Source organism: Marinoscillum sp. HNIBRBA16962, from assembly GCF_057801515.1.
The window spans coordinates 288,358-403,700 of the sequence record NZ_CM173603.1 but is presented as its reverse complement, the minus strand read 5'-3'; the positions used below and the strand labels follow the sequence as shown (position 1 = coordinate 403,700).

Sequence of the window (115,343 nt, the reverse complement as noted above, 5' to 3'; positions counted from 1 at the left end):
TCCAGATAGTCACCGGTAGCCATGTAGATCTTTCTTCCTTTTCTGGCCTCTTTTTTAAGCGCTTCCAGGTTAAATGAACCCGGAGCAGCATGCCTTGTAAGGATTGTGGCCAGTTGACTCTTATTCTCTGGTTTGAGAAGATCCTCTACAGTACCTTCAGGCAGGGCATCAAAGGCCGCATTATTTGGTGCAAAAACGGTGAGCGGTCCTGCATTAACCAGGACATGCTCGATCTGTGCAGCTTGTACCGCTGCCACTAATGTGGTATGGTCCTGCGAACCAGCTGCCACCTGCAAAATGTTCTTTTCAGATACATCATCTTCTACCGAAGCCTGCCCTTTTGGGTGACTTGCCGGCACTGTTTCTGTAGCTTGCTGTGAGGTTTCCCCAGGCTTATTGCCACAGCCTGTAAGCAGTAGCAAGCTGAAAAAGATAACAGGTAATCCATTGATACACTTTCTCATGATAGTTATGGTTTAGGTTTCTAGAGTGTTCTGAAATATTCCAGCACTGCCCTTGCTTCCTCTTTAGTCAAATTCTGATTGGCCATAGGTGACCCGTTATACTCCATAAGGAGCTTTTTCGCAATCGGATCTTGCTGGATCATTACATCCGGATTCAGGATCATATTCATCGTCCATGCAGGGGTCCTCCTGGATAAAATTCCAGCTGGTGACGGGCCTATAAATCGTTTGTCAGTCTTATGGCAAGCTGTACACTTCGCCTCAAAAATTTCCTGGCCATTAGTCGCCAGGGTCTGATCCACATCAGCTTCCAGAGTGAAGGCCTCAATTGGTCCTATTCCTTGATTGTTCTGCCAGTTTTCATATGGGTCGGCAGGTTCTACTTTAGATTGTTCTTTGATCTGATCAATTCTGCTCTTTCCGCCACCACCGCATGAGGATAGCATTAGAGCTAACAAAAAGAGACTTAGAATTAAATTTTTCATAATAATGATTTTTACAATTGACAAAAATTCAAAAACGCGCCTGTCTGATTCATGATCTTTGCGTCCATAAAAAATGACCTTAATCATATGTTCAGGTTTTTTAGCTTTGGGTGTTCAGGTATTAATCAGGTCAGCCCAACGGCATCATTAGATGTATTAACTTCTGATAGCATCTCCGACGAGGTTAAAATCCAAATTCCGAGAAAAGCTGTTTTGCTCTTGGAAAAAGAATATTGTTTTCCAGATGAATGTGCTTATGCAAATCCTCTTCAAACTCTTTGAGCAAGGCAAAAGCTACCCAGTAGGTCTGGCAACCGTCCGGAGGACACTGGTAATTCTTACTCAGTTCGGCAATTTTCCGAAACCTTTCTCCTTCTACACTATGCTCTTCCTCCATCATGGCAATGGGATTATTAATATCTCCAAAGTGGGGTTTAGAAAGTGGGAAATTGCTCGCCCTGGACTCCACCATAGCTTGTATATAGGGGAAGAGAACAAGCTCTTCTTTCTTCATGTGAACTGTAAGGGCATCTGACGCATTGAAAAAAAGATCACGTATTTCAAATAACTCAGCGTGCCGCTCGCCATGAACCTCAGTAAGCTTATCCAGATAGGTCCGTAAGGCAGGTATGGTAGCCTCTACATATTTATGATGCACATTGACAATTGTATGGATCAACTCGTTGAGATCCATCTGCTCATAGTTGTAGTCATCAGCTACTTTGAATGACTCCTCTAACTCGCTAATTACCTTCTCAACTGCAACATTCCTGCTTCTGCAGGCCTCTTCAAGCGTGATGCCTCCCTTACAGCAAAAGTCTATCCCAAAGGAGGTGAGTACTTTTGACGTCTTGAAATTGGAGGCCACTATTTTGCCAACTTTTGTGTTTGCTATGTCTTTCATGATTTAATTAGGATTTTAGGATCTTTTTATCCGTTATTAATTGAAATTTTTTTACATTTTTAAAAAACGATTGCCCTGGATGATACCTCCCTTGAGGTTTTCCAGTGTAGTACTCTCAAGGATGCCGGTGAGATGGTCTCTTACAGCCAGAAACTTATCATGAGCTGGACATGGATGCACGTCCGAACACTTTTCCAATCCCAGCACACAGTTTTTCACGATCCCTTCACCGTCAATGGCCACCACTACTTCAAGTAGCGTAATTGGTCGCTCCTTACGTAGTTGAAACCCTCCGCTAGGGCCTCTTAATGACAGCAACAGATCATTTCTAACCAGCTGCTGTAAAATTTTTGCTGTAAAAGCCTCCGGAGAGCTGATCGCTCCGGCTATGTCCTTAAGCCCGGCACGCCTGCCTTCCTCTTCTACAGTAGCCAGGTAGATCATGATCTTTAATGCGTACTCGCAGGCTTTTGAAAACATTGCTTTTTAATTATGAGGTAAAATTAAGGCCAATTTTTATTTCGGACAAACTTATCCGAAATAATTGATGTGATTTATATCAGGGAGGTTAGTGACTTTTATCCACAAAAAAAGCGAGACAGGATGCCTCGCTTTTTTTCAACTATCTATTTTTTTTCAATCTTAAAGTTTTCGTTTTACTTCCCGCTCCTCAAAGCCTTCAATGATGTCTCCTACTTTGATATCGTTGAAGTTTTTAATAGAGACTCCGCATTCATATCCGCTTTTCACCTCATTTACGTCATCTTTGAAACGCTTGAGTTGATTGATCTCTCCTTCATATACTACGATACCATTACGGATCAGTCGTACTTTATTAGATCGCTTCACTGTACCATCTGTTACATAACATCCGGCGACAGTACCCACTTTAGAGATCTTGAATACTTCGCGTACTTCGATGTTTCCAGTGATGATCTCTTCGGAAGTTGGCTCAAGCATACCCTCCATCGCATCTTTCACATCGTTGATAGCATCATAAATAATGGAGTACAGCCTGATCTCGATCTCTTCCTGCTCGGCAAGTCTCCTTGCACTAGCTGACGGACGTACCTGGAAACCTACGATTACCGCGTCTGAAGCTGACGCTAACAGTACATCAGACTCAGAGATCTGACCTACAGCCTTATGGATGATATTTACCTGAACCTCCTCTGTAGAAAGTTTCAATAAAGAATCAGCCAGGGCTTCTATAGATCCATCCACATCACCTTTCACGATCACGTTAAGCTCTTTAAAGCTTCCGATCGCTAATCGACGACCAATTTCATCCAGTGTAATGTGTTTCTTGGTCCTGATGGATTGTTCTCGCTGGATCTGCTCTCGCTTGGTAGCAATTTCACGTGCTTCGCGATCACTGTCCATCACATTAAATTTATCTCCTGCCTGGGGAGCGCCGTCTAACCCAAGCATAGCAACCGGCGTGGAGGGTCCTGCTTCTTTTATCTTCTTTCCACGGTGGTCAAACATAGCCTTGACCTTACCAAAATTGGATCCGGCCAGAACCACATCACCCACGCGCATTGTACCGGCCTGTACCATGAGAGTGGTCACATAGCCCCTACCTTTGTCCAGCGTAGCTTCTATCACAGATCCAACAGCTGGCTTATTAGCATTTGCCTTAAGTTCCAAAAGCTCTGCTTCCAGCAATACTTTTTCCAGCAGATCATCAATACCTTCACCAGACTTTGCAGAAACGTGCTGACATTGATACTTTCCTCCCCAGTCCTCTACCAGGATGTTGATGTTGGATAGTTCCTCTTTGATCTTATCCGGATTGGCATTTGGCTTATCCACCTTATTGATAGCTATGATGATCGGCACCCCTGCCACCTGAGCGTGGTTTATAGCTTCTTTGGTTTGTGGCATGACCGCATCATCAGCAGCCACTACAATGATGGCCACATCCGTGATCTTGGCACCCCTGGCCCGCATAGCGGTAAAGGCCTCGTGTCCGGGAGTATCCAGAAAAGCAATTCGCTTTCCGTTTTCCGTCTCCACATCATAAGCGCCAATGTGCTGGGTAATACCTCCGGCTTCACCTTCCGTCACTTTCGAGTCCCGGATAAAGTCGAGTAGAGATGTCTTACCATGGTCTACGTGCCCCATAATGGTAACAATCGGAGCCCTATCTTCCAAATCCTCTGCCTTATCATCTACCTCTTCTATCTCGATTTCATCATCTTCTGAAGTAAACTCTACGTCATAGCCAAATTCATCTGCAATCACGGTAATGGACTCAGCATCGAGTCGCTGGTTGATAGAAACAAACATCCCCAGAGACATACAGGTAGAGATCACATCATTAACCGAAACATTCATCAATGAAGCCAAGTCGCTCGCAGAGATAAATTCAGTTACTTTCAGCTTTTTAGCATCATCCTGCTCCTGCTGCAGCCTTTCTTCTTCGGCTTCAGCTTTGGCTGATCGTTTATCCTTTCTATACTTGGATCGGCCTGAACCTCCACCCTGTTTTCCTCCTGAGAGTTTGGCAAGTGTGGCCTTAATTTTATCCTGAATTTCTTTATCGGAGAGCTCCTCGGTCTTTCGGTTATCTCTTCTACCGCCACCGCCTCTTCTGTCACCTCTAGGTCCGCGATTGTCGCCGGGGCTGCTGATCCGTTTCCTCGGTCGTTTCTTCTTACGTTCCTTTTGCTCGTCTGAAGAGGCTACCGGTTTGACCTTTTTCTTTTCATCTTTCGGTAAATCAATTTTACCTACTACAGTAAGCCCTTTGAGGGAGTCGGCCTTAGCTTTGATCTTTTCATCCTGACTTTTTTCCTCAGCAATGGGTTTTGCTTCTTCCTTTTGCTTAGGCTCCTCTTTCTTTTCCTCTGGTTTTGCCGGTTCTTCTTTGGCTTTAGGCTCCTCTACCTTCTCTTCTTTTTTCTCTGCCTCTTTTTGCTCAGCCTCTTCTGCCTTGGCAGGTTTCTCTTCTTCTACTTTTTCAGGCTCTTCTTTTTTCTCTGGTTTCGGTTCGTCCTCTTTTGGTTTTTCCTGCTTCGGTTCTTCCTCCTTTGGTTCCTCTGCAGGCTTCGGTTTTTCCTTTCCTTTTTCAAGGTCTATTTTACCTACCACCTTCGGACCATCCAGCTTCTTTCTGCCAATGATCTTTCCTGCATCTTCCTTCTCTTCCTCTTTCTTCTTCAGTGCTTCTTTCGCACTATTATCCTTAATGAGGATCTCTTCCTCTTCGTCGGTAGGTTTCTTCTCTTCACCTGTCTCTTTGATGACAAGATTATCCGAATGCTTACTACCTATCGTCAAGCCGGAAGCCTCCTCTTTCTCCATCGCCGAGGAAGCAAACTCCTTGGATAGCAGTGCAAACTGCTCCTGGGTTATTTTAGAGTTAGGGCTACTGTCCACCTCAAATCCTTTACTGGAAAGGAAATCAAGGACTGTACCCCTACCTACATTTAATTTTCTAGCAACTTGACTTAAACGATATTCTGCCATATAAAAATTCTCCTCTTATTGAATTGGCTGCTTATTCAAATTCTTGTTTTAATATATTCAATACATTCTGAATGGTTTCCTCTTCCAAATCGGTCCTTCTTGTCAGCTCTTCCATAGAAAGTGTCAGGACGCTTTTTGCCGTATCCAGACCAATGCGCTTGAGCTCATCAATCACCCAGCTTTCTATTTCATCGGAAAATTCATCCAAGTCCACATCCTCTTCCTCAGCACCATCCAGTTCTCTGAACACATCAATCTCCAGTCCGGCGAGTTTAGAAGCCAGCTTGATATTTTGTCCGCCTTTACCTATCGCAAGCGACACCTGGTCAGGTTTAAGGTAAACCGAAACCCGATCCTTCTCCTCGCTGATCTTCATGCTCTGGATCTTCGCCGGACTCAGAGCCCTGGCAATGAACAGCTCCATATTATCCGTGAAGTTAATAACATCAATGTTCTCATTTTGTAATTCACGAACTATAGAATGGATACGAGACCCTTTCATACCAACACAAGCTCCTACAGGATCGATCCGATCATCGTAAGATTCTACAGCTACCTTTGCTCTTTCGCCTGGTTCCCTTACGACTTTTTTGATTGTAATCAACCCATCATATACTTCTGGCACTTCACTTTCAAACAACCGCTCCAGAAAAGTAGGTGAAGTCCTTGAGAGGATAATTTTAGGATTTCCATTCACCATTTCTACCCGATGAACGATTGCCCGTACAGAATCACCTTTACGGTACCTGTCTTTTGAGATCTGTTCATTCTTGGGAAGATTAAGTTCATTACCTTCACCATCAATCAGCAAGATCTCCCGGCTTAAAGTCTGATAAACCTCTCCGGTAATGATCTCACCTACAAGATCCTTATATTTCTGAAAAAGAATATCTTTTTCCAGGTCTTTTATTTTCTGGATCAATGTCTGACGAGCAGTCATTACCGCGCGGCGACCAAAGTCCTCGAGCTTAATCTCTTCGGATACTTCCTCGCCGATCTCAAAATCAGGCTCTATCTTCCTTGCCTCTGAAAGGCTGATCTTATCATGATCCCAAATATCCTCTGAATTGTCATCAACAATTTCCCGGAATCTCCAGATTTCAAGGTCTCCTTTATCCGTGTTGATGATGATATCAAAATTATCATCCACCTTGAACTTCTTACGGATCATGGTACGGAATACGTCTTCCAGTATCCTGATCATCGTAGGACGGTCAATGTTTTTGCCCCTGGCAAAATCCGCAAATGAATCAATTAAAATTCCAGTATCCATCGATTATTTAAATGAAACTAATACTATTGATTTATCTATATCTTCAAATTTTATTTCGTGCTGATCTACTTGTCCCTTTTTTTTCTCTTCAAGTATAATCAACTCCTTTTCTACTGCTTTAAGTTCACCCTGCACCTTTGTGCCATCTTTCTTCGAAACTTTAAGCCCACGACCCACATTTTTTTTATACTGCCTGAAAGACTGCAGCGGGTGATCTACTCCAGCTGAAGAAACTTCCAGAAAATACTTGCCTTCAATGAGGTCTTTTTCCTCTATTCTTTCACCCAGCTGACGGCTGGTATTACTGCACCGGTCGATGGTCACCCCCTGATCCCCATCCAGCAGGACAATCAACCGCTGATTGCCCGGATTTCCTTTGAGCTTTACATCCACTAAAAACAGTGAAGAGTCTGATGAAATGATGTCTTCCACCATTTCCTTCACTTCGTCTACCAACTGCTGCAACCCGGTCATTTTTATTATGAATAAAAAGAGGGGACTTGCGTCCCCTCGAACCTTAATTCTATATTTGCACTGCAAAGCTAACAGAAAAAATACTCATTTCAAATTAGCTTAAAAACAAACTTTTTACCTGCTAGTTCGTGATAACTAGGTATTTACAACAAAAGAAACATGATCGGTAAGCTCCGGATAGTCAATTCAATCACCAAAGAAAAAGAAGTTTTTGAGCCGCTGAATCCACCATATGTAGGTATATATGTATGTGGCCCCACGGTCTACAGTGATGTGCACCTGGGTAATGTGCGCACTTTTTTGTCTTTTGATGTTATCTATCGGTATCTGCAGTTTCTCGGATACAAAGTGAGATACGTCCGCAATATCACTGATGTGGGCCATCTGCTGGACAGTGGTGAGGACAAGATCTCCAAAAAAGCCAAGCTGGAAAATCTGGAGCCTATGGAGATCGTGCAGAAATATGCCAACGATTTTCACAAGGTTATGGAGACCTTTAATGCGCTTCCGCCGGACATTGAGCCATCAGCCACGGGTCACCTTATGGAGCTCCTGGCTATGATCGAGGAGTTACTGAAAAACGGATATGCCTATGAGTCAAATGGCTCTGTTTATTTTGATATCACTAAATACAATGAAAAATTCCACTATGGAAAGTTAAGCGGGCGCAAAACCGAAGACCTCCTGAATCAAACCAGGGAGTTGGACGGGCAGTCAGATAAACGCAATCCCCTGGACTTTGCACTGTGGAAAAAAGCCGCCCCTGAGCACATCATGCGTTGGAAAACAAGGTGGAGTGACGGGTTTCCCGGCTGGCACCTGGAATGCTCTGTGATGAGCACTAAGTATCTGGGAGAAGAATTTGATATACACGGTGGTGGGATGGACCTTAAATTTCCCCATCATGAATGTGAAATAGCCCAAAATGCCGGCTCAACAGGTAAAGAGGGAGCAAAATACTGGATGCACACCAATATGCTCACAGTAAATGGTCAAAAGATGAGCAAATCTCTTGGCAACTCCTTTTTACCTGAGCAACTGATCAGCGGCAATCATGAATTGCTGGAGCGGGGATACAGCCCTATGACTATCCGCTTTTTCATGCTTCAGTCGCATTACGCCAGCACACTCGACTTCTCAAATGAGGCCCTCAATGCCGCTCAAAAAGGATATATAAAGCTTGCCAATGGATTGAGGCTCATTAAATGCCTTGAATACCCCGAAGGAGCCGCTGAGGAAATCAATGAGAAGCAGGCTGATCAGATCAACAAGATCTGCGACAATTGCTATCATGCCATGAATGATGATTTCAATACCGCACTGACAATTGGTCATCTTTTTAATCTGGTAAAAAAGGTCAACTCCATACAAACAGGCCAGTTGAAGCCAGAAGAAATTGGCAGGCAAACTTTTAACCGGATGAAGGAAACCTTTATCTCTTTTACCGAGAATGTGCTTGGTCTCAGGCTGGAGTCATCTGTTTCGAGTGAACATCTCCTGGATGTTATTCTGGATGAATACCGAGCGGCAAAAGAGGCTAAGGACTATGATAAAGTAGATGACCTACGGGCAAAACTGAAAGCCGAAGGAATAGTCGTAAAAGACCTGAAGACCGGAATAGACTGGGCTTTTGAGGAATAAAAAAAGACCGGTGTTCGCCGGTCTTTTTTCAGGAAATTATAACTTTTACTTAACGGCATACAGCTTTTCTTTATGCTTCTTCAGTTGTCTTCTCAGTGCTTCCACCGCTTCATCAGCAGCGGCCTCAAAAGACCTGGATTTCTCTTTAGCAAAAAGCTGATTGCCCGGGATGTTCATTTTAATTTCAATCACTTTGTTTTCGTTCGCATCATCCTTATCAAGACGCATAAACACCTCTCCATCTATTATTCGATCATAAAATGTGTCCAGTTTATCCGCTTTTTTCTGAATGAAATCAACCAGCTTCTGGTCAGCGTCAAAATGGATAGAATGCATTTGTAGTTTCATGACTGTCATTTTTATAATTAAACCATTCAAGCCTTGGGGTGTGCTTGATCAAACACAGCCTTCAGCTTTTCCATTGAATTGTGGGTATAGACCTGCGTTGCTGCAAGACTAGTGTGCCCCAAAAGATCTTTTACGGCATTTAAATCCGCACCCTTGTTAAGTAAATGCGTTGCAAATGTATGTCGGAGTACATGAGGGCTTCTTTTCGTAATTGTTGTCACCTGATCCAGGTATTTTTTCACCGTTCGGTATACCATCATAGGATATAACTTTTCTCCGCTTTCTGTCACCAGCAAATGGCCGTTTGAGAGTCCGGCTGTATTTCTTTTCTGCTGATATTCTTTAATTACTTTAACGAGCGATTTGGAAATTGGTATAACTCTTTCCTTATTTCTTTTTCCTAAAACTTTTATGGACTGCTGGTAATGATTGATATCCAAATCTTTAAGTCCGATAAGTTCTGCAAGCCTTATGCCCGTTCCGTACAATAATTCAAGCACGAGCTTGTCTCTCCGGCCTGAGAGGTCCTGTGGAAACTCCAGCTTATCGAGCAAAATGGTTATCTCATTTTCTCTGACAAAGCTGGGGAGTTTTTTCTCCACCTTCATAGGTTTGAGCCTGCTGGCAGGATTTTGGTCTACGTACTCTCTGGCCAGCAAAAACTTAAAAAAGGACTTAAGTGTGGCAATCTTACGGTTTACGGTTTTCGGGGAAACCTCCGTCTCCACTAATGAAACAATCCAGGAGCGTAAATGAGGATGCTTCACCTCTTCAAAAGAGGTGATCTCAAAAGTGTCTGAAAGGAAATGTCGTAGCTGATCTAAATCTCGACGGTACGCTGAAATGGTGTGCGGACTAAAACGTTTTTCGTACTCGAGATATTTAAGGAAGGACTCAATCATATAGTTAGCATTCCTCACTTCAGGAGGAATACTAACTTAACGATTTATGTCGATTTATCCCTAAAAAGAGATTACTTATTTTCTTGCTCTTGCATGTACTGACGATACTGAGCTTTGATGACCTCAGTTCGTCTTCTCACTGAAGGCTTAGTGAAGTAAGTCCGATCTCTCAGCTCCCTGAGTGTACCGGTTTTTTCAAACTTCTTTTTAAACCTTTTTAAAGCCTTGTCAATTGATTCGTTTTCTTTGACGTTTACTATAATCATGGTAAAACTTATTTTGAGCCTGCAAAAATAGAAGAAAAATGTTAAGCTTCAAAAATTTACTTCAATAGTTCTCTGGAAATTACCAGTTTCTGAATCTCCGAGGTTCCTTCACCGATAGTGCAAAGCTTGGCATCCCTGTAGTACTTCTCTGCAGGATAGTCTTTAGTGTACCCATAGCCGCCAAAGATCTGCACAGCCTCGTTCCCACACTCTACTGAGATCTCAGATGCATAAAGCTTAGCCATGGATGAGGCTTTGGTCACGGGCTTACCCAGGTTTTTCAGCTCAGCTGCCTGGAAAGTCAGGAGCTTAGCAGCTTCAACTTTGGTAGCCATCTCTGCCAGCTTGAAGGATATGCCCTGATAGCTGGAAATGGGTTTACCAAATTGCTCCCGCTCTTTGGAATACCTGACCGCTACTTCCAGGGCTCCTTCGGCCATTCCACAACTAAGCGCTGCAATGGAGATCCGACCTCCATCAAGTACCTTCAGCGACTGAATAAAACCTTCACCTACTTCTCCAATGAGGTTCTCTTCCGGGATACGACAATCCTCAAAGATCATTTCTGCTGTCTCAGAACAGCGCATCCCAAGTTTATTTTCTTTCCTGCCTCCTGAAAAGCCCCTCGTGCCTCGCTCTACAATAAAGGCGGATGCATTCCGGTTTTCTCCGGATTCTCCTGTACGGGCAATCACCACTGCCACATCTCCGGATATACCGTGAGTGATGAAGTTTTTTGCGCCATTCAGGACCCACTCATTACCATCCTTTACTGCAGTGGTCTTCATATTAGCCGCATCCGACCCGGTATTGGGTTCGGTAAGCCCCCAGGCTCCCAGCCACTCTCCGGTAGCCAGTTTCGGTAGGTATTTTGCTTTTTGAGTCTCAGAGCCATGCTGTAAAATGTGACCGGAACATAAACTGTTGTGAGCAGCCATCGACAATCCAATGGACCCATCAAGTTTGCCAAGCTCAATAATGGCTGTGACATACTCATGGTAGCCGAAGCCTGCACCTCCGTATTCCTGAGGGATAAATACCCCCATCAATCCTAGTTCACCTAATTTTTTAAATAGCGGCTTTGGAAACTCCTGGGACTCATCCCACTTCATTTTATGGGGCTCTATTTCTTTCTCTCCAAAATCCCGCACCATATCTGCGATCATTCGGATGTTTTCTTCCCGCTGGGTGATCAGCGGGTCCTGGGTAACTGTTTGCATGTTGTTTTTGGGTAATAATGTTTACTTACAAAAATAACAATCTAACGTAAGTGTTTTGTAAAGGGTTGGACATTTACATCTAACCATTATTTTAGCGTTTTTATCAGGCAAAAAAACTACTTTTGCCCCCTTATCAAACCAAGCATTTTATAGTATTATGAAAATAGCAGTAGTCGGAACAGGATATGTAGGGTTGGTTACAGGTACTTGTTTTTCAGAAACAGGAAATCACGTGACCTGTGTAGACATAGATGAAAAAAAGGTCGCAAAACTCAAAAACAAACAGATCACCATTTATGAGCCAGGCCTTGAGGTGCTGTTTGAGCGGAACATACGGCAGGGAAGGCTGGATTTCACCACAAACCTTAAAGAAGGAATTAAGGGTGCAAAGATTATTTTCCTGGCCTTGCCAACACCTCCGGGTGAGGACGGATCTGCAGACCTGAAGTATGTGCTGAAGGTAGCAGAAGATCTGGGACCCATCCTGGAAGATTACACAGTAATAGTAGATAAAAGCACAGTGCCGGTAGGTACAGCTGATAAGGTAACTGCTGCTATTGCAAAAAATGCCAGGGTGGATTTTGATGTCGTATCCAACCCCGAGTTTCTCAGGGAAGGAGTTGCCGTTGACGACTTCATGAAGCCAGATCGGGTAGTGATCGGCGCTGCTTCAGATAAAGCCAAAAAAGTAATGGAGAAGCTTTACGCTCCATTTGTACGCCAGGGCAACCCTATCATCTTTATGGATGTGAAGTCTGCCGAGCTGACAAAATATGCAGCAAACTCATTCCTTGCTACCAAAATCACCTTTATGAATGAGATTGCAAATATGTGCGAGTTGCTTGACGCAGATGTGGATATGGTAAGAAAAGGCGTGGGAACAGATACGCGAATTGGTAAGCGGTTCCTGTTTGCAGGTATCGGCTATGGGGGGAGCTGCTTCCCTAAGGATGTACAGGCATTAGCTAAATCTGCCAACGAAGTGAACTATGACTTCAAGATACTGAACTCGGTAATGGATGTGAACGATAAGCAGAAAGAGAAACTTATCGATCCGGTCAAAAAATATTTTAATGGCGACCTGAAAGGAAAAACGATTGCCATATGGGGGCTTGCCTTCAAACCATACACAGACGATATCAGGGAAGCTCCGGCGTTAGAAAACATCACCAAACTATTGAGCCTGGGTGCAAAGGTGAAAGCTTATGATCCTGAGGCGATGGAAAATGTCAAAGAGATCTTTGGCGATAATATCTACTTTGCAGAAGATGAGTACGATGCCCTGAAGGATGCTGACGCTCTGATGATCATGACCGAGTGGCCTGTATTCCGAACACCGGAATTTGATAAGATGACCAGTTCTCTTAAAAACAAGGTCATCTTTGATGGTAGAAATCTATATGAACTCTCCCAGATGGAAGAACTGGGCTTTGCCTATTACAGCATCGGTAGAAAGGTGATAAATGCCTAAGAAACAGGTTTTAGTTACCGGGGGGCTTGGTTATATTGGCTCACATGCTGTAGTGGAGTTATTCAATGCAGGGTATGAGCCGATCATTATTGATAATCTCTCCAACTCTACTCCGGAGGTTTTAGACTCCGTTTCAGAGATTATTGGGTCAAAACCGGTTTTCAGGAAGATAGAGATGTGCAATCTCAATGAGATGGAAGCCGTATTCGAAGAGTTCCCTGAAATAGAAGGTGTTATTCACTTTGCAGCTGTTTTGCTGGTGGGAGAATCCGTGGAGGATCCGCTGAAATACTACCAGAATAACCTTGCATCTACTAATAATCTGCTTTCTGTCCTGAAAGGTGCAAGCCATAAAAACCTGGTTTTTTCTTCTTCCTGTACAGTTTATGGAAATCCGGAAACCCTTCCGGTGAAGGAAAACGAATCTGTAAAGCCTGCTCAATCTCCTTACGGCAACACCAAAAAAATTGGTGAGGAGATCATCAGAGACAGTTGTAATGCCTATGGACTAAATGCCATTTCCCTTAGGTATTTTAATCCTATAGGAGCGCATAAAAGTGTTAAAATTGGTGAGGTTCAGCATGGAGAACCGCATCATTTGGTCCCTTACATTACTGAAACAGCCATTGGAAAGCGGAAACAACTGCGGATTTTTGGTGGAGATTACAATACCCGGGACGGCTCGTGCATCCGGGACTATATCCATGTGGTAGATATTGCCCGGGCTCATGTCAATGCAGTGGACCGGCTGGTACATGGTAAGGTGGAGAGCAACTTCGAGGTGTTTAATCTCGGCTCGGGCAACGGATCTTCCGTTCTGGAAATGATCCATGCTTTTAAAGAAGCCACAGGCATTGAGATACCCTATGAGGTAACAGAAAAAAGACAGGGGGATGTAGAGGCCGTATACGCAGATATCACCCTGGCTAAAGAAAAATTAGGATGGTCTCCCGAGTACGATCTGAAAGAAATGCTCCGAAGTGCCTGGGAGTGGGAAAACGTCCAACGAAGTAAAAATTAATCCTGCTCATTTAAAGCCCAGTTGTACTTCTTATAAGAGACTTTTGTCTTTTCAGTCATCAGCTCATCAGCGTACTGATTGATGTAATCTTTCAACGACATTACCTTCTTAAAATCCCCACCGTACCAATCGAAGATTTTTGATAGTGACGATTTCTCAGCACTGATGTCATTGAGTGCATCATTATTGATAAACGCAATCGCCTGTGCATTTAATTGCTCGTCGAGCTTATCACCCTCATAAGCTTCATTACGCAATCTCGGGCAGGAAAAAGAAGCACAGTTTACCGCAAAATGAATCCGTGGTTCCTCCCATTTCTTTCTTAAAATGCCGTGTTCAATGTTATTCAGGTCGTATTCTTCATTCCCGATCTTTATAAATTTTATATCCCAGGGCGTGTTGACAAAGGGTATTTGAATGAAACTGCCAATATCTTTAATGCTTTCCAAAGGATAATGCTGCAAAATCAGATCTATGGTAAAGGCATTGTAGGCATTGATCCAATAGGCAATCTGATCATTCCTGGACCAGTTTTTATCATTTGGAGGGTTGTCGCGCAACAGGTTCAGGTAATCAGCCAGCGCCGCCCGATCCTTCTTGAAGCCGACATAATCCACCATCCCATTTTCGTCCACATGCTTTTTTAGTAATTCCGTAAATCCCTGATGACTTACGGGTTGGGTATCCAAACCCTGAGAGCTGGTCGGTGTGCAGCTAATAAGCAATGCAATGGATAGCCATAAAATTAAATTCAGGTTTTTACTCATACCATCTAATAATTTACAAATTATTTACGAGTAATGAGAAGGATCAGATCTGGTAAATAGACGCTTAGTAATAAAAATGACAAATTGTTCCATTCTGCAAATGGATATTTTTTCTGCTTTAAGATGTTCAAAATTTTATATTTGCGGCTATGGCAAATTCAGACGACTCGGTAACCTTAAAAAATATAGCCTCGCACTGCAAGGAATACGGTTTTATTTATCCATCCAGTGAGATTTATGACGGACTGGGAGCCACTTATGATTACGGCCCATACGGTGTGGAGCTTAAAAATAACATCAAGGAATACTGGTGGAAGGCTATGGTTCGCCTCAATGAAAATATAGTTGGTATCGATGCGGCGATATTTATGCATCCCACCACCTGGAAAGCTTCCGGTCACGTGGATGCTTTCAATGACCCACTGATAGATAATAAAGACTCCAAAAAGAGATACAGGGCAGACGTGCTGATCGAAGATCAGATAGCCAAGGTTCAGGGGAAGATAGATAAGGAGGTAACGAAAGCTGCAAAGCGGTTTGGGGATTCCTTTGATGAAGAGCAATTTGTCACCACAAATGATCGGGTGCTGAAGTACAAAGGTCAGATCGAAGAGATAGAGGATCGTATGAAAAACGCGATCGAAAAAGGTGACCTGCCAGCGCTAAAACAGCTTATTGTTGATCTGGAAATAGCGGACCCGGTGTCTGGCTCCAGAGACTGGACTGATGTGCGTCAGTTTAACTTGATGTTTTCCACAGAGCTGGGATCAGTGGCCGGTGAGTCCGGGAAAATCTACCTGAGACCTGAGACAGCCCAGGGTATTTTTGTCAACTATCTGAATGTGCAGAAGACTAGCCGGATGAAACCTCCTTTTGGTATCGCACAGATTGGTAAAGCGTTCAGAAACGAGATCATAGCCCGTCAGTTTATCTTCCGTATGCGTGAGTTTGAGCAAATGGAAATGCAATTTTTTGTGAAGCCGGGAGAAGAGATGGAATGGTATGAGCACTGGAAACTAAAGCGCATCGCCTGGCATAAGGCATTGGGTCTGGGAGAAGAGAATTATCGTTTCCACGACCACCTCAACCTCGCTCACTATGCCAATGCTGCCTGCGATATTGAGTTTAACTTCCCTATGGGCTTCAAAGAGCTGGAAGGCATTCACTCGCGAACTGACTTTGACCTGGGAGCTCATGAAAAATACTCCGGAAAGAAACTGAAGTATTTTGATACGCAGGATAACGAAAGTTACACCCCCTATGTAGTAGAAACTTCCATAGGACTGGACCGGATGTTCCTTGCCGTGATGTCTGCAGCCTACACCGAAGAAAAATTGGCAGACGGCAGTGAGCGAACCGTATTGAAAATACCTCCTGTACTTGCTCCGGTAAAAGTAGCAGTATTGCCCCTGCTTAATAAAGACGGTCTACCGGAAAAAGCTAAAGAGATCATGCGAGAAGTAAAGCTTGATTTCAATGCTCAATATGATGTAAAAGATGCCATCGGTAAGCGATATAGAAGACAGGATGCCATTGGCACTCCTTATTGCATTACGATTGACCATCAGACGCTGGAAGACAACACCGTCACGATCAGGGAGCGTGATAGCATGGAACAGCAACGTGTATCTGTGCCTGAACTATTACAAACACTGGAAGAAAAAGTCAGCTTAAAAAAACTCCTTAAGAAAATCTAAGCCAGGTGGTTTGGGCGATACTTTTGGTCGTTATCCCGGTTGTCTGGTACTTTCAGAAGTACGTAGACCAGGAGAAGTTTGCTCATTGGAGTATTACTGCCGGACTCAATACCCGGCAAGTTAAAATCCTGGAGAAGTACTTTAAGTATTACCAGTTTCTGCCTCCCAAATCCAAAAAGATCTTTGAATATCGGGTTGCAAAGTTTATCCGTATCAAGGACTTTGTGCCTCGCCAGATGGAAGTGGTCTCCAATGAGATGAAAGTGCTTATAGCTGCATCGGCTATCCAGTTGACCTTCGGGTTTCCAAAGGTGTTTCTTAGCTATTTCAGGTATATCATTGTCTATCCGGACCAGTTTTTTAGTAACTCCGGCCAGCGATACCACAAAGGTGAGGTAAACCCTAAAGCCAAAGCCATAGTACTTTCATGGAAACACTTTGTGGAAGGGTACGCAACCTCAGAAGGAGTAAACCTTGGGCTGCATGAAATGGCACATGCCCTGCAGCTGGAAAATGTGGTGATGAATCGGGAGTATGATTTTTTGGACCCTGACGCCATAGTACACTGGCAAAAGCTTTCTGAAAAAGAAATCCAAAATATAAAGGGCAACGAGGCAAGTATCTTCCGTGCCTATGGAGCCACCAACTCTTATGAGTTTTTTGCTGTGGCTGTGGAGCTGTTTTTTGAGTGTCCGGAAGATTTCCGTCAATACAACTCCGTGCTTTATGAAGCCCTGAAAAAACTACTGAAACAGGATCCGCTGCTGCTGTATAACAGGCTTTGAAATTCAGCTGTCTATTGCCGTGAAAATTCGGGTTAAATCCAGGAAGCGTATAAGAAAGATTTCTTTGATTTGGTGAAAACTGCATTCCAAAAATGCAGATATATCTCCGAAGGGGTAGAGTCTGTAAAATAAAATTAATCCGTCACTTAACTTCTATTAAGTCTAAACCAGAGAAGAAATACCTTTTAACATTTTATCATCACTGGATGCCAGCCACAAATCATAATTTGTCTGAAGGTTTAGCCAATACTGAGGAGATGTATCAAATGCCTTTGATAATTTCAACGCCATCAATGGGCTAACTCCGGCCCTTCCATTAATAATAGCAGATAAGTTAGGCCTGGAAATAAGCAACTTTTTCGCAGCCTCAGTGACTGAAAGGCCAAGAGGCTCCAAATAAAACTCAAATAAAATCTCCCCTGGATGAGGAGGATCATGTTGCATTAAATCTTGCATTTCTTTGTTCATTTTAATGTGTATCCAAATAGTCCAGGTCAAATATATGACCTCCTTCAAACCGAAATATCAAACGATAATTCCCAGTAACATCAATAGACCAAAACCCCTTGTAGGGAGGTGCTTTCAATTTATGCAAACGAAATGCGGGAATATTTAAGTCTCTCAATTCATGCGCCGCATGCAAAACGCCCAGTATTTTCCGGACTTTTTTGATCCTTTCCTGTGGCAACTTAGAGGTGTTGCCTTTCACAAATAGCTCCTTGAGCCCCTTGTTTCTAAAGCTTTTAATCATTTAATACCCATAATAAAATTATATTTTGTGCCCAGCAGCACCTGTATTGCGTAATGTTACATATTACATTTTAGATATCAAAGGCTCTGATCAAAATATCCTTTAATATTGCAGCAGTATGATGAACTGGCGCGACCTTCTATCCCCCAAACGATTTGGCGACAAAGCGGATGCTGAGCTCTCAAACGAAAGCAGAAGCCGGTTTGAGCAGGACTATGACCGGCTGGTTTTCTCGCATCCTTTCAGAAAACTTCAGGATAAAACCCAGGTTTTTCCGCTCCCTGAAGATGATTTTGTACATACACGTCTTACCCACAGCCTGGAGGTGTCCAGCGTAGGTCGCTCCCTGGGCAAAGCCGTGGGAGAAAGACTTCTGGAAAAATATCCTGAGCTGGTTAACCTTGGCTACACCTTACACGACTTTGGAGGAATAGTGGCCGCAGCCTCCCTGGCCCATGACCTGGGCAATCCGCCATTTGGGCATTCAGGCGAATCAGCCATTTCATCCTTTTTCACGGACTCTGAAACAGGCCGGGCATTTAAATCCCGGGTTGCTGAAAACGAATGGTCAGACCTGATCAGCTTCGAAGGAAACGCACAGGGATTTCGAATTCTGAATGACGAGGATAACGGGGGACTAAAACTGACCTTTGCGTGTTTGGGTGCGTTTACCAAATACCCCAAGTCTTCCTTTAGCCCTAAGGACAAAACCAGAAAAAGCCAAAAGAAATATGGCTATTATCGTGCCGAGGCAGGTCTCTTCAGATCCATTGCTGAAGAAATGAACCTGATCCACCTGGATGAAGAATCCTGGTGCAGACATCCCCTAACCTTCCTGGTGGAAGCAGCGGACGACATCTGCTATAACATCATCGACCTGGAGGACGGTTGCCGGCTGGGTCTGGTGCCGTTTGAGCAAACCCGGGACCTTCTGGCGGCTATTATCGGCGATCGCTACCAGCCTGAAAAGCTTGACAAGATCAAAGACACCAACCAGAAACTGGGATTGCTCAGAGCCATGGCCATCTATCAGCTTATTCAGGAGTGTGTCAGTGAATTCCTTGCTAATGAGCCAGCCATCCTCACAGGTGCTTATGATGTGGCGTTGACCGATGAAATACCTTCCGCTGAAAACCTTAGAAAAATTTCGGAACTTTCAATACATAAGATTTACAGGTCCAAGCAGGTACTTGAACGAGAAGCTGGCGGATTTGAGGTTATTGGTCAGCTGATGAATGCCTATTGCCAGGCGGTATATGCCAGGCATTTTGATGAAAAAAACTATACCCCACGTAAGAAATCCGTTTACCGACTCTTGCCAGAACTACATCAGCAAAAGTTGAAACAGGAAGAGTTGACCATTTATGGGTCACTGCTCATTGTTATGGACTTTATTTCCAGTCTCACTGATTCTCATGGTATTAAGTTATATAAAACCATTCACGGGTTTTCACTCCCGACCTCCAAGGCCTGAATACCGCTGTTAAAAAGCCTCTTTATCAACCAGTTAATTAGGTATTAAGAACCTATAATCATTACATTTGCACCTTCTTTTCAAATGTGGACCAAATTAGCGAATATCATTTTGAAATACCGGATCACCCTTATGATCATTTTGGGGGTGATCACTGTGTATATGGGTTATCAGGCCCAGTTTATCGAATGGTCCTATGACATGGCCAATGTAGTCCCTGAAAAGGACCCGGACCAGCAATATTTCAAACAGTTCAAACAGACATTCGGCGAAGATGGCAACATCATGGCCATCGGCTTTAAGGATAGCGCCCTTTACAAGACCAAAAACTTCCAGCGGATGAAATACCTGACCGAGGAGTTAGGTAACATTAAGGGGGTAAAGGATGTACTCGGTCTGGCCAACCTTAAAATGCTCAGTAAGGACAACCAGAAACGGCGTTTTGACCTGGTGGAAGTCTTCTCTGAAATACCCGAAGATCAGCAAAAGCTGGACAGCATGCTCAACTTCGCTTCGGACTTAAAATTTTACTCCGGTCAGCTCATTAACGAAGAAAACGGGGCCACTCTGATTCTCGTCACCGTAGATAAAGAAGCACTAAATTCTGAATATCGCCATACCATGATCGCTGATATTGTCATGGCCGCAGATCAGTTTGAAGAAGTGACTGGTATAGATGTGCATTATGCAGGGCTCCCTTATGTTCGTTCAGTCAACACGCTAAAGATCAAGGAAGAGCTTAATAAATTCCTTATCTATTCTGTAGTTATTACCGGGCTCATCCTCTTTGGATTTTTCCGCTCGTTGAAGGCCGTCCTGTTCCCCTTAGTTATCATTGGTGTTATAGTGGTATGGGTGCTTGGAACCATCTCCCTTTTCCAGTTTAAGATCACTCTGCTTACCGGCCTTATCCCTTCTATCATAGTAGTAATTGGCATCCCCAACAGTGTCTATATGCTCAACAAATATCACCATGAATATTCTGCACATGGTGATCAGATGCGGGCGCTTGGCAAGATCATCAAAAACATAGGGATTGTTACCTTCATCACCAATTTCACCACTGCAGTGGGGTTCTTTGTGCTGGTGTTTACAGGCATCCCTATCCTAAAAGAATTCGGTATTGTGGCAGGGCTGAATATCATGTGCACATTTGTGGTAAGCACGATTCTGATCCCTTCCGTCTTCTCCATGTTCAAACCGCCCTCAAGAAGGCATTTGAAACACCTGAATTTCAAAATGCTCAACGGGGCATTGATGGTTCTGGATATTCTGGTGCATAAACACCGAAAGCTGATTTTTGCTTTCACTGCCCTGACCGTTGCGCTTTCGGTTGTGGGAATTATGAAGGTGGAGTCCCTTTCTTTTATGGTGGATGACCTGCCTGAAGACAGCCCGCTAAAAAAAGAACTTGCATTTTTTGAAGAGAATTTCAGCGGAGTGATGCCCCTGGAGATCATTGTGGATACAGGCACCAAAAAAGGGGTACAAAACCTGTCCAACCTGAGAAAGATCAATGAGTTTGAGATGTTTCTGGACTCAATGGATTTGATCTCTCAGCCGGTCTCGGTAGTCAGTTTTATAAAAGCGGCAAGACAAGCCTTTTATAATCAAAACCCGGCATTTTACTCCATTCCCAATAACCGGGAAAGCGCCTTTATTTTACGGTATCTGAAAGAAGAAACAGATGAAGAAGGTATCGCCAGGTCTTTTGTAGACTCGACGGGTCAGTTTATCCGAATCTCTTTGAAAATGCCTGATATCGGATCACAGAAAATGGATTCACTGGTCAACAAGGTAATCAGTCCCAAAGTCGATGAAGTTTTCGGAGACACTAAGATGAAAGTAAAGATCACTGGTACTGTACCACTCTTTATCAAGGGAAACAAATTTCTCATCGATAATCTGATCACTTCAATGGTCCTTGCCTTCATAATCATTGCGATCATCATGGCACTACTCTTCAGGAACTTCAGGATGATCGTGATATCCCTGATACCAAACATGATCCCTTTGCTGATCACAGGGGGCATTATGGGTTTTCTGGGAATACCTTTAAAGCCCAGCACCGCTCTGATATTCAGCATAGCTTTTGGCATCTCCGTGGATGACTCCATACACTTTCTGGCTAAATACCGGCAGGAACTTATTGCGCACAATTTCTTTGTGCCAATTGCTGTAAGCAGGAGTTTAAGGGAAACAGGGGCAAGCATGATTTATACTTCCATCATCCTGTTTTTTGGTTTTGTGATTTTCACATTATCTGAATTTGGAGGTACCATCGCATTGGGGAAACTTACCTCTATCACTTTGCTGTTTGCAATGTTGACTAATCTGGTTGTACTTCCAGCGCTACTTCTGCAGTTTGATACTGGTAAGATTGGTAAAAATCATCCGTACATTGAGGATTTTGCTAAAGCCGATTACGATACCGATGATGAAGAGGAAGCCGATGAGGACGAAAATACAAGTGAAAAAACTTAAATAATAAAAGAGAATAGTGGCTAAATATCCAGAGTATAAGCAAGTAAGCTATCCCAAAATCGCAGAGGATATCCTAAAGTTTTGGAAGGATGAGCACATTTTTGAGAAGTCCGTAAGCAGCAGGGAAGGAGCCCGGACCTTTACTTTTTACGAGGGACCTCCATCTGCCAATGGTACGCCTGGTATCCACCATGTGATGGCTCGTACTGTGAAAGATATTTTTTGTCGCTACAAAACACAAAAAGGCTTTCAGGTCAAAAGAAAGGGTGGCTGGGATACTCATGGACTCCCTGTAGAACTACAGGTAGAAAAAGAGCTCGGCATCAAAAAAGATGACATTGGCAAACAGATCTCTGTAGCTGATTACAATCAGAAATGTAAAGAAGCAGTGATGAAGTATAAGGATGAGTGGGACCTGCTTACCCAGAAGATGGGTTATTGGGTAGACCTGGATGATCCTTATATCACCTTTGATAAAAACTACATGGAGACCCTTTGGCACTTGCTAAAGAAGCTCTATGACAAAGGGTTACTGTACAAGGGGTACACCGTACAACCATACTCTCCAGCCGCAGGAACAGGGCTTAGCTCACATGAGCTAAATCAGCCCGGCACCTATAAAGATGTTAAAGACACCTCCGTCGTTGCGCAGTTTAAAGTCAAAAAAGACCAGCGTTCAGCCTTTCTTTTTGAGTCTGATGATGAGGATGTAAGGATACTCGCCTGGACCACTACTCCGTGGACGCTACCTTCCAACTGTGCGCTGGCAGTAGGTGAAAAAATTACTTACGTTAAAGTCAAAACCTTTAACCAGTATACCGGAAAGCCTATAAGCGCGATCCTTGCCAAAGACCTGGTTGGATCATACTTTTCTGAAAAAGCGAAGGATTTATCGCTTGATGACTACAAGCCAGGAGATAAGAAGATCCCTTTTGAGATCGTGCAGGAATTCTCTGGCAAAGACATTGTGGAGGTTCGCTATGATCAGCTCCTGCCCTATGTGACGAATGAAAACCTGGAGAAAAATGCGTTTCGCGTAATTCCCGGAGATTTCGTGTCTACTGAAGACGGTACCGGAGTGGTTCACACTGCATCTGTTTTTGGGGCGGATGACTTTCGTGTCGCTCAGCAAAACGGTGTGCCGGCAGTGCTCATCACCGATGAGACCGGCGCTGAAGTTCCTCTCGTGAACAAAAAAGGACAGTTTGTAGATGAGGTTACGGACTTTGCCGGACGCTATGTCAAGGAGGAGTACTACGAAGATGAGACACGCAACGACCCGGACTTCAAACCTACCGATGTACTGATAGCTATTAAGCTGAAGGAAGATAACAAGGCCTTTAAAGTAGAGAAATATGAGCACAGCTATCCACACTGCTGGAGAACGGATAAGCCGGTGCTGTACTACCCACTCGACTCCTGGTTTATAAAGACCACCGCTTTGAAAGACCGGCTGGTCGCATTAAATGACACCATCAACTGGAAGCCGGCATCCACCGGTACGGGACGTTTTGGAAACTGGCTGGAAAACCTGGTGGACTGGAACCTGAGCAGATCGCGCTTTTGGGGGACTCCTTTGCCTATCTGGGTAACCAAAGATAAGCAGGAGCAAAAGTGTATCGGCAGCATCGCTGAGCTGAAGGAGGAAGTAAAGAAGTCGATCACTGCCGGTCATATGACTGAAGAGATAACTGATGATTTTGACCTGCACAGGCCTTATGTGGATGATGTGATCCTGGTGAGTGATTCAGGACAGCCGATGTATCGCGAGCCTGACCTCATCGACGTATGGTTTGATTCCGGAGCTATGCCTTATGCACAGTGGCATTATCCTTTTGAAAATGAGGAGACTTTTAACGCCAACTATCCGGCTGACTTTATCGCGGAAGGAGTCGATCAGACCCGTGGCTGGTTCTTTACGCTCCATGCTATCGCTACCTTGCTTTATGATTCCGTAGCGTTCAAAAATGTAATTGCAAACGGACTGGTGCTGGACAAAAATGGTAACAAAATGTCCAAGCGGCTCGGCAATGCCATTAACCCGTTTGAAACTTTGGATAAATACGGTCCGGATGCTACCCGGTGGTACATGATCGCCAATGCCAACCCATGGGACAACCTGAAGTTTGACCTGGAAGGGGTGGCGGAGATCCAGCGTAAGTTCTTTGGTACTTTAGCCAATACCTATTCATTCTTTGCCCTCTATGCAAACCTGGATGGATTTGATTTTTCAAAACCTGAGGTACCGCTGGAAAAACTTACCGAAAGTGACCGCTGGGTGATCAGCAAGCTCAACACGCTGATCAAAGAAGTAAATGCCGGATACGATGATTACGAGCCAACAAAGGCTGCCAGAGCTATCCAGAACTTCGTCATGGATGACCTGAGCAACTGGTATGTCCGACTGAATCGTAAACGTTTTTGGGTAGGACAATACGATGAGGATAAAGAAGCAGCTTATCAGACGCTCTACACAGCGCTGATGACTGTTGCCAAACTGTCTGCTCCTATTGCTCCTTTTTATGGAGAGCAGTTATTCCGGGACCTGAACAGTGTCGCTGGTAAGGATGCGGAGGAATCCGTACACCTGGCTGATTTCCCGACAGCAGATGAAAGTAAAATAGATAGCGAGCTGGAAAAAAGGATGCATCTGGCTCAAAGCGCATCCTCACTGGTTCACAGCCTTCGCAAAAAAGAAAAAATCAAGGTCCGACAGCCACTGCAAAAAGTGCTGATCCCCATCTTGAGCGCCAAGGATAAGGAAAGGTTGGTGCGTGTAGAGGAGCTGATTATCTCTGAAACCAATGTAAAAGAAGTAGAGTACATTGATGATGCCTCCGGAATTTTGGTGAAGAAGATCAAGCCAAACTTCAGAAAGCTGGGTCAGCACTTTGGTCCAAAGATGAAGCAACTAACTCCGCTGATCAATGGTATGGATCAGAAAGATATCAAGCAAATTGAGCAAACAGGTGAGTTTACCATAGACCTGGATGGCGAAAAGATCACGCTGGGGCGAGATGATGTGGAAATCACTTCTGAGGATATCCCGGGATGGCTGGTGGCCTCTGAGGATGGGCTTACTGTGGCCCTGGACATTACAATTACCGAAGAGCTGAAGCAGGAGGGACTAAGCCGTGATGTGGTAAACAGGTTACAGAACCTGAGAAAAGATGAAGGCCTGGAAGTACAGGATAAAATAAAAGTTGCTTATTTTACCAGCGATGAGCTCATGAAAAAGTCCATCGAAGCTTATAAAAATTACATACAAAAAGAAACCCAGGCTTTAGCATTGGAGTATGTTGATAAAGTAGCTAATGCAAAAAGTATGGATATAGATGGAATCGAATTGCAGGTAAATCTGGAAGTAGCTAAATAGATATCCATGAACTACAGGATTAATTAAGAAGAATGGATAAAAAGAAAAGAAACTTACTAGCTCTATATGGGATCAGTTTCCTGGTCATTTTGATCGATCAGGCAGTAAAAATGGCGGTGCACTTCAATATGCAGATGGGCTCCAGAGGTCAGATCCAGGTGTTGGGTGACTGGTTTAAGCTACACTACCTAACCAACCCGGGCATGGCGTTTGGCATGCAGCTGGGGTCAGAGCATGGTAAGCTTATCCTGACAATCTTTCGACTGGCCGCCATGGTCGCTATCGGCATTTATTTGTACAGGCTCTATCAAAAAGATTCTCCCAGAGGCTTGCTGATCTGCATAGCTATGATCCTTGGCGGGGCTATTGGCAATTTGATTGACAGTATCTTTTATGGCGTTTGGCTGGATAATGCTCCATTTGATGCGCCCACTCCCTGGTTTTATGGCCAGGTAGTTGACATGTTTTATATTGATATCTGGGAGGGTCGGATCGCAGATTGGGTACCCATCATTGGTGGAGACTATATGGCATTATGGCCCGTATTCAATATTGCAGATGCATCCATTTTTATGGGAATAACCTTTATTCTCATTTTTCAGAAAAACTTTTTTAATAAAGGCTCAGAAGAGCCAGCTACTACAGAAAAGGCTGAAGTAGCGGAGCCTAAGGTAGAAGAAAACTAGCAATCCTCTGACTTAATCACCAGCTTTACTTGCTATGCGGCCATAAGCAGCAATAAATGCAAAGCAGGCTAAGGGTAGAATAAAAGAGAAATTTACTTCCGGTACCCCGAGGATAATGGAGTCGGTATACCCCTCACCTCCGATATCTAAAACGGCTCCCTGAAAAGTGGGCATCAGCGCTCCCCCAACAATGGCCATTACAAGACCCGCTGCACCGATTTTAGCCTCTTCTTCATGCAGCCCGTCCAGAGCAATCCCATAGATAGTGGGGAACATAAGTGACATGCAAAAAGAAGTGGCTACCAGGCTGTAAAGCCCTGCAGGGCCCTGGATAAAAATGGTGCCAAGTGTACAAACCATTGCCAGGAATGAAAGGAATATCAGCAGCTTGGCTGAATTGATATACTTCAATAAAAATGTACAGATAAACCGGCCAAGGAAGAACACGATGAAGGCCACAAACTGATAATATCCTGCCGTTTCATCATCGATGCCTATCGCTTCGGCATAGTGATAGATATACGTCCAGCACATGATCTGCGCTCCCACATAGAAAGCCTGAGCCAAAACCCCAAATGAATATTTCCTGTTTATTATGAGCTTTTTAATGGTTGTCCCGAGGTGAAAATCCTCGTCACCATTCTTCTTTTCAGGCATTTTATTGAAAGCAATAAGTGCCAGTATAAAGATGACCACTACTCCCAGAACCACGTAAGGATCACGAATCACCATCAGGTCAGCGTGGCGAATGGTCTCTTTGGCAGCTTCTGGCAGTGCTGAAAAGTTTACATCATCGGATTGAAGTTTTCTTAGAACAAATTGCTGGGCGACAAGCAATCCACCAAGCAATCCAAGTGGATTAAACGCCTGGGCCAGGTTTAGCCGCTGAGTGGCAGTAGCCCGATCACCCATAGAGAGAATATAAGGATTGGCGGTAGTTTCCAAAAACGCCAGTCCAAACGTGAGGATGTATAATCCAAAAAGAAAAAATGCAAACTCCTGCGTGACTGCCGCGGGATAAAAAAGCAATGCGCCGGTAGCATAAAGCCCCAAACCAATGTAAATACCCACTTTGTAGGTGTACTTTCGGATAAAAAGGGCAGCGGGAAGGGCCATTGTAAAGTATCCACCATAAAAGGCCAGCTGCACCAGCGAAGCCTGGAAATTGTTAAGCTCAAGCACTTTTTTAAAAGCTGTAACCATTGGGTCCGTGACCGCATTGGCAAACCCCCACAGTGCAAAGAGCGAGGTAATCAGAATAAAGGGTAAGATCAGTTTTTGAGGAACTACAGGTTCTTTATGCATAGAAAAATCGATTAAGACATAGCGCGGTCCAGGTGTACATAACCTCCATCTACTACCATCCACTGACCGGTAGTATGACTGCTTTTATCACTTAGTAAAAATACGGTCATTGAACCAATTTCTTCAGAGGTAGTCATCCGTTTGCCCAAAGGTATCCGTGAAGTTATTTGAGACAGGCTACGTTCAGAGTCATCAAAGGAATTGATCCAGCGCTCATACTGAGGGGTCATTACCTCAGCCGGAATGATGGCATTTACCCTGATCTCATATTTTGCCAGCTCCACAGCCCATTCCCGGGTTAGCGCCAGCTGAGCGCCTTTACTGGCAGCGTATGCGGAAGTGCCTCCCTGTCCCGTAACTGCCGTTTTTGAGCTTATATTGACAATTGATCCTTTACTTTTTTTCAAAGCAGGAAGTGCAAAATGGACCAGCTCATAGTAATGATCCAGGTTTTGGTGCATGGACTTGCGAAAAGCTTCCGGACTTCCCGTTTCCAAACCCACTCCGTCATTCACTCCCGCATTATTGACGATCCCGTGAATGGCCCCAAAACGATCCAATGTATCCTTGATGATCTGCTCACACACTCCATCCTCAGCCAGCTCTGCTACAAGATTCAGACATTCGCCTCCTGCAACCTCTATTTCCTTTGCCAGCTCTTCACCGGCTACTTTTGATCTCCCGGCAATCACCACTTTTGCCCCTTCATGGGCCAATGCCAGAGATATTGCTCCGCCGATACCTTTAGCTCCGCCGGAAACAATAAATACACGATCTTGTAATCCTAAATCCATGGTAATTCTGTTTCTGTTAATCCAAGTTGTAAAACCTTTCAGCATTTAAGCCCATGATCTGCTGCTGTTCCGAGGAGCTCAGTTTCTGAATGTAGTTTTCTACAACCTCTGCAACCTCACCATATGATCCGGCTACCAGGCATACCGGCCAGTCTGACCCAAACATCAACCGACCTGCACCAAAAACTTCAAAAAGTACATCCAGATACGGATGGAAATCCGCCTCTCGCCAAACACTCCAATCTGCCTCTGTGACCATCCCTGAAACCTTGACCTGTACATGCGTATATTCAGCCAGGCCGGTCATATACTCCTTCCACTGATTAAAAGATCTTGCTTTAATATCCGGCTTAGCCAGATGGTCAATTACGAGGCTCATCTGAGGGAGTTTTTTCACCAGTTCCAGGACCTCTTGAAGTTGATGTTCATAAACCAGAATATCATAGGTGAACCCAAACTGTTGTAGAAGAGAAACTCCCCGTATAAAATCCGGGTCCAGCATATAGCCCTCCGGCTCTGCCTGCAGAACATGGCGAAAACCTTTCAGTTTTTTCTGTTCAGAAAACTGCTCCAGCCGCTCCTCCAGATCTTTGGACTTTAGATCTACCCATCCCACAACTCCCTTGATAAAAGGGTACTCATCAGCTAATCCAAGTAAAAAAGAAGTCTCATTCTCCGTTTGATCGGCCTGAACCGCCACACATCCATCTATTTCATTCGCTTGCAGTAGCTCACTCAACTGCTCTGGCAAATAATCCTTTCTCAGGACACTCATGTCATCATTAATCCATGAGTTCATCGCAGGGTTATAATTCCAGAAATGCTGATGGGCGTCTATTCTCATCCCTGGTAAGCCTTTACATGTTGCTTAGAGCTTCCAAGGCCCTCTATACCCAGTTCTACTACATCTCCAGGTTTCAGGTATTTTGGTGGATCAAAACCAAGGCCTACACCCTCCGGAGTACCTGTAGAAATGATGTCCCCGGGCATTAAACTCATAAACTGTGACAGGTAGCTGATCACTTTGGGGATATTGAAAATGAAATCGTTCGTGTTTCCATCCTGCACCGTTTCCCCGTTTAGCTTTAGCCAGAGCCTCAGATTGTGAGGATCTTTGATTTCATCTTTTGTCACCACGGCTGGCCCAAGCGGCGCAAACGTGTCGCAGCTCTTCCCTTTCACCCATTGACCACCTCTCTCCAGCTGAAACTCCCGTTCGCTCACATCATTGTGAAGGACATATCCTGCTACATGATCCATAGCGTCCGCCTCAGAGACATAATTAACACGCTTACCGATAACTACAGCTAGCTCTACCTCCCAGTCAGTCTTTTTGCTGTTTTTCGGGATGATGATATCATCATTTGGTCCGGAGATAGAAGAGGGCGCTTTGAAAAACACGACAGGTTCCTTCGGCACAGCCATACCGCTTTCCTGCGCATGCTTCAGGTAATTAAGCCCGATGCAAATGATCTTCTCCGGCTTGTGAACCGGCGGACCTAAACGTTCCGGTTTTACCTCCTTAAGTGAGGAAGATTTTAATGCTTCTCTAAGTTTTTCCAGGTTAGAGCCATCAGCAAAAAAAGAGTCATTGTAATCACTTATAATGCCACTGGCATCATAGTATTTCCCTTCATGAAGCAATCCCGGTTTTTCCTTTCCTTTTTCTCCGTATCGTATTAGTTGCATATGTCTTATGAATTCAGATTTATAAAACCACCATCTATAGGATAGCATGACCCTGTGATAAAAGAAGCCTCATCGGAGCATAAGTATAGCGCCAATGCAGCCACTTCCTCAGGCTTACCCATCCGCCCGATAGGTTGTGATTTTGATAATTTGTCAAACATTTCTTTCTCCTGCCCCGGATAGTTTTTGGAAATAAATCCATCTACAAACGGGGTATGTATCCTGGCCGGGGCAATGCAATTGCAGCGAATTCCAGCCTTCAGGTAATCCTGAGCAATCGACTGGGTCATGGTAAAAACAGCCCCCTTACTCATGGAGTAAGCAAACCGGTCAGCCACCGCTACCACGGAAGCAATGGAAGCCATATTGAGAATCACTCCTCCCTTTGTCTTCATGTGTTTTACGGCGGCTTTAGTGCAATTAAACACCCCTTTTACATTGACCTGATAGATCCTGTCCAGATCAGCCTCTTCTGTCCCTTCTATATTCCCCACATGAGCCACTCCTGCATTGTTGATCAGGATATCCAGTCCTTTTGGCTTTGCCAGCTGGTCAAAAAGCTTTTCTACCTCCGCTCCTTTTGACACATCACATAAATGTGCCACAGCTTTACCGCCTTCTTTATTGATCTCATCAACCGTCGCATCGGCCTGCTCCCGGTTCATGTCCAGTATCACCACCTCTGCTCCCTGCTGTGCAAATAGCTTTGAAATACTTTTGCCAATACCACTGCCTCCACCGGTAACCACAGTCACCTTTCCATTAAGACTGAAAATGCCCATATCACTCGAGTATTTAAAAACTGATGACGATTCTACTAATACCTGATTTCTGCAACAACCATTTGATCCATTATTTGCTGCGCAAAGCTTTGCGCTTATCTTTACCTTGTGAGTCGGTTTGTAACTATATCAGAAATAGCAAAGATTTTCAATGTGGCACCATCTACGGTTTCACGTGCTTTAAAAAATCATCCCAGGATCAGTAAATCACTCTGCCAGCAAATCCAGGCCAAGGCCAAAGAACTCGGATACCTGCCTAATCACTACAGTGGTGTGCTGAAAGCGCAACGGACCAGTCTGGTAGGGATCATTATTCCGGATCTAAATACACACTTCTATACCCGGGTCTTAAGAGCAGTATCCAACCACCTGGCAAATACTAACTACGCGCTCGTCGTAGGTCATAGCAATGAAAAGCAGGATGAGGAAGTGAAGATCATTGACAAGTTTATCTCACAAAGAGTGGACGGCATTCTGGCCGCTACAACCATGCAAAGCGAAAGCCAGCGCAACTACGAAAAAATTATAAAACATGAGATCCCCCTGGTTTTCTTTGACCGGGTGAACAATTTTGTGCCGGCATTAAGAGTAGTCGCTGATGACTATCATGCTGCTTATGAAGCCACCAGGTACCTTATAAACAGTGGGTGCAGACAGATAGCGCATATTACTGCTACCCGACGACTAAATAACAGCAACAACAGGCTTTACGGCTACATGGATGCCCTGAAAGCTCAAGAGCTGCCTATCAATGAAAACCTTATATTTTATTATGAGTTTGACCAGGATTCCATTGACCGTTTTCTTGAGAGAACCCTGGAAACTTACCCAAAAACTGATGGGTTTTTCGTATTCAATGATTATGTAGCCAACCGGGTGGTGCACTACTTAATGAAGAAAGGCAAGAAGGTACCTGAAGATATCGCCGTAATAGGATGCTCAGACGAACCAATTGCCAAACACATGACCCCTCAACTTACTACGCTGGAGGATATAGCAGAGAAGATGGGATCAATTGCTTGCGGTGAGCTCATCAAACAAATCGAAGGCAACCCGATCACCACTGAAAAAATCGTGATAGATCAGCACCTGATCCTAAGGGAAACTACCAGTAAGTAATATTCAAATCAGAGAGGGTGGAGAAGAGTGGAGCAGTTACTTTTGCCTGAAGCTATTTTTTTTCAATGAAATGAGCATAATGCTCAACTTAGATATTGAGCCATACCAACCTGGTATGCCTGGCCGGCCGCAATCAAAGAGTTGCGGCAAACCGCTGATTTTGGAACTTTGAACACATGAAACAAGACCGAATCATCGCCATCATTGCAGCCATTTCCGGCATCCTGCTTTTTTCCAGCAAAGCGGTAATGGTAAAGCTTGCCTACCAATATGAAGTAGACACTGTCAATCTTCTGTTGCTCAGGATGGTCTTTGCCTTGCCTTTTTATCTCGTCATTGCTTTTATTAAAAGACCTAAAGTTCCACTGACTGGAAAAGATTACGGGTCCCTTGTCCTATTGGGCTTTATCGGCTATTATCTGGCCAGCTATTTCGATTTTTTAGGTCTTCAATACATCAAAGCCAGCCTGGAGCGGCTTATCCTTTTCACCTACCCTACGTTGGTACTGCTGATCTCTTTTGTGATTTTCAAAGAAAAGATCACCAAAGCTCAAATTGGTGGCGTGGGTATGACCTACCTGGGGATCATTATTATCTTCTCTTCTGAGCTGAGACTGGGTGATCAGAGTGAAGTACTTTTAGGAGGCCTGCTCATCTTCCTTAGCGCGGCCACTTATGCTTCTTATCTGGTGGGTTCTGGCAGACTCATCCCCCGGTTCGGAGCGACTGTGTTCACCTCCTATGCCATGATCGTCTCGTGTCTGACGGTAATGATCCATTATCTTTTCGCGGAAACCGGCGACATCTTTAATCTACCCTATCAGGTATATTTGATAGGGGCCGCTATGGCCATTTTTGCTACCGTGATCCCCTCCTACCTTATCAGCTTTGCTATAAAAGGCCTGGGAGCAAGCAATTTTTCCATCTTCGGTAGCCTGGGTCCCATCTCTACGATCATTCTGGCTGTGATCTTTCTGGACGAAACACTTACCTGGATTCAGCTGGCAGGAGCCCTCGTAGTAATATCAGGCATCTACATTGCTGAGAAGAAAAGGAAGAAGTGAATTACCAAAATGTCATCAATATAATAATTTTATTAGTTAATTAATTGTAAAAACCAATATTTACTGTTAATTTAGTAATGAATTATTGATTTCACTGAAAAACACTAAAATGACACTTCTCAGAGTACATGATCTTCAGCAAGACCTGACCACAGATTTTGTGAAAATGGCAAAAATCTCACTCTCAAATAGTACTTCTTTTCACCAGATCAAAGAAACGATCTACCTCAAAGGACAGGAAATGGGCTTTTGCAATGATGAGATCGAAGTACTCCTTGAGGAAGTGGTTCCGGGCAAAAGTTAATCACCCAGCTTTCGCAGCCCTATATGGCACCCCTCTATACAAAAACGATAGTTTAGCCGGGCCTCATTGCCATTTAGCTCTACATCGTAAGCACTCTCTTCAAACTCTTCCTGTGAAGGAGTAAAAAGTGTCAATATCATAGTCCCATTCACTGAGTCAGTTTCAACTGTAAACTCTGTAAATTCTTCAAAACCTCTGTAATTGGAAGAGAATGTTTGATCCCCTCCAAACTCCATGATCTGAGGAGGGTTTAAAGGCACTTTTTTTGTGATATAATCATTTCCGGGTGAATATCCATACTCATAAACCCGCCATTTACCATAGAGCACCGTAACGTCAGCATGATCATCGCAAGCAAGGAGAGCTACGAGAAGTATTGTGTAAGAAATTCTATTTAACATCTCTTATTGTTGTTTCTCTTTTAGACACATCATTCTTCCCTTTGGTTGACTCTCTACTTAGCTGAGAAGGATTTTAGCTATGTTTTGTTTATTTTAGATTGAGATAAACCCTAATGTCATGCCTAAAATTCACGTAAAAAAATCCATTGACATCCATGCTTCACCTGAAGCTATCTTCCAAAAGATCCGTGACCTCAATCATTGGGGGGAGTGGTCACCCTGGCTGCTACAGGAACCGGAAGCTACCATAGATGTCTCAAACGAAGGCAAATTTTACTCCTGGAACGGCTCAAGGGTAGGAAGCGGCAACATGAAAGTAGTGGGAGAAAAGCCCTATGAATCTGTTGATTACGACCTTACTTTTTTGACTCCCTGGAAATCCCACGCTAAAGTCTGGTTTGAACTCGATCCAAAGGAAAATGGTACCACTGAAGTCTCCTGGCTTATGGACAGCAGCCTGCCCTTCTTTATGTTTTGGATGAAAAAGGTGATGCTGGCATTCATTGGCATGGATTACGAAAGAGGTCTGGCGCTTTTAAAGGACTTTGTGGAGGATGGCAAGGTGCATTCCAAACTGGATTTTATCGGCAAATCCACCTATACGGGCTGCGACTACATTGGGGTAAAAAGATCATGTAAAATAGAGGATTTAGGGCCTCAAATGTCAAAAGACTTTGAAACGCTATGGGATTACATGAAGGACAAGGAAGACCAGATAGCAGGTAAAACATTTTCCATATACCACAAATGGGACATTACGAATGGTCAGGCAATATATACTTCGGGTGTTCCGGTTAAGTCAATACCCGATAATATTCCAGAGGGAATGGTCACAGGCAGAATACCCTCCACCACAGTGCATAAACTTCGGCATACAGGCCCATACCGCCATCTTGGAAATGCCTGGACCACCCTGAACTCCATGTATAGAAACAAAGAGTTTAAGCTAAATAAGAAAATCCATCCCTTTGAACTATACCTCAATAATCCGGGGGAGGTAAGTGAAAATGAACTGGTTACTGAGGTGCTTTTCCCCATGAAGTGAGTAGCTGACTATGGACTACGTCCGCAAAAAGAATCATCGGACTCACAAATGCATTTTTGATCAGGTCAGATAATCAAAAACATCTTCACCGAGGCAATAAGATGCTGATATCCTGACTGGATTTAGGAGATCGACCATCCTGATTGAGGCCATTTCAACAATATTTTGAATGGCCTCTGGTTTTTATATAATCCGGAAATTTCCAAAAGTATTCCGAATGCATAACCCCTTGATACGGTCTTTCCATTATAAAACAAATGGTGTAAGAGAAATGTAAGGTTTCAACCTGACTTAAGTCATAGAAATTCCGCGTATTTGTCACCTTTTTTGAAGGCAAAGAATTTGCCTCTTACCCTGGAGCAATAACTTATTATCACTGTTCCTGAATTACAGGCTTGACCTATAAACCCTAAACCAAAATATGTCTGACAAAACCATTACCCATGCAACCTTCTCTAAAGAAGATGTTCGCTCAGCGTGCCTCGAGTATTTTGACGGAGATGACCTGGCAGCCACTACCTGGATCAACAAATATTGCCTGGTAGATAGCGAGAATAACTACACCGAGAAAACCCCTGACGATATGCATCGCAGGATGGCCAGGGAGTTTTTCAGGATAGAAAAAGGCTACCGGAAACAATCTGTCCAAAAAAACACCCTTAGTGATTATGGCCAAAGCAGAAAGCCGCTATCCGAAGAGGTCATCTACAACCTCTTTAAAAACTTTAACTACCTGATCCCTCAGGGCAGTGTGATGGCTATACTGGGCAACCCATTTACCATTGGGTCTTTATCCAACTGCGTAGTGATAAAAGCGCCGGTCGATTCTTATGGCGGAATCTTTTATACTGATCAGCAGCTTGCACAGCTCTGTAAGCGAAGATGCGGAGTAGGGTTTGACATATCTACCTTGCGACCTAAAGGCACTAATGTGAGAAATGCAGCGGGGACTTCCAGTGGCGTAGTTTCATTTATGGAGCGATTTTCAAATACGACCAGGGAGGTTAGCCAGAATGGCCGCAGGGGAGCGCTGATGCTTACCATAGACATAGCTCACCCCGATATCGAGGAGTTTATCACAGTCAAGCAGGATCTCACCAAGGTTACGGGAGCCAACATCTCCGTACGGGTCTCTGACGATTTTATGAAAGCTGTGACGCAGGACAAACCATTTACCCTACGCTGGCCTGTGGATGCCAAAAAGCCTTCATTCACTAAAGAAATCAATGCAAAGTCTTTGTGGAGCAAGATCATTCAGTCCGCACACTATACCGCCGAGCCTGGAATTATCTTCTGGGACCGGCAGCACAAGTATTCTACCTCTTCGGTCTACGCTGAGTTTCAGAATGAATCAACCAACCCATGCTCGGAAATAGCCATGCAGGGAGGTGACTCTTGTCGTCTGATGGCTTTGAATCTCTACAGCTTCGTCAAACAGCCATTTACTTCAGAAGCATCTTTTGACTTTGACAAGTTTTACCAGGTCACTTACGAAGCACAGCGACTCATGGACGATCTGGTAGACCTTGAACTGGAACAGGTAGAAAAAATCATTCGGAAAATTGAATCTGACCCGGAAAATGAAGCCATTAAAAAAGTAGAGCTAGACACCTGGAAGCTGCTCTACGAAAATGGTAAAAAAGGAAGAAGGACAGGTCTTGGCTTCACAGCTTTGGCTGATACATTAGCCACACTGGGGCTGAAGTTTGATAGTGACCGGTCTCTGGAAATGATTGATCAAATCATGAAAGTCAAATGCAAAGCTGAATTTGACAGCTCCATAGACATGGCTATCGAACGGGGAAGTTTTGAGGCATTTGATCCTGAAGTGGAGGCTACATCAGAGTTTGTGCAGTTTTTGGAAAACGAGCTGCCCGATACTTACAAGCGAATGATGAAATCCGGCAGGAGAAACATTTCCATTTCCACAGTAGCTCCGACAGGCACTGTGAGTCTTTTGGCACAAACATCCTCAGGTATTGAGCCGGTCTTTATGCTTTCTTACCGGCGCAGACGTAAGCTCAATGACCGCTCTTCAGGCAAAGCCGCATTCACGGATGCCTCAGGGGATCAGTGGGAGGAGTTTGACGTATATCACGCCAAGCTGAAAAAATGGATGGAGATGTATCCTGAAAAACCAGTGGAGCAAAATCCGTATGCCGAAGCTACCGCAGGCGAGATCGACTGGCAAAAGCGAATTGAGATCCAATCCATTATTCAAAAATACGTAACACACTCCATCAGCTCCACGATAAATCTCCCCGAGGATATCAGCGTGAGCACTGTCAACAATATCTATAAAGAGGCCTGGAAACACGGCCTTAAAGGAATCACCGTTTACAGGGATGGTTCAAGAAGTGGTGTGCTTATCAAAAAGGAAGACAAAAAACCAACGTCGATAGATGAAATTGTAGAGCGACCGTCCCCCAAGCGTCCACAGGAGCTAAACGCCAGGATTGTGAGGTTCCGAAATGAAAATGAAAACTGGATGGCCTTTGTCGGATTGCTGAATGGAAGACCATACGAGATCTTTACCGGCCGGGCTGAAGACGCCTTTGCCCTGCCAAATTATGTGGAAGATGGCTGGATCACTAAGGAAAAAGACAAACGGCACAGAAGCCGGTACGATTTCAGATTTGTGGATAGCCAGGGCTATAATGTAACAATAGAAGGCTTGTCCCGGTCATTTGACAGGCAGTACTGGAACTATGCCAAGCTAATCTCCGGCATCTTGAGGCATGGTATGCCCCTTGTGGATGTCATCCACCTGATTGACAATCTGAACTTTGACAAAAACCACATCAACACCTGGAAAAATGGTGTCAATCGCGCGTTGAAAAGTTTCATCCCGGATGGCACAAGGACAAAGGACCATCTGTGCCCGCAATGTGGCGATGAAGAAGGGTTGGTCTTTGAGGAAGGATGCCTGAAGTGCAAGAGTTGTGGTCATACCACCTGTAGCTAAAAAAAGGGCCTGCGAAAAATTGCAGGCCCTTTTTTAATAGGCATAATGCCTGATTACCGCACGAATATACGTCGACTTTTAGTTTTATCACCGTTATGCTATTTCCGTGAAATCACACAGTAATGGTTCAGTAAAATTGAGGGTATCCCGGTTAAATTCTCACGCGAATGCCGGGACCAATCAGTATGAAAGGCTTCTTGTCCTTCAGCAGATATCCGCCCCCCAGGAAAAGAGGAAAGGTGAGCTTATTGTCACTTGAAGTAGGATAAATAGAGCCTATCATCACAAGTCCTACATCCTGCCTGTCTTTGTCTGCATTAAAATTAAAAGCATCAATGGCGATAAAGCCAGCACCTATTTTGTAAGGCTGGTACTTGGCAATTTTACCGGGCTGGTAAAAGCTAAACTGCGCCAGCATGGCGAAACTGACTCCACCAAAATTAGTGAAGTCATTGTCTCCACCTTTAAGGATCAGGAGGCCTGCAGGGAATGACACATCAATATCAAAATTATACTCACGCCTGAGTATGATCTGGATTTTCCGCGTTTTTCCTTCACCACCGTACCTGGATTTGTTATGGCTTATCGAAATATCTATACGAGACCATTCCTCCAGCTCAGAGGTCTTTTTTCTTAAGAAATTATTGAGATTTATATCCTCACTCTGGCAGTCTCCGTCACTGTAGTGAGCATACCGTGGAGAAGCTTCGGACGGGCAAATCACAAGTTCTTCAAACTGATAGAGCTCAATAAGACTTCCTCTTTTATTGGAAATTTTTACGCTGATAGTCAGATATTGCTTACCATTCAGGTCGTCTGCCCGGTCTATCAGATCCCTGTTAAAATCAAAAACCAGATCGGTCAGCGTCTCATCATAATAAACAGGCTTGTCCACTTCACTGACCACATGTTGTTCGGTGCCCAGATCAAGGGTCAGGAAACTAAACTCTTTCGGCTTTTGATACTCCCGGATCCTTAAACTTTCTCCTGTACTTTCATTGTGATTGAAGATCTCGATCTGGTTTCCACTCACCTCCAGAGGTATCTTCAGATGGAAAACGGACACTTTTTCATTCTTAATAAGTGAGTCATACAGGAGGTTATTAGCTCCGGGAAAAGTAAAACTGGCTTTATGCAAAGCCTCTCCCTCCAGCTTTACATTTACGGTTTCTCCCGGATATACGGTACTGGTTTTTTCCCAGTCTTTGCCTTCACGCTGTATGTATATATTCTTAATGGAGGTTTTTGGAGTAATGTCCAGGTTGGTTACAAACCGAGGCTGGTCACCGTCTTTTATATACAGATACCCTTCGGATTTTCTGTGAAATGCATAAGGACGCAAAAGGCACAGTACTTTATCATTGTTTAATCGCGCTTTTGTATACAGCTCTGCAACCAATGGCCCTCCACTTTCTTCCTGATCCTCTATCCGGTAGGTTTTATCCAGTTGTAAAAACCGGTTGTTATCGATCTGGATCTCTATAGGCTCCTTTTTATCATCCTTAGGTGTGATCTCTGCCTGGTCAAACTGTAAAAACGCCAGCCTGCCTGACTTCACATTGAACTGATGGGTAACAGCAGGAAGCTGATAAAGGAACTCGCCACCCTTTAAGTAAGGTTTTTTAAGGTTAAAAACAACCTCAACCGACTGGGAACCCAGCTCATTAGGGAGTAAATGCAAAAGGAGATCTCCTCCGCTTTTGGTGGTTCTATAATTGATTGGTAACCCTTCCGTCCATCGATTATCTATTTTTATATTGTTTAGATTGTTGGTAGTGATCTCAAAGACCTTCTCCTCACCTATGTACATTTCTTCTGTGGGCGGATAGATCTCCGCGTAGGTTTCCGTATATGGAAACAGCGGTAACTCTACCACCTGACTATTGACAGAATCCAGCTTTAGTTCAAAAGTAAACCTGAGAAAATCCGCATTCGTAAGGTCCGAAAAGCGAATCTTGAACCGGGCATAATCACTAAAAAACATTAGCGAATCAACAACCGAAAAATCACCCGAGGACAGCAAAACCGCATCCTGGACAGGCGCATCTTCTTCAAAAAAGATGTATACTTCAGCTACATCATTGTCCTCCTGGTATTTGAAAACCAGATGCTCTTTGCCTCTGACGAAGGTGGAATTCTCCTCCCAGGAGAATTGAAGGGTATCAATAAAAATTTCAGCATTGGTCAGGTAGCTTTCGTTAAAGTGCTCCTGAGCAGAAAGGGTATTGGATGTGACCAATAATATCGATAATACTAACCACCGCTTAGCTGATTTCATCCAGTATTTGTTTAGCTACAAAGATGGCAAAGCTAATAAACGGATGCAACCTTAATTTTCTCCGGTCTCTTCGGTGATTATCTGAGGCTTTCCTTCCAGTGTTTTATGGACCGGGCAGCGATCTGCTATTTCTATCAGCCGGGATCGTTCTTTCTCAGAAAGATCTCCCTCCAGCCTGATGTATCGCTTGATCTGATCGATTTTCCCTTTAGTGGTTTCCGTTTGCTCACCATCCTCATTATGGATCTTATCATGAGTGAGCTTCACCTTTACCTCTTTCAGGTCCAGCTTTTTGTAGTCAGCATACATCCGTAATGTCATGGCAGTACAGGTACCCAACGCGGCGAGTAAGTATCCATAGGGTGAAGGACCAAGGTCGTTGCCCCCACTGCCTTCCGGCTCATCAGCGATCAGGTGGTGCTTCCCGGCTGTTACCTCCGTCAGAAAACCTTTTTCACCAGTTCTGATCCAAACTTCTCCTTCAGGAGCAATTTCATTATCCCTGGTCTCTATATACCGGGATGCCCAGGGGCAAACGATGCTGCCCACATACTCAGCGTCTGCCTGGTTGCTCATCAGGTGATCCGCTCCGTCCAGAGAAACAAAGCTCTTGGGGTGCATCGCATAGCCGTATATCTCCGCTGCGTTTTCAATATCCACTATTTGATCCTGGGGTGAATGTATGATTAAAAGTGCTTTATCCAGGTTTCTGATAACCGATTCCGAGTCATTTTTTTCCAGATCATCAAGAAACTGCTTTTTCAACATAAAGGGTCTGCCACCAATGCTCACTTCGGCTTCACCGTGTCTCCTGAGATCCTCTTCTCCATCTTTCAGCACCTTTTTTACATGGACCGGATCCGCAGGCGCCCCAATGGTAACTACTGCCTTAACAGCTTCTAAAGAACCGCTGGCATGTAATACAGCAGCTCCTCCCAGCGAATGGCCTATCATAATCTGAGGAGCTTCATACGCTTTCTCTAAAAATGTGTAGGCACGGTTCAGGTCTTCAATATTCGAGGAGAAATTGGTCTCAGAAAACGCTCCTTTACTCTGACCAAGGCCTGTAAAATCAAAGCGAAGCACCGCCATATCGTGCTGTGTGAGCGCCTGACAAATCGCATCTACAGCTTTTAGATTTTTGGAGCAGGTAAAGCAATGAGCAAATACAACGTAAGCCCTGGGTTTCCCAACAAAGGGGAAATCAATCCTGCCGGAAAGCTCCTGTCCCTCGCTGTTTTCAAAAGTTACTTTTTCAGATCGCATTGTTGTCCGGTTAAGTCTTTATATTTAATAACTGTTTGATTTTTCTATATCCAAATCATCCGGTTTTCCGTCTTTACAATATAACTAATTCCGAAACGTGCTTAGACCCTATATATCCCTATTTATATGCTTCCTTATCGTTAGGTCATTAGCCGGACAGACACTCCATTATGATGTAGTGCGAAACGGTGACTCTATGGGATCTACAGTGGTCAAACGGATTAAGAATGGAGAGCAGCTAAGCTATTACCTGAACACCAGGACAGAATTTCGCATTTTGTTTCTCTTCAAGGTAGAGTACGACCTGAAAGAAACATTTGAAAATGGAATATTGAAAAGTGGAACAAGCTTCAATACACTGAACGGAAGCAAGCAGAAAGAAACAAAAATTGAGAAAAAACCAGCATTCTATGAGCTGGTCATTGATGGAATACGCACAGAGGTAAGTCAAAAAGAGATCACGGAGTCCGTTTCGGAAATTTACTTTGAAGAACCACACGACCAGAAAAAAGTATACTCCGCTTACTTTGCCCGATACCTGTACTTCGAGAAGGTAGGGGAGCATAAATATGCCCTTACCTCACCTGATGGCACCAATGTCTATACATATGAAAATGGTATAGTGACCGAGGTGAAGATCACTCGCGATTTTGCTAACTTTAGTCAGGTACTGAAACCTGAAAGCCTTGCAGCCGTGAGAAATAGAAAGATCACCGGAAGTACAAATGATTAATTCCATAAAAAAACTCGCCCTCCCTGTAGCGATCCTGGTCATCGTAGGATTTATCCTGTTTGTGATCAATCAGATCTCAGGGGTGTACCTGCTGGTCAGGTCCAATAGCGTTTTGGCCGCCAATATCCTTTTAGTGGTTCTCATTGGTCTGGCCTTATTTCTCATTGCCTGGCCATTTGTCCTCTACCTCAAGCTGCCTCGCCCCTTAAAACCACCTCGTGAAGAAAACGAGCTTCCTGCTTATCGAAAAAGGCTTATCAGAAGGCTAAAAAACAACAAAATACTAAAGCAACAAGGTCTGGTGCCTTATGATGATAAGAGTCTGGAAAAAGCGCTGACCATCCTCAATGAGGAAGCGAATAAAGCAATTCGGCAAACAGCAACGGCGGTCTTTTTAACCACTTCCGTTTCTCAGAACGGAAAGCTTGATGCCGTGACCATTCTTGCTACACAGTCTCGTATGGTTTGGAAAATCGCTCACGTATATTTCCAAAGACCTACACTCCGGGAGATGGTCTATCTGTACGCCAACGTGGGGGCATCCTCACTGCTGGCCTCAGAAATAGAAGACCTGGATATATCTCAGCAGGTGGAGCCGGTCATTCAATCTTTTTTCAGAAATTCTGCGGGGAAGTCCATCCCGATTATAGGACCTACGGCCAATATCATTCTGGACAGCCTGCTGGAGGGTTCTACAAACGCTTTTTTAACATTACGGGTGGGGATCATTGCCAGAAGATATTGCGGATGCAATGAGCCGCTGGATAAACGGTCTGTCAGGAAAAGTGCATTCAAAGAGTCTTCAGGAATGCTTAAGGAAATTGTTCTGAAATCCTCCGGGCAGATCATGTCAGGATTGCTTACGGCCACCAGGCGAGCTGGTGTAGACACCCTGCGGTCAGGCTGGGAGGGCATAAAAACTGCGGGAGGCAAAGTAGCCACCGGACTCGGTGATGCAGGTAAACGCATCAATCCCTTTAAGAAGAAGGAAGGGGCTGGGGAGTAAGCTGGGGCCCGAGATACAAGGTCGAACCAGCAAGTGGTTAATAGCTTTGGAAACGTGCTAACTAGCCGTTATCAATATTTTTAAATTTTATTTTTTCTTCTAAGGAATTTGTAAATGGAATCTCCGCTTAATATTATCCCGAAAAAATGGAAAACATAATCCGATGATGGAAAATAATAGTGCGTGCCTTGGTACCTAATTCTATACAATCCCAAAAAAGTAAAACGTATTCGATCAACTTGATTCCATGAAATTTCTTTACCCCCAATTAAAATATTGTTTCCAGTTAACTTGGCCTCATATATAAATTTGATTGCAAACGCTGAAACCATTATACAGATGATCAACAGTAATATCTCCATACCGCGGAAATCTAGAGATCCCCAATGATTAACAACTCGAATTATTTGAAGCAAGCTGAGAATCACAAATAGGTATTTATATAAAACGAGTTTAGTTTTTGAACTCTCAATCATTCTTTTAGTAGAATTTCACACGTAATCACTCAGCTTGGCCGATGATCAATAATATTCCTTTAAGAAAAAAGAACTTATTAGTACTTAGCCCCAATCAATTTCATCGCTTACAAACCTGATAAACAGCTCCTTTTCCGGAGTACCGCAGTAATAAATACCACTATGGAATACTGAAATTACAAAAACCTGGCATTAAATGCTATCACCAAGTCGGCATTCGTCGAATGAAGGTGATAAAGAACGAGAAGATGCAAGGTAAATATTGGAATGGGGCTATTTGGTTTTTGTCGTTTGAGGATTTAGGCATGTCCTATCACGTAATAGATTATTTATAGAAGTTGTTAGTGAGCTCTTTTTTCAGTTCGGAGATTAGCTGTTTTAGTCTTGAAATGAGTTCAGAAGTTGGTAGGGTAACGGTGTAGATCTGATTGAGTTTGTGTGCGGAGTTACAGTTATGTTTATCCCAACAATACCAGTTGAATTGTGTCAACTCGTCTTGATTCAAAACGAAAATAATATACTGATCGGTGGTTTCGTCAATTTGTAAGAGATGTCTGAAATATTGAGGTTCATTTGTATCTCGTTCACTTTCTAAAGTTTCCACAACCTTAGTGGGAGTTTGATCTTTAAATCGTTCGTTTTGAAAATTCCCCGTGTTAAGCTGTTCCAAAAATTGTACGAGAGAAGCAATATAAGTTGGTACGTAAACTGCCTCGCGAGAAATTAGGTTGTTTCCAAGGTAAAAGTTAAGGTTCAACAGGTCACCGGAGTAGCTTGAAAATTCGAAGGATATTGTGTTTCTATTTCCAATAGTCATGATACCTATGCGCTTGAGTCAGGAAAGGACACTTGTAAGTTGGAGCTAAGCCCCATATAGTCCTCGTTTGTCCCGAAGGGATGCCTTTGGCGCAACGAGGACTTCTAAATAATGGCATTTCAAATGCCTCAAATCCAGCGATCCGCGCTACAAACGCGGGGACCAGAAGGGTTTTCAAATCTTTTAAGCCAAACCAATACTGTTAATCCATATTGTTATATACAATCTTGCCGTCTTTCATTACCCATTTAACTTTAAAAAGAACTTCCTTAAAGTTAGCTTCCATATCTCCTTCAAAAACTGCAATATCGGCCAGGGCGTTCTCTTTGATCACTCCCAGCTGATCTTTTTTATTCAATGCAATAGCCGCGTTGTATGTGGCCGTTCTCAAAGCCTCATTCGGTTTGAACCCTGCATCAAAATAACCAAGGATAGTATATTTTGATGCTTCGCCCCTGGGTATTCCATAATTATAGTACGCATCGGAGCCCGCCACAATCATTACACCCTTCTTCAATGCTTTCACAAGTCTATCGTTGTAAGACTGATTATCTTTTCTCATTTGTTGTTCGTCATAGTCCATATTGTGGGTTTTATGCGCAATGATCATCAGGTCCACTGAGCCATAGGTAGGAACAAAGTACACGCCCTTTTCTATCATAAGATCCATGGTCTTCTCGGATATATTGTAATTATGTTCTATCCCATCAACCCCGGCATTAATGGCATTCTGGGCTACATAATCCCGGTCTGCATGTGCAGTTACCGCTATTCTATTTTCATGAGCTATTTCTACGATTGCCTGCATTTCTTCGTGACTCATGGGCAAGGTATTACCAAACGCCAGGATCTTAATTACATCTACAGACTGAACTCTGTGTTCTTTGAAAGCCAATCTTGCATCTTCAACTCCATTAACTGTTCTGTACTCCATTTCAGTATATCGGCTGTGAAAGGCAAAGGGGAGTCCTCCAAACTGACCATCATAGGAGCCAATAATGGGGCCGGACACAAACATCCTTGGTCCCTCTACATACCCCATATTAATAGCATTTCTTAGTTCCACGTCCAGATACTGGCCTGAGTTTCCCAGATCTCGTACAGAGGTAAAACCAGCATTGAGGTAGGTTTTCCCCAAGGGAATCGCTCGCAATAGTCGTGACTCGCCTGAATGGAGAATGGCATCATTAACCAATTGATCTGTAATTTTTTGTTCGAGCAACAAATGGGTGTGGGCATCGATCAATCCCGGAGTTACTGTTGCACTAGTTAAGTCAATGATCTCTGTATTTTCAGGAATTTCCAGGTCTTTACCTACTTTTGCTATTCTGTTTCCCCGGATCAATATGTCCTGATCTTTTACAAAAATGTTGTTTTCTGAATCATATAATTTACCTGCTTTTAGGAGGTATGATTTTTGGTTTTGAGCATTGCATTGTAAAGCGAGGGCGAACAATACCGCAAAAAGCACATTAAATTTTATCATTGATTAATCGATTTTGTTTCTTTTTAAATCGTTCAGCTACTGTACAACCTCCATTTAACAGCACTAATTATCGCTCACAAATCTGATAGACAGCTACTTTTCTGAAAATGCCACTTATAGAATACTGAAATTACGAAAACCTCGTATTAAATGCTATTACCAAGCCGGTATTTGTTGAATGAAGGTGATAAAGAACGGGAAGATGAAAAGTAAATCCTGGAATAGTGCTATTGGCTCTACGACCAGATTACTTAATCTTTGCTGTTACACCGCGTTTTTATGTAGACCGATTAAATCATTTAATGAATAATCGGAATATTTATTTTTATCGGAACATCCGCTGAACACCCGCTGCCCAAGTGCTAATTCGGCTCTCCCACATAAGGTATAAATTTTCTGTCTAAGTGTAAATTCATTCCTCCTTCGGCTTATACAGGCCATCAAATCCCGGGGTCCAGTTTTCTCCATCGGAGGAGTTCTCAAAAAACTGTCTGACCGTACCATCTTCATTAGCTGTAAAAGTCAGCCTGGAATAAGCCTTTTCTCCCTGCTGATTCAGATAGTCGCATTGGAACTGAAGCATACCATCGCCTTTATCGATCTCCACGTAATCCAGCACTCCGCCACCGCTACCTACCCAGAGCTGATGCCACTTTTCATCCTGAGGATCGTAGTAGTTGATACTCTGCCCGGTATAAGCTCCGGGAGTCGTATAGCTCTCATGAATGGCACAACCTCCGTTAGCCAACGTGATGGAGTTCTCCCCCACTTTATTTCCTTTGACGTAGACATCCCATTCGCCAATCCAAAAGTCAAAATGTCTTCGCTTCTCATCTGAAAGGCACGGGTACGCATTGATCCTGGCCGTTTTAATAACTTCCAGAAAGGCTTCTTCTTCCCGATAGTCTGCAAACTCTTCATCCTCCTGAAGTCGTTTGAAATTTGAAAAGCCCTTAGTTGCCGATGCCTTCAAAGAAGCATACATCTCCCCCGGCTTTTTCATCATGGCATAGGCTTTTCCCTTGCTAAAATGTACATAGGCGGGGAAAAAATTCGTTTCGAGCGCCTTATCAAAATAATTCAGGGATTGCTCCGGCTCTCCGGACTTCATCGTACTAAAAGCGAGCCGATACCATCCGGACGAATCCTTTTGGTTTTCCTGCAGGTATTTAGCATAATTTTCGGCTGCTTTTTTCCAGTCCTGGTTGTTAAATGATTCGTCAGCCAGGGTTTTTAAGTCTTGAGCAGGAAGCTGAAAAGCTAATAAGGCAAAAAGAATGGTCAGGTGCTTCATAAGGTTAAATTCATTGATCTCTATCTATAACAATGCAAACCCCCGAGACCCTGAACCCAGGTCAGGATCGTTTAAAAAATGAGTCAACAAACTCCATTTTGTTGAAAACCTGCAGGTCCTCTGCTTTTTCACCCACTCCGATGTACTTTACCGGGATCTTGAATTGATCTGAAATGCCGATGACCACCCCGCCCTTTGCAGTACCGTCCAGCTTGGTAATGGCCAGGGAAGTGACTTCAGTGACTTTGGTAAATTCCCGGGCCTGAATAAAAGCATTCTGGCCCGTGCTACCATCCAGTACCAGGAGCACTTCATGAGGAGCTTCCGGAATGAATCGCTGGATCACTTTCTTGATCTTGGAAAGCTCATTCATCAGGTTCACCTTAGTATGAAGACGGCCAGCCGTGTCGATAATGACCACATCGGCATTGTTATCCACGCCATACTTTGCTGCATCAAAAGCCACGGATGCAGGATCTGTGTTCATCCCTTTGGAGACCACGGGTACACCAACGCGCTCACCCCACCTGATGAGCTGCTCCACTGCAGCCGCCCTGAAGGTATCCGCAGCCCCGAGCACTACATTTTTGCCGAGGGCCTTAAACTGAGCAGCCAGCTTTCCGATCGTAGTGGTTTTTCCCACGCCGTTTACTCCCACCACCAGCATCACATAAGGGCCCTCCACCTTAGGCAGGTCAAAACTGTTTAAGTCTTCCGTATTGTTTTCAGCCAGCAGTCCGGCTATTTCTTCCCTCAGAATGAGGTTGAGTTCCGAGGCATTCAGGTATTTATCTTTAGCTACCCGATCCTCAATGCGTTCAATCACCTTGATGGTGGTATCCACACCCACATCAGAAGTGATAAGTATTTCCTCCAGCTCATCAAGTACTTCTTCATCTACGGTAGATTTACCTACTACAGCCTTACCAAGCTTACTGAAAAAATTCTCTTTCGATTTTTCCAGGCCTTTATCCAGGGTCTCCTTTTTCTCTTTTGAGAATATATTTTTGAACTTCATGTATTCTTGATTAGAGGCGTAAAAATAGCTCCTTTTCAGGCAATCATCCCATTATAAAAAGCATAACTGAAGCGCCACAGTCACCTCGCTGCAAAAAGCCTTTCCTTTTGCTTTTTCTGTTTACCCAGCCGAAATGCCCAACCTATACTATTTAATCGTTGATTATTAAAACCGAGCGCCTGGCTTGAGATCATTAGCTTTTCTCCAGCCTCGCCTACTTTGGAGTGACTACTTATCATGAGGACGGTTCCGACCAAAACAGCTATACCTCCTATTGTAGCCAGGTCGCTGCTTTGCGAAGCGTTATCATTATTTAAAGCTACCAAAGTGATCATATATCCTCCGGCAGCTACACCTACACCGGCAAAGTACTGTCTGGAAAATTTCTTTAGGAGGATTCCAGCTTCAAACTGTGCATTGTGATTGATGGAATCCCTGGACTGGCCGAGACTACTAAACGTGATTAAAAATAGAATTGAGATAAGAATGATTGGTTTTCTGTTCATTGCGGTAATTATGATTTGGTTAACAATCAAACATAACGATAAAAATAAAAAGGGTATCACTTCCGCGGATTAAAAACCTAACGCCAGTGACAGCCGGAAATACAAAAAGCCGATCCCGCAAAAAGCAGAACCGGCTCCCTGATTGTATCAAAAGAGGCTTATTTCTTAGCCAGTATATTTTTTACTTCAGCTTCCGGCACCATGTCTTCTTTGTATACATAGTTACCGTTATCAGACTTTACCGCTCTGATTACTTTCGCGAATTTAGCTCCGCCGGGTTGTTTTAGCGTTGCAACTACTTTCTTAGCCATGCTTACTTAATTTCTTTGTGTACGGTATATTTTCTCAAAATAGGATTATACTTCTTAAGCTCGATTCGCTCAGGAGTGTTTTTCCTGTTTTTGGTAGTGATATATCTTGAAGTACCCGGCTGACCACTGTTCTTATGCTCAGTGCACTCCAGGATCACCTGTATTCTATTACCTTTCTTTGCCATTTTTCTACCCGTTTATTCAAAAGGACTGCAAATCTAGAACAATTATTTATAATAGGCAACCTATTTTTCTTCCAATTGAGGGAGATTGAAATCGTCCAGTGGGCTGGGCTCAGCCATCAGCGCCTCAATCTCCTCGCTCTTTCGGGGAGCAAGGTCAGACAGCAGCTCATACCCGTCTTCGGTGATCAGGATGTCATCCTCTATCCGCACAGCAATACCCCACCATTTTTCATCACAGTCAACCCCTTTGGGGATGTATATCCCGGGCTCTATGGTGATGGCCATATTTGGCTGAAGGGTATCATAGTTTCCTTTATCATGTACGTCCAGGCCAATATGGTGCCCTAAACCATGAGGATAGTACAAATGTCTCTGGTCCACACTGTCAATAATACCCAGTTCAACCAACCCTTCGTTGATGATCCTTCGGGCTATAGCCGCATCCAGGTCTCTCCTCAGGTTTACACCCGGTCGGCAGGCCTCGATCGCCGCCTGCTGGGCTTTGTACACCAAATCGTAAATAGCCTTTTCCTCCTCGGAGAACTTGCCATCAATGGGTATGGTCCGCGTAACATCAGCAGTGTAGCCATGGTACTCAGCTCCCAGATCCATGAGGATCATCTCGTCACTTTCGATCTCCGGTTTGTAGTTTTCTATGTAATGCAGGATACAGCCATTGTGACCGGCACCAACGATAGAAGGATACCCTTCATACTCAGCTCTGTATTTCTTAAAGATAAACTCATGGATACCCTGCACTTCAAATTCAGACATGCCCGGCTTAATAGCCTTCATCACTTCTCGTTGACCAATGCACGATATATCCACTGCTTTTCTCAGCAGGTCAATTTCTTCAGGAGTTTTTATCCCCCGCAGGTCTTTCATGATATTATCCAGTGTACGCATATCCAGGTTGGAAGCTACGGGCTCCATCTGCAGTGCATCCCCGGTAGGATAATTGGCCTTTTCTTTAAACCAGCTGATGAGGTCATAGAGATCGCCTTCAGTCTCAGTATCACGCACATCATTGAAAAAGTCGTAAAAAAGGACTTTATCAAATTTTGAGAAATCTATGTTGTAATCCTTAAAGGCAGTATTGTTAAAAACCTGGTTAAACTCAAGCTTTTCCTTCACTCCCTCTATACCAAGTCTGCGTCCCGTCCAGAGCTCGGCCATGGCATTACGGGGCTGGATAAAAATGATCTCATCAAATTTCTCACCGTCAGGACCTGTTTGCTTGCCCTTAAAGATCATCAGTACAGCATGTGGCTCTTTGTATCCGGTGAGGTAATAAAAATTCGGGTCCTGATGGTAAACATAATCCACATCGTTTGCCCGGTTACGGACAGGGTTGGCAAAAAAGACTGCCACCGAATTTTTAGGCATTTTTTTTCGGACCAGCTCTCTGCGCTCCTTATGAAACTCAGAAGACAGGAAATCATCCGGCATATCTGCCTTTTCCTGCGCAAACACTGAGGTAACGAACCCTATAAGCGCTATTACACTAAGCTTAAGATGCTTCATGATCTTTTCATTTTTGAGAGTAGAAAATTACACAAGGTTATCTGAAAGATCGGTGAATATTATGGTAATGGTCGTTAGTCTCCATCAGCGGAAACAAAAAAAGCCCCCCAGAAATTCTGAGAGGCTATGAATATTTTATAGAAAACTGATTAAAGCTTGGTAGTACCTTTTAACCTGGCTTTTTTGATCTCATTGTAGATTCCGTTTTTGTTGATAGTTCTCAACATGGAGGTTGAAACGCGAATTGTCACCCAACGATCTTCTTCCGGAATGTAAAATCTCTTTTTCTGAAGATTAGGGTTAAATCTACGCTTTACTTTGTTATTAGCGTGGGACACATTGTTACCAACCCTTGGCCTCTTTCCTGATATTTCGCAAACTTTTGACATAATCCTACCGGTTTTTAAAAACGGACTGCAAATATCGCACAAAAGATTTAATTAGCAAATAGCCACTTAATTTCTTTTACCAGCCTTAAATCCATACGGACAGTGTCTGCACCCATTTTTGCAACAATGGCCCCTTTTCAGGTGGTATTTTTCCGTGAAAACCAGAAATCCCTCCTCCGTGTAATAAAAGTCTTCTTCTTCAGAGCCTTTCTTCTCCTTTTTCAATGGCATCTTACTGCTAAACTATTACTTTTGGAAACTCTTAAAAAGAGGCTTTGTTCTATTTATAAAATATTTAAAGATTTAGCGTATGTCAACGTCAGTCCAAAGTGCTCCAAATGGAGCAAAAGCAGCAAAGGCTGAGAGCCTGATGGAGCTGGAAAACAAACATGGGGCACATAATTATCACCCATTGCCCGTGGTTTTGGCAAAAGGAGAAGGTGTGCATGTGTGGGACGTTGATGGAAAGAGGTATTATGACTTCCTTTCGGCATACTCTGCTGTAAATCAAGGTCATTGCCACCCGCGGATCATCGATACACTCAAAGAGCAGGCTGAAACGCTTACACTGACCAGCCGGGCTTTTTTCAATGATGTACTGGGTCCTTACGAGAAATACGTCACGGAGTATTTTGGGTTTGACAAAGTGCTGCCGATGAATACAGGTGCAGAGGCAGTAGAAACAGCCATTAAAATCTGCCGAAAGTGGGGCTATGAGAAAAAAGGTGTAGGAGAAAACAAGGGTCAGATCATCGTTTTTGATCAGAACTTCCACGGCCGGACCACCACGATCATTTCCTTTTCGTCAGATGCTGATGCTAAAAGAAACTTTGGGCCATATACCCACGGCTTTATCAAAGTCACCTATAATGACATAGACGCTCTGCGCGAGGCTTTCGAGGACAATCCGAATATCGTAGGAGTATTGATCGAGCCGATCCAGGGAGAGGCAGGAGTCATCGTACCCAATGATGGTTACCTGAAAAACATTGAAAAGCTCTGTCGGGAGAACAATGCATTATTCATTGCCGATGAGATCCAAACAGGTATTGGAAGAACAGGGGAGATGCTTGCCGTAGATTATGAAAATGTGAAACCTGATGTTTTGATTTTGGGCAAAGCATTGTCCGGAGGTGTTTATCCCGTTTCAGCAGTACTTGCTGACAATCACATCATGGAAGTGATCACGCCCGGAACACACGGCTCCACTTTTGGAGGTAATCCTCTAGGAGCTAAAGTGGCCATGGCAGCACTACAAGTGATAAAAGATGAGAAACTGACCCAAAATGCTCGTAAGCTCGGTAAAATCTTTAGAAAACGGATGGAGAAGCTCATCGAAAAGACCGAACTACTCTGCCTTGTCCGTGGAAGAGGCTTACTGAACGCGGTGGTAGTAAATGATCATGCGGAAAGTTCTACGGCATGGGAGATCTGTGTACAGCTCAAGGAAAATGGGTTGCTGGCCAAGCCTACACACGGAAATATCATACGGTTTGCTCCTCCTCTTGTAATGACAGAAGACGAACTACATGAATGCTGCGACATTATCGAAAAGACGGTTTTGAGTTTTAAGAAAGAAATAGCTTAATCTTCAAAGAAATAAAGCTGATTATGAAAAGCGGACAATTACAAGTTGTTCGCTTTTTTATTTAACCCCCTGCAAACCAGTACCTGTCGAAGAATATACCGGCCCTCTTTCATAATAACCTTCACAGGCAGGTTGATCACAGTATTAACTTGGCAGGTTCATGTCCGGTTTTCCGCTTTAAACCTGCAATAACCCGTTCTAATCGAAAAATAACGGCCTGATATTCACTTTTAATGGTTTTTTTAACGGAGTCCCATTAGTTTTAGATAGTCTTAAAATTTTTTGCCTAATGAACTTGCTGGTTACCTGCTACATACGGGATCAGTCCCTCTACTATTTTCTGTTATTTTACCTGGAAAAGTTTCTACTTGATTAACCACCTAAGCTAAATGAAATACCTTCAATTTTTTATTCTTTACATACTAAGCCTGACCGCTCATTCTCAGCAGACAGCAATAGATAGTATCAAACAGCTACTTCCATCCCAAAGCTCAATGGAAAAGATCCAATCACTCAATGAACTTTCCTGGCACTATAAGAATTTCAACCTGGATAGTTCAATCATCCTGGCAAAAAAAGCGCTGGAGATCAGTAAAAATGAAGGATCGAAAGCAGCCATCTCCCAATCGCTTAACAGCCTTGCCAACTGCTACGAGTCGAGGGGGGCTTTTGATAGTGCCCTGATCTTACAGCAGCAGGTCCTTACTATAAAGGAGTCCTTAAATGACTCCCTGGGGATGGCAAGTGTATTCAATAATATGGGAATTGTCTATGATCAGCTTGGTCAAAATACCAAATCGCTTGAGTGCTATTTCACAGCGCTCAGGCTCTATGAATCTTTTTCAGAGGATCCATTTGATGTGGCAATGGTCCTTGGGAATATTGGCATTGTCTATAAAAAGCAAAATGAGTATAAAAAGGTACTCGAATATTATCAGAAAGCCCTGGCCGTTTATGATGAGTTAGGCTCAGTATTTGGCCAGACCGTCACCAAGGGAAATATTGGCAGTGTGCTGCTCCTTGTTCAAAACTATGAAGCAGCTATTCGCTATTCTAATGAGGCGCTGGAGGGCTATAAAGAACTTGGGTACGAGCGATACATACCACATGTGCAGGTTAATCTGGGGCTATCTTATGACAGCCTGGGGCAGGTCACAAAAGCACGCAGGTTCTACAAAGAGGCAATTATACTGCACGAAAAACATGACAATCATTTTGAACTAACTAACACCCATGTGATCCTGGCCGCTAACTATTACAAAACCAATGAGTTTTCCGAGGGGATAAAAAACGCGAAAAAAGCATTGGAATATGCCCAAAAGATCAATGCAACGGAGCTTGAGGTCTCCGCCCTGTTTGAGCTGGCACAAAACCTGGCTGGTATGGGTGACTTTGAGCAGGGGTTTGCTGTCCTCCTGAAACATCACGTAGCAAGGGATACCCTTTTTGAGGAAACTAAAACCCGGCAGATCTATGAGCTACAAACCAAATATGAAACCGAACAAAAAGAACAACAGATCGCCCTTCAAACTGCCGAAATCGCTGAACAAAAGGCACAAAACCAACGAAATATTGCAGCTATTGGCAGCCTAGGGTTTATAGTCATACTGCTTGGCATTATCATTTTACTGATAAGAAGCAGAGCCCGGAAAAAACAGGCGCTACTCGTACAGGAAGCTGAGATCACCCTGCGTGAAACTCAGCTAAATGCCGCCATCTCTTCCCAGGAAAAGGAACGCTCCCGCTTTGCCAAAGACCTGCATGATGGTTTTGGGCAAATGATCTCGGTTTTGAACCTCAACCTGAAGTCCCTTGAAAAAGATGAAGCAGACCGCCAGAAGGTGTTTGAAGAATCTGAAAAAGTGCTGGAGGATATGTATCAGGAACTCAGAGGCATCTGCTTCAACCTGATGCCTCAAACACTTATACAACATGGAGTAACAGCGGCTATCGATGAGTTCGCTACACGAATCAGTAACACCGGGAAGGTAGACGTACAAACCGATTTCTTTGGGTTGGAAGAGCGGCTCACGGACGTACAGGAAATTTCACTGTATCGCATCACCCAGGAATGGGTCAATAACATTCTGAAATATTCCGGTGCTGATAAAGTAACCATCCAGCTGACCAAAGACGAAGAAGAGCTTACCCTCCTGATCGAGGATAATGGGATGGGATTTGATGCCGAACTACTCAAAAAAGGGAAAGGCAACGGCTGGAAAAACATGAACTCCCGCGCCAACCTGATCAAGGGAGAGTTGGAGCTGGATACCACACCGGAAATGAAAGGAAATACTTTGATTGTGAATGTGCCTGTAACCATTCATACTGAACCGGTGGTGCAGGAAATCCCCTAAATTACATACTTGTACTTACACCTTAAATTATGTGCTCAAGATCAGCTGCTTTACAGATACTCCTTTGTTTGCTTGGTTATTACTTTTCTTATGGACAATCAGAATTGGATACAATATCTGAAAAAAATAAAGCAGCGTATTTCTATGAGCAGATGAAAGGCGTAGCATATTCCAACCCCGACCAGGCAAAATTGTACGGGCAAATGACTATCAAGTTTGCCCCATTGAGCACTCAGCCGGATTACTACCGGGCAAAAGCTAATAATGGCTTAGGTATCATCAATAAAAACCAGGGAAATTATGATTCGGCTCTTTTTTTCTTTGACCAGGCTATTTCATATTATGCCAAAATCAATGATTTAAAGGGGCAGGCTTTAGCGATTAACAATACCGGAATTCTTTACAATGATATGGGCAATTATCCGGAGGCTACTGAACGTATATTAAAGGCTGTTCAGTTAGGAGACTCTATGAATATCCTTTCCATTCAGGCCGTGTCTACCAACAACCTGGGCATCATCCAATATGGGCAAGAGCTTTATGACCGAGCCCTGGAAAACTTCCAAAAGGCCAAAGGATTTCACTTAGCTAACGATGACTTACGCGGAGCTGCTGGGGCTCAGATCAACATTGCCACTACGCTAAGTAAACATCTGGACCAGTTGGAAGAAGGTAAAAAAGCATTTCAGGAAGCTGCAAGCATCAAAAGGGACTTGAATGACATGAGGGGTGTGAGCTTTTGCTTCAGCGAGTTAGGCCTCATCTACAAAAGACTGCAGAAATACGACTCTGGCATTTATTACCTCAATGAAGCAATAGCGATCAAGCTAAAATTAGATGATAAAAAGGGACTGGTAAGCTGCTATAACAGCCTTGCTGAAATCTATTTATCAAACAACCAAAAAGCTCCTGCTATGGAGTATGGTGAAAAAAGCTACTCCCTGGCGCTAGAGATTGGTGCTGGAGATGAAATATTATCCTCCACAGAGACACTTGCCAAAGCCTATCAACTCAGCAGCAGGTTTGAAGAGTCAGCCAGTCTCTGGCAAAAAGCTTATTTATTAAAAGATAGCTTACTGGGGGTAAAAAACCTGGAAATCATTAACGAACTCCAAACCAAATACGAAACCGAACAAAAAGAACAACAGATCGCCCTTCAAACTGCCGAAATCGCTGAACAAAAGGCACAAAACCAACGAAATATTGCAGCTATTGGCAGCTTAGGGTTTATAGTCATACTGCTTGGCATTATCATTTTACTGATAAGAAGCAGAGCCCGGAAAAAACAGGCGCTACTCGTACAGGAAGCTGAGATCACCCTGCGTGATGCCCAGCTAAATGCCGCCATCTCTTCCCAGGAGAAGGAACGCTCCCGCTTTGCCAAAGACCTGCATGATGGTTTTGGGCAAATGATCTCGGTTTTGAACCTCAACCTGAAGTCCCTTGAAAAAAATGAAGCAGACCGCCAGAAGGTGTTTGAGGAATCTGAAAAAGTGCTGGAGGATATGTATCAGGAACTCAGAGGCATCTGCTTCAACCTGATGCCTCAAACACTCATACAGCATGGAGTAACAGCGGCTATCGATGAGTTCGCCACACGAATCAGTAACACCGGGAAGGTAGACGTACAAACCGATTTCTTTGGGTTGGAAGAGCGGCTCACGGACGTACAGGAAATTTCACTGTATCGCATCACCCAGGAATGGGTCAATAACATTCTGAAATATTCCGATGCTGATAAAGTAACCATCCAGCTGACCAAAGACGAAGAAGAGCTTACCCTCCTGATCGAGGATAATGGGATGGGATTTGATGCTGAACTACTCAAAAAGGGAAAAGGCAACGGCTGGAAAAACATGAACTCCCGTGCTAACCTGATCAAAGGAGAGCTGGAGCTGGATATTACACCCGGAATGAAAGGGAATACTTTGATTGTGAATGCGTCTGCCTATATTGGCTCAGGCCTGGATCAACCAATTCAAAAGGTTGTCAACTAACCTGTAGAATCCTTTCCACCAGCTTGTTTGTCGAAAAACTCAGATAGTTCCCTCACGACAGTAGCTTTTTTAATAGAGCTAAGCTAGTTTTATATTAATCCTGAGCCTAAAATTTTTCAAAATGAAATATCATTCTATCCTGACCATCCTCTTTTTAGCCCCATTTTTTACTACGGCCCAAACCATCAACAATCAACTGGAAAGTCTTCTGTCACTATACATGGACAAAACCGGAGATGAAAAGTATGAAGTACTTGTAGAAGCAGGAAACCTGCTTATGGACATGGATCTTGATTCCAGTCATCAGGTACTGGAAATGGTGATCGAAGAGGTAAAAGATGAGGCCATCAGGATCAATGCCATGGCCCATCTCGGTCAGGCGCTTACGTATCTTGGAAAATATGATACCGCAGATATGGTTCTAAATCAGGCGCTGGCTATGGTGAATGAAGATTATGATCTGAAGACAAGAATTATCAATAACCAGGGTATCAACTTTTTCTATCAGGGACAGTACAGCTCAGCAGCTGAAAAATTTGAGCTTTTTTACAAACTGGCCGAAGAAGAATCCAGAGCAGAAGATGTTTCCAGGGCGGTGAATAACCTTGGTATTATTTACATGTATGGTAATGAGTATGAAGATGCTTTGGAATGGCTGCTACGCTCCGTAAAACTGGATGATAGTCTCGGAAATGAGCGGGGTATGGGACAAATTTATAACAACATTGGATTGGTTCACGCAGACATGAACAACGATGGTTTGGCCAGAGAATACTATAGGAAATCATTGGCTATAAAGAGTAAATATGACGACAAGCGTGGTTTATATTCTTGCTATAATAATATCGGGATCACTTTTAAAAACGAAAAATCCTATGACTCAGCACTGTATTACTATGATAGAGCCCTCCAACTAGCTGAAACGTTGAATTACAAAAAAGGCTTGCTTGATACTTACATGTCATTATCCGTAATCCACAATTTGTTGAAAGACCATGATCAGGCTATTATATATAGTAACCGGTCTTTGAAAGAGGCTCGGGAAGCTAAAGACCAACAAGTCGAAGCTGCTTCTCTCGTGAATTTGGGTGATTCCTATCGGCAAAACAATCAATTGGTTAAAGCGGAAACGTATTTGCTACAGGGACTTCAAAAAGCAAAAGAGCTGGAAAATGCCAGCTTTGTAAACGAAGCATATCTTATTCTTAGCCTACTTTATGAGACAACAAAAGATTTTAAAAAGGCTTATCTCTATCACAAAGAGCACAAAACCCTGAGCGATTCACTTCTAAACAAGGAGAATTCCAAAATGGTCTCAGAACTCCAAACCAAATATGAAACAGTGAAAAAAGAACAACAGATCGCCCTTCAAACTGCCGAAATCGCTGAACAAAAGGCACAAAACCAACGAAATATTGCAGCTATTGGCAGCTTAGGGTTTATAGTCATACTGCTTGGCATTATCATTTTACTGATAAGAAGCAGAGCCCGGAAAAAACAGGCGCTACTCGTACAGGAAGCTGAGATCACCCTGCGTGAAACTCAGCTAAATGCCGCCATCTCTTCCCAGGAGAAGGAACGCTCCCGCTTTGCCAAAGACCTGCATGATGGTTTTGGGCAAATGATCTCGGTTTTGAACCTCAACCTGAAGTCCCTTGAAAAAAATGAAGCAGACCGCCAGAAGGTGTTTGAGGAATCTGAAAAAGTGCTGGAGGATATGTATCAGGAACTCAGAGGCATCTGCTTCAACCTGATGCCTCAAACACTCATACAGCATGGAGTAACAGCGGCTATCGATGAGTTCGCCACACGAATCAGTAACACCGGGAAGGTAGACGTACAAACCGATTTCTTTGGGTTGGAAGAGCGGCTCACGGACGTACAGGAAATTTCACTGTATCGCATCACACAGGAATGGGTCAATAACATTCTGAAATATTCCGATGCTGATAAAGTAACCATCCAGCTAACCAAAGACGAAGAAGAGCTCACCCTCCTGATCGAGGATAATGGGATGGGATTTGATGCCGAACTACTCAAAAAAGGGAAAGGCAACGGCTGGAAAAACATGAACTCCCGCGCCAACCTGATCAAAGGAGAGCTGGACCTGGATACCACCCCGGAAATGAAAGGAAATACATTGATTGTGAATGTACCGGTTTCACAATCAATACAAGAAAACATAAACCAGGAAACTTTTTGAAAGAATTTGGCCCATTACTCTACTTTGAATCAGGTAAAGGACCACTCACTACAGAAACCGTCGAATCAATTTGTGATCTGAATTTTTTTAAACAACTATTTCGTGTATTTTTACGTAAAATTTAATGTGATAATACACTGATTTAATTTTGAAAAAGTACAAGCCTCATCAAAAAGACCCGGATATTCTGGAAGAGCCGTTGGCAGTTTACGGTCAGGTCAATTATTTCACTTTAGCCAACAAGGCCATTTCCAAAAGCTACATCAAAGATGTGATCAATATTTCTCATTTGAGCCTAAGTGATATGATCGAGATCCTCCCCATTTCCATTGACACCTACAAACGGAAGACAGCTTTTAATCCGGCTGTTACAGAGAAAGTCCTGGAAATAGAAGAGGTTTATAAAAAGGGCATTGCTACATTTGGTGATGGTTTTCATGCCTGGATGGAAGCCGAAAATCCTGCTTTGGGAAATATTAAACCAAAAACCCTCCTGAAAAACAGTTTTGGAGTCCGGAGATTACTGGATCAGATCGGGCGGATGGAACACGGCGTACTTGCCTGATGGTCCTTTACAGAATTAGTAAGCGTACCTATATCCAGGATCTTAGCGGCACTGGAGCCGGATTGCATGGAGGCCGATGGAATCCTCCAGGCATCAACTTACTATACACTGCGGGTTCCATTTCTCTGGCCTGCCTGGAATTTTTGGCAAACAACTATCACCTTATGGCTCCTCCTGACATCTGTCTTGCAAAAATTGACATAAAAGCCAGCTCGCTTACAGAGCTAAAATTAAACCAACTGCCAAACCAGTGGGATGAAAAGACCTTCATTCCTTCTTCCACTCAAAATATCGGTGCTGCTTTTGCTCAGAATAATGAGCATTATGTGCTAAAAGTACCTTCCGCCATAGTATCTGAAGAACACAACTATCTGCTAAATCCTGCTCACCCGGATCACCAAAAAACAGTCATTAAAGAAATCATCGATCCCTTTTCACTCGACTCCAGGCTATTCAAATAGTCAAAAAATCAGCTGAACTCTACAAAATACCGTAGTGAGGGTATAGTAACAATTTCGAGCCACTGCTAATTTGGCTGAATGAATTTGTTAACTTTCCTACGTAAAAACACCGAGCCTAAATCTATGAAGTTGTTTTTGACGGACGATCATGAAATCCTGATCGGAGGGTTAATAAAAATTATAGAGTCCGAGCCAGACCTGGAGGTTGTGGGAACAGCTGGTACTGTTCAGGACACCATGGATCAGCTTACCCGGAAAAAAGCCGACCTTCTGATCACAGACTATAACCTACCTGATGAGGATGGTCTTACACTCGTAAGGAAAGTAAAGCGAAAATACCCGGACATGAAGATCCTGGTACTCAGTATGCATGATGAGGCTCATTTGGTAAAAGAAATATTAAAAGAAGGTATCGATGGGTACCTGATCAAAAAAGATTCACAAAAGGAGCTGATAGACGCCATTTACACCATCAAATCTGGCAAAACGCACCTCAGCTCCGAGATCAACTCCATCCTGATCAAAGGACTAAGCAGGGATGGTGAAACCCGTCTGCTCACAGACCGTGAACGGGAGATCCTCAAGCTCATTGCAAAAGAGTTTAACAACCGGCAGATCGCAGAAGAACTGTTCATCTCTGAGCGAACGGTAGAAACCCACCGAAAAAATATCTTTAGAAAAACCGGCACCAATAACCTCGTAGGTCTGATTAAGTTTGCGTACGCTAATAACCTAATCTGATTTGATCGAACTTTTTTCCTTCCAGCTTTCTTACGCTGATGCCAGCATTTTCTTTCTGGTACCCCTGCTGATCGGGATGGCTAAAACAGGCATTCACGGAACGGGTATGGCGGCCGTTCCACTTCTGGCCATTGTATTTGGCGGGAAGCTAAGCAGTGGGATCATGCTCCCCATCCTCTGCATAGCTGATGTCTTTGCGGTGTGGTATTACCATCGGCATACCAAATGGGTACATCTCATCAGGCTGTTTCCGTGGGCAGCGCTCGGCGTAATCCTGGGAACATACATTGGAGATCAGATCAATGATGAGGTCTTTCGAATCATCATGGCCGTGATCATACTTGCCAGCCTGGCCATCATGGTATGGCAGGAACGGTCCAAGGAAAAGCGCATTCCCAAAGGCTTATGGTTTGCTATACTCCTGGGGGTTTTAGGTGGTTTTACCACCATGGTCGGTAACCTCGCCGGGTCAGTGATGGCCCTCTACCTCCTCACCATGAGATTTCCTAAAAACCAGTTCATCGGCACGGCTGCCTGGTTCTTTATGATCCTCAACTGGTTTAAGATCCCCTTTCACGTCTTTGCATGGAAGACCATCACCCTAAATTCCTTTCTGCTGGACCTCACTACCATCCCAATTGTAGCCTTAGGCGCATTTCTGGGAGTCACTGTGGTGAAAAAGATCCCCGAAGAAAAATACCGGTGGTTTATCATTTTCACTACTGCCCTGGCAGCAGTAATGATGATCTTTTAACTAAGCCTCTAACTTCTACCCTCCAACCTCTAACCTCTAACCTCCTTTCTAATAGATCGTAAAGTCATTTTTCAGGTTCTCTTCTCTGGATGTAGGCACCTGTTTGCCATCCGAATACCTCATCACCTGTTCTGCTACATATTGCTGTAGCTCGAGCACTGAGTATTTCCGGTTTCTGTCTATGTCTGCCCTTCGTGTCTCAATCCCTTCAATCAGGCAGGAGGTAAACAGTCCATTGGAGGAGTTGAGGCCCTCCATCGCAAACTCGGTACCTCCGGCTGCCGAGATAATGGTCGCGCCAATTCCCTTCTTCAGGTCACCAAAAAGAGTTTTCGACAGCTCCAGCGTATTTTCCAGCCCAAAACTGTTTTCCTTCATTTTCACCACCGTGCCAGTGGACCTAAATGCCACCGAACCAGACTCCACCACTCTTTCATTTGCCTCTTCCACATCATCCGCATCCAGCTCTCCGGAGTGGCAGGTGTCCATGAAAAGCACACGATTTCGGCAAGGGATGCCATCCAGCAGCCTGACCAGTCCATCATAGGGGAGCCCACCATTTGCCGGATTACTAAAATCCATGTCGTGAGTGGCAAAGTAATACTGGTACTCTGCATCCAACACGCCGTGCCCGGCAATAAAGATCATCACCACATCATCTACGCCGGCACTTTCCAAAAAGTCGCGAGCTGCCGAGATGTTACCTTTGGTCGCATTGTCATCTGTCAGAAGTTTGGTATACACATTTTCAAAAGAGGTGGAGTTTGAAATGGTTATAGCCAGGTCATTGGCATCTTTTGCCGCAAAAGCCAGGTTAAAATTGCTCTGCTGATACTTCGAAACGCCTATCCCAAGCATATAGAGATTTGGTTTGAAGTATTCTGCATTGTATTTGATCTCAAAAGATTCCGGCAGTGATTCTAAGCCGTTTTTATTTACGGCCACTACCTTTACCTCATTGATCCCGGCAGAAAGGTCGAACGTAAACGCTTTGGAAATGGACTCTCCCTTAGCTGAAGACACCTCCACTCCCACAGAGCTATAAGCCGGAACATCATTGACGTATAGCTGCAGCTGGCCTAACCCCACAGACGGATCACTCGCGCTTACAGTAAAGCTAAACCTCCGACTGTCTGTTGCTAATGGGATCTGGTTATAATCCAGGGTGACCTTGGGCAGCTCAAGCGAACCATTCAGGTCTTCCTCAGTCAGTCCAAGCCTTTTTAGTCTTCGCTCATAAGCTGCCCGGTAAGAAGCTACGAGCCTATCTGAGGCATACCCAAGCCGCTCAGCCACAATGTCGGGGCGGTTGTACTTCAGCTCAAGCTGCTCAAACGGCAGCACCTTATTTCCCGACTTAAAGGCAATGGCACGTGCTGCATTTTTTGAAGAGGTGTAATAATAATCCGGAGTGTAAGTCACATAGTCGTTTTCACCAATGTAGGACATGCTCAGTACCTTTTCCTTTTGGGCTATCGAGTACAGCGCAATCTCTCCCTGCTCATTGGTAGTGACCAGAAACCTACCATCACGGCTAAACACCGCATCAGTCAAAAGTCCTGCCTGAGAATCGGAAAACAGCGTTTGACCAGCTTTGGTCAAAGTTACCGTAAAGTCCTTCCAACTGACATGATAGTCACCCTGATCATATTTGTTTTCAAGTTCGGCCCGGCTCTCTTTAGCCCGCTTGTCTTTAGAGGCGGTACAATCCCAATACCTTAAGTCCCCATCCGCGGTTTCTGCATAGGCGAAATTGGGGGCATCGTCAAACTTCACCCAGGTAAAGTTTTCCTTATCATTTAAAACCGATTTGAAGAGACGGCCGGTGGAGAAGTTCCATATTTTGAAAAAACGTGTATCCACGGCCGTTGTGATGAGGTATTTTCCATCCTCGGATACATCGATGGTATTTACATCCTGAGAACGATCAAAAACCTTTACCAATCTACCGGTAGTAATATCCCAGAGGGTCATGTTTTTATCAAGCGATCCCACCACTATATGCTTGCCATCCGGCATTACATCCACTGCCAGGGCCGGTTGTACATAACCTTCCAGACTCCGCAGGATCCGGCCAGTCTCCATATCCCAAAGCTTGATTTTTCGGTCGTCATCAGACGAAGCTACCGTGCGATAATCAGGAGCGATCGCAATGGAATTTAACCAGGAAACATCTCCTCTAAAGTCTTTAAGGATGGGAGGCTCATACGCAGCTGACTCCTTGCGGTCCCCTTCCGGAAAAACGGCATTTTCCATGTCATATACCTTGATGGCATTTTTCAGGTTGGCAATGATCCGTGTTTGATCTTCATTGAAAAGTGCCCGGCTTTGCGGGTGATTGATGACCCAGCGTTGAGCTTTCTTTACTTCTTTAAACTGGCTGCCATCATCCGTCAGCTCCACAATGGATACCACGGTATTTCCGCTTCGTTCCTCTTCATCTTTTGCGGCAGCTAAAGGGATAAAGGTATTTTGAGAAATAAGTGCGGATCTTCCGTCTTCCCGAAATTCAATGTTGTTGTAATTCATGATGTAAAAATCCAACATGTCCTTCCCGATGTTGCCTTTTGCGATATTGGAAACAATGGAAAACCCGGACAGCACCGCATAAGTGTAAGCTTTAGCCAGCCCCGAGGCTTTATAATGTTTTAAAACATCGTCGGTGATCTCTCCGGTGCTCAGATCAACAATTACCAGTTCTACATCATTGGTTTTTTGTCCTCCGACAATCGCATATCGGCCTTCCGGATGAATGCCGATAGCCCGCACCTGGGAGGTCATCGTTCGTATGGTTTTGATGGAGTCTCCCCCAAAGGTCCACTGACGGATCAGTTCGTCCTGACCTCCTGTAAAGAAGCTTTCACCATCAGGCTTTATTTTGATCGTGTTCACGGAACCAGCGTGAGCATCAATGGTTGTTACGGGTGAGGAAGCACCTTCCAGCTCCCAGATCATCACTTTTCCCTCTTCATCTCCCGAAAGCATGCGGGTCCCGTCTTTCGTCAGCTCCAGGCAGTTGATAGCGCTGGTATGTCCCGAAAACGTTTTGATATCGATTCCGGTCTTTATATCCCAAAGTTTTATCTGTTTGTCCGCACCTGCTGACAACACATAGTTGCCGTCCGGAGTGTAGGTCACCCAGTTGATCGCCTGCTTATGCCCCTGACGGATGATAAGTTTTGAATTCTGGGCATGCAGCCCGCTAATGAAAAGGATCGAAAGGAAGTAATAAAGGAGTTTCATGTGTTTAAAATTGATGAAATCAGCGGTCTGCCGTCCAATTTTGATCATACCTAGTTGGCCTGCGCGGCCCGGTCTACGCGACTCGGTGTTCTCAATATTTGGGTCGGACCGCGTAGGTTGAGCCTACGCGGCCCGGCATTATGCTCATTTCATGATGAAGGACTTTTTTAAAAAAATGGGTCAGCTCACTTTTGAGCTGACCCTCACTCTAATCAGCGGTGCTACAGTGTGTAGCTAATGATCTGCTTTTTGTCAGCCTTGAAAAACACCTGCTGAGACAGGGGATCATAATCGTAGATCGGCTCCTTATCTCCAAGCAGCAAAGTGCTTATTTCTTCTCCGGTACGTTTGTCTATTTTGATCAAACCGGAACCTTTCTTTTGTCCTCCGGGACCTACCAAAGAAAGTACGAGTACATGATCTCCTTTGGATTTTGTGGCGCTAAATTTTTTCTTGGCTTCATCTCCGGCCATGCCCGCAATATTGGCCCAGTCATCTGCTTGCTGTGCATACATTTTACTGCGGTAAGTTTCTCCTCCGTAAGCCGTTTTATTTTGGCTGGACGCAGCGGCTGAAGAAGCGGCCATAACTACTGATGCTACCTGCAATGTGCGGAGAGCTATCTTAGCTGCAAGACTCATCCCCGGAGCTTCCCAGTATTTCTGCCATCTCACTGTGCCGTCCGGGTTGAGCATCAGCATATTTTGTGCTGAACTGAGCAGGTAACCTCCGTCTACGAGTTCGATGGATTCAGGAGTCTCATCTCCCTGGAAGGTTTTGTCCACTTTTGCCATCAATACCTTGTAATCACCATTAAGCAGGTCTACCTCGTAAAGGCTACCATCAATCAGCATCAGCTCTTTGGTAAACTCCGGCTTATACCTTACTGATGGTACTTCCAACATTCCTTTTTTATCCCATACTTTTTCTCCGTCATACTGGATCAGACCAAGTCGTCCCTTGGAGTCAGTGTACATAATGCCTTTGGCTGCTACCTGATCAATGTTCACTCCTTTTACTTTTTCTTCCCAGATGGTATTTCCGGTGGCTTTGTCAAGCAGCATCAGGAATTTTTCCTTTTGAATAACAGCTATCCCATTGTCTCCAAGATCTACAATAGATCCGGTGATCTTTTTCACTTTCCACGACTCGGAACCATCGGCCAGGTCATAAAGCGTAAGCCACTTATCGTCGCGCACTACCACACCATATCCCATAGCGCTCATTTCCGGCACCACTTTGAGTTTCATTTCTACTTCCCAAAGTTTCTTTCCAGTCTCCATATTTACAGCAGACAGGAAACCACTATTTTTTCTTTTCTCAAAGAAGTAACCGTGTGAAAGGTCAAGGCTCAGGTCAAAGCTCTCGAAAGTCTCTTTTTTATCTTCAGTCTCGTAAGACCACTTGATCTGTCCGGTCTTTGCATTCATGCGAGCAATTTTCTTTTTGCCGGCCAGGATCAGGTCTCCGTTTTCCAATACAAATGGGTATGAATCCACAGCGATCTGATCAGTTTCCCAAATCATCTCAGCTGAAGGAAGCGCCAACATTTTGGTCAGGTTTTGTTCCTGATCATCTTTCTTTTTGGTATAATCCATCCAGGTAGCTGAAATGATCACCGAACGCGTTTCAGGTATGTAAGCAGTACCATTATAGTTGAAGGAAGGCATTTCTTTTCCGAAAAACTTAGCGACTGGCATGTCTGCCTTTCTCGGACTGATTACCTCTTCACCTGAACGAATGTTTATAACTGCGTAGTTTTTATAGGCAGCATTATCCGTATACTTGATCTCAGCGAAATCAGATATTTCAGGTACCCCATCTTCCTGCAGTACCTGTATATAGGTCTCAAAGAGGTAGTTGGGCTCAGCTTTCTTTCCATCTGGTCCTTTCAGGCTCTTGGCCGATCTCATAATATCGTTTTCCCACAGGACATTTCCGTCTCTGGAGTCCACGCCGTAAAGCATCATATCAGAGGTCCCTACCAACAGGATCCCTGCTTCTGTGCTTTTGTTCCATTCAATTTGCTTATCAAAGTCCAGTTGCCACAGGGCATCCTGAGCTTGTAAGCTTCCTGTCACCAGCATAATCACAGCCAGTGAGAATAATAGTTTGTTGTAAATACGATTCATGGTTAGCGGAATATTTAGTTTAATCCAATAATTTATTTTCCAAAATTATCTGGCTGACAAACCGGATAGAATACCCCGCGATGGGCATTTTATATACCGTGAAGACGGTATGCTTTCATCGTCATAAAAAATGCGGATTTTAAAACTTGTTTGGTTAAATTCAGTTTAACTACTTAAACCACAATAACTTATACTATGAAAAAAGTCTTACTCCCACTGCTGACATTTGGCTTATGCATCGGAGCGTTTGCTTCAGATGGCGTAGACTACACAGCAAACTTTAAGCTGGGCAGTCCGCAGATTCAGTCTATCAATGCACTGTCTTTTGGACCTGAAGGGATCCTGTTCATCGGTGATTCTAAAAGCGCAAAAGTTTTTGCTATCGAAACCCAGGACACCGATCCGGGAACAGTAGAAAAACATGAGCTTTCTAAAGTGGATGAAGTTATCGCTGAAAACCTGGGGACAACCGCTGACAAGGTATCCATCCAGGATATGGCGATCAACCCAATCTCCAAAGCCGCATACTTTGCTGTAGAGCACAGTGATGGCACACCTTTGCTTCTCAAGCTTGTAGATGGGAAGTTTGAGAACGTTTCACTCGAAAGCATCAAGTATGATGAAACGGGAATCGAAAACTCACTGGCCGCAGATGCAAAAGATGATCGTGGCAGGCCACTTCGGGTATGGACTGTCTCAGACCTTAACTATTATAATGGCAAGGTGATGGTCAGCGGTCTTTCCAACAAAGAATTCAGCTCCACTTTTAGAAGTATCCCGTTCCCTTTTAGCGGGAAACAGGATGATTCCACATTGGAAATTTACCACGCGGCCCATGGACGCTATGAAACATACGCACCCATCAAAGCCTTTACAGCCACCGAGGTAGGAGGAAAAACAGCTTTGATCGCAAGTTATACCTGTACTCCGCTGGTGGTATTCCCGATGGATCAGCTGAAACCCGGTGAGCATGTGAAAGGTCAGACTGTGGCCGAGCTGGGAAACTGGAACACACCTCTTGACATGATCGTTATGGAAAAAGAAGGGAAGAAGTACCTGCTGATGGCTAATTCCAGCCGGGCAGTTATGAAGATCAAATTTGAGGATATCGAAAAATTCCAGGGGTCGCTGGATACCAGGGTAGAAGAGCGCTCCGGTACTGCAGGCGTGGACTTCATAGCGCTACCGTTTGTAAACGTACAGCAGCTGGATAAGCTCAATGAGGAGAGTTTTGTATTTCTGCAGCGAGATGGCAAAGGCGAATTGAACCTGGTCACTCAGTCCAGCCGATGGCTCTGAAGATAACAAACATGATGGTTTCAAAGCCGGTGATCCTGTTGATCATCGGCTTTCCATTTTTTTGTGCTTCAGCACAAAATTTACAGTTTGAAGGGGGCAAGGTAAAAAGCGTAAGTTTCGAAAAGCCCAACAAAGAGGTAAATAAAGTAGAAGTATTTCTTCAGAATTCATCTACACCTTTACTGGGGAGGTTTTTTGAAACAGAAAACAACATAATCTTTAAGCCGGCTTTACCTTTCCAACCTGGAAAATCCTACAAACTCACCTGGAACGAGAGCCACTCGTTTTCTTTTTTAATCCCGGAACCATCCGGCAACCCTCCCTTTGTTAAAGCGATCTATCCGGAGCAGGACACCTTACCGGAAAACCTACTCAAGATGTATCTCTTATTTGATCAACCGATGCAGGGCAATACCGGCTATCAGTACATCAAAGTCCACAACGGAGAAAAAGAGATCACTCCATTCCTGGCTTTACAACCTGAACTTTGGAACTATGACAATACCATAATGACCCTTTGGCTGGACCCGGGACGGATCAAAAAAGACCTGCTCAGAAATCAAAAGCTCGGAAAGCCATTGACGGAAGGTGAAACTTACCAGCTGGTGATCAACTCAAACTGGAAAAGTCAGGCTGGAAAAGTCCTGCAAAAGAGCTTCACTAAACAATTTTTCATTAGCCAAAAAGACTCGATAAAACCCAAACCTGAGCATTGGGAAATAGAAGTCCCTAAATCAGGAAGCCTGGACCCACTGATCATTTCCTTTGGAGAACCGCTGGATCACCAATTGCTTGCCGAGTGCTTCAAAGTCAGAGAACGGAAAGGGACATTTTCTGCTGGCAACCAGGACCAATCGATCATCTTCACCCCTGACACTCCATGGACCACCGGATCCTATGAGCTCATTATAGAAAGTCGCCTGGAAGATCTGGCCGGCAACAACCTGAACCGCGTATTTGACCGGGACATTCAAACACAGGAAAAATCTGACCTGGAAACCTTCAAAATAGCATTTTCGGTCAACTAATACCCTCTTCACGGTATATAAAATCCCGGTATCACGGGATAAAATCCACTTTTTCATTTTAGGAAATTGCCAAAAATACAGTTGCGCTTTTCATAGCTGGTGAAAAGCCGTTATGCAGCCCCTCCTACCTCGTCAGGAGGGGTTTTTTTGAACTCTTTACGGGCTTGATCGTTTGGTTAGATGGCATGAATATTTTTAAGAAATATGTATTTATACTGCTCATAATAAGCGGTTTAGCTTGTGAAGAAAAGGTGATGGTTTTGGAAACGGAGACCATCCCCCTGGATAACCCAAGCCAGATTATTCCTTTAGGTGACTCCCTTGTTAGACCGGTCCTGTATCAAAATGTACCAAGCTTCGAGGGGCTAACTGTAGAAGAGTCAAAGGAAAAGTTCATTGCCGCCGTGCTCCCGGCAATTCTCATAGCAAAGCACCACCTGTCGGAAGACCGGCAGAAAATCCTCACTCTTTCTGATAAGGAGCATTGGAGCCAGGAAGACTCAACTCTTTACAAGACACAACTAAGCCGTTTCAAAGCCAAAAACATCCGGGGACTGCTCGACCGGATGAAAACACACCCGAACAGCATTGTATTGGCTCAGGCTGCCGTGGAAAGCGGCTGGGGTTCATCCAGATTCTTTCAGCAGGCTAATAATCTTTTTGGTGTCTGGTCCTACAGCCCAACAGAACCACGGATCGCAGCGGAGTATGGAAATGTATACCTGAGAAAGTATGTAGATATTTCACAGTCTATCGAAGACTATTTTGAGACGATCGGAAGGTCCAGGCCCTACCGGTACTTCAGAAAGGCCCGGTCTGAAACAAACGAAGTAGACAAGTTGCTCCCGTATCTAAAATATTATTCAGAGCGAAGGATGGATTACGTCGACCAGCTTAAAACCATTATTGCTCAAAATAATCTGACCAAATACGACGATTATCGCCTTGATCCACGTTATTTCGTAGAACAAGAATGATTATGCGTACCATTTTGTTATTGACATTAATCTTATCTGCTTATTTCAGATGTACTCCCACTGAAAAAGGAGGAAGCGAAAAGTCTGCAGTTCTGCAAGCATCGGATAAGGAAGTAGCCTGTTTTGTCTACCATCGCGTTGGAGACTCCCGCTATCCGTCGACTAACGTTTCACTGAAAAATTTCGAAGCGCACCTGAAATATCTGAAGGAAAATAATTTTCAGGTATTGACGCTTTCCGATGCGGTAAATTATTTAAAATCCGATTCTGCTAAACAAAAAACCGCAGTGCTCACCATCGACGATGGTTATGACAGTTTCTATGAAAATGGTTTACCAATCCTTGAAAAATACAGCTTCCCTGCCACCCTGTTTATCAATACGGAAACCGTAGGCGGTAATGACTACATGGACTGGAAAGCCATAAAAGATGCGAGTAAACGAGGAATTGAAATAGGGAACCATACCCACTCCCACCAGTATTTTCTGAACCTGGCCAAAGGTGAAAGGTATCAGATCTTTGAAGAAGAGCTGAAACTCACCCAAAAACTGATCAAAGAAAATCTCGGAAGGACTCCCAAGACTTTCGCTTATCCATACGGAGAGTTTGACACGAAAATGAAATCCATCGTAGAGTCCATGGGATTTGTTGCCGCTGCTGCTCAAAATTCAGGAGTGATCCACTCAGGATCTGATCTTATGAAACTCCCGCGCTTCCCCATGTCCGAGTTATACGCTGCTCCGGACAAGTTTGCCTCCAAGGCTTCCATGAAAGCCTTAAGGGTAAGCAACAAAACTCCTGAATCATTCATGCTTCCTGAAAATGCTACTACTCCAGAGCTGACGTTGGAGTTTGATGGTAAGGATCTTCAGCTAGACCAGCTGCAATGCTTTGTGCAGGGAGAGGTGTGTGAAAAGAAAATTGAAAAGCTGGAAAACGAAAGCGTAAAACTGACTGTCCAGGCTGCCAGTTCGCTAGCAGATCGGCGGAGAACATTGTATACCATCACGGTTCCTGATAAAGATGGAAACTGGTACTGGGTTAGCCATTTGTGGGTTAATCCGGGGGTTAAATGATGTTATGACTTGTGGTTGTCCCCCCACAACCACACGTGATGGTTTATACTTGCACCATGAAAATCATTGTTGCCTCCAAAAACCCGGTCAAGCTAGATTCCACCAAAGAAGCTTTCCAAAACCTTTTCCCTGATCAACAATGCCAGGTGACCGGTGTAGATGTGCCCTCTGGAGTATCCGACCAGCCCATGAGTGATGAAGAAACTTTGCAGGGAGCAATCAACCGATCCGAAAATGCACAAAAGTCTCAACCAACAGCAGACCTGTGGGTAGGGATAGAAGGAGGAATCCATGAGACCCAGTTTGGGATGGAAGCTTTCGCCTGGGTGGTGATCAAATCAAAAACGCTGCAGGGGCAAGCTAAGACCAGTACTTTTTACCTTCCGCCTGAAGTGACTAAGCTGATCCATGATGGAGTGGAGCTTGGTCATGCCAATGATCAGGTCTTCAAAGAACGCAACTCCAAACAAAAGGGAGGTGCTATCGGCTCTTTAACACATGGTGTGTTAGGTCGTACGGAATACTATGTGCAGGCAGTAATGCTTGCTCTCATCCCTTTTCGAAACTCTGACTTATACCAAACCAGCAATTAGAGCTTTTTCTCTAATTTTAGAGTATGAGCCTGTCTAAAGAGAAGCCAGTTGAAAAGACCACCCTGCTTGGTATGCTGGAAAAATCACCTGCCCAGGATCAATAATACCAATCCCACAAGTATCCCGATCAGGTAAAGGCCTTTCTTTTTGATGTTTTGCTCTTTGTAAAAGACTGCCCCGAAAGCAAAAACGATCAGCACATTGGAACGACGAACCAGGCTGATCACAGAAATCAGGGAGTCAGGGAGTGATATACTGTAGAAGTACAGGTAATCCCCAATCAATAAAAATACACCAATGAAAGGAATGGTCCACCGCCATGAAAAGGGAGTGTTTTGGGCTTTTTTAGGATACCAGAGAAAAATCAATATCGGGATGAGCAGCAGTGTCTGATAAAAGGTGAAATAGGCCTGCACAGCCATCACCTCAATCTCCCGTAAGAGATACCGGTCATAAAGCGCACTGCTTGAGCCCAGCAGGGTTCCGGCTATCAAAAACCAGATAAACTTGTTGTTGCGAAAGCTGATACCTTCAAGCTTCCCGGCTGTAGAAAACAAATAGAAAAACACAAAAATGACCAGTACTCCGGCCAACTGAAATCCATTGAGTCGTTCCGAGAAGATCAAAAAAGCCCCCGCCAATGTCCAAAGGGGACCTGTAGAGCGAATAGGCGCCAGGATAGTCAGAGGCAGGTTTTTCATCGCAAAGTAGGTGAATATCCAACTGCCTAAAACGATCACCGTTTTCAGTAAGATCCCCAAATGGCTGGCTAAACTTATCTGTGGGACATAAAGCAGATGCCTCTGCGGCAGGATACCAGTCTCCGAAAAAACCACCATCAGCAGCATAATCCCTGATGCCAGGACTGTGGAGAAAAATAACGTAGGGATCACCGCATTTTCCTGGAGGGAGACCTTCTTGAAAACGTCGTAAAAACCCATGAAAAATGCCGAAGCAATCGCCAGTAGTAGCCACATAAGCGCGCAAAGGTAGGGTTCGAATAGTATTTATTGTATCTGCAAGCTACTTTTACTGAAAATCAAAACCGTCCGAGATGAAAACAGACCTGTCCGACATCCAGGCAACCTTGCAAAGTCTTTTTAAAATTGGCAAGATGATCGAAAAAGGTGTAAAGATCTATCAGAAAGATAACCTGATATAACCTATGACCAAACCACAAAAAACCAGTTTACCTGATGATTCGCTTCTGTCCGGTAAGCCCAGTGACTACACAGATGCTTTCGTCATGTCTGTAAATTCCAATATCCAAATCACTCCGGTTGAAATCGCCAGGGCGTTTTTTCGATCTTCCCCACGGTGGATAAGGGGTTTGTTTTGGTTGCGTAACAGGACGGTGGCTGCCCTTGGACTGAAAACGGGGACTGTAGAAACAGACGAAGAGACGATCATTCAAAACTTTCAAGGCAATGTTGGAGATAAAGTCGGTTTGTTTAAGATCATGGATAAATCCGATCATGAACTGGTAATGGGCGAACAGGACAGGCACCTGGATTTTTGGGTATCACTGCTGGTCAGTGACCAAAATCAAATCATTCTTTCTACTGTTGTTGTGATCCACAACTGGTTTGGACAGATGTATTTTGCTTTGGTCAAGCCCTTTCACAGGCTCATCGTCCCAGCCATGCTAAAGGCTATCGTGAAGGAGCTGGAGAACCCTCCGGTAAATTGACTTGGTTCTCACACACAACTTTCGTAATTTCAGCACAGGAACTCGCTGTTGAACTCATGCTTATTGATATTCTGGGCTATACCTTTCTGGGCATTTTTGTCCTCACTGCCATACTCACGTTAGCCAGCCTGCCGGGCTGGGTTCCCATTGCGGAGAATTACCGCAAGGTGCTTTTCAAAGCCCTTATCCTGGAAGTGGTGGGAGCTATTTTGGTGTTATTTACCAATAATTATCTCCAGGAGAAAAGCAACTTACAAGCGACCATTAACCCCAACCCAAATGAATGGATCATCATTGATGAGGGTGGTTCGGTAGTCCGGCCCACCCTTCAGCTAACCAACCCGGACACCTCATTTTCCCTGGGAAGCGATGAGGCCATCATGAAAAAACGGCTCGAAAACCTGACCTTCACCGGGGAGCTTTCACCATTGGGTTTTGCGCTTAAAAACACCACGGATCAACCTGTCGGCAAGGTGCCACTATCTTCACTGGAGGGTGCGGGGCTCTTTAACACCATCGATTCACACCAGGGCGAAATAGCCGGCTCTTCTAACTATTCACTGGTCAAATTCAACAAAAACGATGAGGGTCAGTGGATACGGTCAGGAGCTTTTCTGGATGGCTCGCCCTTCTCCGTCCGGGTTTTTGACCTGGGGACCAAAACCATTTACGAGATTAGGGACACTGAAAAAGAAGAGGTACTTTTTAGCTCATCCAGGTCCTCCGAGCCGCTCTTTAATGTGGACAACCGAAAACTCCACTTTTACCCTTACCGGTCAAACTTTTTCCTCTTCCGGATCACCGAGGCAGACCTGAGCGGAGATAAAAAGTTCGTGCACTTCCTGCAAATTAAATTCAAACCAACACTGGAGGTTAACTAGTGTCGTGACTCTTAAATAAGGATACTAATTCATGCCATCACTAAGTTGATGAAATCCTTGTTTTATAAGTAAAGAAGCTGAGTGATGGCATGAATAATTAGTTTGCTTTCTTAGTAATCGTGACACTAGGGTATAGTTAGCAAAGGTGTACGTTATATAGGTTATGGACCCCTCCCCCGCCAGGCGGGACCTCCAGTTGCACAGGAAACCCCTCCGCCTTTTTATGCGCCGTAGCCTCAGGCGCAGGTGTATCAGGCACCTCCCCTTGGCAAGGGGAGGAGCATGCACTACAAAATTTATAAATCTTCTGAAAATGGATAGAAGTCACTACCAACCATGACGCAAACGGCTCCCCTCCTGTTTTAGGAGGGGCTGGGGGTGGTAATACTTGTTTTAGGAGAGAGAGGAGGCCGGGGTGGTTCTATCATTTGGAGTTGGTAAAGTTTGACTTTATCTCTTCCAAAACATTTTCAATGGATTCAAAGACCTCTTTATTCTCAAACCGGATTACACGAATTCCATGCTCACTAAGTACCTCAGCCCTGATTTCATCACGCTCAAATCCTGCAGAGGTAAAATGATCAGCTCCATCTAGTTCCACGGCTAATTTTTCCGATGGACAGTAAAAATCCAGCACATAGTTTTCTACGCTAAACTGCCTTCTGAATTTGCGGCCGGCCAGCTGTTTCCCTTTCAGGTACGTCCATAAAGTTGCTTCCGCACTGGTGAGGTTATTCCTAAGATCCTTCCTTAGTTGTTTCAGCTCCGGACGATTATTGGTCTGGTATTTCCTGTTTGGCATTTTATATTCTAATTCTTACCAGGACTAAATTTAGAAAACAAATTACTCTTAGACCCCTCAGTCCTGCGGACAGCTCCCCTAACACAGGGGAGCAGCATGCACTGCAAAACTTATAAATCTTCTGAAAATGGATAGAAGTAACCACCAACCATACCGCAAACGGCTCCCCTCCTGTTTTAGGAGGGGCTGGGGGTGGTAATACTTTTTTTAGGAGGGGGTGCCACACTGTCGCTAAAGCTTTAGCGTAAGAGACCGGCCTTTAGGGGTAAGTGGTTAGATCCAGTTTAGCAGGTAAGATCCCACTTTATTCCATCTAAATTTGTATTTAAGTTCTCTTAGACCCCTCCCCCGCCAGGCGGGACCTCCAGTTGCACAGGAAACCCCTCCGACTTTTTATGCGCCGTAGCCTCAGGCGCAGGTGTATCAGGCACCTCCCCTTGGCAAGGGGAGGAGCATGCACTACAAAATTTATAAATCTTCTGAAAATGGATAGAAGTAACCACCAATCATGACGCAAACGGCTCCCCTCCTGTTTTAGGAGGGGTTGGGGGTGGTAATACTTGTTTTAGAAAGAAATGAGGCCGGGGTGGTTCTATCATTTGGAGTTGGTAAAGTTTGACTTTATCTCTTCCAAAACATTTTCAATGGATTCAAAGACCTCTTTATTCTCAAACCGGATTACACGAATTCCATGCTCACTAAGTACCTCAGCCCTGATTTCATCACGCTCAAATCCTGCAGAGGTAAAATGATCAGCTCCATCTAGTTCCACGGCTAATTTTTCCGATGGACAGTAAAAATCCAACACATACGTTTTCCACGCTAAACTGCCTTCTGAATTTGCGGCCGGCCAGCTGTTTCCCTTTCAGGTACGTCCATAAAGTTGCTTCCGCACTGGTGAGGTTATTCCTAAGATCCTTCCTTAGTTGTTTCAGCTCCGGACGATTATTGGTCTGGTATTTCCTGTTTGGCATTTTATATTCTAATTCTTACCAGGACTAAATTTAGAAAACAAATTACTCTTAGACCCCTCAGTCCTTTGTGTGTATTAAGATCGACCCCTCCGCCTTTTTATGCGCCGTAGCCTCAGGTGCAGGTGTATCAGGCACCTCCCCTTGGCAAGGGGAGGAATATGCACTGCAAAATTTATAAATCTTCTGAAAATGGATAGAAGTAACCACCAACCATGACGCAAACGCTCCCCTCCTGTTTTAGGAGGGGCTGGGGGTGGTAATACTTGTTTTAGGAGGGGCGCCACACTGTCGCTAAAGCTCCTTGCTTCGCTGAAGCTTCGCGAAGGCACAGTTAGCGTAAGAGACCGGCTCAGGGGTTGGGATGGTTACTTCCTCAACACCATAAAACTCACAAACCCTTTTCCAGTATCAGAAAAGCTCTTAACATTCAGGGTGATCCTGAACTTGCCGGATTTCTCCGGGACAAGCACCTGTACTTCTCCACGACCGGACGATATAAAATCTTCCACTTCGCTGACCTCAAACTTTTTGGAAGACCTGACCACCACATCAAGCTCGGTGATATCCGAATCGCCCATTGCCACCAACTGGTAAGTATGGCCTGCTTTTAGCTTGATGTTCACGTTCTGTTGGGCATTCTCCGGGTTAAATTCCGTGATGATCTGGGACCTGAACTCAAACCCTTCCGATTCCATTTCACCGAGGTAGTCGGCATTGCTTTTCTGTAGTACATCGATAGGTGTCTGCGCATATAGCGCAAAATAGGAGAAAAAGATGATGAAAATAAGTACGATTGATCTGCTGTTCATAATCCCAATAAGCGTTAAAAGTTATCGGTGTAAATGTAGGGGTTAATTCTAAAGAGTTTCTGTAGAAGAGGGGTGGTTCATTCAGACCAGGAGATATTATTCATGAGCTGGAGGATGTGATTTGAGACTACCCATCTGACGGGTTCGCCCATCTTGAAAATAGCCGTTAGTCATCGGCTGCTGCCAGAACAATAACCATCTCTCTCTATTCCCACTCCATGTGCTCAGGTAAAAGACCTTCTGCTGGGATTCTTTACCGATCAGGGGCTAATTCATCAGGAATTACAACTACTTCAATTCCATATTTCTTGCAGATAGGTTCTAAAACAGAATCGGTCTTTTTACAAATTGCTACAGACTTGATCGATCTGGGATTATATCTCTTTAGCAATTCTATTGAAAAAAAAGCCTGACCCATCAGATACATTCCTATTCGCTTTGCCTTCGTTTGAATACAGATTATATCTTTTCCTTCCAGGTCATAATCTACCCGGTATTTTATTTCGTTAGGCTCGCCCAGGATAATAACACCATCAATTTCTCTGTTTGAATGCTCTTTTCCTCTGCGAACAGCCGGGAATTCTTCAATCAAGAGGCCCCCAACTTGTTTCCAATAGTGTTTGGTACGCCAGGATTCGTGTTTACTCATGATAATTTAAGGAGGATTAGATAACTGATCTTTGGATGCTTTATTTAGTAACCATTCTTCACACAACTTCAGTAATATTCCTTGATATAGCCGTAAGCCCGATCAAATAAAACCTGGTCCTTATGGAGTTGATATTTAAGCAATGCTTTTCTTAGTGATTTTTGGACTTCTCTTTCTCCTGCATTGGAATCTTGCCAACCTGGAAATCGAACTTGCTTTACAATTTCATCGATATCTTTAACTATTCGTTCTACCACCGCCGGCGTTTGATCGGTTTTCAGCTCTAAAAACAATTCGGTTAAAGCCGCCTGGGGTGTTTTCTCTTCGATCAGAGATTCCAATTCTTTCTCTGCCTGAACCGTTTCTCTGGCAAGCTTACATAGCTCTTTGACAAATTCTATAGATGTAATTAATCCTTGCTCTGCTTTGTTCCTAAGAGCCTCAAGTCTTTCACTTAGTTTTTTGAATTTTGGATTTCCAGCATGTTTTTTAAATCGCTTGATGAGAATCTTCTCTAGTTTGGCTGCATTTTTTGGATCCGGATTATTAAAAATATCTTCAATTACATCGGCATCCAGTACAAACTCGTCTAGGTGATGTACATCCCCCACATGAATGTTTTCATGGATTAGTTTGGTTGTCTGAGCTCCAAGTGTAAACCACAGAAGTTTTCCTGTATGATCCGATGCAGGCCGGACAGATTCATAGACCTGTGATAGCCATTTATAGTCATTTTGATATTCATCTAAAACAGGATCGGGAGAAAGTGACTCCCATAGTTTTGAAAGGTATTTGAAGTCTTTGGCAAACGCATCTTTTTTATCATCCGTATTGATGGCATTCTGTGCCGCTTCCAATCCCTCAAACCCTTGGAGAGATCGATTAACCCCTGTAAAATGGGACAAAGCTTTTGATATAGCGTTTGGTAATTCTTCCTTGAGCTCTGTTAAATTGGTAATGACTTTTAAAACGCTTTTCTCATCAAATTGAAGTGCTTTTGCAGCGTCATCAAAAACACCAAAGTAATCTACAATTCTTCCGAAGTGTTTACCGGCGTATAATCTGTTAGTCCGACAAATAGCCTGTAGGAGCGTATGATCTTTGAGGGATTTGTCCAGATACATGGTTTGAAGAATGGGAGCATCAAACCCAGTCAGTAGCTTTGCGGTAACGATGATGAATTTCAGATCAGAATGCTCATCGTTAAACTCTTCAACGATTTTATCTTGCTGGTTTTTATCAATTCCCCACTTTTGCTTAAAATCAAGATCATCATTAGCTGATGTGGAAATGACCACTTTGCTTGCTTCTGCTGGGTAATGCTTATCAAGTTCTTCTTTGTACTGAACACATGCGTAGCGATCAGGGGTGACGATCATTGCTTTGAATCCATGAGGTTCTACCTTTTCCCTGAAGTGAACGGCAATATCCTCAACGATTTTAGATACACGTTCGGGACTCTTCAAAAAAGCCGCCATCCGGGCCGAATGTCTGTTCAATGCATCAGCATCTTCATCAGAAATAGCCGTAGCTTCTTTAAACTCCTCAAACGATTGATCAATGGTTTCTTTATCTACATGAACATCTACTAGTCTGGGCTCGAAATGTAATGGTCGGGTAGCATCATCCCGAATGGAATCATGGAATGTATATCGTGACATATATCCTCCATCGTCCTGTTCAGCTCCAAAGGCCCAGAAAGTATTTTTGTCTGCTTTGTTGACTGGAGTACCCGTAAGCCCGAAAAGAAAGGCATTGGGTAATGAGGCGCGCATTCGCCTTCCCAGGTCACCTTCCTGGGTCCTGTGAGCTTCATCGACCATCACAATGATATTATCTCGTATGTTCAGGTCTTTTGGAGCATCGCGAAATTTATGGATCATGGTGATGATCACTTTCCGGATGTCCCGGGCAAGGAGTTTCTGTAGTTCATTGATACTGTCAGTAGTCACCACATTTGCGATATCCGCAGCGTTGAAAGTACCACTTATCTGGGTATCCAGGTCCGTACGATCTACTAAAATCAAGACTGTCGGACTTTTTAACTCCTGGAGTTTTCTCAGCTTTTGTGCGGCAAAGACCATGAGCAAAGACTTACCAGAGCCCTGAAAGTGCCAAATAAGCCCTTTTTTGATTTGTCCCTCCTTTACACGTTCAACAATTTTATTGGCACCCTCATACTGCTGAAACCTACAAATAACCTTAATCCGTCTGCTTTTGCTATCTGTGGTGAATAATGAGAAGTTTTGAAGGATGTCCAGGAGTCTCCCTGGGTTAAGCAGGTCTGAAAGCTCTTTACCGATTTCTCCTAGCCCAAGGCGTTTTGCAAGTTCTTCTTCATCGCTTTCAAGTCGCCATGGCGCCCAAAATTCCAGAGGTGTTCTTACAGCCCCGTAAAACAATTCTTTTCCTTCGGATGCAAAAGAGAGAACATTAGGTACAAACAGCTGAGGAACCGCATTCTCATAAACATCATGGATCTCATGAGCTCCGTCCAGCCAGCTGATAGAAGGCCTGATAGGTGTTTTCACCTCGCCCACCACAATGGGAATACCATTGATCAACAAAACAATATCAGGAATTTTTGTCTCCCGGTGATGAACACGGTATTGATTGGTGATGACAAATGAATTATTTGTCTTATCCTGAAAGTCGACCAAATGTATGGGAACATGTCGGTTGTTTTCCCCGAAAGGCATGGTTTTCTCACCGGTCATCCATTTGAAAAACTCTTCATTGGCACGAACTAACCCCACTTGATTTACTGATAACAGAATGGCTCGGAGCTTATAAATCACCTCATCCGCTAACTCATTTCTTTCCGCCATTTCAGGATTTAGCCGGATCAAGGCTTTCTTCAGCTCTGACTCCACCAGTACTTCATTGGTACTTCGCTCCAGGCTTAATGCCGAACGATATTGCCAATCAGATGCATAAGCCAAAGGGGGTTCTCCAGCTCCCTGAGTATTGAGGTTTACTCCGCTTAGCTGGTGGATGATGAAATGTTCTACACTGTTTAGTTCGGTAAATCCCATCAGACGGTCAAATTATAAGACCCAATATAATCAATACCGCCATTTTAGAGCTTAATAGCTGATCAGATTCAAATATTCTCTGCCTCAGAGAATATTCCATTAAAATATAGATTGAGCGTAGTTATTTAAGTGGCGGTAGGCAATTTCAACATATCTGGGCTTGAACAATTCGGTTTTCCTGATATTCCATTCTTCCATGCCGGCCATTACATCCTCAACAGACTTTCTTTGTCCTTCCTGAGTGGTCAGGTAATCCACACTTGCAAGAAGCTCAAGTGAAAAGGTGGATTCAAACCCTTCTAATAGTTTCATTACTTGCTTTAGCCGGTTCCTCTGTTCTTCGGAGAGTTCTTTTTGGATGTAGGTTTTTACTTCCTGAAGCTTATCGTAATTGAGAAACAAGGGCTCAAATGCTCCTGCTTTATTTTGCTCCAGGCCCTTCAGATAAACACCATTCAGGTATTGCAGAACATGATTTAGCTGGACAGTGTAGGGACCATAATGATATGCCTGGAATTTGAGCTTTAGGTTTTCCCCACTTCGCTGCAGAAAATAAGCTAACTTATTCGCTACAAATAAGCTGCTTTGCTCTCCCATGGATTCATATTCAAATAACAGATAAAGCAACATGGCCCGGGCAGGTGTCAGTTTAGCCTGCTTTCCGGTATCCTCGTGCTGCAGTGTTTGCTTGATCGATTCATTGGGCGTATAAACCTGAATATTGATATCCATGTGACCAAGCTCAGCCTCGATTATCTCTTTTACTTTTGCCCAGTCCAATCCTCCGTTCCCACATCCTAAAGGGGGAATCGCCACACTTTTAATGCCTTTTTCGATAAGGTCAGCTTTTAATGCTTTCAGGCCGGATGAGATATATTCATATTTGGATTTTCCTTTCCAATGTGCCTTTGTAGGAAAATTAATGATCCATTTCCTGGTCATTAAATCGCCATCTTTTATGGTAAGGACCTCTCCTGTCTTAAAGCTTTCTGCTTTACAGGCATCTTTGTACACTTTGAAATTATGCGGGTAGCGATTTTTAAACTGCAAAGCAATTCCTTTACCCATTACACCGACCGTGTTTACGGTATTGACGAGTGCTTCGGTATCAGCATTTAGCAGATTGCCTGTGACGTAGCTTATCATAGGTTAGTAATACAATTTACAGGTTTTATCAATATAAACTGGCAGGTCGATACCTACTTCTGCAACCATCTCTTCAAAATAGGCCTTTCTTTCATTTGTTTTGACCACTAAAGCAGTAATGCATTCGATGGGAACATAGTTTCTTACCAAAAATTCTGCCTGCTTGTAGTCCTGACGTCCCATGCCATGGTTATTTGACCAGTTGCGGTCTTGTACAACCTCCCATTGAATCTGATCAAGGTCTTTTTCCTCCCGGAAAAACTCAGCTAAAGCTAATTTTGCATTCATGTTAGTAAATATGAATTCCAATCCGGATGCTTTTATCTTTTCAAGTGTACTGACCAAAAAGATGATATCCTCCTGGGGCCTTTGCTCCACTCCTTTATACCCGTTCATAATAAGGTAAAGCATGGGTGTATGTCCTGCAAAATAAAACGGCACATATTCTCCCAGATTGCCTGCTTCCGGTAAGGGTATCAGATACTCGTGCCTATCCGTGATTAATTGTCTGTGCCCGATATTTATATAGTTTGGATCATGGTCCGGATGTTCCCTGCAGCACAAGCCATTCCTCAGAATGTATTCTACATTTTGCCAGTGGATCATGCGGTAGAGATATGGGTTTTTGGGGGTATGCAACTATAGATATTATAATTAAAGGTGAAATCGGATTAAGGATTAAGAAAATCGAACTCCTTACTTTCCTTCATTTTCTTGACTATTCTGTGGAATTCTCTATCAATTTCCAGATTTCGTTCAATTCCTCGCAGTTCATAGGACACCCCACCATTTTCGAAATTGGCTACAAGAACTTTAGTTTTGTCTGGATCGGCCTCTGGATATTCTTTTAGGATGAATTTGGTAAGTTCCTTCTCTATGTGGGTTGATATGGAATTAGGATAGTTCATATTTCTAATATACCTATATAATAAATTTTATACCATTCCGATTAACCGATTATAGTAACTGCTTAATATCATCTGATACTCATCGAGTTCATTCAGTTGTGCTATGTAAAACTCCTTGAAGTTATGAAACATATAAAATCCCACCCTGGAATACTCTTTGGTTTCATCTTGTTCATCGAGCATTTCACGGAAATATCCTTTCAAATCGTGATATAAGAATTTAATAGCAAATTCATCTGCACCATTATCTTCGTAATCATTAAAGATTCGAACGAGCTTTGTGAAATACTTATCAATTTTCTGCTTACGCTTAAGAATTAAATCCCCACGATTCAACCCATATGTATCAATTGAAGTTCTCCCTTTTTCAGACCCGTCTTTAGGTTTAACTTCCCCGTTTTTAAGAAACGCAAGATGTATTTCTACATCATCCAACTCAGGATGAAGTAGCAGTCTTCCCTCATTTTTGAGCAGTGGTGAATTAATATCACGGTATTGTTTGTCAACAATTCTCTTCTCTTTCTTAAGTGCATTTATTCTTTTGCTCTCATTCTCAACAGGAAATTTATTGGATTTGGTACTGTTACAAGCCTCACATGCTTGGATGAGGTTTGTCCACTCCAATGATAACCAGTAATAACCGTAGTGGTGTGACTTTTTTATTCCTTTAATATATTTCTTGGGTCTGTAATGATCAACCCTCTGAAATGAGCTGCCAGACCAGTCAGATTCGCAGTATGCACACTTCTTATGGTAGATTTTTATTAGTGATTTCTTAACAGATTTGGCGTTATACTTGGTAGTTACATTGTGTCTCGGTGCATCAGAAATAATTGATTTAATTGTAGATTCAATATCATTAACTTTGAGTTGTCTTGGAAAATGGTCACTGCGACAATTTTTGTTCGTAACACTAATCATTCCCTCTCTGTTTTCTTGATTTATATTTATTCAAAAGAGATTGAAGCGAGGAATCCTCAGTCATTTTCTGAGACCATGAATCTTGAGTGCTCAATTCGCTATTTAGATTGCTGCTTAATAGCTCGGAAAAACCAAATATGGGGGATGACAAAATCAGATTTGGTGTTAATCCTGAAATATCGATTTGTAATCTTTCGCAAGTAACTCCTTCATTAAAATCTTTTTCAACTTTGTAGAACACAGAATTGCTAGGAGCGCCTAATAGACTAATCGCACTATGAGTGGAAACAATGAATTGAATGTATGGGAATGTTTCCCCGAGTTGAAACACAATTTCTTTTTGAAGCTTTGGGTGAAGATGTAAGTCGATCTCATCTATTATTACAACGCCCTTATATTGAGATGGATCGCTGATGCTGGGTTGTTGTTGCTTCAAGCGTAAAAGCAAGTCTATTATTAAAGCACAGAAACTTTTGGTCCCGGAAGATAACTCACTGAATGATTTACCTTTTCTGATATCCAGTTCTTCATTTTCATCAAGCTTTTCAAAAAATAAAAGCCTAAAATCATCATCATAACTCACTTCAGTATCAACCACTTCAAGAATATTACTCAAATTTTCTACTAAAGCCTGGACTGCCATTTCCAGATATTTTGGTTTTTCACCTAAATCATAAGGCGATACTAAACTCCTTAATACATCTATTGGATTAAATAAACCATAGGTTAATCTGGATCGTAAAGCTTCAAGTTGTATTTCGATGATATCATCATTAAACTCATCGGTATCTGTTAGCAATCGGTTAGGTCCGTATGCTGAGAAGCCTTCTACCAAAGATGGGTTTGCAGATTCGTGAGAGGTCGTGTCAATGGTATATTCCTTGATCTGATCCTGCTGATGTAATTTTAGTATAATGCGCAGATCATCAGAGAAATCAATCCTCTCCTTATCATAGTTATTGCATAAGGCAATTGCAATAGCTCTCAATATGGAAGTCTTACCTGCTCCATTTTCCCCGGTAAAAAATATCCATTGTGTATCTTCTGAAATTTCTGATATCGAGCAGTTTTGGATGATTCCATATTTTTCAATGTTCAGTTCAAAAAGTCTATTTCCTCTAAAGAGTAATGTACTTTGATTTGAAACATCATTAAATTCCTTATGAAATCTTTTCAGGTTTTCTATGTCTTCTTCAAACTCCCAATTATCAATCAACGAGATGGGAAGTTTTTCGTCATCACCTATATCCTTTTTCGCAATCACATTGTCAATTGGCTTCCATTCATTTTCTATAAAATGTTTCAATGCTTCAACAGGCTTCATTCCATTGTAAGCTTTTACATCTTGCTTACTACTGAGACCTATTAAATCTTTGATGTTGGAATCAATGAATCGCGTTTTCTCATTGGAATCCGAAGTACTAATCTTTAAATAAGATTCGCCTTCTTTATTTACAAGAAATGAGATGTTAGGTAATTTGGTTTTCCAATTAACCCCTTTCCAGAACCCAATCGCCAGAAAATCATCATTACCAAGGAACCAATAGCCCTTTTCACTAAGCTTTCTTCCACGGTTAGTTTTTCTTGGACGAATTCTGAGTTTAGGATTTACCTCAAATTGTCTCAGTAACTCCTGATAGAGGTCCTCATGTATTTTCTGAATATCCATCCCCTAAAAAATCTGATTAATTATACTCCGCTGCAAAGCCTGTGAACTGAGAATTTTGGATTTAATCTTTCCAATTGATTGTAATAAGCTTTTTAATTCTTCAAGAATTATTTTCTGCTCATGAAGAGGGGCAAGTGGAACAGGAAAATTTTCTACGTCAGCTTTCGTGATGTTGGGATCCTTTCTGGAACTGATAGCCACCTTTTTCCAGTAATTTACTTTTGCGTTCAATACCGCTAAAAGGTATTCTGGTTCAATGAAGGTTTTGTCTACCTCGATTGCCGAAATAGCTTGATTGGTAGCAGCGTGGATTTTAAGGATACCTGTTCTTCCAATTTGATTGAATCCACCATACATAGCGACGAGAACAGTATCAACCGACCTTAACTTGCAACTTGTCTCTTTCAGAGCGAGGTGGGTAATTTTTTCCTCTGTGCCAAAAATTTCGCCATTATTTAGATCTAATGTCTTGACCCAATTGAATTCACCTTCATCGAAATAATCTTTATTAGATCGCAATGGAGTTGATCCTGCTTGAACTTTCGCAAAGTCCTTAATTTTTCTTACCGCCCATTTACTCGGCAGAGGCCGCCTATTCGAGTCAAAACCATAGGCTATCCTCTTACGTTCAAAAACCGCTTTTGCGTTCTCCAACCTCTCCAAAACTTCCCGCTCCCTTTCAATTACCTCATCCATAGCCCAGAGCAGTTCGGCTAGCTGTGCTTGCTGGTCTTTGGGAGGAAGGAGGAATTGGTAGTTGGCTACATCCCTCCAACGTACATGTGGATTGGTGGATCCAATTATTGCGCTTGTGGTATGTGCGTAAAATGATTCACTATGAAAAAGGAATGGAATAAATAAAGGATCTACAATATCTTCTATAGGCTCCAACGTCAATGTCTTCTCTCCACAAATCCCATCAAAGGATGCTAATGCCGCTCTTCGCAAATGAGGGTTTCTTGTTGGAAAAAGAATTTGCCCTGCTCTAAAAATTTTGTAAAAATAGGGATTGAGTTCATCTCCATTTTCTTGGCTTGACCATCTTCTAATATGAAGGGTCTCTTTATCCAAATGCTCTACTTTTAGGAAACGATCAAACCTCTTGCCGGCGTTTTCCTTATCATTCTCTTCTTTCTTCACTACCACATCACTAAGAGTGACCCGCTTCCATCCAGAGTTATCAATATTCAACTGCATTAACCGATTGATTTAAATAAGGAATTCATACTGGTTGTAAGTTTAATTGATAAATTTTCCCATTCCTTATAGGCTTCTCTGAAAGGTTTAGTATCTGATTTTCTCAGTCTTGTAGAATCCACATAATTAGTAACTAGGAGTGAACCATCTTTTGAGAGAACGTCATCAATGTCCACTACTTTCGCAAAGCCATCTATATTTTTGAAACTACAGTATGCCTTATATATTTTCTCAATGTGGCTATCTAATAAGAAAGAGATGGTTTTTTCTTCTTTAACCTCATTGTAGGCATTGATGAATAGAATTTTTCCTTTTTTCTTTTCCTCCTTGTTTGTCTTTCGGATAAGCAGAGCTGATTCCATTGATGAATTGTAAAAGAGATTTTTGCCGAGAGCTATGACGCATTCGACAGTATCGGTTTCGATCATTCGTTTGCGCATATTCTTTTCATTGTCTCGAAAAAGTATTCCATGAGGCCATAGTTGTACACATCTGCCATTTTCCATGTCTAGGCTTTTGTGAATGTGTTGTTCAAAAGCATAATCCGCACAGCCTTGTGGCGGTGTACCCCATAGATTGCGTCCATAGGGATCATTTTCAAAGCTTTTGCGGTCCCAGCTTTTGATGGAGTAAGGCGGATTAGCCAGGATCACATTGAAGCGCTTGAGCTCGTCATTTTCCAGAAAGGCTGGTTGGGCTAGCGTATTTCCCCGCACAATCTGAAATTCTTCGATCCCATGCAGAAACATGTTCATGCGCGCAATGGAGCTTGTGATCAGGTTAATCTCCTGCCCGTAGAGCTTGAGGGTACGGTATTCTTTGCCTTCTTCCTTCAGGTGCAGTGCACAGTTTAGCAGCAAGCCGCCACTGCCACAGGTGGGGTCATAGACACTCTCCCCCGGTTGTGGGTCCATGATGAGCGTCATGAGCTTCACCACTGTGCGGTTGGTATAGAACTCTGCTGCCGTATGTCCGCTATCATCCGCAAACTCTTTGATCAGGTACTCGTAAGCATTGCCCAGCTGATCGTCGGGTACGTTTTTCAGATTCAGCTTTTCCTGTGAAAAATGTTCTACGAGATCTGTCAAGATCTCATCGCTCAGTCGGTCTTTGTTCGTCCAGCTGGCATCACCAAAGATCCCATAGAGGGTTTCCGGGTTGGCTTTTTCTATTGCTCGCATGGCCTCCTGTATGGCCATCCCTACATTCACCGTCGTTTCCCGCACATGTTTCCAGTGTGCTCCTTTAGGAATCTGAAAACGGTGATTCTCTTCAAAAGCGGCATACTCCAGATCTCCGCCAGATTCTTCCAGGGCGATTTCATATTCTTCATCATAAACATCGCAGATGCGTTTAAAGAACAGCAGTGGAAAAATAAACTGCTTATAATCCCCTGCATCGATGGTACCGCGCAGGGAAGTTGCTGCCCCCCATAAAAATTTTTCGAGTTGTTGCTGGGTCATTTTTTAATACTTAGTTCCTTCCCATAGTCTCTCTACTTCTATCAAGTTCCATTTTTCCTTCAATGATATTTCATAGATTCCTTGAATAATTTGAGCATAAATGGAATAAGTGGTTATCGCCTTGATCTTTGAGACAACATGCGTGTTTGCAATAATATCTTTATTGTTTTTATAATGACTTTTGATTCCTTTCCACAAGCCACCATCTATTGGTGGATGAATGCAATTTTTGAGATTCGGCCTCCCGATACCGCCAATGTATACCATAGTCTTTAAATAGATATTAATCAATTTAGCAGACCATCCTATTGGCCAATCAGGTCTTGTTTTAGTTATTAATTCACAGTTTTCCAGGTGCCACTCGGCAAACTCCTCGTCACCTATTTCATTGTTTATACCTAGTATAGCCTCGTATTTTGGTAAATCAATCAAGGGATATACATCTCCTTTTTTTCTTGGCGAAGGAGCCTTTGATCTGGTCGAAGAAAAAGCACACCACCTAGCATACTGATGTGTGATAAAATGACGATTATTAGAGGTATCAAATGGTTCCATTCACAGAAATCTTTTAAGGATAGAAACAAACCTTCTTTCGGCTTCCTGGCTCTCGTTCCAGGCTTCTTTCAGATCAGCCAGCGCTTCTTCTACGGTTGGCAAGTCATCTTCTATGATTTTCTCCACATAAAGAGGAATGTTGAGATTGTAATCATTTTCCCGGATATCATCCATGGAAGCTGTCTTGACATGATTTTCCACGTCCTGATAATCTTTGTACCACTGAAAGATTTGCTGGACATGTTCTTTTTCCAGAAAGTTTTGCGCCCGTCCGACACGTATCCGATCGGAAGCATCAATGAAAAGGACCTTCTCTTTTTGGTGATCAGGTTTTTGTCTGCGGAAGATCATGATACAGGCTGCTAGTTGGGTGCCATAGAAGATATTGGGGCCTAGCCCAATGACTGCTTCCAATAGGTCCGCTTCCAGAAGCGCTTGTCGGATCTTACCTTCCGCACCTTTTCGAAAAAGGGCTCCATGCGGCAGTACAACCCCCATTCGTCCGTGTTCATTCATGGACTGGATCATGTGCTGGACCCACGCCATGTCACCATTTCCTTTGGGTGGTACTCCTGCAAAGTTTCTTCCATACGGATCATTCCCCCAGCTCTCAGCACCCCAGCTTTTCAGTGAAAAGGGGGGATTGGCAATGACACAATCAAAGGACATAAGTCCATCGGCCTCAAAGAATGCGGGCTTTCGCAGTGTGTCTCCTCGTTCAATAAAAAAATCCTCAATGCCATGGAGGAACATATTCATCCGTGCAATTGAGCTTGAAGTCAGATTTTTTTCCTGGCCATAGAGCTTGAGTGTTCGGTAGTCCTCATTATTCTCTTTTAGATGATCCACGCATTCCAAAAGCATTCCGCCCGTACCGCAGGCAGGATCATAAATGCTTTCACCTTCATGAGGATCCAGAATGAGCCCGAGCAAGTGCACTACAGACCTGGGAGTATAAAATTCACCTGCTTTTTTATTTGTCAGATCCGCAAAGTGCTTGATTAGGTATTCGTAGGCCCTGCCAAGGATGTCAACATCCACTTTGCTGTTCGATAGCTCATACTGAGAAAAATGCTCTATAAGATCAATCAGTAAGCGATCTGGTAATTTATTTTTATTGCTCCACTGCGCATCTCCGAAAATTCCATAGAGGTACTGCTGATTCGCTTGTTCAATTCCCCTCAAAGCTTTTTCAATCGCTTGTCCAACATTGGTTGTCACCTCACGAACGTCCTTCCAATGGCACTCCTGCGGGACCTCAAATCGATGAAACTCCGGAAGAGCGGCATATTCTGCATCTCCGTCAGATTCTTCTAAAGCATTCTGATATTCTTCATCGTAGACGTCTGATATCCTTTTGAAGAAAAGAAGCGGGAAAATATACACTTTAAAATCAGAGGCATCGACCGGCCCTTTCAGAATCCAGGCTGCTTTGGACAGATATTGCTCAAGTTGAGATAAAGAGATTCGTTGGGTACTCATTGGGTGGTCAGTGAATTGGGCAATAAATATAATGGTTATTGGCCGGAGGGAAACGGACCGTTTAAGAAATTATCAGGGAGGTATTTTAAACCAGTTTTTTCGGTGGATTGATCTTTGGTTCATCTATTAAATAAAAATTTAAAAAATATGAAAAACAAACTATTTACAGAATCTGACAAGATCAGAATTACCAAAACTGAAGTTAAAAACCATGGACGCATTAGATCTGAGAGTTTAGCAGCCGAAGTGCAATCAACAGTAGACAAACGATCACAAAACAATTAACTTTATGACTATGACTTTTTTTATTATTATACTAATTGTTGCAATCACCCTGTTTTTCTTCTCTCCATTCTCTCTAAAGAAAAGTAGGTTGAGTAAGCTTTATAAAGTTGATACCAAAACCTTTAATAAATGGGTGGAGTATTTGATTCCGGAGAAGATTATTTCTTATGAGGCATGGAAGAAGAAACGGAAGATTAGTGGACTTTTGGCAATCGTCATGGTGTGGGTTCTGGGAGATCCACTTCATGGGACAGTCACAAAGGGTGAAATATCAGCTAATCTGGACATTTCATATCATTCACTTAAGGTGAACACTTTAAAAGGGGAGTTGCTTGAAAAATCCTATTATACCAAGGTGGATAAGTTTCCTCCTTCAATTGCGGAAAACATAAATAGCCATTTATCCTGACATTTTAGGAAAGCCATTCATTCGTTTGAGTGGCTTTTTTTAATATCACTTTAGCAATGCCTGAGGCTAAAAGCCGTACAAGGAAAGACTAAGCCTGAACCCCCCATTAAACATAAACCCCTCAAAACTTAAACAGCCGTGCTCCAATGCCCAGGTCAAGCTGTACGATGTGCATGGGCTGCTTGCCATAGGTAAAAGTGGGCCTTGCGTAGAGGTAATGGCAGTCTACGAAAACGCCCAGGAACTCCCAGATGTAGTAGGTGCCTTTTGCGGACAGTCCCATCCCAAAGATTCGTCCGGAGGTTTCGTAGGTTCTTTCCAGTGCAGCCCCATCCTGGGTGAGCATAAACTGGTAGCGATCTGGCGGAGATGCGCCCGCAACACCGGCCTGTAGCATGGTATTGAGTCGGAAATGCTTTCCCCAGTCGTGGTAATAGTAAACTCCCGGTAGTATCCAGACCGCAAACCAGTCACCATATGAGAATCCGTAGGAGTTATTCAGGTCTTGCACCTCTACCTCGGAGCCTGCGACATATAATGATGCTCCGAAATGTTTGGTGATATCATAGCCCAGGCTAAGAGCTATTGCTCCACCGGACTCAGAGTGAATTTCCGGATCCACTTCATCTACATGTCGGAATTCTTTACCTAAGGGAAAAGTGGGTCCGATTGCTACGGTGGCGTGGATCCGTCCATACTGACAGTAGGCGAAAGAAAGGGATAAGAGCAGGAGTGTAGTGATTATGTATTTTAGTTTCATGTGTCGTCTCAAAATTTGATATTTGGTACATACTTTAATCCCGGTTGGGCAGGCGCGGCCAGCCAGGTTGGCCTACGCGTCGCGGATTGCTAGTCCCGGCAGCATGCTCATTTTCATGGTTTATACCGGAAAGATAGGAGATTCCGGAAAAGACTAGGCCTCTCCCCGGCCCCCTGTAGTTGACAAAGCCCACCAGCCTTCGAAATATGATAGATCCTTTCACAATGACTTTGGTTGGCAATGCTTTCATAAAACTTTTGCCTGACCGTTAAGGAGTGCGGGGGAAAATTTGTAATTTGGTACTTACATAAATCAAACACACATCGGTTATGAAAAAGGTACTCATCATCATTGCTGCATTTGTCGGACTGGTCCTGCTGGCTGCCGTGCTGGTCCCGGTCATTTTTAAAGACGATATACAGGCGGCGCTGGACAAAGAGATGGCAAACAGCCTGGATGCGAAGGTGTATTACGATACGGATAAGTTTAGCGTGTCGCTTTTCAGAAGCTTCCCGGACGTGTCGGTGACGGTCGGAGATTTTGGGGTAGCCGGTGTGGGCGTGTTTGAGGGGGATACGCTGGCGGACGTCAAAAACTTCAACCTCACGCTGGACCTGATGTCAGTGATCATGGGGGATCAGATAGAGATCGTAAACGTGACGCTGGATGAGCCCACCATCCTGGTGATGGTGCTGGCAGATGGCACAGCCAACTATGACATTGTGAAAAGTACGGGTGAGGAGGAAACCGTGGAGGAGGATACTGCGGCCAGTGAGCCCTTGAATATTCAGATCAATAAATGGGAGATCATCAATGGTACGGTGATCTACAATGACATTACGCTGCCTACGCTTGTTTCGATCGGCGGGCTGAACCATACGGGCTCCGGCGATTTTTCACAGGATGTGTTTGACATGGTGACGACCACTCGTGTGGCGGCCCTGTCTTTTGCCTATGATGGCGTGGAGTACGTGTCAGACAAGGAGCTGAACGCAGACATCACCATGGCGATGGACCTGGCGAACATGAAGTTTACCTTTAAAGAAAATAAGGTGTCGCTCAATGACTTTGGCTTTGGCTTTGACGGGTTTATCAGCATGCCGGGTGAGGACATTGATATGGACATCACTTTTGGTGGAAAAGACATCAACCTGCAGAGTGTGCTTTCGCTGATCCCGGGCGTGTACCAGGAGTATCTGGGCGGTGTGGAGGCCAGCGGGGAGGTAGGCTTTGATGGCTATGTGCGGGGCAAGGTGACGGACGAGGACCTGCCGGCCGTGAATGCAAACTTTGGCATAGCGGATGGCCGGGTAGTTTACTCGGAGTTTCCACAGCCGCTGGAGGACATCCAGGTGAAGGCCGTGTTTGACATGCCGTCTGCAGACCTGACGGAAACGAGCTTTGAGCTGGAGAAGTTTCACATGCTGCTGGATGGCGAGGAGACCACGGCGTATCTGTTTTTCAAAGACCTGGAGGACTATTACTGGGACTTTCGTCTCAACGGAAATCTGGACCTGGAGAAGCTCACCAAAGTGGTGCCAATAGAAGATACGGAGCTGCGCGGAAAGATCAATGCGGCGCTGGAAACGAAGGGTCGCATGTCGGACCTCGAGGCGGAGCGTTATGCCAGCCTGCCAACATCGGGCAGCGTATCAGTGGCGGACTTTTACTACACGAGCACGGACCTGCCGCAGGGTTTTGGCATTGCCGAGTCCAAAATGAACTTTAACCCATCGGAGATTACGCTGGCATCCTTCAAAGGAAATGCCGGTAAGACGGACCTGAATATGTCAGGAAAGATCACTAACTATATGGCGTATGCGCTGGATGACAGTGCGAAGCTGTATGGTACGCTTAATTTTTATTCAGCGCTGGTGGATATAAATGAGTGGATGGTTCCGGCGGATACTGCCGCGGTGGTTGAGGAAACAGATACAGCGGCCATGGAGGTGGTGCGTATTCCGGAAAGCATTGATTTTGAATTGACGTCCCGCATCGATAAGATCGTGTATGACAACCTGGAGCTTATGGATTTTAACGGCAAGGTGGTGATCCGCGACGGAGCAGTGCGTTTGGACAAAACCGGGTTCAACCTGCTGGATGGCTACTTTGAGATGAGTGGTGCATATGAGTCGGCCGTAGCATTGGAAAATCCGCTATTCAATTTTGACTTTACGATCAAGGAGCTTTCGATCCCGAAAGCATTTGATGCTTTTTCTACCATCCAGAAGCTGGTACCTGTGGCGGAAAAGATGAATGGAAAGTTCTCGACAGATTTTGCTGTAGGCGGTGTGCTCGGTCAGGACATGATGCCCTTGTATGATCAGATGCATGGAGCGGGGCTGGTGGAGATCCTGAGCGCTTCAGTAGAAAACCTGAAAGTACTGAATGCCATCTCTAACGTTAGCAAGCTGAGCGCCGGTGGCGAGGAGGTCGTTACCCTGAAGGATGTGATCATGTCCACTGAGATCAAAAACGGTCGGCTGTATGTGGAGCCGTTTGACTTTACACTAGGTGGTCGCAAGGCGACGGTCAGCGGCAGCACGGGCATAGATGGCAGCCTGGACTATGCCATGTCTATGGATGTGCCGTCCGGCCAGGTAGGTCAGGCGCTGAACAGCGCGATCTCGTCATTTGCCGGCATGGACAATGTGGTGGGTAAGGACATTACCCTGAATCTGGGGATTGCAGGCACGTATGATGACCCGAAAGTGAAGCTGCTTAGCGCAAAACCGGGGTCTTCATCCGGTGGAGGGGTTAAAGCGGTACTGAAGAGCAAAGCTCAGGAAGAGATCAACAAGAAGAAAGAGGCCATCACCCAGGAGGTGAAACAGAAAAGAGACTCTGCCGAGGCGGTAGTGAAAGAGGCCGTAGAGGAGAAGAAAGAAGAAGTGAAGGAAGAGGTGAAAGAGGCTACTGAGGAAGTAAAAGATAAGGCGAAGGAGAAGCTGAAAGGCATTTTGGGAGGCAAGAAGAAAAAGGATGACGGATGATGGTGACTGTTGCGGGTTGCGATGTTGTGGATTTCGTTTTGTAACAACTCGCAACAGGAAAACGGACCAAAAGAAAGAAAATGGTTTATCTCTGATACAACCCTGGCCTGGCGCCCTCCTGCACCTCCTTTTTTAAGGAGGAATAGCGGTAATTTTCTTTCTTTTGTTAATCTCTGAAGGGCAACCTATTCAGGCATGCTCAACTCGCAACAGTTGCGAAGTTACGCACCTACATCTAGCCCTGGGGGGATTATAGGGCGGATTCCGAATGGACCATATTTTCATGCAGAGTCGACCTCAGCCCGCTGCTTACTGGTCCCGTTTACTGCCAACCATCTACTCCCAGTCTGTTACTGCATACTGCTTCCTGCCTACTACTCACCGCTCACCGCCTACCGCTAACCATTTCAGAACTTTCTAACTAGTATACTATATCCCGGTATCATTTGCTCCCAGAGCCCCTTATCTTACTATATATGCGATAGTTAAGAACCGAATCAAAGAATACTAAGAGAAATGCAAATGACCAACATTACGGATGATGATGATAAGCTAATGGCTGAATGTGCCAAAAAGATCCTTGGACATATCAAAAGAAATATTGTCAACAATCAAGACAACCCTGAACTGATCAACCGCATGACCTGCATGCATAAATACATTCGGGTAAATTTTGTTTTGGGTCTGAAGAATTATCCTTTTTACGAATTTGATAAGCATCTTTAGTCACCTCTAAATAAAGCTTCATTTTTTACACCCGAGTGATCTTTCCTGATGGTGCGTTTCATCAGCCGTCTCAAAATTCCCCCGCTTACTTTTTTTAACTAATTTCACCTTCAGCAAGGATAGACCCCTCAGTCCTGTGGACAGCTCCCCTGACACAGGGGAGGAGCGTGTACTGCAAAAATTATAGGTCATCTAAAAATTTGACAGAAACCACCAATCATGACGCAAACGGCTCCCCTCCTGTTTTAGGGCGCCACACTGTCGCTAAAGCTTTAGCGTAAGAGACCGGCTTAGGGGTGGCCGGAGGCCGGGGTGGTATTTTTCACGTTTTAGAAGATGCCCGGCTTAGGTATTTTGAGCTCTTTCTCAGCAATCTCAATCATCAAAGTACTGTTCGATGTACTAGGGGGAAAGATATAGAATGTTTGTAGAAACTGGTTCTATAAAAGTATTTTAGGACCCCTCACCCGATGAGAAATAACCATCTGCTGGCAGGAAATGACGAAATGCTCCCGGGAAATGACCATCTGCTCTCAAGAAATAAGGAAGTGCTGGTAAGAAATGACGAAGTGATCCTAAGAAATGACCATCTGTTCTCAAGTGTCTAAAGCGGGCTGGATATATGTGCCAGCATAGAGAACGAAGCCTTCCGCTACCAGCACGAAAACAACGAGACATTCCATTAAAAGAACGCAGGTTATGGCTAATTGAACGCGACTTTTAGCTAAAAAAACGAAGCTTGCAGCTAAAACTCCATAGCCTTCAACCAGGATTCCATAGGATATAACTAAGATCCAGGGCATCAACCAGAGCTCCTAGCTTACATTTAGGATTCCGCTGGCTTCTTTTAGGACTGTGTGGTGATTCTCTTTTGGGTCAATGATTGGAGCGGTGGTTTGGGAGGTGGCAGCACCATCATAATACCGAACTTTTGCTTGACAAAGCGTACCATTGCACGTATGTTTATCCCTTGGATCTGGAGCGCTACATATCATTCTTTAGGAACCTCATCCCCTTTGCAGCTTTGCGTGAAAAATAGTCAAAATCTGCAACCAATCCCCTCTATAATCCCCCAGGGGGATAGATGTAGGAGCAGCAACACAACCCGCAACATCGCAACTCGCAACCTGCAACATCGCAACCCGAACCCCCTCACCCCTCCAGCCTTCGGTAAAGCTCTTTCTTTTTGGTCCGGGAGATGGGCAGCTCTTTCTGGTCGTACATCCGGATCACGCCCCCGTCCTCTTTCGTGACCATTTTCACATAGTTGAGGTTGATCAGGTTAGACTTGTGTGCGCGGAAGAAATTCGTGTCACTGAGCTTTTCATCAAAATATTTCAGTGTTTTGGACACCACGATGCTCTCTCCGTCGTGCAGCTTAAAGGTGGTGTAGTTACGCTCGCCCAGGCAGTACATGATGTCATTGACATGAAAAACATGGAGGCCCTTGGAGTCAGCCACGGTGATCTTATTGTCAGACCGGCTGTTCATTCGTTTGGGGTCCGTGCCCTTTTGCACCTCCGGCATGGCCTGCAGACGCTCCATCACCTCTGCCAGCCTGTCCACCTCCACCGGCTTGGTCATAAAACCTGTGGGATTGTACTTATAGCCTTCCAGGGCATACTCGGTATGATCGCTGACAAACACCAGGTTGCAGTCCATTCCTTTGAGCTGGTCCAGGACCGGAAACATAGGCTCCTCGCCCCATAAAATATCCAGGAAAATAACCCTGGGCCTGTAAAGTACAGTTGCTGATAAAATTTGATTTTGGTCGCTGACTTCATAGACCTTCACCTCATCCGAAAACTGTGATCGAATGGCCTTGATCAGATCGACCCTGGCATTCGGGTCCTTGTCAGCCACCAGTGCGTTTATGTATTCCATAACTCTTTCCCGCTAAAGAGATACGGAGAGACGTTTCATCGAAAAGAATCTCCTTACCCGCATTAAAATAAATTCTTCTCTATCCAGTATATAACAAGGTAAAACGCACTTCCCCTTAATCACGATCAAATTTTTATTTGAGTGGCCATGGGAGTCCCTAAAACACCATTTGATAAATGAAAATAACCATTGGTTAACTCGAAATGACCATTTGGTCGATGTGGAAAAATACTGCCTGAGAAATCCCCTACATTGGTTCTTGCCTGAATACAGATTTTGATTGCGGGTTCAAAATTTGGCACTAAACAGAAACATACCGGATACAGGCTTACGACCTCCTCTCAGGATTGTATTCAGCAGTCTATTCATTCAAATTTCATATTAACCAGAAAAACATGAAGAAAAATTTACTAATGGTAATTCTTTTCTCCTTTGTGTGTACAGCCGGGCTGATGGCACAAAGGGTGGTGACTGGAACAGTGACCTCTGCCGAAGATGGCACAGGCATTCCAGGAGTTAACGTCGTCTATAAGGGTACCACAGCCGGTACCACTACGGACATAGACGGCAACTATCGGGTCAACATCCCCGCAGATGGCGGATCGTTGGTCTTTTCATTTATCGGGATGACCACAAAGGAGGTAGAGATCGGTTCCCGGTCGGTGGTAGATGTTACCATGGAAGCTGATGTAGCTGAGCTGAGCGAAGTGGTGATCGTGGCCTATGGAGCTGAGTCCAGAAAGACGATTACCGGATCGGTTTCTTCCATTGACAACAAAGTGATAGAAAATCAGCAGGTGGAATCCATCACCAGGGCGCTGCAGGGTACTGTGCCCGGAGTAAACGTAATTGCTTCCAGCGGACAACCCGGCTCTAACTCCACGATCCGGATCAGAGGTCAGGCCTCTATTGATTCCGGAAATGATCCGTTGATCGTAGTGGATGGTTCGCCTTACTCAGGAAACATCAATACCATACCAGCATCGGATATCGCTTCCATCTCGGTACTTAAGGACGCATCAGCAGCAGCGCTCTACGGTTCTCGTGCCGGAAACGGGGTCATTCTGATCACCACCAAAGAAGGCAGAGTAGGGCAGACGAGAGTTAACTTCAGGGCTACCAGCGGAGTGTCCAGCAGAGCAAGAAAGAACTATGAGTTTGTGAATGCCGCAGAGGCCATGAGACTCGAGTGGGAAGTACTCCGAAATGATGCTACTGATGCCGGCTCTGCCACTCCGGGACAAGATGCCACTGATGGACTGCTGGCCAGAGTGGGTTACAACCCCTATGGAGACATTGGCAGCCCGATAGACCCAAGTGGTAATTTGGTTTCGGGTGCGGAACTCCTGTGGGACACGGACTGGGAAGAGGCCATCTTCACCAACAAAGCCATCAGAAATGAATACAATCTTGGTATATCGGGCGGCTCTGAAGATGTGAAGTATTTCATAGGCGGTTCTATTCTGGACCAGGAAGGCCAGGTAGTGAAATCCGACTTTAAGCGCTACACCGGCAGGATAAACCTGGATGTGAACTTCACGGACTGGTTGTCGGGGAGCCTGAAGCAATCCATCTCTTCGCAGGCACAAAACAACCCTCCACAAAGTGGAACCTCATTTTCTAACAATATCCAGTGGATCCAGACGGTTTCTAACATCTACCCGGTGTACAGAAGAGACCCTTCCGGTGCGCTCATCCTGGATGACAGTGGAGACCCCATTTATGACACGGGAGATGATCCGGATGATACGGGTGTGCTAAACACCACCAGGCCTGTGCTTTCTTCGGCAAACCCTGCTGGTCAGACTCGACTTAACGAGACGCTGGCTAAAAGATTCCTGAGTACAACAAACGCTGTATTAGAGGCTGATTTCTTAACAGACTTTACAGCCAAAACAAGCTACCAGCTGAACAAGTATCTGTTTGATAACTTCCTGTATACGAACCCATTGTTTGGTTCAGCAAAATCAGTGAATGGCCGGATCACACGGACCAAGGATATCACCACCGAATGGACCTGGACCAACAGCTTAAACTGGAGGAAGAAATTCGGGTCGCATAATGTAGAAGCCTTGCTTCTTCAGGAGATGTATGACTTTACGATCGAGCAGTTGCAGACATCAGCTACAGGTATTCCGTTTGACGGACTGTTTGAGTTTAACTCTGCCGCCTCACAGGAATCGCTTTCTGGGTCTACCAGCCAGGAAAGGATCGCCAGCCTTATGGGAAGGGTTAAGTATAACTATGCTAACAAGTATTTTGCAGAGTTTTCCTACCGCCAGGATGCGTCATCCCGCTTTAGCCCTGATACCCGGAAAGGGGATTTCTTTGCCGTCTCAGGCGGATGGGTGATCACCGAAGAATCTTTCGTCTCCGGTACTATCCTTAGCTTCCTGAAGCTCAGAGCATCATGGGGAGAGCTGGGAAATAACCAGATACTGGATCAAAATGCTACGGTGGCGAATACCCAAACGTACTTCCCATACCTTACCTTGTTTGATACGGGATTTGACCAGCCAGGCGTGTCGGGGATCTACCCAAGTGGCCTTGCTAATAGCCAGCTGACCTGGGAAACGGTAACCACTACCAACCTGGGAGTAGACTTTGGCTTATTCTCAGACAAACTAACAGGTACGTTAGATGTGTACAAGGCCGTGACAAACGACCTGGTAACGGCAGCTACCACTACCGTTTCGCGCGGGATCAGAGGAAACTCTATTGTGGAAAATGTGGGAGATGTTACCAATAGTGGTATTGAGATCTCCTTATCCTCTAACGTAATCTCTACCAACGATTTTAACTGGAGCGTATCAGCAAACATTGCCTTTGAGAAAAACGAGATCACCAGATTTCCTGAAGAAGAAAGGATCAGCGGATCCAAGAAACTGGAAAAAGGACGAAGCGTTTTTGACTTTTATATCCGGGATTTCGCCGGTGTGAATCCGGACAATGGTAATCCGATGTGGTGGAGAGACTCCACTGATGTAGATGGTGAGATTGTGATTGAGCGTTTTGAAACTACGGAAGACTATGATGAAGCCGATCGCTATTTTGTGGGTACGGCTTTGCCATGGGCACGTGGTGGATTTGCCAATCAGCTGACTTACAAAGGCTTTGATTTCAGCTTCCTGATCAACTACAGCTTAGGAGGTAAGATCCTGGATGGCGATTATCAGGGGCTGATGCATGGAGGCCGCAGGGCTGGCCAGCAGTACTCTGTGGATATTCTGGACAGATGGCAGCAGCCGGGAGATGTTACGGATGTGCCCCGTCTTGGTACGGACCTTAGAAGCAACTCGCGTTCCACACGTTTCCTCTATGATGCTACTTATGCTCGTCTGAGAAATGTAACGATCGGTTATACACTGCCAGCTTCAGTGCTGGGTGCCACCAATGGTTTTGTGAAAAACTTCAGAGTATTCTTCTCCGGAGATAATATGATAACACTATTTGGCAGACAGGGTCTTGATCCCGAGCAGGCGCTCAACGGCTTAACGGACAGCCGAAGTGCAGTGATGAAAACCTTCTCAGGTGGACTGGAAATTAGTTTCTAATCAAAAAATGGATCTGAAAATGAAAAAATATATCATATTATTCTTTGCCGTAACCACGCTTTTCTTTGGTTGCGAAGACTTTGTGGATGAGCCGGCCCCTACTGCCAGTGTAAGTACAGTAGATGCCTTTGGTTCGGAAGCAGGAGTAGAAGCTGTTTTCACAGGGATATACCGCAGGATCCGTCAATTCAACGACGGAGTGGGTGATGACTCTGAAGCAGTGGGAGCAATTCTGAACACCTGGAATGTAAAAGGAAATGATTTCATACGGCCTCAGTTTGACTGGTTTGTGTTTGAGTACCGGTACCTGGATAACGAGACGGCCACAGGCCGGAAGACCAATCTGATCTGGAATGAAATGTATGAGATCTCAAACACCTCTAATATATTAATGGAAGCAGTAGAGCTTTCGCCATTTGCTGATGAGGTAAAAACCGCATTCATTGCTGAGGCCAGAGCCATCAGAGGCTGGGCTTACCATCACCTGATCCGGGAGTACGCTCTGGCGTATACCCACGGCCGGGATAACTCCGGAGTGCCTATCTATACAGAAGCAGCTACCGGTGATAACGCCAAGACTGGTAATGGCAGAGCTTCTGTAGGTGAGGTCTATGACCAGATCGTTGCAGACCTGACGTTTGCTTCGGATAACCTGACGGCAGCAAGAAGAGCCAAATGGGCGATCAATAAAAATGTAGCAGACGGATTGTTAGCAAGGGTTTACCTGTATATGGAGATGTACCCTGAAGCCGCACAAGCCGCTAACGATGCCCGTCAGGGGTTTTCTCTGGCTGCAAATGAGTACAATGACGGATTTCAGGATATAAGTGCTACTGAGTGGATGTGGGGAGCTCCGCAAGCGAGTGATCAAACACTCTACTTCGGTAGCTTTGCTTCTTTCTGGGATGGGACGCGTTATTCTCCAATTTTTGCTAACCCTACATTTGTAGCGAATTTTAGCGCGACAGATGTGCGAAATACTTTCAGCTTACAGGGCAGTGGCCCATACGCTGCTCTTTACCGCACAAGCAAGTTTGTAGCTGCTGCGGATTTTGGAGAAGACGTGGTATTGATGCGGGTGGCCGAAATGTACCTGATAGAAGCTGAAGCACTGGCCCGTGAAGGAGGCAATGATACGCAAGCAGCTAACTTGTTATTTACTTTACAAAGTGATCGGGATCCCAATGCCGTAGCATCAGGCAATACCGGTGCTGCTTTGATAGATGAGATCATGCTGGAAAGACGAAAAGAGCTGTACGGAGAAGGTGGTCCTGATTTCATTGATTTCAGAAGGCTGGGGTTAGGGTTTACCAGGGATGGAAATCATACCACTCCCATAAGTCTTGTAAGCGGCGATCCAAGATACAATTACCCGATCCCTCAGGCTGAAATAGATTCAAACCCTATGATCACAGAGAATGACCAAAATCCTTAAAGGCTAATTTCCCAATTTTATTTGCTAGTATAGGCCGCAACCATTGGTTGCCGGCCTATATTTTTTTCTCTTAACTAAAGTAGTGCGATGACCCACCTTCCCTGCAGATTACTCCCCCAAAGCTTAATAAATTGAAATAATATTTTGTTATATATATATTTTCATAATAATATTCCTAATATACTGATATTTATAAGACGTAAAGAATAAAATTCTGAATTTACCTTGTTCAGCATGAAATTTTCCCATTCACCGATCAATTAATCCCTCCTGTCTAAAAAAATATGGCGTAACCGGTTGATTCACCAAACTTTGTAAACGAATCACCGAACTAAAACCTGTCAAAATGGGTACAACCAAAACAGACCCCTTAGTAGTTAAATGCGCCTCTAAAATTGTGGCCCACCTGGAGCGTCATATTGTTGCCTACAGGCACATCCCCCAGATTGCAAACCGGATGTCAGCAATGAACAAATTCATCCAGATCAACTACATGCTAAACTGATACTGTAAAGTACTCTTCATATATGTTTCATATGTAAAAGCCCTGATGAGGTAAACTTGTCGGGGTTTTGTTTTTGTGGGTTGGCGGGTTGCGGGGTTGAGGGGTTGCGAGTTACGGGTTTGCACCCTGAGCATCTATCCCCCTGGGGGATTACAATGCTCTTAAGTTAAGGTTGAAAATTCACAGATAGTCATTCCAGTGATTCCATTCGGATAGAATCTATGAATTATTGAAGCGGGAACTCTTTTTACCATAGACTCCTACCGAAGTATAAGTATCGGTACTGGAGTGACCTTAACTTAAGAGCATTCGGGGGGATTGACCACTGATTATTGCTTACCGATTACTCCCACTGCCACTGATTACCGATTACCGCTCACTCCTTTACTGCCTACTGCTTACTGCCTACTGCTTACCGCCCACCACTCACCGCTTCACCGTCCACAATATCCTCACTCATCTACGGATTTCCCCCGCTCAGCTAAAAGAGACCGTGAAACTCAGAAAGATGATGTAACTTAATTCTTATGTAGCACATATATCAACAAAGCCATGAGACAGATACAGAACTCCCTTATGAATGAAAGTGAAGAAGAGGCCATGATGGTAGAGTGCGCTTCCAAAATTGCGGATCACCTGGCCAGAAACATCGTGAAGTATAGAGGTACCCCGGAAATTGCCAACCGGATGTCTTCAATGAACAAATTCATCCAGGTGAATTACCTGCTCAGTGACTCTTCTTTCAGGCTAAGTGCATGATGGTACGCTTCCGGAAAAACCGTTTGGGACTCTTTCAGTCAAACAGGTCTTCTTCCCGCTCCAGCATGAGAATAGCATTTTGGGGCACAATAAAATAGCGTTCCCCTTCGTAGATCACTTCAAATGCAGACTTCTGCAAAAAGATCGCCAGATCACCTTCCTTTGCCTGAAGCGGCATATACTTGATCTTGTCCTCCTGTGGCTTCCAGTCTTCATCCTCATCTACCTGGTAAGGGATGGGATAACCAGGTCCGGCTTTTACCACATACCCGCTCTGTATTTTTTCTTTTTCCTGTACTCCCGGAGGTAAAAATATACCGCTTGAAGTCTTCTCCGCCTCCTTCTTGGGCTTGATGAGGACCCGGTCGCCTACTACAATCAGGTTTTTGAGTTTGTTTTCTGCTGTCAACTGCATAATGTTTCTTCCTTAGAAAAAGTGGCTGCAAAAATAAGCCTGTGCATCCATATTAGCCAAACAGATTTCCTGCTGATGAGGTTTCGGCAGATCTTTCATCCTTTGGCCTGTCGGGTGATTGCGCATCTGCCCGGTCAAGCAACTTCTCGTTCATGTCTTTGGTCGTCTTTGCCCCCAGTTCTTTAAGCCGCTCTGTCTTTCTGATCAGGTTATCCTTGCCTTCCACCAGTTTATTCATCGCAGAAGCATACTGTTGCTTGGACTTATCCAGGGACTTACCTACCTCCATCAGGTCATCTACAAAAGCCTTGAACTTATCATAGAGCGCCCCTCCCTGCCGGGCAATTTCCAGAGCATTCCGGTTTTGATATTCGTGTTTCCAGATACTGGCTACCGTCCTCAAAGTAGCAATCAGGGTAGCCGGACTTACGATAATGATATTTTTAGTATGTGCTTCATTGTAAAGCTCCCCGCCATGCTGCACCATGAGTGAGAAAGCCGATTCAATAGGCACAAACATCAGGACATAATCCAACGAACCGCTTTCAAACAGGTTCTGGTAGTTCTTTTCGCTCAATCCCTTCACATGAGTACGTATAGAGAGCAAATGTTCTTTCAGGTAGCGTTCCCGGTCTTCATCATTCTCACTGTTGGCATACCTCTCATATGCAACAAGAGAAGCCTTTGCGTCAATGACCAGGTTTTTGTTATCAGGAAGCTTGATGATCACATCAGGCCGCAGGCGTCTCCCTTCTTCCGTATTTACAGATTCCTGTAAAAAATATTCCCGGTCTTTTTCCAGTCCGGACTTCTCCAGGATTCGCTCCAGGACGATCTCTCCCCAGTTACCCTGTACCTTGCTATCTCCTTTCAGCGCCTTGGTAAGATTTTCGGCTTCTTTAGTGATTTTTTGATTCAGCTCTTTCAGGTGTGAAAGTTCAGCCCTCAGACTGCTGTTCCACTGAAGCGCTTCCTTGCTGTTGGCCTCTACACGCTTTTCAAAATTCTGAAGCTTCTCTCCAAGAGGTTTTAGCAGGTGATCCAGGTTAAGCTTATTCTGATCAGTAAACTTCTTGCTTTTCTCTTCAAAAATTTCGTTGGCAAGATTCTTAAACTCTGCTGAGAAACGTTCCTGCAGGGACTTGATCTCCTCCTTCTGGTCGGTCAGTCGCTGCTGAAGGTTCCTGAAATCGGCTTTGAGCGTAGAGTTCTCAGAGTTCAGGTCTATGATCTTTTCACGCTCTGCCCGCAGCTGATTGTTCAGCTCACTCATTTCAGCAGTTTGCTTGGCCACACGTTCCTGCTCCATCTCCAGCTCCATCTGAAGCCGGGGAGCTTTATCATCTGTCTTTACGGAAGTCAGTTTTGCAACCAAAAAGCCGATAGCCGCCCCCGCCAGTAACCCAACAATCAATACCATCAACGAATCAAACTCCATACCTTAAATTTAATCTGAAAAATTTACAAAAGATTTTAACCGATTCCCGGGGTGTACGACAGTTTTGCATTATACATCGAACTCACGTTAAGTTAAATGCGCTCTTCACAATAGATTTTCTCTGAAACCTGTTTCTCAGCCTTTCCACTAAATCAAACGCTGCAGATAACCGAAAAGCTCCATCACCCATGCTACACCCATGTGGATAATGATCCCTCCCCATACATTCTTACTGTTGTAAGAGATAATCCCCAGCAGATAGCCCCCAAAAACCGAGCTTATTGCTTCAGTCATTGGCTTACCAAAGTGCAAAAAAGCATAGGTAGCCACCATGGGTAAAACGGCATATCCCCCAAGGGTTCGTACAAATGCATGGATCAGGAATCCACGAAAAAACAACTCCACAGAGACAAAATCACTGCCATAGGCAATTTCATAAACCACCACTGACAACCAGGCAGGCCATCCATGCTCCTCTGCAAACCGGTCACCGTAGCTATACTGATACCGTGGGTAATAGTTTTGGATATCTGAGAAAAAAGACCCCACACCAATAAAGAGCATGGCAATCCCAAGCAGCAAGAAATATGGACGTGCATCAAAGCGCTTCCAGGCCAATCCGTAGTACCTTCTGGGTGACTCTTTCTCAAAGATCAGGTAGATCAGCAAAAGAGGTATCACCGAAACAACCAAGCTACTCGACCAGCGGATGCACTTCCCAATAAACCGATAATCCAGTCCGGATAATCCATCGGGCAAAACAAGCTCACCATAAAAGGCCCTATCAGCAGCCAGAATCGAAAATCCCAGCACCAGTCGTACCCAAAAAACCCGGGATCTCAGCCATTCTTTCTGTTTTCCATACGCATAAAGAATTATGCAAACCCCCAGGAATGGAAATACATGAAAAAGAAACATAAACACCCAGTGTAGCGGCGATCGGTAGTATTGGTCGATTACACTGTCTTCAAAATCAAAGAAATAGTTCAACCCAAAACAAATCACCAGAAATACCGCTACAGTCAGGTAGAGTTTCCAGTCAAAGTGTTTTCTTTGGAACTCTTTAAAGTAAAAGAGGAGTTTCTTCATTTATTTACGTGATGGATTAACCCTTCAGGGTTGAAATCATAACAGACAGTTTGCTCAAAGATATGTGTCTAATTGTTTTTGCATGGGATGTACACCCAAAATATAAGTTGATTTTAGCAGCAAATCGCGACGAGTTTTATGAGCGACCTACTGCTCCGGCGGGATTTTGGGAAGATCATCCCCATATTTTAGGAGGCCGGGACCTGAAAGCAGGAGGATCGTGGATGACCGTATCAAGACAAGGAAAATTTGCAGCGGTCACAAATTACAGGGATCCGAAAAACATCAAAAGGCATGCTATCTCCAGGGGCGAGATACCCACCAACTTTCTAAATAGTGAAGAATCTGCTGAGAAATACATGAAAACCCTTCATCAGCACGCTGAAGATTACAATGGCTTCAATGTACTCGTGGGCACCCATCAATCCCTGATGCACTATAGCAACTACGAAAGGAAGCTCAACGTTATCGAGCGAGGTGTTCACGGGATCAGCAATGCGCTGCTCAACACGGGCTGGCCAAAGGTAGAGCGAGCCAAAGAAAAATTTGCCAGGATCACCGAAAGAGCTTTTGACCATGAGGACCTTATACGTATGATGGGTGATACGGAGGTAGCGGATGATGAGACATTGCCCCAAACCGGAGTGCCAAAAGACCTGGAGCGGGCGCTCTCCGCCATGTGTATCCGGACAGAGAAATACGGAACCTGCTGCTCCACCGTTATTACAATGACCCGTTTCGGTGAAGTGGCATTTACGGAAAAATCGTATGCCGTGGGAGACCGGGAGGAAAATACCGTTTACTATCAATTCCAAATCGAAGATGCGAATTCCTAAGCTGCTTTTACTATTCCTTGGCCTGATCCTCATTTCAGGATGCAAAGATGAGCGATTTGATCTCACCAAAAATCCTCTTGAAGGAACGATTGGCGGTGAAGAATGGATTTATACTGCCGGTGGCACAGGTCAGGATCTTTCCACAGGACGAATGAACGCTATCATGCTCAATCTGGATACTTCGAACCCCTGTGCTGTGGTAAATACCATTCGCCCGCACATTACCATGAACTTCCCCCCCAGACGGGGCAACTATACCTTATCGGTGGACAATGTGCAGGTGATCTTTAACCAGGAGGGAGGGACCGTAAAATACACCGCAACAGCCGGGTTCCTGGAAATTGTGGAAATCACCGGCACTGAGGTTATAGGATTCCTCAGCGCCGATTTTGATGAAAACAATGTGGTCGAAGGCTCTTTCCTTTTAAGGGTTTGCGACTAATTCCCGCTCTCCTTCAGCATATTCTTCTACCGGGATACAGCTACAAACGAGGTTTCTGTCACCGTAAGCACTGTCTATTCTGCTCACAGCGGGCCAAAACTTATTGAACTTCAGGTAAGGAAGTGGGAAGGCCGCCTTTTCTCTGCTGTAAGGCAGTGTCCACTCATCGCTGATGATCACTCTCTGGGTATGGGGTGCATTTTTAAGCACATTCACCTCCTTATCAGCACGACCATCCATTACCTCTTCGATCTCCTTTCGTATCTCGATCATCACCTCACAGAAACGATCAATCTCACCCCTGGTCTCACTTTCAGTTGGCTCGATCATCATGGTGCCCGGCACAGGAAATGATACCGTTGGCGCATGGTATCCATAATCCATAAGTCGTTTCGCAATATCTTCTACCTCAATGCCTGCCTTTTTAAACTCGCGGCAATCGATGATCAGCTCGTGAGCATTTCTTCCTTTTTCATTCGTATAGAGGACGGGATAGTGCTCTTTTAGCCGCTGACCAATGTAGTTGGCATTGAGTATGGCGATTTCCGTAGCTGCCTTCAGGCCATCAGCTCCCATCATCGCGATGTAAGCATGCGATATTGGCAAAATACTGGCGCTACCGAATGGCGCGCTGGAAACCGTAACATGATCTGTCTTTTCGTTCTGTTTGCCTGGCAGATAGGCTGCCAGGTGCTCTGCTACACCGATCGGCCCCATCCCCGGGCCTCCACCTCCATGCGGGATGCAGAAAGTCTTATGCAAGTTCAGGTGACACACATCTGCTCCGATCATTGCAGGAGAGGTCAGTCCCACCTGGGCATTCATATTTGCTCCGTCCATGTAGACCTGCCCTCCATTCTTGTGGATGATGTCGCAAACTTCAATGATGCTCTCCTCAAACACCCCGTGAGTAGAAGGGTAAGTAACCATCAAAGCGGCCAGGTCTTCTTTATGTTCCGCGGCTTTAGCTTTCAGGTCGTCCACATCTATGTTCCCATGGTCATCACATTTCACGATCACCACCTTCATCCCGGCCATCACAGCACTTGCCGGGTTTGTGCCATGTGCTGATGATGGGATCAGAGCAACGTTTCGTTGAGAATCTCCATTGGCCTGATGATAGCCTCTGATGGCCATCAATCCCGCATACTCGCCCTGAGCTCCGGAATTTGGCTGGAAGGAGACGGCTGCAAAACCAGTGATCTCAGCCAGCCAGTCATGAAGCTCCGCAATGAGCTGATGGTATCCCTCCGTTTGACTGATCGGTGCAAAGGGATGGATCGCACCAAATTCAGGCCAGGTTATCGGAACCATCTCCGTGGTGGCATTGAGCTTCATAGTACACGAGCCAAGAGAGATCATGGAGTGAACCAGTGAAAGGTCTTTGTTTTCAAGGCGCTTCATATACCGGAGGACCTCATGCTCCGAGTGGTTTGCCTGAAATACTTCATGAGTCAGGAAATCTGAGCTTCTTGTAAGTCCCTTTGGAAATTTCAGATCGATTTTTGACCCGAGTGCGGGAGGTTCCTTACCCAAAGCTTCTGCAAAAACATGGATTACCTCGTGAGCATCCTTTGGTGTGTGTGTTTCGTCAAATGAAAGCATCACCTGCCCGTTGGACAGGTACCGGAAATTTAAACCGCGGGCTTCTGCTATGCTTCGCACTTCCATTACCGCTTTCGAATCCAGCTCGAAGCGGAGTGTATCAAAAAACACCTGGTTTTTGTTTTGCACATCCAGTTTACTCAAAGCGTCCGCAACACCTTTAGCCAGGCCGTGTACTCTCGCAGCAATTCTTTTCAGGCCTTCCGGACCGTGGAAAACAGCGTACATGGACGACATTACCGCGAGCAATACCTGAGCAGTACAAATATTAGACGTGGCACGCTCCCGTTTAATGTGCTGCTCCCTGGTTTGCAGCGCCATCCTGTAGCCCGGGTTACCTTCGGTATCCTTTGATACTCCGATTATTCTTCCGGGTACGGCTCTTTTGTAATCTTCCCGGGTAGCAAAAAAGGCCGCATGCGGACCACCATATCCCAGGGGCACGCCAAAGCGCTGAGAGGTACCCACCACTACGTCTGCTCCCCACTCCCCCGGAGGAGTCAAAAGGCACAGACTAAGCAGGTCTGAGGCAACTGCTACAGCCACGTTATTTTCTTTAGCAGTTGCCACAAAAGCAGATCGGTCACTCACCTCACCGAAATTGTCAGGATACTGGAAGAAGACACCAAACAGCTCAGGATCTGTAAGATCTATTTCTTCCACTGGCAGTGCCCGAAGATCTATTCCCAGAGGCTTGCTTCTGGTTTTCAACACCTCAAGTGTTTGCGGGAACACGCGCTCGTCTACGACAAATTTTTCCGCCTTTTTCTTTTCTTTTTTTCGAGATCCATGAAGCATGGATACCGCTTCTGCTGCTGCTGTTCCTTCATCCAGAAGCGAGGCATTGGCTATTTCCATCCCGGTCAGATCAATGACCATGGTCTGAAAATTGATCAGCGCTTCCAGCCTGCCTTGCGCTATCTCAGCCTGGTAAGGGGTGTAGGCTGTGTACCATCCCGGATTTTCCAGGATATTTCGCTGGATCACCGCAGGAACTACCGTATTGTAGTAGCCCTGTCCTATATAGGACTTAAAGACTTTGTTTTTCAGTGAGGTCTTCTTCAGGTGATTGATGTACTCATATTCATTGAGTGGGTCAGGCAATTTTAAGGGGTTTTTGAGCCTGATTCGTCCCGGTATGGTCTGAGCAATAAGTTCTTCATGGGTAGCTACGCCCAGGGCTTTTAGCATCTCTGATTGTTCCGTTTCAGAGGGTCCGTTGTGGCGTGTTTCAAAAGCAACCCGCTCGTTTAGGTCAACTGTCATTTTTGGTGGTTTAAGCGCTCTTAATCAATGTGATACTGTGCAGTCGATGCACTTTTCTTAGTCCCTACTCATCTCGCAAAAGACGCTGCAAATCTATAATGAATTAGACTTTTTTTTGGTTCAATTGTTATCGATGGGAGTAATTAATTTATGGATGGGCACAATGCCTGAAAAAACCGTCTTTGGCATCACATGAGACCACTCATATAAACTTACATGGCAATCTTATAAACAAATGGGTAGCTTTGACGCCCGAAAAATTGAATTTTGAAATGAAACATGCAGTACTAATCTTACTGGCTCTGGCAGGTCTCACCGGCCAGCTGTATAGTCAGGACAAAAAAGCCATAAAGTTTTCTGAAACAATCACAGAGAAAGATCTCAGGAGTTACCTTTCAGTACTTGCCTCTGACAGCCTGGAAGGAAGAGAAACGGGTGAAAGAGGGCAGAAAATGGCTGCTGACTTTATCAGAAGTCACTTTAAGTCCATTGGACTGGAAGCTCCCGTGGAAACTGAGTCGGGGAAGTCTTACTACCAGAGCTATCCACTTAAAAAGCTCAGCTACCGAACTGCCTATCTGAAAAAGGGGGACAGCATAAAAGAAAATACGGTTGACTTTCTGTATTACTCCCGATCTGAAACGCGTGGAGAAGAATACGTTGATGTTGTCTTTGTTGGAGAGACACCGATCGACTCTCTGAAGGAAATGGATCTGAAGGGAAAATATGTGGGGATTTCCAACAAGGAAATGTCAGAATGGCGCACCACTTTTGCCGAGCTCGAAAAGCTGGATGCAGCAGGGGTCTTTTTATTTATTGAAGATGCCAGCCGATTTGACTTCATTGTAGACAGATTTAGCAGATACCTTACTCGTCCAAGAATGAGCCTGGATATCGATGAGGCAGGTAGCAAAATCATCATTGGCAACCCGGACCTGGCCACCTGGATCTTTGACCAGCCCTATGACCAGCTTAAGAACGAAAGTGTAGGGAAGAACAGTCGCATTATCCTGATGGCGGATATGCTTATTGAAGATATTTCAGCAGAGAATGTGCTGGGTTACCTGGAAGGAAGCGAAAAACCTGATGAAGTTTTGGTCCTTACAGCTCACTACGACCACATTGGTATCTCTCCTGACGGTGAAATAAACAACGGCGCAGATGATGATGGTTCAGGAACCTCAAGTATTATGGAAATCGCGGAGGCTTTTACACAAGCTGCCAAAAAAGGAAGCCGACCAAAAAGGAGCATCCTGTTTATGACCGTTTCCGGTGAGGAAAAAGGATTGCTGGGCAGTGAATACTACAGTGAGCACCCGATCTTTCCTATGGAAAATACAGTAACCAACCTGAACATTGATATGGTAGGACGTGTGGATGAAGCACACAAAGACAATCCTTTTTATATCTATGTGATCGGATCTGATCGGCTGTCGCAGGACCTGCACCAGCTTTCAGAACGGGTGAATAAAACCTATACCAACCTTGAGTTTGACTACACCTACAATGATGAAAACGATCCAAACAGGTACTACTACCGAAGTGACCATTACAACTTTGCAAAGAAAAATGTGCCGATCATTTTTTATTTCAACGGAACACACGAAGATTATCACCGACCTACGGATACCATTGAAAAGATCCATTTCGAAAAGATGGAACAAATTGCAAGGCTGGTCTTCTTTACGGCATGGGAAATTGCTAACCGGGATGAGCGAATCAAGCTGGATTAAGAAATGAATAAGGTAGGGATCTATGTGGGGCTGGCAATTGCCAGTCCCCACAAGATCTTTCAACCAGCTATGGAAAGCTTGGATTTCGCCAAACTTTCTAATACAATAATAACTAAAATTTCAGGTTTCCTGAAAAAACCAGAGATTTTCAGTGCTTTATTTGGTAAAAAAATGAGTAACTCACTCATTTTCACTAATAAACGAGGAATTCAGGCTGTTTTCTTAAGATGTTTTCAGGCGAAAAGTCACTTCCCTGAATGACTTCTGGTTTCCATACAGAGCCACTTAAATATCAGGTAGAAAATGGGAAATCAAAAGAGTCTGAAAAAAGCAAAGGATTCTCACCTCAAGTTGCTTAATTTTCACTCGTTATTACTTGTTAAATAGAAAAGGACGATCCCATGGCAAAATACCTTATTAAGGATGCGGCAGTTGTTAATGAAGGGCAGGTTCAGCACCGTGATCTTTTGATCTCTGACGGGAGAATTGAGAAGATAGATTCGCGTATTGAAGTGGAGGAGAGAGTAGAAGAGGTCTCTGGTGCGGGCAAACACCTGTTTCCCGGCGCTATTGATGACCAGGTGCATTTTCGCGAACCGGGTCTTACACATAAAGCCGAAATTTACACTGAAGCCAAAGCAGCTGTGGCGGGCGGAGTGACCTCCTACATGGAAATGCCTAATGTAGTACCTCAAACCGTAACCCAGGAACTCCTGGCAGAAAAATATGAGATCGGCAGAACCAGATCCCTGGCTAATTATTCCTTTTTCATGGGAGCTACCAATGACAATCTGGATGAGGTTTTGAAAACGGATCCAAACTCCGTCTGTGGATTAAAGATCTTTATGGGTTCATCTACCGGCAATATGTTGGTGGATGATGAGAAAGCACTAACCCGGTTGTTTTCACAATCTCCCGTTCTCATTGCCACCCACTGTGAAGATGAAGCCACGATCCGGGCGAATACGGAGAAATTTCTGAAAGAGTACGGAGACAATATCCCATTTGAAATGCACCCTGTCATCCGAAATGCCGAAGCGTGTTATAAGTCCTCATCATTTGCGGTGGAGCTGGCTAAAAAGCATGGCACAAGGCTGCATATCTTACATATTTCCACCGGGAAGGAGACCGGGCTGTTCACTAACAATCTGCCGCTGAAGGATAAAAAAATAACGTCGGAAGCCTGTATCCATCACCTCTGGTTTTCAGATGAGGATTATCCGGAAAAGCAGCAATGGATCAAATGGAACCCTGCTGTAAAATCAGCGCAGGATCGTTCCAAAATATGGGAAGCTTTGCTGGACGACCGGATCGATGTGATTGCAACCGATCATGCTCCGCACACGATCACAGAAAAGGAGAACTCCTATACTAAAGCCCCATCCGGCGGACCACTCGTCCAGCACTCTTTGGTAGCCATGCTGGATTTTTATCATGACGGGAAAATATCCCTGGAGCGCATTGCTGAAAAGATGGCCCATGCCGTTGCAGATTGTTTTCAGATGAGCCAAAGGGGCTATATCCGGGAAGGCTATTTTGCTGATCTGGTGATGGTAGACCTCAATAAGCCCTGGAAAGTGAACCGCTCCAATGTATTATCCAAGTGTGGCTGGTCACCCTTTGAGGGCCATACATTTAAGTCTTCAGTAGAGAAAGTTTGGGTCTCAGGACACCTTGCTTATAATGAAGGTACTTTCGATGAGACAAAAAAAGGAGAAAGATTAAAATTTGATCGAAATTAATTCTTTGTAAAATCAGCGAATGCATTTACCTTTGCATTCCCAAAAATTACACGGTGGTTGTAGCTCAGTTGGTTAGAGCGCCTGATTGTGGTTCAGGAGGTCGTCGGTTCGAGACCGATCTTCCACCCAAAAAATTCAACTTCGTTGAATTTTTTGCCCTGACAAGCTTGCTTCGTCAGGGCTTTTTATTTTTAAGCAATGTATTTTGTCTATATCCTCTACTCCGAAAAAACCGACCGTTACTATAAAGGCCAAACTAATGATGTAATGGGTCGTTTGAAAAGGCACAATGCCGGGTACGAAAATCCTACACGAAAGGGAGTTCCATGGAAGTTAATTTGGTTCACTAAGAAAAGCACCAGAGCTGATGCTTTGGCACTTGAGAAGAAGCTTAAGAACATGAACAGAGCTGAGCTTGAGGCTTTTATTAAGAAATACTCATAACAATGTCTCGATGCTGACCGTAAGCGTCAGCAACCGATCTTCCATCAAGACGCTAAAGGTCTTGACAGGCCCAAACCCTGACAAGCTTGCTTCGTCAGGGCTTTTTTATTTTTAGCAATGTATTTTGTCTATATCCTCTACTCCGAAAAAACCGACCGTTACTAGCGGCTTTGTCAAGCTATACTGAATGATCATAGTAGAGTATGGGGTTTGACCCGGATTATTCATTAGAAAATGAATAATTGACGAAAAATGCTCCAAAAAACATTTTTGTCAGAGTTAACCCAGTTTAATCCAAATATTCCCCCTTTCTCTTTCAAAGGGGGCTATGGGGGTTATAGAAAAATTTATCAAACCCATACTTCATTACCGCTTAATCGCAATTTGACGAAGCAGGACTATAAAGGCCAAACTAATGATATAACGGATCGCCTGAAGAGACATAAAAAAGCAGTCACGAAGAGCAACTGCTTTTTAAACTTAACATTATAGCAGGAATGCCCGGTCAGGCACATGTAGCTTTAGGTGAGCCTGCACTTAATTTAGCCAGCACAAAAGCTCCGATAGCCATAACAATATCCCGTACTGCCACATCAGGATAATGCCAGGTAAAGATCAGACTCAATGCTATAAGGAGCAGCCAGGCTGAAACAATATAGGCTCCTATTTCGGTTTTGAAGAGAACCAGGAGCCCGGCAAGGATCTCTACTACGCCCACTATCATCATAAATGCGGAAGGGCTAAACGGTAAAAGGTCGACCATAGCCGGAGAAAGGTAACCGGACCAGTCAGTAAGCAGGTTTATAAACTTATCAGCTCCCGCCGCAATGGGCACCAGACTGTAAGTGTATTTTAAAATGCTGTGAATTTGTGTTTGTTGTTCCATCTAGAATTTTTTGGTTGATTCAGTGGTTAGATGCCAGGATTACGGTCTGGTTACAAAACCTGTAACTTTAATGAGGTTACGGCATCTAATAGAAAAGACCTATAAATATGGAACCACTACAATGGCCTGATACTCCACAAGCGCAGCTACCCGATGACCAGGTTATACAGCGAATACTTAAAGGTGAAAAGGAGCTATTCGAAATTCTGCTAAGGCGCTATA

At 44.2% G+C, this 115,343-nt stretch carries 104 protein-coding genes and 1 tRNA gene (2 of these 105 only partly in view); 47 read left to right on the top strand and 58 right to left on the bottom strand.

Translation table 11 applies throughout. From position 1 onward, the window contains the following. From AC3E9V_RS01770 to rimP, 7 genes are all read right to left on the bottom strand, one after another. Nucleotides 1-464, bottom strand: the 5' portion of a protein-coding gene (locus tag AC3E9V_RS01770) for a fasciclin domain-containing protein (protein ID WP_488751465.1). Its footprint begins 112 nt before the window's first position; only the first 464 of its 576 coding nucleotides appear in the window; the start codon lies at nucleotides 462-464; the stop codon falls past the left edge of the window. A 20-nt stretch (nucleotides 465-484) separates the two neighbouring features. Beyond that, nucleotides 485-949 (bottom strand): c-type cytochrome, encoded by a 465-nt coding sequence (locus AC3E9V_RS01765; RefSeq protein WP_488751464.1) that lies wholly within the window; start codon nucleotides 947-949, stop codon nucleotides 485-487. A 184-nt stretch (nucleotides 950-1,133) separates the two neighbouring features. Beyond that, nucleotides 1,134-1,853: an iron-sulfur cluster repair di-iron protein gene (gene ric / locus AC3E9V_RS01760; protein ID WP_488751463.1), complete on the bottom strand. Its 720-nt coding sequence runs from the start codon at nucleotides 1,851-1,853 to the stop codon at nucleotides 1,134-1,136. Between the two features lie 51 nt (nucleotides 1,854-1,904). Next, nucleotides 1,905-2,333, bottom strand: a complete 429-nt coding sequence (locus tag AC3E9V_RS01755) for an RrF2 family transcriptional regulator (RefSeq protein WP_488751462.1) — start codon at nucleotides 2,331-2,333, stop codon at nucleotides 1,905-1,907. 162 nt (nucleotides 2,334-2,495) lie between these two features. Continuing rightward, nucleotides 2,496-5,327, bottom strand: coding sequence for a translation initiation factor IF-2 (gene infB / locus AC3E9V_RS01750; RefSeq protein ID WP_488751461.1), 2,832 nt, complete (start codon nucleotides 5,325-5,327; stop codon nucleotides 2,496-2,498). Between the two features lie 31 nt (nucleotides 5,328-5,358). Beyond that, nucleotides 5,359-6,600: a transcription termination factor NusA gene (gene nusA / locus AC3E9V_RS01745; protein ID WP_488751460.1), complete on the bottom strand. Its 1,242-nt coding sequence runs from the start codon at nucleotides 6,598-6,600 to the stop codon at nucleotides 5,359-5,361. 3 nt (nucleotides 6,601-6,603) lie between these two features. Further along, the gene (gene rimP / locus AC3E9V_RS01740; protein ID WP_488751459.1) at nucleotides 6,604-7,074 is read right to left on the bottom strand and encodes a ribosome maturation factor RimP; all 471 of its coding nucleotides are present in this window, start codon (nucleotides 7,072-7,074) and stop codon (nucleotides 6,604-6,606) included. 159 nt (nucleotides 7,075-7,233) lie between these two features. Between rimP and cysS the strand changes: the two genes are divergently transcribed. Then, nucleotides 7,234-8,715 (top strand): cysteine--tRNA ligase, encoded by a 1,482-nt coding sequence (gene cysS, locus AC3E9V_RS01735; RefSeq protein WP_488751458.1) that lies wholly within the window; start codon nucleotides 7,234-7,236, stop codon nucleotides 8,713-8,715. Nucleotides 8,716-8,760: 45 nt separating this feature from the next. Here the strand turns inward: cysS and hpf are convergent, their stop codons facing one another. From hpf to AC3E9V_RS01715, 4 genes are all read right to left on the bottom strand, one after another. Further along, the gene (hpf, locus tag AC3E9V_RS01730; protein WP_488751457.1) at nucleotides 8,761-9,063 is read right to left on the bottom strand and encodes a ribosome hibernation-promoting factor, HPF/YfiA family; all 303 of its coding nucleotides are present in this window, start codon (nucleotides 9,061-9,063) and stop codon (nucleotides 8,761-8,763) included. A gap of 26 nt (nucleotides 9,064-9,089) precedes the next feature. Next, a complete protein-coding gene (locus tag AC3E9V_RS01725; protein ID WP_488751456.1) occupies nucleotides 9,090-9,965 on the bottom strand; it encodes a tyrosine-type recombinase/integrase in 876 nt (291 codons plus the stop codon). 71 nt (nucleotides 9,966-10,036) lie between these two features. Next, nucleotides 10,037-10,231: a 30S ribosomal protein S21 gene (gene rpsU / locus AC3E9V_RS01720; RefSeq protein ID WP_488751455.1), complete on the bottom strand. Its 195-nt coding sequence runs from the start codon at nucleotides 10,229-10,231 to the stop codon at nucleotides 10,037-10,039. A gap of 56 nt (nucleotides 10,232-10,287) precedes the next feature. Further along, nucleotides 10,288-11,451 carry an acyl-CoA dehydrogenase family protein gene (locus AC3E9V_RS01715; protein ID WP_488751454.1) on the bottom strand — a complete coding sequence of 388 codons (1,164 nt, stop codon included), beginning with the start codon at nucleotides 11,449-11,451 and terminating at the stop codon, nucleotides 10,288-10,290. A 157-nt stretch (nucleotides 11,452-11,608) separates the two neighbouring features. Between AC3E9V_RS01715 and AC3E9V_RS01710 the strand changes: the two genes are divergently transcribed. Both AC3E9V_RS01710 and galE read left to right on the top strand, forming a co-directional pair. Beyond that, nucleotides 11,609-12,922, top strand: a complete 1,314-nt coding sequence (locus AC3E9V_RS01710) for a UDP-glucose dehydrogenase family protein (protein WP_488751453.1) — start codon at nucleotides 11,609-11,611, stop codon at nucleotides 12,920-12,922. Beyond that, nucleotides 12,915-13,943 carry a UDP-glucose 4-epimerase GalE gene (galE, locus tag AC3E9V_RS01705; protein ID WP_488751452.1) on the top strand — a complete coding sequence of 343 codons (1,029 nt, stop codon included), beginning with the start codon at nucleotides 12,915-12,917 and terminating at the stop codon, nucleotides 13,941-13,943. Before AC3E9V_RS01710 ends, galE begins: the two co-directional genes overlap by 8 nt. Here galE and AC3E9V_RS01700 read toward each other — a convergent pair. Then, entirely contained in the window at nucleotides 13,940-14,710 is a 771-nt protein-coding gene (locus AC3E9V_RS01700; protein ID WP_488751451.1) for a DUF547 domain-containing protein, read from the bottom strand. The two genes, galE and AC3E9V_RS01700, sit on opposite strands and share 4 nt — an antisense overlap. Nucleotides 14,711-14,859: 149 nt before the next feature. Here AC3E9V_RS01700 and AC3E9V_RS01695 point away from each other — a divergent pair, with 149 nt between their 5' ends. Both AC3E9V_RS01695 and AC3E9V_RS01690 read left to right on the top strand, forming a co-directional pair. Next, nucleotides 14,860-16,407, top strand: a complete 1,548-nt coding sequence (locus AC3E9V_RS01695; protein ID WP_488751450.1) for a glycine--tRNA ligase — start codon at nucleotides 14,860-14,862, stop codon at nucleotides 16,405-16,407. Between the two features lie 5 nt (nucleotides 16,408-16,412). Beyond that, nucleotides 16,413-17,192 (top strand): zinc-dependent peptidase, encoded by a 780-nt coding sequence (locus tag AC3E9V_RS01690; RefSeq protein WP_488751449.1) that lies wholly within the window; start codon nucleotides 16,413-16,415, stop codon nucleotides 17,190-17,192. A gap of 162 nt (nucleotides 17,193-17,354) precedes the next feature. On the opposite strand, the gene AC3E9V_RS01685 is transcribed toward AC3E9V_RS01690, so the two are convergent. Continuing rightward, entirely contained in the window at nucleotides 17,355-17,660 is a 306-nt protein-coding gene (locus AC3E9V_RS01685) for a HigA family addiction module antitoxin (protein WP_488751448.1), read from the bottom strand. A gap of 1 nt (nucleotide 17,661) precedes the next feature. Continuing rightward, on the bottom strand, nucleotides 17,662-17,943 hold the full coding sequence (locus AC3E9V_RS01680; protein WP_488751447.1) for a type II toxin-antitoxin system RelE/ParE family toxin: 282 nt from the start codon (nucleotides 17,941-17,943) through the stop codon (nucleotides 17,662-17,664). A gap of 118 nt (nucleotides 17,944-18,061) precedes the next feature. On the opposite strand from AC3E9V_RS01680, the gene AC3E9V_RS01675 reads away from it, so the two are divergent. From AC3E9V_RS01675 to AC3E9V_RS01660, 4 genes are all read left to right on the top strand, one after another. Beyond that, on the top strand, nucleotides 18,062-19,417 hold the full coding sequence (locus AC3E9V_RS01675; RefSeq protein WP_488751446.1) for a deoxyguanosinetriphosphate triphosphohydrolase: 1,356 nt from the start codon (nucleotides 18,062-18,064) through the stop codon (nucleotides 19,415-19,417). A gap of 84 nt (nucleotides 19,418-19,501) precedes the next feature. Continuing rightward, on the top strand, nucleotides 19,502-21,901 hold the full coding sequence (locus AC3E9V_RS01670; protein WP_488751445.1) for an efflux RND transporter permease subunit: 2,400 nt from the start codon (nucleotides 19,502-19,504) through the stop codon (nucleotides 21,899-21,901). Between the two features lie 16 nt (nucleotides 21,902-21,917). Continuing rightward, nucleotides 21,918-25,277 carry an isoleucine--tRNA ligase gene (ileS, locus tag AC3E9V_RS01665; RefSeq protein WP_488751444.1) on the top strand — a complete coding sequence of 1,120 codons (3,360 nt, stop codon included), beginning with the start codon at nucleotides 21,918-21,920 and terminating at the stop codon, nucleotides 25,275-25,277. A gap of 32 nt (nucleotides 25,278-25,309) precedes the next feature. Beyond that, nucleotides 25,310-25,963: a lipoprotein signal peptidase gene (locus AC3E9V_RS01660; protein WP_488751443.1), complete on the top strand. Its 654-nt coding sequence runs from the start codon at nucleotides 25,310-25,312 to the stop codon at nucleotides 25,961-25,963. 12 nt (nucleotides 25,964-25,975) lie between these two features. On the opposite strand, the gene fucP is transcribed toward AC3E9V_RS01660, so the two are convergent. From fucP to AC3E9V_RS01635, 5 genes are read right to left on the bottom strand one after another with little or no spacing between them, the layout of a single operon-like run. After that, the gene (gene fucP, locus AC3E9V_RS01655) at nucleotides 25,976-27,268 is read right to left on the bottom strand and encodes an L-fucose:H+ symporter permease (RefSeq protein ID WP_488751442.1); all 1,293 of its coding nucleotides are present in this window, start codon (nucleotides 27,266-27,268) and stop codon (nucleotides 25,976-25,978) included. Nucleotides 27,269-27,279: 11 nt separating this feature from the next. Then, nucleotides 27,280-28,062 (bottom strand): L-fucose dehydrogenase, encoded by a 783-nt coding sequence (locus AC3E9V_RS01650; protein WP_488751441.1) that lies wholly within the window; start codon nucleotides 28,060-28,062, stop codon nucleotides 27,280-27,282. A gap of 16 nt (nucleotides 28,063-28,078) precedes the next feature. Further along, nucleotides 28,079-28,906, bottom strand: a complete 828-nt coding sequence (locus AC3E9V_RS01645) for an amidohydrolase family protein (protein ID WP_488751440.1) — start codon at nucleotides 28,904-28,906, stop codon at nucleotides 28,079-28,081. Then, the gene (locus tag AC3E9V_RS01640; protein WP_488751439.1) at nucleotides 28,903-29,751 is read right to left on the bottom strand and encodes a fumarylacetoacetate hydrolase family protein; all 849 of its coding nucleotides are present in this window, start codon (nucleotides 29,749-29,751) and stop codon (nucleotides 28,903-28,905) included. Before AC3E9V_RS01640 ends, AC3E9V_RS01645 begins: the two co-directional genes overlap by 4 nt. A gap of 5 nt (nucleotides 29,752-29,756) precedes the next feature. Next, the gene (locus AC3E9V_RS01635) at nucleotides 29,757-30,527 is read right to left on the bottom strand and encodes an SDR family NAD(P)-dependent oxidoreductase (RefSeq protein ID WP_488753688.1); all 771 of its coding nucleotides are present in this window, start codon (nucleotides 30,525-30,527) and stop codon (nucleotides 29,757-29,759) included. 114 nt (nucleotides 30,528-30,641) lie between these two features. Here AC3E9V_RS01635 and AC3E9V_RS01630 point away from each other — a divergent pair, with 114 nt between their 5' ends. From AC3E9V_RS01630 to AC3E9V_RS01620, 3 genes are all read left to right on the top strand, one after another. Beyond that, the gene (locus tag AC3E9V_RS01630) at nucleotides 30,642-31,652 is read left to right on the top strand and encodes a LacI family DNA-binding transcriptional regulator (protein WP_488751438.1); all 1,011 of its coding nucleotides are present in this window, start codon (nucleotides 30,642-30,644) and stop codon (nucleotides 31,650-31,652) included. A 176-nt stretch (nucleotides 31,653-31,828) separates the two neighbouring features. Beyond that, entirely contained in the window at nucleotides 31,829-32,716 is an 888-nt protein-coding gene (locus AC3E9V_RS01625; RefSeq protein WP_488751437.1) for a DMT family transporter, read from the top strand. Between the two features lie 109 nt (nucleotides 32,717-32,825). After that, entirely contained in the window at nucleotides 32,826-33,020 is a 195-nt protein-coding gene (locus tag AC3E9V_RS01620) for a hypothetical protein (RefSeq protein ID WP_488751436.1), read from the top strand. Here AC3E9V_RS01620 and AC3E9V_RS01615 read toward each other — a convergent pair. Continuing rightward, a complete protein-coding gene (locus AC3E9V_RS01615; RefSeq protein ID WP_488751435.1) occupies nucleotides 33,017-33,421 on the bottom strand; it encodes a hypothetical protein in 405 nt (134 codons plus the stop codon). The genes AC3E9V_RS01620 and AC3E9V_RS01615 overlap by 4 nt on opposite strands. 118 nt (nucleotides 33,422-33,539) lie before the next feature. Here AC3E9V_RS01615 and AC3E9V_RS01610 point away from each other — a divergent pair, with 118 nt between their 5' ends. Together AC3E9V_RS01610 and AC3E9V_RS01605 are read left to right on the top strand one after the other, a co-directional pair. Next, nucleotides 33,540-34,466, top strand: a complete 927-nt coding sequence (locus AC3E9V_RS01610; protein ID WP_488751434.1) for an SRPBCC family protein — start codon at nucleotides 33,540-33,542, stop codon at nucleotides 34,464-34,466. Between the two features lie 421 nt (nucleotides 34,467-34,887). Continuing rightward, entirely contained in the window at nucleotides 34,888-37,431 is a 2,544-nt protein-coding gene (locus tag AC3E9V_RS01605; RefSeq protein ID WP_488751433.1) for an adenosylcobalamin-dependent ribonucleoside-diphosphate reductase, read from the top strand. A gap of 151 nt (nucleotides 37,432-37,582) precedes the next feature. On the opposite strand, the gene AC3E9V_RS01600 is transcribed toward AC3E9V_RS01605, so the two are convergent. Together AC3E9V_RS01600 and AC3E9V_RS01595 are read right to left on the bottom strand one after the other, a co-directional pair. After that, a complete protein-coding gene (locus AC3E9V_RS01600) occupies nucleotides 37,583-39,709 on the bottom strand; it encodes a hypothetical protein (RefSeq protein WP_488751432.1) in 2,127 nt (708 codons plus the stop codon). A 51-nt stretch (nucleotides 39,710-39,760) separates the two neighbouring features. Beyond that, nucleotides 39,761-40,975 (bottom strand): bifunctional alpha/beta hydrolase/OsmC family protein, encoded by a 1,215-nt coding sequence (locus AC3E9V_RS01595; protein WP_488751431.1) that lies wholly within the window; start codon nucleotides 40,973-40,975, stop codon nucleotides 39,761-39,763. A 97-nt stretch (nucleotides 40,976-41,072) separates the two neighbouring features. On the opposite strand from AC3E9V_RS01595, the gene AC3E9V_RS01590 reads away from it, so the two are divergent. Next, nucleotides 41,073-41,708, top strand: a complete 636-nt coding sequence (locus tag AC3E9V_RS01590) for a DUF6134 family protein (RefSeq protein WP_488751430.1) — start codon at nucleotides 41,073-41,075, stop codon at nucleotides 41,706-41,708. Continuing rightward, nucleotides 41,701-42,714: a DUF697 domain-containing protein gene (locus AC3E9V_RS01585; protein ID WP_488751429.1), complete on the top strand. Its 1,014-nt coding sequence runs from the start codon at nucleotides 41,701-41,703 to the stop codon at nucleotides 42,712-42,714. The genes AC3E9V_RS01590 and AC3E9V_RS01585 overlap by 8 nt, the downstream gene beginning before the upstream one ends. Nucleotides 42,715-43,515: 801 nt before the next feature. Here the strand turns inward: AC3E9V_RS01585 and AC3E9V_RS01580 are convergent. The 10 genes from AC3E9V_RS01580 to AC3E9V_RS01535 all read right to left on the bottom strand — a co-directional run bounded on the left by AC3E9V_RS01580 (nucleotide 43,516) and on the right by AC3E9V_RS01535 (nucleotide 50,951). Then, a complete protein-coding gene (locus AC3E9V_RS01580; RefSeq protein ID WP_488751428.1) occupies nucleotides 43,516-44,007 on the bottom strand; it encodes a hypothetical protein in 492 nt (163 codons plus the stop codon). Between the two features lie 202 nt (nucleotides 44,008-44,209). Further along, complete coding sequence (locus AC3E9V_RS01575) at nucleotides 44,210-45,493, bottom strand: amidohydrolase family protein (RefSeq protein WP_488751427.1); 1,284 nt, start codon at nucleotides 45,491-45,493, stop codon at nucleotides 44,210-44,212. Nucleotides 45,494-45,905: 412 nt separating this feature from the next. Next, nucleotides 45,906-46,787 carry a tetratricopeptide repeat protein gene (locus tag AC3E9V_RS01570; RefSeq protein WP_488751426.1) on the bottom strand — a complete coding sequence of 294 codons (882 nt, stop codon included), beginning with the start codon at nucleotides 46,785-46,787 and terminating at the stop codon, nucleotides 45,906-45,908. Nucleotides 46,788-46,848: 61 nt separating this feature from the next. Further along, nucleotides 46,849-47,805 carry a signal recognition particle-docking protein FtsY gene (ftsY, locus tag AC3E9V_RS01565; RefSeq protein ID WP_488751425.1) on the bottom strand — a complete coding sequence of 319 codons (957 nt, stop codon included), beginning with the start codon at nucleotides 47,803-47,805 and terminating at the stop codon, nucleotides 46,849-46,851. Nucleotides 47,806-47,885: 80 nt separating this feature from the next. After that, nucleotides 47,886-48,311: a hypothetical protein gene (locus AC3E9V_RS01560; RefSeq protein ID WP_488751424.1), complete on the bottom strand. Its 426-nt coding sequence runs from the start codon at nucleotides 48,309-48,311 to the stop codon at nucleotides 47,886-47,888. A 158-nt stretch (nucleotides 48,312-48,469) separates the two neighbouring features. Next, nucleotides 48,470-48,622, bottom strand: a complete 153-nt coding sequence (locus AC3E9V_RS01555; protein ID WP_488751423.1) for a DUF4295 family protein — start codon at nucleotides 48,620-48,622, stop codon at nucleotides 48,470-48,472. Between the two features lie 2 nt (nucleotides 48,623-48,624). After that, on the bottom strand, nucleotides 48,625-48,807 hold the full coding sequence (gene rpmG / locus AC3E9V_RS01550) for a 50S ribosomal protein L33 (protein ID WP_115867038.1): 183 nt from the start codon (nucleotides 48,805-48,807) through the stop codon (nucleotides 48,625-48,627). Nucleotides 48,808-48,867: 60 nt separating this feature from the next. Then, entirely contained in the window at nucleotides 48,868-50,331 is a 1,464-nt protein-coding gene (locus tag AC3E9V_RS01545) for an aminopeptidase P N-terminal domain-containing protein (protein ID WP_488751422.1), read from the bottom strand. Nucleotides 50,332-50,480: 149 nt separating this feature from the next. Next, complete coding sequence (rpmB, locus tag AC3E9V_RS01540; protein ID WP_488751421.1) at nucleotides 50,481-50,720, bottom strand: 50S ribosomal protein L28; 240 nt, start codon at nucleotides 50,718-50,720, stop codon at nucleotides 50,481-50,483. Nucleotides 50,721-50,786: 66 nt separating this feature from the next. Continuing rightward, nucleotides 50,787-50,951, bottom strand: a complete 165-nt coding sequence (locus tag AC3E9V_RS01535) for a C1orf53 family protein (protein ID WP_488751420.1) — start codon at nucleotides 50,949-50,951, stop codon at nucleotides 50,787-50,789. Nucleotides 50,952-51,030: 79 nt separating this feature from the next. On the opposite strand from AC3E9V_RS01535, the gene rocD reads away from it, so the two are divergent. The 8 genes from rocD to AC3E9V_RS01495 all read left to right on the top strand — a co-directional run bounded on the left by rocD (nucleotide 51,031) and on the right by AC3E9V_RS01495 (nucleotide 61,386). Further along, nucleotides 51,031-52,308, top strand: coding sequence for an ornithine--oxo-acid transaminase (rocD, locus tag AC3E9V_RS01530; RefSeq protein WP_488751419.1), 1,278 nt, complete (start codon nucleotides 51,031-51,033; stop codon nucleotides 52,306-52,308). Nucleotides 52,309-52,697: 389 nt separating this feature from the next. Beyond that, complete coding sequence (locus AC3E9V_RS01525; RefSeq protein WP_488751418.1) at nucleotides 52,698-54,665, top strand: tetratricopeptide repeat-containing sensor histidine kinase; 1,968 nt, start codon at nucleotides 52,698-52,700, stop codon at nucleotides 54,663-54,665. A 29-nt stretch (nucleotides 54,666-54,694) separates the two neighbouring features. Next, the gene (locus AC3E9V_RS01520; protein WP_488751417.1) at nucleotides 54,695-56,662 is read left to right on the top strand and encodes a tetratricopeptide repeat-containing sensor histidine kinase; all 1,968 of its coding nucleotides are present in this window, start codon (nucleotides 54,695-54,697) and stop codon (nucleotides 56,660-56,662) included. A 121-nt stretch (nucleotides 56,663-56,783) separates the two neighbouring features. After that, nucleotides 56,784-58,865, top strand: coding sequence for an ATP-binding protein (locus AC3E9V_RS01515; RefSeq protein WP_488751416.1), 2,082 nt, complete (start codon nucleotides 56,784-56,786; stop codon nucleotides 58,863-58,865). Nucleotides 58,866-59,013: 148 nt separating this feature from the next. Then, nucleotides 59,014-59,430 carry an Xre family toxin-antitoxin system antitoxin gene (locus tag AC3E9V_RS01510; protein WP_488751415.1) on the top strand — a complete coding sequence of 139 codons (417 nt, stop codon included), beginning with the start codon at nucleotides 59,014-59,016 and terminating at the stop codon, nucleotides 59,428-59,430. Next, nucleotides 59,430-59,891 carry an RES family NAD+ phosphorylase gene (locus tag AC3E9V_RS01505; RefSeq protein ID WP_488751414.1) on the top strand — a complete coding sequence of 154 codons (462 nt, stop codon included), beginning with the start codon at nucleotides 59,430-59,432 and terminating at the stop codon, nucleotides 59,889-59,891. Before AC3E9V_RS01510 ends, AC3E9V_RS01505 begins: the two co-directional genes overlap by 1 nt. Nucleotides 59,892-60,014: 123 nt before the next feature. Further along, complete coding sequence (locus AC3E9V_RS01500; protein WP_488751413.1) at nucleotides 60,015-60,632, top strand: response regulator; 618 nt, start codon at nucleotides 60,015-60,017, stop codon at nucleotides 60,630-60,632. Between the two features lies 1 nt (nucleotide 60,633). Continuing rightward, complete coding sequence (locus tag AC3E9V_RS01495) at nucleotides 60,634-61,386, top strand: sulfite exporter TauE/SafE family protein (RefSeq protein WP_488751412.1); 753 nt, start codon at nucleotides 60,634-60,636, stop codon at nucleotides 61,384-61,386. 48 nt (nucleotides 61,387-61,434) lie between these two features. Here the strand turns inward: AC3E9V_RS01495 and AC3E9V_RS01490 are convergent, their stop codons facing one another. Both AC3E9V_RS01490 and AC3E9V_RS01485 read right to left on the bottom strand, forming a co-directional pair. Continuing rightward, entirely contained in the window at nucleotides 61,435-64,629 is a 3,195-nt protein-coding gene (locus tag AC3E9V_RS01490; protein WP_488751411.1) for a caspase family protein, read from the bottom strand. A 221-nt stretch (nucleotides 64,630-64,850) separates the two neighbouring features. Beyond that, nucleotides 64,851-66,761, bottom strand: coding sequence for an outer membrane protein assembly factor BamB family protein (locus AC3E9V_RS01485; RefSeq protein WP_488751410.1), 1,911 nt, complete (start codon nucleotides 66,759-66,761; stop codon nucleotides 64,851-64,853). Between the two features lie 195 nt (nucleotides 66,762-66,956). On the opposite strand from AC3E9V_RS01485, the gene AC3E9V_RS01480 reads away from it, so the two are divergent. From AC3E9V_RS01480 to yjjX, 5 genes are all read left to right on the top strand, one after another. Next, nucleotides 66,957-68,060, top strand: coding sequence for a hypothetical protein (locus tag AC3E9V_RS01480; RefSeq protein ID WP_488751409.1), 1,104 nt, complete (start codon nucleotides 66,957-66,959; stop codon nucleotides 68,058-68,060). After that, complete coding sequence (locus AC3E9V_RS01475) at nucleotides 68,051-69,088, top strand: hypothetical protein (protein ID WP_488751408.1); 1,038 nt, start codon at nucleotides 68,051-68,053, stop codon at nucleotides 69,086-69,088. Before AC3E9V_RS01480 ends, AC3E9V_RS01475 begins: the two co-directional genes overlap by 10 nt. 185 nt (nucleotides 69,089-69,273) lie before the next feature. Then, the gene (locus tag AC3E9V_RS01470; RefSeq protein ID WP_488751407.1) at nucleotides 69,274-70,065 is read left to right on the top strand and encodes a glucosaminidase domain-containing protein; all 792 of its coding nucleotides are present in this window, start codon (nucleotides 69,274-69,276) and stop codon (nucleotides 70,063-70,065) included. A 2-nt stretch (nucleotides 70,066-70,067) separates the two neighbouring features. Beyond that, nucleotides 70,068-71,141: a polysaccharide deacetylase family protein gene (locus AC3E9V_RS01465; RefSeq protein WP_488751406.1), complete on the top strand. Its 1,074-nt coding sequence runs from the start codon at nucleotides 70,068-70,070 to the stop codon at nucleotides 71,139-71,141. 56 nt (nucleotides 71,142-71,197) lie between these two features. Next, a complete protein-coding gene (gene yjjX, locus AC3E9V_RS01460) occupies nucleotides 71,198-71,734 on the top strand; it encodes an inosine/xanthosine triphosphatase (protein WP_488751405.1) in 537 nt (178 codons plus the stop codon). 83 nt (nucleotides 71,735-71,817) lie between these two features. On the opposite strand, the gene AC3E9V_RS01455 is transcribed toward yjjX, so the two are convergent. Then, the gene (locus AC3E9V_RS01455) at nucleotides 71,818-72,711 is read right to left on the bottom strand and encodes an EamA family transporter (protein ID WP_488751404.1); all 894 of its coding nucleotides are present in this window, start codon (nucleotides 72,709-72,711) and stop codon (nucleotides 71,818-71,820) included. A gap of 188 nt (nucleotides 72,712-72,899) precedes the next feature. Here AC3E9V_RS01455 and AC3E9V_RS01450 point away from each other — a divergent pair, with 188 nt between their 5' ends. Continuing rightward, nucleotides 72,900-73,424 carry a DUF2867 domain-containing protein gene (locus tag AC3E9V_RS01450; RefSeq protein WP_488751403.1) on the top strand — a complete coding sequence of 175 codons (525 nt, stop codon included), beginning with the start codon at nucleotides 72,900-72,902 and terminating at the stop codon, nucleotides 73,422-73,424. 56 nt (nucleotides 73,425-73,480) lie between these two features. Further along, complete coding sequence (locus AC3E9V_RS01445; RefSeq protein ID WP_488751402.1) at nucleotides 73,481-74,305, top strand: hypothetical protein; 825 nt, start codon at nucleotides 73,481-73,483, stop codon at nucleotides 74,303-74,305. A gap of 424 nt (nucleotides 74,306-74,729) precedes the next feature. On the opposite strand, the gene AC3E9V_RS01440 is transcribed toward AC3E9V_RS01445, so the two are convergent. The 15 genes from AC3E9V_RS01440 to AC3E9V_RS01370 all read right to left on the bottom strand — a co-directional run bounded on the left by AC3E9V_RS01440 (nucleotide 74,730) and on the right by AC3E9V_RS01370 (nucleotide 89,915). Continuing rightward, nucleotides 74,730-75,107, bottom strand: coding sequence for an endonuclease domain-containing protein (locus AC3E9V_RS01440; protein WP_488751401.1), 378 nt, complete (start codon nucleotides 75,105-75,107; stop codon nucleotides 74,730-74,732). 595 nt (nucleotides 75,108-75,702) lie between these two features. Then, nucleotides 75,703-75,879 (bottom strand): endonuclease domain-containing protein, encoded by a 177-nt coding sequence (locus AC3E9V_RS01435; protein ID WP_488751400.1) that lies wholly within the window; start codon nucleotides 75,877-75,879, stop codon nucleotides 75,703-75,705. Then, complete coding sequence (locus AC3E9V_RS01430) at nucleotides 75,860-76,081, bottom strand: DUF559 domain-containing protein (RefSeq protein WP_488751399.1); 222 nt, start codon at nucleotides 76,079-76,081, stop codon at nucleotides 75,860-75,862. The genes AC3E9V_RS01435 and AC3E9V_RS01430 overlap by 20 nt, the downstream gene beginning before the upstream one ends. 365 nt (nucleotides 76,082-76,446) lie before the next feature. Then, a complete protein-coding gene (locus tag AC3E9V_RS01425) occupies nucleotides 76,447-76,890 on the bottom strand; it encodes a hypothetical protein (RefSeq protein WP_488751398.1) in 444 nt (147 codons plus the stop codon). Between the two features lie 253 nt (nucleotides 76,891-77,143). Next, nucleotides 77,144-77,539, bottom strand: coding sequence for a hypothetical protein (locus AC3E9V_RS01420; RefSeq protein WP_488751397.1), 396 nt, complete (start codon nucleotides 77,537-77,539; stop codon nucleotides 77,144-77,146). Nucleotides 77,540-77,607: 68 nt separating this feature from the next. Further along, a complete protein-coding gene (locus tag AC3E9V_RS01415; protein WP_488751396.1) occupies nucleotides 77,608-80,574 on the bottom strand; it encodes a type I restriction endonuclease subunit R in 2,967 nt (988 codons plus the stop codon). 99 nt (nucleotides 80,575-80,673) lie between these two features. After that, on the bottom strand, nucleotides 80,674-81,720 hold the full coding sequence (darG, locus tag AC3E9V_RS01410) for a type II toxin-antitoxin system antitoxin DNA ADP-ribosyl glycohydrolase DarG (RefSeq protein ID WP_488751395.1): 1,047 nt from the start codon (nucleotides 81,718-81,720) through the stop codon (nucleotides 80,674-80,676). Nucleotides 81,721-81,723: 3 nt separating this feature from the next. Continuing rightward, nucleotides 81,724-82,326, bottom strand: coding sequence for a type II toxin-antitoxin system toxin DNA ADP-ribosyl transferase DarT (darT, locus tag AC3E9V_RS01405; protein ID WP_488751394.1), 603 nt, complete (start codon nucleotides 82,324-82,326; stop codon nucleotides 81,724-81,726). Nucleotides 82,327-82,391: 65 nt separating this feature from the next. Then, nucleotides 82,392-82,628: a hypothetical protein gene (locus tag AC3E9V_RS01400; protein WP_488751393.1), complete on the bottom strand. Its 237-nt coding sequence runs from the start codon at nucleotides 82,626-82,628 to the stop codon at nucleotides 82,392-82,394. 27 nt (nucleotides 82,629-82,655) lie between these two features. Next, nucleotides 82,656-83,549, bottom strand: coding sequence for an HNH endonuclease family protein (locus AC3E9V_RS01395; protein ID WP_488751392.1), 894 nt, complete (start codon nucleotides 83,547-83,549; stop codon nucleotides 82,656-82,658). Further along, nucleotides 83,542-85,218 carry an AAA family ATPase gene (locus tag AC3E9V_RS01390; RefSeq protein ID WP_488751391.1) on the bottom strand — a complete coding sequence of 559 codons (1,677 nt, stop codon included), beginning with the start codon at nucleotides 85,216-85,218 and terminating at the stop codon, nucleotides 83,542-83,544. The genes AC3E9V_RS01395 and AC3E9V_RS01390 overlap by 8 nt, the downstream gene beginning before the upstream one ends. Before the next feature lie 3 nt (nucleotides 85,219-85,221). Then, entirely contained in the window at nucleotides 85,222-86,415 is a 1,194-nt protein-coding gene (locus tag AC3E9V_RS01385; protein ID WP_488751390.1) for a restriction endonuclease subunit S, read from the bottom strand. Beyond that, on the bottom strand, nucleotides 86,415-87,878 hold the full coding sequence (locus AC3E9V_RS01380) for a type I restriction-modification system subunit M (RefSeq protein WP_488751389.1): 1,464 nt from the start codon (nucleotides 87,876-87,878) through the stop codon (nucleotides 86,415-86,417). The genes AC3E9V_RS01385 and AC3E9V_RS01380 overlap by 1 nt, the downstream gene beginning before the upstream one ends. A 3-nt stretch (nucleotides 87,879-87,881) precedes the next feature. Next, nucleotides 87,882-88,433, bottom strand: coding sequence for a hypothetical protein (locus AC3E9V_RS01375; RefSeq protein WP_488751388.1), 552 nt, complete (start codon nucleotides 88,431-88,433; stop codon nucleotides 87,882-87,884). Continuing rightward, entirely contained in the window at nucleotides 88,434-89,915 is a 1,482-nt protein-coding gene (locus tag AC3E9V_RS01370) for a type I restriction-modification system subunit M (RefSeq protein ID WP_488751387.1), read from the bottom strand. Nucleotides 89,916-90,210: 295 nt separating this feature from the next. On the opposite strand from AC3E9V_RS01370, the gene AC3E9V_RS01365 reads away from it, so the two are divergent. Beyond that, entirely contained in the window at nucleotides 90,211-90,609 is a 399-nt protein-coding gene (locus tag AC3E9V_RS01365; protein WP_488751386.1) for a hypothetical protein, read from the top strand. A 121-nt stretch (nucleotides 90,610-90,730) separates the two neighbouring features. Here AC3E9V_RS01365 and AC3E9V_RS01360 read toward each other — a convergent pair whose 3' ends face one another. Together AC3E9V_RS01360 and AC3E9V_RS01355 are read right to left on the bottom strand one after the other, a co-directional pair. Beyond that, on the bottom strand, nucleotides 90,731-91,369 hold the full coding sequence (locus AC3E9V_RS01360; protein ID WP_488751385.1) for a hypothetical protein: 639 nt from the start codon (nucleotides 91,367-91,369) through the stop codon (nucleotides 90,731-90,733). Nucleotides 91,370-91,403: 34 nt separating this feature from the next. Continuing rightward, nucleotides 91,404-91,619, bottom strand: a complete 216-nt coding sequence (locus AC3E9V_RS01355; protein WP_488751384.1) for a hypothetical protein — start codon at nucleotides 91,617-91,619, stop codon at nucleotides 91,404-91,406. Between the two features lie 79 nt (nucleotides 91,620-91,698). Between AC3E9V_RS01355 and AC3E9V_RS01350 the strand changes: the two genes are divergently transcribed. From AC3E9V_RS01350 to AC3E9V_RS01340, 3 genes are all read left to right on the top strand, one after another. Then, complete coding sequence (locus AC3E9V_RS01350) at nucleotides 91,699-94,362, top strand: AsmA family protein (RefSeq protein ID WP_488751383.1); 2,664 nt, start codon at nucleotides 91,699-91,701, stop codon at nucleotides 94,360-94,362. Nucleotides 94,363-94,884: 522 nt separating this feature from the next. Continuing rightward, on the top strand, nucleotides 94,885-95,088 hold the full coding sequence (locus tag AC3E9V_RS01345) for a hypothetical protein (RefSeq protein ID WP_488751382.1): 204 nt from the start codon (nucleotides 94,885-94,887) through the stop codon (nucleotides 95,086-95,088). A gap of 470 nt (nucleotides 95,089-95,558) precedes the next feature. Continuing rightward, entirely contained in the window at nucleotides 95,559-95,696 is a 138-nt protein-coding gene (locus AC3E9V_RS01340) for a hypothetical protein (protein WP_488751381.1), read from the top strand. Nucleotides 95,697-96,240: 544 nt separating this feature from the next. Here AC3E9V_RS01340 and AC3E9V_RS01335 read toward each other — a convergent pair. After that, entirely contained in the window at nucleotides 96,241-96,972 is a 732-nt protein-coding gene (locus AC3E9V_RS01335; RefSeq protein WP_488751380.1) for a LytR/AlgR family response regulator transcription factor, read from the bottom strand. Between the two features lie 395 nt (nucleotides 96,973-97,367). On the opposite strand from AC3E9V_RS01335, the gene AC3E9V_RS01330 reads away from it, so the two are divergent. The 4 genes from AC3E9V_RS01330 (at nucleotide 97,368) to AC3E9V_RS01315 (ending at nucleotide 103,225) form a co-directional block, all read left to right on the top strand. Beyond that, a complete protein-coding gene (locus tag AC3E9V_RS01330) occupies nucleotides 97,368-100,526 on the top strand; it encodes a SusC/RagA family TonB-linked outer membrane protein (protein WP_488751379.1) in 3,159 nt (1,052 codons plus the stop codon). A gap of 19 nt (nucleotides 100,527-100,545) precedes the next feature. Further along, nucleotides 100,546-101,961 (top strand): RagB/SusD family nutrient uptake outer membrane protein, encoded by a 1,416-nt coding sequence (locus tag AC3E9V_RS01325; protein WP_488751378.1) that lies wholly within the window; start codon nucleotides 100,546-100,548, stop codon nucleotides 101,959-101,961. A gap of 346 nt (nucleotides 101,962-102,307) precedes the next feature. Then, nucleotides 102,308-102,466, top strand: coding sequence for a hypothetical protein (locus tag AC3E9V_RS01320; RefSeq protein ID WP_488751377.1), 159 nt, complete (start codon nucleotides 102,308-102,310; stop codon nucleotides 102,464-102,466). 552 nt (nucleotides 102,467-103,018) lie between these two features. Next, the gene (locus AC3E9V_RS01315; protein WP_488751376.1) at nucleotides 103,019-103,225 is read left to right on the top strand and encodes a hypothetical protein; all 207 of its coding nucleotides are present in this window, start codon (nucleotides 103,019-103,021) and stop codon (nucleotides 103,223-103,225) included. Between the two features lie 34 nt (nucleotides 103,226-103,259). On the opposite strand, the gene AC3E9V_RS01310 is transcribed toward AC3E9V_RS01315, so the two are convergent. From AC3E9V_RS01310 to AC3E9V_RS01300, 3 genes are all read right to left on the bottom strand, one after another. Beyond that, nucleotides 103,260-103,640 carry a co-chaperone GroES gene (locus AC3E9V_RS01310; protein ID WP_488751375.1) on the bottom strand — a complete coding sequence of 127 codons (381 nt, stop codon included), beginning with the start codon at nucleotides 103,638-103,640 and terminating at the stop codon, nucleotides 103,260-103,262. 52 nt (nucleotides 103,641-103,692) lie between these two features. Further along, nucleotides 103,693-105,078, bottom strand: coding sequence for a DNA recombination protein RmuC (locus tag AC3E9V_RS01305; RefSeq protein ID WP_488751374.1), 1,386 nt, complete (start codon nucleotides 105,076-105,078; stop codon nucleotides 103,693-103,695). 147 nt (nucleotides 105,079-105,225) lie between these two features. Further along, complete coding sequence (locus tag AC3E9V_RS01300; RefSeq protein WP_488751373.1) at nucleotides 105,226-106,167, bottom strand: CPBP family intramembrane glutamic endopeptidase; 942 nt, start codon at nucleotides 106,165-106,167, stop codon at nucleotides 105,226-105,228. Nucleotides 106,168-106,229: 62 nt separating this feature from the next. Here AC3E9V_RS01300 and AC3E9V_RS01295 point away from each other — a divergent pair, with 62 nt between their 5' ends. Together AC3E9V_RS01295 and AC3E9V_RS01290 are read left to right on the top strand one after the other, a co-directional pair. Next, entirely contained in the window at nucleotides 106,230-107,003 is a 774-nt protein-coding gene (locus AC3E9V_RS01295; protein WP_488751372.1) for an NRDE family protein, read from the top strand. Continuing rightward, nucleotides 106,990-107,445, top strand: coding sequence for a hypothetical protein (locus AC3E9V_RS01290; RefSeq protein ID WP_488751371.1), 456 nt, complete (start codon nucleotides 106,990-106,992; stop codon nucleotides 107,443-107,445). Before AC3E9V_RS01295 ends, AC3E9V_RS01290 begins: the two co-directional genes overlap by 14 nt. Here the strand turns inward: AC3E9V_RS01290 and gcvP are convergent. Then, nucleotides 107,428-110,316 carry an aminomethyl-transferring glycine dehydrogenase gene (gene gcvP, locus AC3E9V_RS01285; protein WP_488751370.1) on the bottom strand — a complete coding sequence of 963 codons (2,889 nt, stop codon included), beginning with the start codon at nucleotides 110,314-110,316 and terminating at the stop codon, nucleotides 107,428-107,430. The genes AC3E9V_RS01290 and gcvP overlap by 18 nt on opposite strands. A gap of 272 nt (nucleotides 110,317-110,588) precedes the next feature. On the opposite strand from gcvP, the gene AC3E9V_RS01280 reads away from it, so the two are divergent. From AC3E9V_RS01280 to AC3E9V_RS01260, 5 genes are all read left to right on the top strand, one after another. Then, a complete protein-coding gene (locus AC3E9V_RS01280) occupies nucleotides 110,589-112,049 on the top strand; it encodes a M28 family peptidase (protein ID WP_488751369.1) in 1,461 nt (486 codons plus the stop codon). Nucleotides 112,050-112,052: 3 nt separating this feature from the next. Beyond that, nucleotides 112,053-112,310 (top strand): hypothetical protein, encoded by a 258-nt coding sequence (locus AC3E9V_RS01275; protein ID WP_488751368.1) that lies wholly within the window; start codon nucleotides 112,053-112,055, stop codon nucleotides 112,308-112,310. 140 nt (nucleotides 112,311-112,450) lie between these two features. Beyond that, on the top strand, nucleotides 112,451-113,791 hold the full coding sequence (locus tag AC3E9V_RS01270; RefSeq protein WP_488751367.1) for a dihydroorotase: 1,341 nt from the start codon (nucleotides 112,451-112,453) through the stop codon (nucleotides 113,789-113,791). Between the two features lie 52 nt (nucleotides 113,792-113,843). Further along, nucleotides 113,844-113,919: transfer RNA gene (locus AC3E9V_RS01265), tRNA-His, on the top strand. Between the two features lie 70 nt (nucleotides 113,920-113,989). Beyond that, a complete protein-coding gene (locus tag AC3E9V_RS01260) occupies nucleotides 113,990-114,235 on the top strand; it encodes a GIY-YIG nuclease family protein (RefSeq protein ID WP_488751366.1) in 246 nt (81 codons plus the stop codon). Nucleotides 114,236-114,740: 505 nt separating this feature from the next. On the opposite strand, the gene AC3E9V_RS01255 is transcribed toward AC3E9V_RS01260, so the two are convergent. Further along, on the bottom strand, nucleotides 114,741-115,121 hold the full coding sequence (locus AC3E9V_RS01255) for a hypothetical protein (RefSeq protein WP_488751365.1): 381 nt from the start codon (nucleotides 115,119-115,121) through the stop codon (nucleotides 114,741-114,743). Between the two features lie 107 nt (nucleotides 115,122-115,228). Between AC3E9V_RS01255 and AC3E9V_RS01250 the strand changes: the two genes are divergently transcribed. Next, nucleotides 115,229-115,343 carry the 5' portion of an RNA polymerase sigma factor gene (locus AC3E9V_RS01250; protein WP_488751364.1) on the top strand. 545 nt of this gene lie beyond the right edge of the window, so 115 of the gene's 660 nt are visible here — the first part of the coding sequence; the start codon lies at nucleotides 115,229-115,231; its stop codon lies beyond the right edge, outside the window.

What these genes read in the sequence shown, in the direction of transcription:
- AC3E9V_RS01765 (WP_488751464.1), bottom strand. Translation starts at nt 949, where the DNA reads ATGAAAAATTTAATTCTAAGTCTCTTTTTGTTAGCTCTAATGCTATCC.
- ric (WP_488751463.1), bottom strand. Translation starts at nt 1,853, where the DNA reads ATGAAAGACATAGCAAACACAAAAGTTGGCAAAATAGTGGCCTCCAAT.
- AC3E9V_RS01755 (WP_488751462.1), bottom strand. Translation starts at nt 2,333, where the DNA reads ATGTTTTCAAAAGCCTGCGAGTACGCATTAAAGATCATGATCTACCTG.
- infB (WP_488751461.1), bottom strand. Translation starts at nt 5,327, where the DNA reads ATGGCAGAATATCGTTTAAGTCAAGTTGCTAGAAAATTAAATGTAGGT.
- nusA (WP_488751460.1), bottom strand. Translation starts at nt 6,600, where the DNA reads ATGGATACTGGAATTTTAATTGATTCATTTGCGGATTTTGCCAGGGGC.
- rimP (WP_488751459.1), bottom strand. Translation starts at nt 7,074, where the DNA reads ATGACCGGGTTGCAGCAGTTGGTAGACGAAGTGAAGGAAATGGTGGAA.
- cysS (WP_488751458.1), top strand. Translation starts at nt 7,234, where the DNA reads ATGATCGGTAAGCTCCGGATAGTCAATTCAATCACCAAAGAAAAAGAA.
- hpf (WP_488751457.1), bottom strand. Translation starts at nt 9,063, where the DNA reads ATGAAACTACAAATGCATTCTATCCATTTTGACGCTGACCAGAAGCTG.
- AC3E9V_RS01725 (WP_488751456.1), bottom strand. Translation starts at nt 9,965, where the DNA reads ATGATTGAGTCCTTCCTTAAATATCTCGAGTACGAAAAACGTTTTAGT.
- rpsU (WP_488751455.1), bottom strand. Translation starts at nt 10,231, where the DNA reads ATGATTATAGTAAACGTCAAAGAAAACGAATCAATTGACAAGGCTTTA.
- AC3E9V_RS01715 (WP_488751454.1), bottom strand. Translation starts at nt 11,451, where the DNA reads ATGCAAACAGTTACCCAGGACCCGCTGATCACCCAGCGGGAAGAAAAC.
- AC3E9V_RS01710 (WP_488751453.1), top strand. Translation starts at nt 11,609, where the DNA reads ATGAAAATAGCAGTAGTCGGAACAGGATATGTAGGGTTGGTTACAGGT.
- galE (WP_488751452.1), top strand. Translation starts at nt 12,915, where the DNA reads ATGCCTAAGAAACAGGTTTTAGTTACCGGGGGGCTTGGTTATATTGGC.
- AC3E9V_RS01700 (WP_488751451.1), bottom strand. Translation starts at nt 14,710, where the DNA reads ATGAGTAAAAACCTGAATTTAATTTTATGGCTATCCATTGCATTGCTT.
- AC3E9V_RS01695 (WP_488751450.1), top strand. Translation starts at nt 14,860, where the DNA reads ATGGCAAATTCAGACGACTCGGTAACCTTAAAAAATATAGCCTCGCAC.
- AC3E9V_RS01685 (WP_488751448.1), bottom strand. Translation starts at nt 17,660, where the DNA reads ATGAACAAAGAAATGCAAGATTTAATGCAACATGATCCTCCTCATCCA.
- AC3E9V_RS01680 (WP_488751447.1), bottom strand. Translation starts at nt 17,943, where the DNA reads ATGATTAAAAGCTTTAGAAACAAGGGGCTCAAGGAGCTATTTGTGAAA.
- AC3E9V_RS01675 (WP_488751446.1), top strand. Translation starts at nt 18,062, where the DNA reads ATGATGAACTGGCGCGACCTTCTATCCCCCAAACGATTTGGCGACAAA.
- AC3E9V_RS01670 (WP_488751445.1), top strand. Translation starts at nt 19,502, where the DNA reads ATGTGGACCAAATTAGCGAATATCATTTTGAAATACCGGATCACCCTT.
- AC3E9V_RS01660 (WP_488751443.1), top strand. Translation starts at nt 25,310, where the DNA reads ATGGATAAAAAGAAAAGAAACTTACTAGCTCTATATGGGATCAGTTTC.
- fucP (WP_488751442.1), bottom strand. Translation starts at nt 27,268, where the DNA reads ATGCATAAAGAACCTGTAGTTCCTCAAAAACTGATCTTACCCTTTATT.
- AC3E9V_RS01650 (WP_488751441.1), bottom strand. Translation starts at nt 28,062, where the DNA reads ATGGATTTAGGATTACAAGATCGTGTATTTATTGTTTCCGGCGGAGCT.
- AC3E9V_RS01645 (WP_488751440.1), bottom strand. Translation starts at nt 28,906, where the DNA reads ATGAGAATAGACGCCCATCAGCATTTCTGGAATTATAACCCTGCGATG.
- AC3E9V_RS01640 (WP_488751439.1), bottom strand. Translation starts at nt 29,751, where the DNA reads ATGCAACTAATACGATACGGAGAAAAAGGAAAGGAAAAACCGGGATTG.
- AC3E9V_RS01625 (WP_488751437.1), top strand. Translation starts at nt 31,829, where the DNA reads ATGAAACAAGACCGAATCATCGCCATCATTGCAGCCATTTCCGGCATC.
- AC3E9V_RS01620 (WP_488751436.1), top strand. Translation starts at nt 32,826, where the DNA reads ATGACACTTCTCAGAGTACATGATCTTCAGCAAGACCTGACCACAGAT.
- AC3E9V_RS01615 (WP_488751435.1), bottom strand. Translation starts at nt 33,421, where the DNA reads ATGTTAAATAGAATTTCTTACACAATACTTCTCGTAGCTCTCCTTGCT.
- AC3E9V_RS01610 (WP_488751434.1), top strand. Translation starts at nt 33,540, where the DNA reads ATGCCTAAAATTCACGTAAAAAAATCCATTGACATCCATGCTTCACCT.
- AC3E9V_RS01605 (WP_488751433.1), top strand. Translation starts at nt 34,888, where the DNA reads ATGTCTGACAAAACCATTACCCATGCAACCTTCTCTAAAGAAGATGTT.
- AC3E9V_RS01600 (WP_488751432.1), bottom strand. Translation starts at nt 39,709, where the DNA reads ATGAAATCAGCTAAGCGGTGGTTAGTATTATCGATATTATTGGTCACA.
- AC3E9V_RS01595 (WP_488751431.1), bottom strand. Translation starts at nt 40,975, where the DNA reads ATGCGATCTGAAAAAGTAACTTTTGAAAACAGCGAGGGACAGGAGCTT.
- AC3E9V_RS01585 (WP_488751429.1), top strand. Translation starts at nt 41,701, where the DNA reads ATGATTAATTCCATAAAAAAACTCGCCCTCCCTGTAGCGATCCTGGTC.
- AC3E9V_RS01580 (WP_488751428.1), bottom strand. Translation starts at nt 44,007, where the DNA reads ATGACTATTGGAAATAGAAACACAATATCCTTCGAATTTTCAAGCTAC.
- AC3E9V_RS01575 (WP_488751427.1), bottom strand. Translation starts at nt 45,493, where the DNA reads ATGATAAAATTTAATGTGCTTTTTGCGGTATTGTTCGCCCTCGCTTTA.
- AC3E9V_RS01570 (WP_488751426.1), bottom strand. Translation starts at nt 46,787, where the DNA reads ATGAAGCACCTGACCATTCTTTTTGCCTTATTAGCTTTTCAGCTTCCT.
- ftsY (WP_488751425.1), bottom strand. Translation starts at nt 47,805, where the DNA reads ATGAAGTTCAAAAATATATTCTCAAAAGAGAAAAAGGAGACCCTGGAT.
- AC3E9V_RS01560 (WP_488751424.1), bottom strand. Translation starts at nt 48,311, where the DNA reads ATGAACAGAAAACCAATCATTCTTATCTCAATTCTATTTTTAATCACG.
- AC3E9V_RS01555 (WP_488751423.1), bottom strand. Translation starts at nt 48,622, where the DNA reads ATGGCTAAGAAAGTAGTTGCAACGCTAAAACAACCCGGCGGAGCTAAA.
- rpmG (WP_115867038.1), bottom strand. Translation starts at nt 48,807, where the DNA reads ATGGCAAAGAAAGGTAATAGAATACAGGTGATCCTGGAGTGCACTGAG.
- AC3E9V_RS01545 (WP_488751422.1), bottom strand. Translation starts at nt 50,331, where the DNA reads ATGAAGCATCTTAAGCTTAGTGTAATAGCGCTTATAGGGTTCGTTACC.
- rpmB (WP_488751421.1), bottom strand. Translation starts at nt 50,720, where the DNA reads ATGTCAAAAGTTTGCGAAATATCAGGAAAGAGGCCAAGGGTTGGTAAC.
- AC3E9V_RS01535 (WP_488751420.1), bottom strand. Translation starts at nt 50,951, where the DNA reads ATGCCATTGAAAAAGGAGAAGAAAGGCTCTGAAGAAGAAGACTTTTAT.
- rocD (WP_488751419.1), top strand. Translation starts at nt 51,031, where the DNA reads ATGTCAACGTCAGTCCAAAGTGCTCCAAATGGAGCAAAAGCAGCAAAG.
- AC3E9V_RS01525 (WP_488751418.1), top strand. Translation starts at nt 52,698, where the DNA reads ATGAAATACCTTCAATTTTTTATTCTTTACATACTAAGCCTGACCGCT.
- AC3E9V_RS01520 (WP_488751417.1), top strand. Translation starts at nt 54,695, where the DNA reads ATGTGCTCAAGATCAGCTGCTTTACAGATACTCCTTTGTTTGCTTGGT.
- AC3E9V_RS01515 (WP_488751416.1), top strand. Translation starts at nt 56,784, where the DNA reads ATGAAATATCATTCTATCCTGACCATCCTCTTTTTAGCCCCATTTTTT.
- AC3E9V_RS01505 (WP_488751414.1), top strand. Translation starts at nt 59,430, where the DNA reads ATGGTCCTTTACAGAATTAGTAAGCGTACCTATATCCAGGATCTTAGC.
- AC3E9V_RS01500 (WP_488751413.1), top strand. Translation starts at nt 60,015, where the DNA reads ATGAAGTTGTTTTTGACGGACGATCATGAAATCCTGATCGGAGGGTTA.
- AC3E9V_RS01490 (WP_488751411.1), bottom strand. Translation starts at nt 64,629, where the DNA reads ATGAAACTCCTTTATTACTTCCTTTCGATCCTTTTCATTAGCGGGCTG.
- AC3E9V_RS01485 (WP_488751410.1), bottom strand. Translation starts at nt 66,761, where the DNA reads ATGAATCGTATTTACAACAAACTATTATTCTCACTGGCTGTGATTATG.
- AC3E9V_RS01480 (WP_488751409.1), top strand. Translation starts at nt 66,957, where the DNA reads ATGAAAAAAGTCTTACTCCCACTGCTGACATTTGGCTTATGCATCGGA.
- AC3E9V_RS01475 (WP_488751408.1), top strand. Translation starts at nt 68,051, where the DNA reads ATGGCTCTGAAGATAACAAACATGATGGTTTCAAAGCCGGTGATCCTG.
- AC3E9V_RS01470 (WP_488751407.1), top strand. Translation starts at nt 69,274, where the DNA reads ATGAATATTTTTAAGAAATATGTATTTATACTGCTCATAATAAGCGGT.
- AC3E9V_RS01465 (WP_488751406.1), top strand. Translation starts at nt 70,068, where the DNA reads ATGCGTACCATTTTGTTATTGACATTAATCTTATCTGCTTATTTCAGA.
- yjjX (WP_488751405.1), top strand. Translation starts at nt 71,198, where the DNA reads ATGAAAATCATTGTTGCCTCCAAAAACCCGGTCAAGCTAGATTCCACC.
- AC3E9V_RS01455 (WP_488751404.1), bottom strand. Translation starts at nt 72,711, where the DNA reads ATGTGGCTACTACTGGCGATTGCTTCGGCATTTTTCATGGGTTTTTAC.
- AC3E9V_RS01450 (WP_488751403.1), top strand. Translation starts at nt 72,900, where the DNA reads ATGACCAAACCACAAAAAACCAGTTTACCTGATGATTCGCTTCTGTCC.
- AC3E9V_RS01445 (WP_488751402.1), top strand. Translation starts at nt 73,481, where the DNA reads ATGCTTATTGATATTCTGGGCTATACCTTTCTGGGCATTTTTGTCCTC.
- AC3E9V_RS01440 (WP_488751401.1), bottom strand. Translation starts at nt 75,107, where the DNA reads ATGCCAAACAGGAAATACCAGACCAATAATCGTCCGGAGCTGAAACAA.
- AC3E9V_RS01430 (WP_488751399.1), bottom strand. Translation starts at nt 76,081, where the DNA reads ATGCCAAACAGGAAATACCAGACCAATAATCGTCCGGAGCTGAAACAA.
- AC3E9V_RS01425 (WP_488751398.1), bottom strand. Translation starts at nt 76,890, where the DNA reads ATGAACAGCAGATCAATCGTACTTATTTTCATCATCTTTTTCTCCTAT.
- AC3E9V_RS01420 (WP_488751397.1), bottom strand. Translation starts at nt 77,539, where the DNA reads ATGAGTAAACACGAATCCTGGCGTACCAAACACTATTGGAAACAAGTT.
- AC3E9V_RS01415 (WP_488751396.1), bottom strand. Translation starts at nt 80,574, where the DNA reads ATGGGATTTACCGAACTAAACAGTGTAGAACATTTCATCATCCACCAG.
- darG (WP_488751395.1), bottom strand. Translation starts at nt 81,720, where the DNA reads ATGATAAGCTACGTCACAGGCAATCTGCTAAATGCTGATACCGAAGCA.
- darT (WP_488751394.1), bottom strand. Translation starts at nt 82,326, where the DNA reads ATGATCCACTGGCAAAATGTAGAATACATTCTGAGGAATGGCTTGTGC.
- AC3E9V_RS01400 (WP_488751393.1), bottom strand. Translation starts at nt 82,628, where the DNA reads ATGAACTATCCTAATTCCATATCAACCCACATAGAGAAGGAACTTACC.
- AC3E9V_RS01395 (WP_488751392.1), bottom strand. Translation starts at nt 83,549, where the DNA reads ATGATTAGTGTTACGAACAAAAATTGTCGCAGTGACCATTTTCCAAGA.
- AC3E9V_RS01390 (WP_488751391.1), bottom strand. Translation starts at nt 85,218, where the DNA reads ATGGATATTCAGAAAATACATGAGGACCTCTATCAGGAGTTACTGAGA.
- AC3E9V_RS01385 (WP_488751390.1), bottom strand. Translation starts at nt 86,415, where the DNA reads ATGCAGTTGAATATTGATAACTCTGGATGGAAGCGGGTCACTCTTAGT.
- AC3E9V_RS01380 (WP_488751389.1), bottom strand. Translation starts at nt 87,878, where the DNA reads ATGACCCAGCAACAACTCGAAAAATTTTTATGGGGGGCAGCAACTTCC.
- AC3E9V_RS01375 (WP_488751388.1), bottom strand. Translation starts at nt 88,433, where the DNA reads ATGGAACCATTTGATACCTCTAATAATCGTCATTTTATCACACATCAG.
- AC3E9V_RS01370 (WP_488751387.1), bottom strand. Translation starts at nt 89,915, where the DNA reads ATGAGTACCCAACGAATCTCTTTATCTCAACTTGAGCAATATCTGTCC.
- AC3E9V_RS01365 (WP_488751386.1), top strand. Translation starts at nt 90,211, where the DNA reads ATGACTTTTTTTATTATTATACTAATTGTTGCAATCACCCTGTTTTTC.
- AC3E9V_RS01360 (WP_488751385.1), bottom strand. Translation starts at nt 91,369, where the DNA reads ATGAAACTAAAATACATAATCACTACACTCCTGCTCTTATCCCTTTCT.
- AC3E9V_RS01355 (WP_488751384.1), bottom strand. Translation starts at nt 91,619, where the DNA reads ATGAAAGCATTGCCAACCAAAGTCATTGTGAAAGGATCTATCATATTT.
- AC3E9V_RS01350 (WP_488751383.1), top strand. Translation starts at nt 91,699, where the DNA reads ATGAAAAAGGTACTCATCATCATTGCTGCATTTGTCGGACTGGTCCTG.
- AC3E9V_RS01345 (WP_488751382.1), top strand. Translation starts at nt 94,885, where the DNA reads ATGACCAACATTACGGATGATGATGATAAGCTAATGGCTGAATGTGCC.
- AC3E9V_RS01340 (WP_488751381.1), top strand. Translation starts at nt 95,559, where the DNA reads ATGAGAAATAACCATCTGCTGGCAGGAAATGACGAAATGCTCCCGGGA.
- AC3E9V_RS01335 (WP_488751380.1), bottom strand. Translation starts at nt 96,972, where the DNA reads ATGGAATACATAAACGCACTGGTGGCTGACAAGGACCCGAATGCCAGG.
- AC3E9V_RS01330 (WP_488751379.1), top strand. Translation starts at nt 97,368, where the DNA reads ATGAAGAAAAATTTACTAATGGTAATTCTTTTCTCCTTTGTGTGTACA.
- AC3E9V_RS01325 (WP_488751378.1), top strand. Translation starts at nt 100,546, where the DNA reads ATGAAAAAATATATCATATTATTCTTTGCCGTAACCACGCTTTTCTTT.
- AC3E9V_RS01320 (WP_488751377.1), top strand. Translation starts at nt 102,308, where the DNA reads ATGGGTACAACCAAAACAGACCCCTTAGTAGTTAAATGCGCCTCTAAA.
- AC3E9V_RS01315 (WP_488751376.1), top strand. Translation starts at nt 103,019, where the DNA reads ATGAGACAGATACAGAACTCCCTTATGAATGAAAGTGAAGAAGAGGCC.
- AC3E9V_RS01310 (WP_488751375.1), bottom strand. Translation starts at nt 103,640, where the DNA reads ATGCAGTTGACAGCAGAAAACAAACTCAAAAACCTGATTGTAGTAGGC.
- AC3E9V_RS01305 (WP_488751374.1), bottom strand. Translation starts at nt 105,078, where the DNA reads ATGGAGTTTGATTCGTTGATGGTATTGATTGTTGGGTTACTGGCGGGG.
- AC3E9V_RS01300 (WP_488751373.1), bottom strand. Translation starts at nt 106,167, where the DNA reads ATGAAGAAACTCCTCTTTTACTTTAAAGAGTTCCAAAGAAAACACTTT.
- AC3E9V_RS01295 (WP_488751372.1), top strand. Translation starts at nt 106,230, where the DNA reads ATGTGTCTAATTGTTTTTGCATGGGATGTACACCCAAAATATAAGTTG.
- AC3E9V_RS01290 (WP_488751371.1), top strand. Translation starts at nt 106,990, where the DNA reads ATGCGAATTCCTAAGCTGCTTTTACTATTCCTTGGCCTGATCCTCATT.
- gcvP (WP_488751370.1), bottom strand. Translation starts at nt 110,316, where the DNA reads ATGACAGTTGACCTAAACGAGCGGGTTGCTTTTGAAACACGCCACAAC.
- AC3E9V_RS01280 (WP_488751369.1), top strand. Translation starts at nt 110,589, where the DNA reads ATGAAACATGCAGTACTAATCTTACTGGCTCTGGCAGGTCTCACCGGC.
- AC3E9V_RS01275 (WP_488751368.1), top strand. Translation starts at nt 112,053, where the DNA reads ATGAATAAGGTAGGGATCTATGTGGGGCTGGCAATTGCCAGTCCCCAC.
- AC3E9V_RS01270 (WP_488751367.1), top strand. Translation starts at nt 112,451, where the DNA reads ATGGCAAAATACCTTATTAAGGATGCGGCAGTTGTTAATGAAGGGCAG.
- AC3E9V_RS01260 (WP_488751366.1), top strand. Translation starts at nt 113,990, where the DNA reads ATGTATTTTGTCTATATCCTCTACTCCGAAAAAACCGACCGTTACTAT.
- AC3E9V_RS01255 (WP_488751365.1), bottom strand. Translation starts at nt 115,121, where the DNA reads ATGGAACAACAAACACAAATTCACAGCATTTTAAAATACACTTACAGT.